The organism is Aminobacter aganoensis (assembly GCF_014206975.1).
In the GTDB taxonomy this organism is placed as follows: Bacteria; Pseudomonadota; Alphaproteobacteria; order Rhizobiales; family Rhizobiaceae; genus Aminobacter; species Aminobacter aganoensis.
Window position 1 is genome coordinate 173,015 of the sequence record NZ_JACHOU010000002.1, and the last position, 111,169, is coordinate 284,183.

Below are 111,169 nucleotides of genomic sequence, written 5' to 3' on the forward strand. Positions count from 1 at the left end.
AATACACATATGGCACCCGTGGAACGCCGACGACGGACGCCCTTTGCGCGGCCATCGACGAACTGGAAGGCTCGACCGGCACCATCGCCGTGCCATCGGGGCTGGCGGCAGTCACCATCCCCCTGCTCGGCTTTCTCTCGTCGGGCGACCACATCCTGATCACCGATTCCGTCTATCACCCGACGCGCCATTTCGCCGACACCATGCTCAAGCGGCTCGGCGTCGAGGTCGACTATTACGATCCGCATGTCGGCGCTGGCATCGCAGCACTCATCAAGCCGAACACCAAGGTCGTGTTCACCGAGTCGCCTGCATCGAACACATTCGAGATCCAGGACATCCCGGCCATCGTCAAAGCGGCGCATGCCGCCGGCGCGATCGTCATGATGGACAACACCTGGGCCACGCCGCTCTATTTCAAGGCGCTCGACTTCGGCGTCGACGTCACCATCCATGCGGCGACCAAATATCCCGCCGGCCATTCCGACGTGCTGAGCGGCACGGTTTCGGCCAACGCCGACTGCTGGCCACGGCTCAGCGAGGCCTTCTTCACCCTCGGCTGCTGCGCCGGCCCGGACGACGTCTACCAGGTGCTGCGCGGCCTGCGCACCATGGGCGTCCGCCTCGCCCACCACGAAAAGAGCGCACTCGACATAGCGCGCTGGCTGGAAAGCCAGCCGGGCGTCTCTCGCGTGCTCCATCCGGGCCTCGAAAGCCACCCCGACCACCAGCTGTTCAAGCGCGACTTCGGCGGCTCGAGCGGCATCTTCTCGGTGGTGCTGTCGGGCGGCGGCCAGAAGAAGGCCCACGCCTTCCTCGATGCGCTCGAGATCTTCGGCCTGGGCTATTCCTGGGGCGGTTTCGAAAGCCTGGCGGTGCCGGTCAACGTCAGCGACCGCCATGTGGCCAAGGGTCCCTATGAGGGTCCGATCATCCGCCTGCAGATCGGGCTTGAAGACATCGCCGACCTCAAGGAAGATATCGCGGCCGGGCTGAAAGCGGCAAACGCGGCGGAGTAAGGCATCCAGGCTTTCGTCCCATCGACACAGATCGACAGCCTGAGGCATGCCGCGACAAGGACAGATTGAGTTTCCGCGAGGAACAACATGACCACGTCCGACCGCCCCGCCGAGATCGCCCACTGGACCGAAGTCGAGCGCCCCGACGGCGAGACGTTTTCCGGCACTGACGAATTGCGGGCTCTCGGCGCGCCACTTGCTGTGTATTTCGGCCTGCAGCGGCTCGGCATGCACCACATGCGGTTGCCGCCGGGCCGGCGCACGTCTTTCCCCCATGCCGAAAGCCTGGAGGAGGAGTTCGTCCACGTGCTGGAGGGCGAACCCGACGTCTGGCTCGACGGCAAGCTGCATCGGCTGAAGCCCGGCGATTCCGTCGGCTTCCCGGCAGGCACGGGGCTGGCGCACAGCTTCCTCAACAACACCGAAACCGACGTGCGGCTGCTGGTTGTCGGCGAAACCAACAAGGCCGAAAACCGCATCGTCTATCCCGTCAATCCCGAGCGCAAGGCGATGCGCAACGACTGGTGGGACGACGCGCCTCAGCGCGTCCTCGGCGACCATGACGGCGTGCCCGACCGGTTGCGCCCCAATCGCTGAAAACGGACATTGGGGAAAGTGAACGATCATTGTCCTGATGGGGCCCGCGCCCTACAGATACGAAATCGTGGACAGAAAACGAACCGGGAGCCTGATCAATTGTTCAGGCCCGTGCGGTGTGTGCCCTGCGAAGGACAGGCTGTCACCGGGTCCCATGAGATATCGCATCGAACCGATCCGGTAGGTCATTTCACCCTCCAACAGGTACAAGAACTCCATTCCGAAATGTTCGAGCGGTGGAAAGGCGTCTGTCTCCTTGTCCAAGGTGAAGAGGTAGGTTTCGACCGTCGGACTGCTCGCATGAGTGCCAAAGTACCCGAGCAGTTTGTAGCGCTGGGCAGCGCGGGCCTCACCCATTTCAAACGCAGTTTCGGCCCCGGCCGGAACGAAGATGGCGTTGCCCTCGTATTCTCGACCTCGCAGGAACGTGGTGAGAGGGACGTCGAGCGCACGCGACAGCGCCTGGAGCGTGGCCAACGACGCGGAAATCACTCCGTTCTCGATTTTCGACATCATACCGACGGAAATGCGCGAAGCGCGCGCGAGATCGGCCGCCGTCATGCCAAGCCGCGTGCGGCAGGCACGCACCTGTATCCCGATTGCCAGTTCAAGCGGATTCTCGCCGGATCCATTGCCTGAACCAGGGTACTGGTGCGGCGGCATTGACGTACTCATCCTGGCACCTTCCGCTGTCTGGAATGCGCAGCCTTATTGCCCCGAGGCATGGGCGACTGGCCAAAAGTTGGATTGAACGGAGCGCGCCTCCCCCCGGGGCAGCGCACAAGCTGACCGGCGTTGGTCGCGCGGCATGCGCCCAGCGGAGAATCCCGCTGGGCGCATCGCTTGCTCAGACCGTTTCGGACGGCCGTCTCGGCTTGCCGTCTGCCGAGATGCAGCGCGCGATACCGCAACGGCGGTAGTAGTCCGCCGCTTCCCGCATCTCCCGGTCCTCATCAACGATGCAGCGGTAGTGCCACCAGACCCAGAAGCATACCGCGCCTGCCACCAGCAGCCATTCGAAGCCCTGGAAGGGGTAGAAGGCACCGATGGTGTCGAGATTGGTCCAATCAGTCAGTCCGGGTTCCATAGATTATGTCTCCTCCACGTTGTTGACGGTCATGAGCGCGCAGCCTCGTTGCGCTCCAGGGCTTCGAACTCGGTGACCACACCGGCGCCATAGGGATAGATGTCCCGATTGTGCCAGGTGTCGGCACCTGCCAGTTCGACTTCAAACGGTTCGCGCAGGATGCCCATGCGCTGCAGCACCTTGGCCACGACCCAGGTGGCAAGAAAGCCGAACACCCCGAAGGTGAGAATCGCACCGATGATCATGCCGATGGGGTTGATCGCCGGGTCTCCCGCCGGCGTCGTGCCGAGCCAACCGACAGATCCTGCCCAGTTCTGCACATCGGGTGCGGCCGGTGCGGCGGGATAGCCCCACAGGACAAAGCCGCATACGATGAGCCCCCAAACGCCCGCATAGCCGTGAACCGCAATGGCCCCGACAGGATCGTCGATGCGGAAACGGCGCTCGACATAATGGTGAAGCTTGAACGCGATCGCCGCGCCCGATGCGCCGATGAACATCGCCACCAGCGGGTGGTAGAGATCATTGCCCGCCGAGGCAGCGATGATGCCGGCAAGGCCCCCGGACAGCGTCCAGAACGGATCGCCGCGGCTGACCACATAAGCCGCCATCAGACCACCGGCGAGCGACATCAGGAAGTTGAAGGTGATGGCCGAGAGCGTGGTGGGCGTTCCATAGATGGTCGTCGCCGCGAACCGGACGGTTTCGGCGTCGCGGCTCACATCGACGATCGGAATGTTGCAGGCCGCATAGAAGCCCCAGAAGCCCGTGTAGATGATGAACAGGCCAAGAACCGAGAGGAAGGAGTTGTGCGGCTTGATCTCGCGGACCTCGCCGTTCGGACCAAACTTGCCGATGCGGGGTCCCAGCACGATCGTCAGCGCCAGGCAGGCGCCGCCGGCGATGGCGTGGATGACGCCCGATGCGTAAGCATCGTGATAGCCGAGCAACTGCGTCGTCCAGCCGGTGGCGTTCCAGCCCCAGGAGGCGTGCCAGATCCAGGTGACCGATCCGACAAGGACGGACAGGATCATGAAGGCGCCGGTTCTCACCCGTTCAATCGCCACGCCGGACAGGATGGCGCTCATCACCCAGGAAAACAGCAGGAATGCCGCCCAGAACACGCCCTGTATGTTGTCCTGGAAATTGGGGCCCATCTGCTCTGCCCAAGGCAGTGCCGCAGCCGTTGCCGCATTGGATATGACGCCGCCGAAGAGAAACGGCCCGTTGTTGAACGCCCAGTAGATCCACCAGGCAAACAGGAACCAGGTGACCGTCACCAGCGCCAGGCTCATCGTGTGGCGGACCAGGGTCTGGTTGAGATTTTTGGGACGGGTGACGCCGAATTCATAGGCGAGCAGACCGGCATGAATGAGAAACATCATGACGACCGTGACCCAGTAGTAAAACTCAGTGAAAATCGTCGTTAGTGCAGTTAGTTCGTTATTCATATGTTCCCCTACAATTCTGTTTCCATGGGCGGCAGACAACAGTCAGCCCCTCCATCAGGCGCATGGCGCGATGGTCGAACAGCTCCTCCCCAGGGCGGCAGCGGACACCTGAAACGACCAATGGCTTGCTCGGCGCGATGACTCGGCCAGCCACAGCTCTATTCATGGTCATTCGACGGAGTGATGGACGCTCAGACGTCAGAAAAATGCCACGGCGTGCGAGGCATTGGACACACACCCAAGCGTCAGAACCGCTTCCGAATGATACGCGACGGCCTCCTTACTCTCGTCAGCGTAAGAGAAGGGCCGTCCCTTGGTGTGTATCGAGGCGCAGGTCGTCCTGCACAGTAGGAAGTTTACTTTCCTATCAGTGGAAATCAACTGGTCGGCATCGATTATTTTTCGAAAATGACCGGCGATGGTAAGATGGCCATTCCGGCAGGTTGGCTCACAGTAAAATGAAGCATTGCGTCGGACGGAAAGCTCAAGGTAGTACCTGGAACACACGCGCGCGGCCTAATTGCGTGGGCGAACTGTTGATAGGGTGACATGCGCTTTCACTGCCGTACGGGCTTCGGAATCTTCTGTGTTCTAGCTTTGGCGACCGGCGCCCAAGCGCAGGATCTCACCGCTCATGACTGGTCGGGCGTGTACCTTGGAGCCAGCATTGGCGGGGTCGGCGGCTCTGGAAAGGTCGAAGCCACGACCTCGGACGGCTTTGTCGGATCCTACTTTACCTCTCCCGATCCCGAGCAGATTGCCGCGACTGTGGCCGGTCCCCTTTCGCAATGGAGAGCCACTGGCGGCGTATTCGCCGGCTATGGACAGCAATGGGACAATCTCTACCTGGCGGTCGAGGGCAGTGCGAATAGTTTGAGCTTTGATGGCTCTCGCTCGTCCGGCGCTGTTTATCTTTCGAACCCGGACGGACAGTTCACCCACAGGCTGTCAGCCACGGCTGATTGGCAGGCAACGGTACGTGCTCGGTTGGGCCTGGCACAGGATCGATGGCTTGGCTACGTGACGGGCGGCGCTGCGGTTACGCGCATCAAGCTGGACGCTACGTTTGCCGATGACTTCTTGGGCGCAGGCGCGGCTGGCCACAGCGCAAGCGACGACACCGTGTTGGGTTTCGTATTGGGCTCGGGCGGCGAATACGCACTGAACGACCGATGGACCGCCAGGGTCGAGTATCTCTATGCCGACTACGGTAAGGTGAGCACGTCGTCCGTTGTCACCAATCCCGCTTTTCCGGTATTTTCGAATGATCTGGATACCTCATTCAGGTTCCGGACCCACACAATATCTGTCGGGCTGCACCATCGCTTCTGATCGCGGTTCCGCAGAACGGCGAACGCATCCCGGCCTGCTGCGATGAATGCTAGAAGTGTGACCAAGGCCCATTCGCGAAACAAGTTTCGAAGCCTTGTCCCCAAGCATGATCTAGACCTGAAAGATAAGATGGCGATCCCGACAGGATTCGAACCTGTGACCATCGGCTTAGAAGGCCGGTGCTCTATCCAGCTGAGCTACGGGACCGCTGGCCGGCCACCGTCGGGCCGGCATGGCAATGCCTGGGAACGTCAGTGCGTCCAGGGCGTCCTGCGGTCATACCGGAAATTGTCCGAGTAAGAAATCTGCCGGCGCTTGGCTTCCTTCGGCTCCTGAACACGGAAGGCGATGCCTTCGCGCTCGGCATAGGCGACGGCCTCTTCGCGGGTCTCGAAGGTCAGGCGGATCTGGCTCTTCATGTCGCCTGAGCTGGTGTAGCCCATCAGCGGGTCGATCTTCTTCGGCTTCTCGGCGTCGAATTCGAGCACCCAGTGCCCGGTCTTGGCTTTGCCCGACTGCATTGCGGTCTTGGCGGGGCTGAAAATTCGCGCGGACATAATTCCCTCACTTGTGAGTCCGCAGCGTGCGCGGACGTCCAGATGCGACCGTCATTTACTGCGCAATCGTCATTGCTGCAAGGCGAAAGCCGGTTTCCGCTTTTTTGCCCTTGCCATGTCGAGCGGAAGCCACTAGGCACGGCGTCGAAATGTGATTTCGGAGTGTAGCGCAGTCTGGTAGCGCATCTGGTTTGGGACCAGAGGGTCGGGAGTTCGAATCTCTCCACTCCGACCATTCGCACCTGGCAACCCGCCACCAATCCATCGCCAAGAACCGTCAATGCATGACTGTCAGAAGACAGCGCGCTGGCCCGTGCAACCAAGTTCGTCCGTTGCCGTGGGCGATCAGTGCTGGGTATGGACGTCGCGAAGGCCCCGCCCGCAGCCGGAACAGACCAATTCGGCTCTCCGCAGCCTCAGCCCTTCCTGAAATTGCGCTGGTAGGTGTCCTGGATCAGCTTGCGCGAAGCTTCCTCGGCACCGGCCTCGTCCTTGGCCTCGATGGCGATGGCAATCGCCTCGTGCATCGACAGGGAGTGGCCGATGCCACCGAAGGTGCGCATCGTCTTGGGGATACTGACGGTCAGTGCGGCTCGGATCACCGATGAAACCGGCAGCAGGAAGCGGTTGTGGGCGGCCTGGATGATCTGGAGGTGGAAGGCAATGTCGGCCTCCACCGACTGCCGCTCGTCGTCATACTGGCGCGACATCGCCTCGAAGGCGCGGCGAATGCCTGCCCGATCGGCAGCCGTCGAACGGCGCGCCGCCAGCCCGGCAGCCATCGGCTCGATGGACAGGCGAATCTCGAACAGTTCCTCGGCCAGCGTCTCGCTGCTTTCGGAATCGTCCTGCCATGACAGCACGGTGGGGTCGAGCGTGTTCCACCGGTCGGCCGGCAAAACCCGTGTGCCCATGCGCGGCTTGGCCTCGATGAACCCCTTGGTCGACAGGATCTTCAGCGCCTCGCGCAGGGTCGTGCGGCTGACCTGGAGGCTCGACAGAAGCTCCAGCTCCTTCGGCAGCATGTCGCCCGGCTTGAGGTCGCCGCGCGTGATGCGGCGGCCGATCTCGGCGGCGATCTGGGCCGGCAAGCCGCGTTCCTGCATCAGCATTGGCTTGGTCATGGCATCCGGTCCCGACATGGATTTTCCGCAGTAACAGCCGGCACGGCACAGCGCGCCAGAAATCCCGGCGGCGCGCTGCCATAATTCACAGCATTGGCTGCAATACAACCAGTGCCTACGCCATGGTCCTGCACTGCAGAGGCCCGAGATCGGCGGCGAAGCGGTCGATCATCGCAAGCCCGGTCGCATTCGGACGCAAGGCCGGGCCGCGATCGTGGACGGTCAGTCCGCTGCGCAGGGCAAACAGACGCTTGCCGTAGCAGAGCAGATTCTCCAAACCCTGCATGGTGGAGACTACCGCCGGAAGCATCCTGCGATAGGTCGCCAGCGCCCCCTCTTTGTCAGCAGCGCGGAAGCTGTCGTAGGCTGCGACCGCATAGTCGATGCAATCGGGCGCCAGGATCAGCCCGCGGCAGCCGATGCGCAGATTGTCGAGCATCTCCAGCCCGGCCCGCCCGTTGAAGATCGGCAGCTTTCCGCCGGTCGCCTCGACAAGCCCGGCGATGTCGACCACCGGTCCCTCGCCTTTCACCAACTGGATGTTGGGATGCTGGCGCACGAGATCGCTGATTTCGGCGGAGCTCAGCCCGCGGCCCATGAAGGCCGGCGCATTCTGGATGGCGACGGGCAGATCGGTCGCCTCGGCCACGCGGCCGAAGAAGCGGATATATTCGGCGGCACCATACTGGCCGACCATCGGCGGCTGCAGGATCAGCCAATCGGCACCGACGCCTTCGGCGTGGCGGACCTGAGCGATCTGCTCGGCGATGGACGAGCCGAAGATGGTCAGCGCCAGCGGCACGCGTCCGCCGGTGTCCTCCGCGATCCAGTCCATGACGGTGCGGCGTTCGGCTTCGGTCAGCTTGGACACTTCGGTGGCGAGGCCGAGCGCGGCCATGCCGTGGACGCCAGCCGACAGGCAGACCTCGACCTGACGGCGCATGGCCTCACGGTCGAGCTGCTCCTTTTCATCGAACAGCGCGTAGAGGATGGCGTGGATGCCGTGCATGTCGGCGACCGGAAAACGGGACATCGGCATCTCCCTCAATGGCTTTCGCGCGGCACGTCATGGCCGCGGCAGCCGACCAGGAAATCGAGGTCAGCACCGCGGTCGGCCTGCAAGACACGCTCGACATAGAGGCTCTGGTACCCGCCCTGCATGTCCGGCACGGGCGGCGTCCAGCTTTGGCGGCGGCGCGCGAGCTCGTCGTCCGATACTTCGAGGTGCAGGCGGCGGTTCTCGACGTCGAGCTCGATCATGTCGCCATCCTGGACGAGCGCGAGCGGCCCACCGACGGCCGCTTCAGGCGCGGCATGCAGCACGACGGTGCCAAAGGCAGTGCCCGACATGCGGGCGTCCGAGATGCGGACCATGTCGCGCACGCCCTTCTCGAGCAGCTTCTGCGGCAGGGCCATGTTGCCTACCTCGGCCATGCCCGGATAACCCTTGGGACCGCAGTTCTTGAGCACCATCACGCAGGTTTCGTCGATGTCGAGCGCCGGGTCGTCGACGCGTGCCTTGTAGTGCTCGATGTTCTCGAAGACGACGGCGCGGCCGCGGTGGCGCATCAGTTCGGGCGACGCGGCCGAAGGCTTCAGGATCGCGCCGTTGGGGGCGAGATTGCCCCGCAGCACGGCGATGCCGCCCTGGGCGGTCAGTGCCTTGTCGCGCGGCAGGATGACCTCGTCGTTGAAATTCTCCGCGCCGGCGATGTTTTCGCCCACCGTCTTGCCGGTGACCGTCAGGGCGTCGAGATCGAGCAGGTCGGCGATCTCCTTCATCACCGCCGGCAGGCCACCGGCATAGCAGAATTCCTCCATGAGGAACTGGCCGGAAGGCATGAGGTTCAGAATGGTCGGAGTATCGCGGCCGTAGCGGTCCCAATCATCGAGCGAAAGCTCGGCGCCGATGCGGCCGGCAATCGCCAGCAGGTGGACGACCGCATTGGTCGAGCCGCCGATCGCGCCGTTGACGCGAATCGCGTTGGCGAAGGCCTTGAGCGTGAGGATTTTCGAAAGGCGCAGGTCTTCCTTGACCATGTCGACGATGCGCCGTCCCGAAAGGCGGGCGAGCCGCGCGCGGTGCGCGTCGACAGCCGGATATGCGGCGTTGCCCGGCAGGGCCAAGCCAAGCGATTCCACCATCGACGCCATGGTCGAGGCCGTGCCCATGGTCATGCAGTGGCCGGGCGAGCGCGACATGGCGCTTTCGGCGGCGGCGAATTCCTGCTCGGTCATGACACCGGCGCGCACATCCTCGGAGAACTTCCAGACATCGGTGCCCGAACCGATGGCCTTGCCGCGGAAGCGACCATTGAGCATCGGCCCGCCGGAGACGACGATCGCCGGCACATCGCAGGAGGCGGCCCCCATCACCAGCGACGGCGTGGTCTTGTCACAGCCGGCCATCAGCACGACGCCATCCATCGGGTTGCCGCGAATGGCTTCCTCGACATCCATGGAGGCGAGATTGCGGAACAACATCGCCGTTGGACGCAGGTTCGATTCTCCGCAGGAGAAGACCGGGAATTCGAGCGGCAGGCCGCCGGCTTCCAGAATGCCGGCCTTCACGTGCTCGACGAGCCCGCGGAAGTGGGCATTGCAGGGCGTGAGTTCTGAGAAGGTATTGCAGATGCCGATCACCGGGCGGCCGTCGAAGGCATCGTCCGGCAGGCCGTTGTTCTTCATCCAGCTGCGGTGGATGAAGGCATCCTTGCCGAAGCCTCCGAACCAGGCCTGAGAACGCAATTTCCGTGTCACGTCTTGTCTATCCCGTTGTTGCTCGGCGCCTTGCAGCGCCGATGGGCTTGAACGCGCCTGCGGCCATCTTGGCTCGCCCGCGCAGACGCCGGAACTGCAGGAATGATGGCGGCGGATGTTCCCAGCAAGCCTGCCGGCACTCCTCCTCGCGCTACCTCCCTCGAGCCGACGCATGCGACGCTCGATTCCACAAGCAGTCAAGCAATCAGTCTTGTTTTCTCTTATAATCGGAGTTATTGGGACGTCAAGAGCATCCAATTTGCCTGGGAGGGCGCGTGAGCGAGTTCGTTTCGTGGACAGCGGGAGAGACGTCGGTCGCAGGCCTTGCGATCCGCGGCATCGAACCGCCGACGCCCGGCGTTTCCGCCGGCCAGAATGAATGCTCGGCGGCGCTGGCGCGGCACTCGGTCGCGCGCAGCAAGGCGCAATCGCCCAGGCCCATGAGTTGATCCATCGGGGGCGGCGCTCTCGCCACCACCCCGGTCATCCCCGAAATCACAACCCAAGAGAGGAGTTAACATGCGTCTCAAAGCGCTCGCATTCACGCTGGCTGCAGCCGTCAGCCTCGTCGGCCTTGCCGGCCAGGCAACTGCCGCCCGGCTCGGGCATGGCATGCCGGCAGAGCACCCCCAGGCCGTAGCCATGAAGAAGTTCGCCGAAGACGTCGCCAAGGCGACCGAAAACCGCGTCGAGATCCAGGTCTTCGACGGCGGCATCCTCGGCGGCGACGACAAGATGCTGCAGGCCGCGCAGAGCGGCACGCTCGAACTCTACATCGGCGGCGTCGCGCCGCTCTCCGGCAGGATCAAGGAAGTCCAGATTTTCGACTTCCCGTTCATGTTTGCGAACCGCGAGGAAGCCGGCGCCGTGCTGAACGGTCCGATCGGCCGCAAGATGCTCGATCGCATGTCGGAGATCGGCCTGACCGGTCTCGCCTGGAGCGAGTTCGGCTTCCGCAACCTGACCAACGGCCAAAAGCCGATCAAGTCGGTCGACGACATTTCGGGTCTGAAGCTGCGCGTCATGCAGAACCCGGTGGCTCTCGACACCTGGAAGGCACTGGGTGCCAACGCCGTGACGATGTCCTTCTCCGAGGTGTTCTCAGCGCTGGAGACCAAGGCGCTGGACGGCCAGGAAAACCCGCTCGCCCACATCTATGCCAACCGCATCTACGAGGTGCAGAAGTACATCACGGTGACCAACCACGTCTATTCGCCGGTGGCCATCGTCGCCTCCAAGACCTGGTTCGAAGGCCTGTCGGAAGCTGACCGCAAGGCTGTGATGACCGCTGCCGCCGACGCTTCGGCCTACCAGGCCAAGCTGATCGCTGAAAACGAAGGCAAGATCACCGACCAGCTCAAGGCAACCGGCATCGAGATCGATGCGATGCCGGACGCCGAACTCGCCAAGATGCGCGAGATCGTCAAGCCGGTGGTCGACAAATACACCGCGTCGGTCGGCGCCGACTTCGTGGCGGAATTCACCGCCGCCGTCGAAGCCGCGCGCAAGGGCGCAGCCAACTGACACGCAAGCCAAGAGATGCCGCAGGCGGGAACGCCTGCGGCATCTCCGCATGTGTCCCTGATCCATTCGGGAGGTCCGAACAATGACGCGTCTCGTCGACAGATTTTTTCAGCTGCTTGAAACCGTCATGGTGGTCTGCATAGCCGGCATGTTCGTGATGGTGCTTGGCAACGTCATCTTGCGCGCCGGGTTCAACACCGGCATCGACATCTCCGAAGAGCTGCCGCGCTTCCTGTTCATCTGGCTGACCTTCATCGGGGCCGTGGTGGCGATGCGGGAGAACCGGCATCTCGGCGTCGACACCGTCGTCCTGGCACTGCCCGTCAGGTGGCGGCGGATATGCTGGACGATCTCCCAGATCCTGATCTTCGTGTGCAGCGTCTACATCTTCGTCGGCACCTTCATGCAGCACGAGATCAACGCCAACACCATTTCGACGGTCATGCAGCTGCCCATGAGCTGGGTCTACGGCGTGACCCTCATAACCGGCGCGCTGATGGCTGCGCTCTGCATCCACAATCTGGTTCGTCTGGCGCGTGGCCAGGTCCGCGACGACGAACTCATTCAGGTCGAGGAAGAAGGCATGCACGAGGTCGATTCCAGCGTTCAGGCGGCGCGCAAATCATGACCATCCTCATCTTCGTCGTTTCGCTGCTTGGGGCGATGGCGATCGGCATGCCGGTCGCAATGGCCCTCGTCGTGTCGGGCCTCGCCCTGATGTTCCACATGGGCATGACCGATCCCCAGATCATCGTGCAGAACATGTGGGACGGCGCCAACAGCTTCCCTCTGCTTGCCGTGCCGTTCTTCATGCTGGCCGGCGAATTCATGAATGCCGGCGGCATCACCCGGCGCATCATCCACATGGCTATGGCGTGGGTGGGACACCTGCGCGGCGGCCTCGGCTTCGTGGCGATCGGTGCTGCCGTCGTCATGGCCTCGCTCTCCGGCTCGGCCGTCGCTGACACGGCAGCGCTGGCCGCAGTGCTGCTGCCGATGATGCGGCAGGCAGGCTACGACCCCTACCGCTCCGGCGGCCTGATCGCAGCCGGCGGCATCATCGCTCCCGTCATCCCGCCGTCCATCGGCATGATCCTGTACGGCGTCGCCGCCCAGGTCTCGATCTCCAAGCTTTTCCTCGCCGGCATCGTGCCCGGCATCCTCATGGGCACGTCGCTGCTGGTGACGTGGATGTATGTCGCCCGCAAGGACAAGATCGAGGTGGCGCCCAAGCCGCCGCTCAAGGAGCGGCTTCGCCTCACGCTCGACAGCTTCTGGGGCCTGATGCTGCCGGTCATCATCATCGGCGGTCTCAAGGGCGGCTTCTTCACGCCGACCGAAGCCGCTGTCGTGGCGGCCATGTACGCCTTGATCATCGGCCTGTTCGTCAACCGCGAGCTGAAGTTTGGCCAGCTCTACGGTCTCCTGCTCAATGCCGCGAAGACGACGTCGGTGGTGATGTTCCTGGTCGCAGCAGCCTCGGTCTCGGCCTGGCTGATCGCCGCGGCCAACATGCCGGCCCAGATGGTGGCGCTGCTGGAGCCGATCATGGACAACCAGATGCTGCTCATCCTGGTGCTGATGGTGCTGGTGCTGATCGTCGGCAGCGCGCTCGACTTCGCGCCCACCATCCTGATCCTGACCCCGGTTCTGGTGCCGGTGCTGAAGCAGGCCGGCATCGACCCGGTCTATTTCGGCGTGCTGTTCATCATGAACAACGCGATCGGGCTGATCACCCCGCCCGTCGGCACGGTGCTCAACGTCGTCTGCGGCGTCGGCAACATGCGCATGGGCAAGCTGATGAAGGGCATCTGGCCGTTCCTCCTGGCCGAGACCGTGGTGCTGTTCCTGCTCGTGCTGTTCCCCGAACTGGTGATGGCACCGATGCGCTGGATGAGCCAGTGACGACGCCAACGCTCCCGAAATCACGCCAAGGATCGCCTACATGAGCATCTCGCAGGATACCTCCATAGCCTCGACCGCAGCGCAGGGCGATGCGTTCTGCGTGGCGGTCGACTGGGGCACCAGCAGCTTCCGAGCCTGGCTTCTGGCCCGGGACGGCAAGGTGCTGGCGGAAAGCCGCGGGCCAGAGGGCATGACGCATTGCGTGACGTCGGGCTTCGAGCCGGTGCTGCGCGCGCACCTGGTGAAGCTGGCGGCACCGGCATCCCTGCCGATCCTGATCTGCGGCATGGCCGGGGCGCGTCAGGGCTGGGTCGAGGCGCCCTATGTCGACGCGCCGACACGGCTGACCGACTTCGCGACCAGAGCCGTCCGCGTGCCGAACGGCTTTGCCGACATCCGCATCCTGCCCGGCATCGCCCAGCGCGACCCGCTGGCGCCCGAGGTGATGCGCGGGGAAGAGACCCAGCTTCTCGGTCTCGGCGCGGGTGTGGCGCGCCAGCTCGTCTGCATGCCGGGCACCCACAGCAAATGGGTGGTGCTCGAAGATGGCTGGCTGAGGCGGTTTGCGACCCTGATGACAGGCGAGCTCTTCGGCCTGCTCAGCAAACATTCCACCCTCGCCTTCGCCATCGAGGCCGACGTCAAGTTCGGCACCGATGCGCCGGCCTTCCTCAACGCCCTCGACAAGGGCGCTGCAGACCCGTGCCTGGCATTGAGCAGGCTGTTCGGCGTCCGCGCCGCGCAACTGCTCGGCTTCGAGACCAGGAGCGATGGCGCGGCACACCTCTCCGGCCTGCTGATCGGGGCTGAAGTGCTGGCCGCCAGGCAGAACTTCCCCGACCACGCCGACGTCACCCTGGTGGCCTCGGGGTCGGTGGCCGATCTCTATCGGGCGGCACTCCAGCGCGTCGGCTTGAACGTCAAGCACGTCGACGCCGACCACGCCGTCCGCCAGGGCCTTTATCTGGCCGCGCATTCACTCTGGGCATAAGGAACAAAGAACATGGCCTCAATCATCGCCTGGCCGCAGCTGCAGCGTTCGCTCGTCGCCATCCTGCGCGGCATCAAGCCGGCGGAAGCCGAATCGATCGTCGGCACGCTGGTCGAGGAAGGCTTCGAACTGATCGAGATCCCGCTCAACTCGCCAGATCCCTACACCTCGATTCGCAAGGCGGTAGACGCATTCGGCAGCACGTGCGTGATCGGTGCCGGAACCGTGCTTTCCGCCGAACAGGTCGACCGGCTGGCCGATGCGGGCGGCCGCCTCGTGGTCAGCCCGAACATCGAACCTTCGGTGATCGCGCGCGCGTCGGAGCACAAGATGCTGACCATGCCGGGCGTCTTCACGCCGACCGAAGCGTTGCTGGCGATCAAATGCGGAGCGTCCGCGCTCAAGTTCTTCCCCGGCAGCGTGCTCGGCACAAGCGGGGTCGCGGCGATCAAGACCATCCTGCCCGCCGAAACGATCGTCGGTGTCGTCGGCGGCGTCTCAGAGGCGTCTTTCGCAGACTTCAGAAAGATCGGCGTGTCGACCTTCGGCACGGGGTCAAACCTCTATGCGCCGGGCGACGACGCAGCGACAGTGCGCGGCAAGGCCCGCCGGTTGATCGCGGCCTACGATCAGGCAGCAGAGATCAACTAACCTCCCTGCATTGCCGGCCGGCAAAACCGGCGCGCCGCACTGCAACACTCCGGCACGCGATAAGAATCTGGATGTAATCCGCAGCAATCGCGTGCCGCGGTCCCAAAATACCGGCTGATCAAGCACGCCAACACCAGGATTGCGACATTTGGGCACCTGCCGCGGAGTTTGCCGGCGGCAGACGTGATGCTATCCTTCTACTTGGGTGGGAGTAGCGAACGATTGCCGGAACTTTCCGAGAGATTCATCGACCAGATCTACGAAGCTTCCTTCGTACCGGAGAAATGGCCGACATTGCTTGAAGGCCTCGCGCATGCTGTCGAGGGCATGGGCGGCTATCTGTTCACTATCAGCCAGGGCGCCTCGGCCTTTACCGCATCGGAAGCTGTCGCGCCGCATGTGGAAGCGTTCATGCGCGAAGGCTGGGTGGCCGTCAACGCACGCACCGCACGCGCCTCGGCCCTCGCCCATCCAGGTTTCATCACCGACCTCGACGCCTTCACCGAAGAAGAACTGGACAGCGAGCCCATCTATCGCGACTTCCTCCGCCCGAGAGGCATGGGCTGGGCAGCGGGCACGCACATCCCGCTTCCGACGGGGGACGTGCTGTCCTTCAATCTCGAACGTCGGACAGTCCGAGGTCCCTTCGAGCGGCATTATGTCGATTCCCTCGATCGCATGCGGCCACACTTGGCGCGCGCCGCCATGGTCAGCGCCCGCATGGGCCTGGAAAAAGCACACGCCGGCGCCGACGCGCTGGAGGCGCTGGGCCTGCCGGCAGCGGTGCTGGGCGCGCACGGACAATTGCTGGCCTGCAACGGGCTGATGCACGAATTGATCCCGGCCACCATCCAGGACGGCACCGGTCGCGCCCGGATCACGGACAAGAAAGCCGACGCGCTGCTTGAGAATGCACTGACCGCCCTGGCCGCCGGCACAAGGCGCGGCATCGTCCAGTCGTTTCCGATCACCGGTCGCGACGGCAAGCCGTCCAGCGTCGCCCATCTCCTGCCGGTGCGCGGTTCGGTGCACGACCTGTTCAGCCGCATCCACTGCATCCTCGTCATCATGCCCCTGCCCGGCCCCGGCGCGCCGCCGGCCAATGTGCTGCAGGCACTGTTCGACCTGACGCCGAGCGAAGCGCGAATCGCGTCGGCGCTGGCCGATGGCCGGTCGATCGATGCCATCAGCACGGATTTTGGCATCGCGCGGGAGACCGTGCGCACGCATCTGCGCTCGATCTTCGCCAAATCGGGCGTTTCCAAGCAATCGGCCCTGGTCCGTCTGCTGATCGGGGTGACCCTGTCTTGCGGTTCCCTGAAGGGTGGCTAGACGATAGGCCTACTCGACAGCTGGCCGATGACCTGCGCATCTGGTCCGGGGAGGAACAAAAGTGCCGTATCTCGACATCTATCTCGCGCAGCTCATCGACCCGTTCCGCATCGGGTTGCTGATCGCGCTGGTGCTAACCGCAGCAAACACCGCTCAAACGCTCAATCGCTGGATCCCAATCGCCTTGGGCATCGTCTTCGTCGCCGTGCTGATCCCTCTCAGCATCGGGGCGAACAGCGCAATCGACACCCCGACATCGGTCCTCGTCGGTCTCGCCTCGAATGCGACGATCCTCGCCGTCCTGCTCGGCGCAAAGGCACTGTACTCGCGCTTGGCCTGACGGTTAGAGCTCCAGTTCGCCCTGCCCGGCATCGAACGCACCGACCGTCTCGGCGGCAAGCGCCCGTGTGATGCGGGTCTTCTGCTCGAGTGCCGCGCGGTCAAGGCGGTCGACGACGCGGATGGCCGTCGACAGCGATCGCTCGATTCGCCGAACCAGGAACTGCACGACATGCGGATCGACTTCGACCTGGCGGTCGGCGAACAGCTTGGTGATGACGCCTGCCAAAAGCAGGTCGTCCGGCTCCTCGATCTCGACCGTCGCTGCCGCCTTCAGGCGCGAGGCGAGATCGGGAAGCGTGACGCCCCAGGCGGCAGGAAAGCTGCGTGCCGTCAGCAGCAAATGGGAGCCGGCACCGCGCACGGTGTTGATGAGGTGGAACAGGCCGTCCTGGTCGAGCCTGCCCCGATCGACGTCGTCGATCAGAACCGGCGCAGCACCGATCTCGCCGATATGGGCCGCGATGTCGGAACCCGATATTTCGACCGCTCCGGCATGCTCGCGCCAGATCGCAGCTAGGTGCGTCTTGCCCGATCCAGCCGGACCGGCCAGCAGAACCACCGGCGCCGGCCATGCCGGCCATCGATCGATCAGCGAGGCCGCCTGGGCATTGGCTGCGGAGACGACGAGATCGTCGCGTGAGAACCCCGGCGAATGGCCGAGGTCGAGCGGCAGCTGGCGCGGTTTCCGAGGCTCGCGCGACACGTTCATTTATCCGGGTTGGACCCGCTCGCCTTGCGGGCCTCGACAGGCGGCGGCACCGCATGGCCGTGATAGAGCGGCGACTCCAGATAGCGCCCAATGGCAAAGCGGACCAGAACAGCGACGGCAGCAGCGGCGGGCACGGCTACCAGCAAGCCGACAAAGCCGAACAGCGCACCGAACGCGAACAGCGCGAACATCAGCCAGACCGGATGCAGGCCGACACTCTTGCCGACCAGCCGCGGCTGCAGAATGTTGCCCTCGATGAACTGACCGACGAAGAAGACCGCAGCCACGGCCACCACCATGGTCCAGTCCGGCCAGAACTGCACGAAGGCGACGCCGACCGACAGCACCAGCCCGACCATCGAGCCGACATAGGGAATGAAGCTGATCAGCCCGGCGAACAGGCCGATGAGAACGCCGAAGTTCAGCCCTGTCAGCGTCAGGCCGATGGCATACATCACGCCGAGCACCAGGCAGAGCGTGCCCTGGCCGCGGACAAAGCCCGCAGTCGCGGCGTTGATGTCGATGGCAAGCCGGCGCACCGTCTCGACGTGGTCGCGCGGCACCCAGCTGTCGACGACGGCAACCATGCGGTCCCAGTCGAGCAGCATGTAGAAGGCCACGACTGGCGTGATGACGAACAGGCTGGCGATGGTAAACAGCGCGACGCCCGAACTCCAGATCGACTGGAAGACGGTCGACAGGAAGCCGAAGCCGGTACTCAGCAGCGAGTTGAGGCCTTCGCGCAGACCGGCCGCGTCGACGCCGAAGCGCTGTTCCAGCCATTGCGGGTCGAAATTTGTGACCAGTTGCTGGAGTTTCTCGACATAGCCCGGCACCTTGGCCGCGAAATCCGCCATCTGCGAGGCCAGCACCGGAATCAGCACCACCAGCGCCAACGTCAGCAAGACGATAAAGCAGACGAGGATCACCACCGTCGCCATGATGCGCGACAGGCCAAGCCGCTGCAGCCTGTCGGCGACCGGGTCGAGGAAATAGGCAAGCGCCATGCCGGCCACGAAAGGCAGCAGGATGTTGCTGAACAAATAGAGGAAACCGGCGAACAGGACGGCGGTGATCAGCCAAAAGCGGATCTGCTTGCGGAATGCCGCGGACGCGGCCTCTTCGGCCGCCTCGTCATCGGTTGGGAGTTTCGCCTTCGCCATAACCGCTCATGTGCCTCAGCCAAGCCACGAGATAGGCTGCCGCGGAAGCCACGGTCAAGAGGCCGGACAGTATTATCAACGCCGGCCGAACGGGGCCAAGTTCGAAGGTAAAGGCAAGTTCGGCAAGGACAATCGCCGCCAGGACGATCTGCATCGCGGTGTTGACCTTGGACACCATCAGCGGCTTGACCACCACCGGATTGCCCATCACCGTCGACAGCAACACCGCGCAGACGATCAACGCATCGCGCGACACGGCGAGGATCACAAGCCACAACGGCAAGTGATCCATGATGCCGAGCACGACGAAGACGCTGACCAGCAGCAGCTTGTCGGCAATCGGGTCGAGATAGGCGCCGAGCTCGGAACGCTGGTTGAAATGGCGGGCGATGAAACCGTCGACGCCGTCCGAGACACCGGCAATGACAAAACCGGCAAAGGCCCAGTCCCATCGCGCCGAGAGCATGGCATAGATCACGCACGGCACCAGAATGAGCCTCATGATGGTGATCATGTTCGGAATGGTCACAATGGACATCCACCCTTTGTCTTTTCCCGATACATGGGCGACAGTTCACCGGACCGCAAGAGACAGGCAGGGTAGCGAGCCCTGTCCACGGCTTTGACAGGCGCATCCGGTCGCACCGGGCCACTGTCGCTTGCGGGAACGGGCCGTTCATGCGAATAGCGCGCAAAAGGCGTAGGACATCAGGATTTTGACGATGAGCGAAGGCAGCAAGGGTCTCACCTACGCGCAGGCGGGCGTCGACATCGACGCCGGGAACCTGATGGTCGAGAAGATCAAACCGCTGGTGCGCTCCACGCGCCGGCCAGGTGCGGATGGCGAGATCGGCGGCTTCGGCGGCCTGTTCGACCTCAAGGCGGCGGGTTTCAGCGACCCGATCCTGGTCGCGGCCAATGACGGCGTCGGCACCAAGCTCAAGATCGCCATCGATGCCGGCAAGCACGACACCATAGGCGTCGACCTCGTCGCCATGTGCGTCAACGACATCGTCGTCCAGGGCGCCGAGCCGTTGCTGTTTCTCGACTACTTCGCCACCGGCAAGCTCGATCCCAACCAGGGCGCCGACATCGTCTCAGGCATCGCCGAGGGCTGCCGCCAGGCCGGCTGCGCGCTGATCGGCGGCGAAACCGCCGAAATGCCGGGCATGTATCACGGCAACGACTACGACCTCGCCGGCTTCGCCGTCGGTGCCGCCGAGCGTGGACAACTCCTGCCGACCGACGACGTGGTCGAGGGCGACGTGCTGCTTGGCCTCGCCTCCTCGGGCGTGCACTCCAACGGCTATTCGCTTGTCCGCCGCATCGTCGAGAAATCCGGCGTCAAATGGGCTGACCGCGCGCCCTTCGCCGACGGGCCGACGCTCGCCGAAGCACTGCTCGAGCCGACCCGCATCTACGTCAAGTCGCTGCTCAAGGCGATCCGCGAGACGCACGGCATCAAAGCGCTGGCCCACATCACCGGCGGCGGCTTCCCCGAAAACATTCCCAGGGTGTTGCCCAAGGAATTCTCGGCCGAGCTCGATCTCTCGGCGATCGAAGTGCCGCGCGTGTTCTTGTGGCTGGCAGAGACCGGCGGCGTCGCGCCGGAAGAAATGATGCGCACCTTCAACTGCGGCGTCGGCATGATCGCGGTCGTAGCCGCCGGCCAGGCCGCACAGGTCGCAGCTGTGCTGCAGGAGGCGGGTGAAACGGTCACGCCGATCGGCCGCATCGTGCCGCGCCGCGACACCGGCGTGATCTATCGCGGGTCGCTCGCCCTATGAATGCGCCGCGCAAACGCACCGTCATCCTGATCTCCGGCCGCGGTTCCAACATGGCCGCGCTGATCGACGCAGCGGCCGATCCGGCCTTTCCGGCCGAGATCGTCGGCGTCATCTCCGACCAGGCAAACGCGCTCGGCCTCGGCATTGCAGCCAGCCGCGGCGTCGCCACCAAGGTCATCACCCGCGCCGACCATGCCAGCAAGGATGCCCATGACGCGGCCATCGATGCAGCGCTTGCCACTTTCGGCGCCGAGATCGTCGCCCTTGCCGGCTACATGCGGCTTCTGACGACCGAGTTCGTCGAGAAGTGGCAGGGGCGGATGATCAACATCCACCCGGCACTGCTGCCTTCGTTCAAGGGTCTTGATACGCACAGCCGCGCGCTCGATGCCGGCATCCGCGTCCATGGCTGCACGGTTCATTTCGTCACGCCAGCCATGGACGACGGTCCGATCATCGCCCAGGCGGCCGTGCCCGTTCTGATCGACGACGACGAGCCGACGCTTTCGGCCCGCGTGCTCAGGGCCGAGCACAGGCTCTACCCCCTCGCCCTCAAGCTCTTCGCCGAAGGCAAGGTGCGCATGGATGGCAGACGCTCGGCGTTTTCGGGCTTTGCCGAGACGACGAGCCACGCATCGGTCGAGGCCCCGAGCCCGGCCCGAGAAGAGGTCGACTTCGAACAGCTGGCACGCATCACGCCCTGAACGGGGAAAACGGCATGGCGAAGACCAGGCAACTGCTGCTTCTGCGCCATGCCAAGTCGAGCTGGGACGATGCCGCGCTCCCCGATTTTGACCGTCCGCTCGCACAGCGGGGCGAAAAATCGGCGCCAATGATGGGGGCGGAGATCGCCGGCCGTGGCTGGCTGCCCGACCTCGTGCTCGTTTCCCCCGCGCTCCGTACGTTGCAGACATGGCAGCTGGCCTCGGCAGCATGGCCGCGCCCCCTGCCCCCAGCCGATTTCCCACACGGGCTCTATGAGGCGTCGGCGCACGCCGTGCTGGCGGAGGCGCAGGCCGCTCCCGCCTCGGTGCGAACGCTGCTGGTGGTTGGCCACAATCCCGGCCTCGAGGACTTTGCGCGCGAGGTTGCCGGCCCCGGCTCGGACGGCCAGGCACTTCGGTCCATGACCGAGAAATTCCCGACAGCAGCGCTGGCCCGCTTCGAGTTCGAGGGCGCCTGGGACGGGCTGCAATTCGGCAGCGCCCGACTGACACATTTTCTCAAGCCCAGGGATCTGGGCTAAAGGCATCAGAACCGGCGGCGCAGCAACGACACCAGCCAGGGCATCGCCAGGATCAAGGCGGCGCCCAGCGCCCACGCGACGACAATCAGCGGGCGCAGCACCACGCCGACAAGATTGGCCAATCCGGCGAGAAAGCCCGTGGTCTGGACGCTGTCCACGGCGCCAACGACCTCCTTGCCGATGCCGGTCGCAGCCGCGGCGTCTTTGCCGGTCTCGACAAGCGCGCCGACATTGGAAGACGCCCAGGCAAGAATGCTGTCGACGAGGCCGTAGCCGACCCAGGCAAACAAGGACCACAGGACCAGCGCGACGAGTGCTGCGCCCAGGCGCAATTTCGGCCGTTTCGACCGAGGTTCGGGCCGCGCATTGGCGCTGCGGCCGAACGGCCGGCCCTGCGACCCGTATTCGCCAGCGCCCCAATTGTCGTTCTCGACGCCACGCCTGTCGGGGTCCTTGTCATCGGAGGCGTTCTTGGATCCCAATGTGGCGAGGGCTGCGGCGAGCAGCAGCCCTCCACGGCCCTTGCCGTCGCTGCGGCGAAACTCGGTGCCATAGCCTCGGCCTTTCGACTTCCCGCCATGCTTGCCGTTCCTGAAGCCATGTCCACCCATCGACTGTCTCCTTTGAGTGCCGAGCCTGAAGTCAGCCCGGAAAGCATAGGATCTCTAGTTACTAGAGCTTCAAGGGCAACGTAGACGGCAAGACAGAATGACGCAGCTCAGTGGATGCTCTCCAGCGGCGCGCAGTTCTCGCGCTCCATCTGCAGCGTGGTGTGGTGAAGGTCGAACTTGTCCTGCAAGCGGGCTTCGATCGCACGGCGCACCGTCTCGGCGTCGGCACCTTCCTCCAGTACCACATGGGCCGTCAGCGACGCCTTGCTCTGGGTGATCGCCCAGAGATGCAGGTCGTGCACCGAGTCCGCACCCGGTACGGTGGCAACGGCTTGCTCGACCTCGGCCAGGTTCATGCCGGGCGGCACGCCTTCGAGCAGGATGTTGACGCATTCCTTGAGGAGTACCCAGGTGCGCGGGAACACCATGAAGCCGATGCCGACGGCGATCAGCGAATCCACCCACTGCCAGCCGGTGAACCAGATGACGAGCGCGCCGGCTATGACGCCGACCGAACCCAGCATGTCGGCCCAGACTTCGAGATAGGCGCCCTTGACGTTGAGGCTCTTGTCCTTGTGCCCGGTCAGCAGGCGCATCGACGTGAAATTGACGGCAAGGCCGATGACGGCGACGACGAGCATGCCGAGCGAGGCGATCTCGGTCGGCTGGTTGAGCCGCTCATAGGCCTCGTAGAGGATGTAGAAGGCTATGCCGAGCAGCACCAGCGCATTGAACGCCGCGGCCAGGATCTCGAAGCGGGCGTAGCCATAGGTGCGCAACAGGTCGGCGGCGCGCCGGCCCACCTTGATGGCGATCAGCGCGATCGCCAGCGCCATGGCGTCGGTCGCCATGTGCATGGCATCGGAGATCAGCGCCAGGCTGCCGGTGACGATGCCGCCGACAACCTCGGCGATCATGAAGCCGCCGGTCAAGCCGAATGCCAGCCAGAGCCTGGTCTCCGGCGTGTTCTGCATGTCGCCGTGATCGTGATCGCCGCTCATCGTTCGTCCCCTCGCGCCGCGCTGGCGCCATATTGGGGAGACGGGCGGAATTGAAAACCCCTTCCGCCCTCACCGCGGATCACCTTGTCGTGGGTGAGCGCATCTACACCGCGCGCACCCAAACCTTGTTGTCGTGCACGGCCGCACCGCCATAGGGCGCCGGCGCGTCGGCACCGGTCAGCACATTGATGCCCTCGCCGCGCTCATGATCCGAATTCGGCCAGATGCCCTCGGCGATGACCACGCCACGCTGGATCTTGTCGAACAGTTTCGCATGCAGCACGACTTCGCCGCGCGTGTTGCCGATTTCGACGCGGTCGCCCGTTGAAACGCCCATCGCCGCGGCATCCTCGGGATGGATCAGCAATTCGGGCCGCCCTTCCTTCTCGCGCGACACAGGCGTCTCGGCGAAGGTCGAATTGAGGAAGTTGCGCGCCGGGGAGGTCGCCAGCCGGAACGGATGCTCGGCATCGGCCACCTCGATCAGATCGACATGGTCGGGGAACTCCGGCAGTTGCTGGTAGGGCCCGAAAATGCCCATGCTCTTCGGCGGCTTGTTGGGCGCCGAACCGCCATTCCACTGCGGCTTGAAGCGGAACTTGCCGTCGGGATGGCCGAACCCGTTGAGGAAATGCGCGTCCTCGAACTCGGGCTGCATGTCCGCCCATTTCTTGTCCTTGAACGAAGCGAAATCGCCGAGCCCCTTCTTCGTCAGTATGACGTCGATGTGCTCGCGTTCGGTCATGCCGAAGCCGGGCAGATGCGCCACGCCAAGCCGCTTGCCCAGTTCCTCGATGACGTAGTGATTGGTGCCCGGCCCCTCCGGCGGGTCGATCAGCTTCGGACCCAGCGTGATGTGCTGGTTGCCGCCGCCCTTGTAGATATCGTCATGCTCGAGGAACATCGTCGCCGGCAGCACGACGTCGGCGACCTTCGCGGTGTCGGTCATGAACTGCTCATGCACGCAAGCGAACAGGTCGTCGCGCAGGAAGCCCTGGCGCACCAGGCGCTGCTCGGGCGCGACATTCATCGGATTGGTATTTTGGACCAGCAGCGCCGTCACCGGCGGGCCGCCATATAGCGCATCCTCGGCACCTGTCAGCACCGGGCCGATGCGCGAATGGTCGAGGTAGCGGATCTTGGGATCGCGAAACTTGGTGCCTTCGAGCAGCTCGCCATTGAGCTTGAAGATGCCCGAATTGGAGTGGAAAGCGCCGCCGCCTTCATGCTGCCAGGCCCCCGTCACCGCCGGGATCGACAGCGCGGCATGCATGTTGACCGAGCCGTTGCGTTGACGCGAAAAGCCGTAGCCGAGGCGGAAGAACGTCTTCTTGGTGGTGCCGACGAGCCGGGCGAAGGCCTCGATATCGTCGACCGACAGGCCGGTGATGCCAGCCGCCCATTCCGGCGTCCTGTCGCGCAGGTGCGCTTCCAGGCCCTTGGGGTCGTCGGTGTATTTTTCGAGATAAGGCCGGTCGGCAAGGCCATCGCGGAACAGCACATGCATGACAGCGCAGGCCAGGGCGGCGTCGGTGCCGGGCTTCAGCACCAGGCCCATGTCGGCCTGCTTCATGGTGGCCGTCTCGTAGATGTCGATAACGACGATCCTGGTCCCGCGTTCCTTGCGCGCCTTGATCGCATGCGTCATCACATTGACCTGGGTGACCACGGCATTGGTGCCCCAGATCACCACGCAGTCGGACTTGCCCATCTCGCGCGGGTCGGATCCGCGTAGCGCGCCCGTGCCCATCACATAGCCGGTCCAGGCCAGGTTGGTGCAGATCGAGCCGAAGAAGCCCGAGTACTTCTTGGCGTGTCGCAGCCGCTCGATGCCGTCGCGCTGCACCAGCCCCATCGTGCCGGCGTAGAAATAGGGCCAGACGGTCTCCGAGCCGTACTTCTCCTCGGCGGCGATGAATTTTTCGGCGACGAGGTCGAGTGCCGCTTCCCAGCTCGCTTCCTTCCAGTGGCCGTCGCCCTTGGCGCCGGCGCGGATCAGCGGCTTCAGCAAACGGTCGGGATGGTGGACGCGGTCGGCATAACGCGCGACCTTGGCGCAGATCACGCCAGCCGTGTAGCTGTTGTCCTTGGCGCCGTGCACCCGGCCAATGCGCTTGTCGTCGAGCAGTTCGACGTCGAGCGCGCAGGTCGAGGGGCAGTCATGCGGACAGGCGGAATGGCCGACCCTGATCTTGGCGTGCTGGTTCATGGCGCCCTTTTACCCTGATGTCGGATTGGCGTGTAGGGCCAATCCGACAATGGTCTGACCGCCAGCCTATTCCGCGATGCCTTCCTCATATTCAGCCGACATCGTCAGCCATTTTTCCTCATGGCCGTTGAGCTGGGCGCCGAGTTGCGAGCGCTCCTTGGCAAGCTGCGTCGCGGTCGTCGGGTCCTTCTCGTAGAGCTTCGGATCGGCAAGCTGGTCCTCGATGGTGTCGATCCGCTTGCGGATGCGGTCCATCAGCGCCTCGGTGGCACGGATTTCCTTGGCCAGCGGCTCGAGGGCGGCACGCCGCGCCGCGGCCTCGCGCCGCTTGTCGGCCTTGGACGCCTTGTCGGCCTCGCGCTTCTCGCGCCGGTCGCCCGACACGCCGGTCACCAGCGTCTTGTAGTCTTCGAGATCGCCGTCATACGGATTGACCGACCCGTCCTTGACCAGCCACAGCCGGTCGGCCGTGGCCTCGAGAAGATGGCGGTCGTGGCTGATCAGGATGACGGCGCCTGGAAACTCGTTGAGCGCCATGATCAACGCCTCGCGGCTGTCGATGTCGAGGTGGTTGGTGGGCTCGTCGAGGATGAACAGATTCGGTCCGTCAAAGGCGGAAAGCCCCATCAGCAGGCGCGCCTTTTCGCCACCGGAGAGGTCCTTGGCGGCGGTGTTCATCTTCTCCGTGGGCAGTCCGAACTGGGCGACCCGGGCCCTCACCTTCGATTCCGGCGCCTCAGGCATCAGCCGGCGGACATGCTCGTAGGCATTTTCCTCGGGCCTCAAATCGTCGAGCTGGTGCTGGGCGAAGATCGCGACCTTGAGTCCCGGCGCGACGGTCACCGAGCCGGTCTCGGCCTTCAGGCGCCCCGCCAGAAGCTTGGCAAAGGTCGACTTGCCGTTGCCGTTGGCGCCGAGAAGCGCAATGCGGTCGTCGGCATCGATGCGCAGCGTCATCTTCTTGAGGATCGGCTTGTCGGCCTGATAGCCGACATTGACGGCATTGAGCGCGACGATCGGCGACGCCACGGTCTTCACCGGTTCGGGAAAGCTGAACGGCCTGACATTGTCCTCCATCAGCGCCGCGATCGGCTTCATCTTCTCCAGCGCCTTGATGCGCGACTGCGCCTGGCGCGCCTTCGATGCCTTGGCGCGGAAACGGTCGACGAAGGATTGCAGGTGCTTGCGCGCCGCTTCCTGCTTGACGCGGCCCTTTTCCTGCAGCTCGCGCTGCTCGGCGATCTGGCGCTCGAACTGGTCGTAGCCGCCGCGCCAGAAGGTCATCTTCTTCTGGTCGAGATGGACGATCGAATTGACCGCGCGGTTGAGCAGATCGCGGTCGTGGCTGATCAATAGAACGGTGTGCGGGTACTTCGACACATAGTTCTCGAGCCACAGCGTGCCTTCGAGATCGAGATAGTTGGTCGGTTCGTCGAGCAGCAACAGATCGGGCTCAGAAAACAACACCGCCGCCAGCGCCACGCGCATGCGCCAGCCGCCCGAAAAGGACGAAGCCGGACGGCGTTGCGCCTCATCGTCGAAGCCGAGGCCGGCGAGAATTGTCGCCGCGCGGGATTCGGCCGAATGCGCCTCGATGTCGGCCAAACGGATGTGAATCTCGGCGATGCGATGCGGGTCGGTTGCCGTCTGCTCCTCGGCGAGAAGTGCCGTGCGCTCGACATCGGCCTTGAGCACGATCTCGATCAGCGGCTCCTCGGTGCCGGGCGCTTCCTGCGCCACCTGGCCGATGCGGGTGTTCTTGGGCAGGCTGATGCTGCCGGTTTCCGAACTGAAATCGCCGGTGATCGCCTTGAACAGCGTCGTCTTGCCGGTGCCGTTGCGGCCGACGAGGCCGGCCTTGGTACCGGCAGGCAAGGTCAGCGACGCGTGGTCGAGGAGAAGGCGTCCGGCGATACGGAGGGAAAGATCGTTGATGATAAGCATGGCGGCGGTTTTGGCCGAGAGTTGCAGCAATGGCAAGGGTGCGCTGCGCACGTTAGACGCAACGCATGGTCGAAAATGCCTTGGGTTCAGGCGATAGCCGGCCTGCCCATGCGGTGCATGGCGCCTTCGCTCGCCTCACTACCGAGAACGGCGGCACGGCCATCCAGCGAGGCAGGGGGCGGCGAAGCGTAGCCAAGAGCGAAGAGCACGGCCGAGCCGGCAGCGAAGGCCGCAAAGAGCATGAACATGCCTTGCCCGCCAAACATGCCGAGCATCATTCCACCGAGCAGCGGCCCGAAGAAATTGCCCACCGAGCACAGCGAATGTGCGCCGAAATAGGCCCCGCGGTTGCCGTCGTTCGAGATCCGGTCGACCAGCACATATTCCGAGGGAACCACCAGGACCTCGCCGATGGTGAACAGCACCATGAAGCCGATCAGCATGGTGGCGCTGGTGGCAAAGGCAAAACCGACCTCGCCGCCGAGAAACAGCAGGCAGCCGAGCACCATTGCCTTCATCGGCCCGATGCGCTCGATCACCATCCGCGCCGGTGCCGTGGCAAGAACCACCACCGCCGCGTTGGTGGTCACCAGCCAGGCAAAGATCGTGACGCCGTCTTCCAGGCTGGTGGTGAGATACTGCGACAGGGTTACCGACCATTGGCCGTAGACGGCCAGCAGCAGCGTGCCGCCACCGAGGTAGAAGATCAGCCTGCGGTCGCGCAAAGTCGCGAGCAAGCGGCGGAAGCCTGGCATCTGCGCAGCCGCATTGGCTCCAGCCGTACCGACGAAGACGGCCGGGACGATGAGGAAGATCGCGGCCGAGAAGGCGAAGTGCACCGTACCGGCGATGAAGAACGGCATCGGCGAATTGGCGCCGATGGCGATGCCGATCATCGGCCCGACGGCCCAGCCGGCATTGATCACCAGATAACGCCAGGAAAACACCTTGAGCCTGAGCTGTTCGGGCGCCGCATCGCTCATCAGCGCACGGGAGACAGGTTCGTAGACGGCGGCAGCCACCGACGAGACGATGTGGGCAATGGCAAATGCGGCGACAGATTGCGCCAGCCCCAGGCCGACCAGCCCGAGACCGGCGAACAACAGCGCCACAGTCAGCACGCTGCGGCGGCCGATGCGGTCGGACAGCGTTCCTGCAAAGGGGCTGGCGGCGGCGCCAAGCAACGGACCGGCGCCGATCAGCATGCCGATGGTTGCCGGGCCGAGGCCGAAATCCTTCTGAAGGCGGATGGCCAGGAAGGTCAGTGTCATGCCGCGCGCGATCGCCACCATGCCGGAGCCCGCGATGAGCAGCAGCACGATTGCCTGGCCGGTCTTTTTGCCGAAGGCGCGCAAGGGCATTCCCCGTGGTTCGAAAATCGCGGTCGCCAATGGGATATGAAATCCGTGGCTGACCGTCGCATCCCTCTGTCTCACCCGGGGCGAGAAGGCAAGCGGCCGCAACGGCAGGATGTCATGATCCAGACAGGCTCATGACATTTCGCTCCTGGAAAACGAAACGGCCCGCAGATCGCGGGCCGTCCGAAAAGTCTGATTGGGCGCCTCAGCGGCTGGCGGTGCGCAGCAGCTTGCAGAGCTCGCGCAGGTCGCTTTCAAAGGCCATCGGGTTCGACAGAACCATCTTGCAGCGCTTGACGTAGGCCGCCACCTGCGCCGCGCTCATGCCTTTGATCACGCCAGGATTAATGCCGGGAACGCCCGGGCCGCCGGGTCCACCGGGACCGCCAGGGCCGGCAATGCCGGGACCGCCGACGTTGACGCCGAGGTCGAGCAACGTGCTGCCGCCCAGTCCGACATTGGTACTGACCTTGGCCAGGCTGCCATTGCCGCCGACATTGGCCCCGAGATTGGCGTTGAGCCCGCGCGATCCGCCGACAGTGGCATTGGCCTTGGCATCGACCAGGCCCTTGCTGCTGCCCACATTGGCGCCGACATTGGCGTTGATGCCCTTCGAGCCGCCGACCGAGGCGCTGACATCCGCGCCGGCGAGCCCCTTGCTGCCGCCGCTGCCCAGGCCGACGTCTGCGTTGACGCCGCCCGATCCGCCCACCGTCGCGCCGATGCCCTTAGAATCGACAGAGACGCCGAGGCCGCCGCTACGGCTGCCGATCTCGAGTGCCGTCGCCGGCAGGCTCAACGCGGCAAGGACGACGCCCCCTGCCAGAGCTTTCACAAGAGTCGTTGAACAACAATATGCCATGTCCTTCTCCCTGTGGTTGCCAAATGCAACAACCAGTCACCTGAAACCGGCTGCACTTCAACCAACGTCACACCGCAGGAATAAGTTTCATCGATTTCTTGTTTTCCTTAGATTTTCTCTGCGCAATCGACCGCATCTACTTGCGATAGTAAATTCTCAAACGATTTTTATATTTCATTTTTAAAATATAAAAATTTAATTCTATTTTACGCAAACGCCCTGCCATCTTCCGTTCTCTGAAACTGAATGAGGTCGAGGCCGACCGACTCCCGACCGAGAACTGTCAGGATCATATGGGCCTGTCCGCGATGGTGGGTCTGGTGATTGAAGAGGTGCACCAGCGCCGGCGCCAGCCGCTGGGAAATGGTGCGCATGTCGGTGACGGTCATGTAGGTGAAGCGGCCGGCAAATGCCGCATCGCTGAGCGAGCCGATCCATTCCACGATGCGCTGGTCCTCGGCCTTGCGTGCCACCCGCAGCTTGTCGAAGTCGGCATGGACGATCGTATCCAGGGCGGCCGGCGCATCGCCTTCGCCGGTGAAGCGCTTCATCCAGATGCGGTCGGCAACCAGCAGATGGTTGAGCGTACCCCTCAGCGACTTGAAGAAAGCGCCGGTATCGCGGGCGAACTGTTCTTCGTCGAGCGTGGCTGCGGCCTGGTAAATCCGCTCGTTGGCCCATTGATTGTAGGCGGCCAACATCATGAAATACTGCTTCATCTGATATCCTTCGGCACTTCGCATTCAATTCCCTCCTTACTACAGCCCATCGGGAACCCAATGACCATTCTGCTCTATGATCTCGTCGGCCGCGACGCGGCCCGCCCGTTCAGCCCGCATTGCTGGAAGGTGGCGATGGCACTCGCCCACAAGGGACTCGACTATCGCGCGGTTCCGACGCGCTTCCTCGAAGTCCCCGGGATAGAAGGCGGTGTCTCGACGACCATCCCGGTTATCCGCGACGGCGACAAGGTCGTGTCCGATTCCTTCGCCATCGCGCTCTATCTCGAAGAGACCTATCCCGACCGACCGACGCTGTTCGGTGGCAAGGGTGGCCAGGCACATGCACGCTTTATCGAGCGCTGGTCGCAACTGACCATCCATCCCTATCTCGGCGTTACCGCTCTCGGCGCCCTGCACGGCATGCAGGACGACGCCAATGCAGGCTACTTCCGCAGCAGCCGCGAAGCGCGCTACGGCAAAGCGCTGGAGGAGGTTACGGCAGGGCGCGAGGCGGGACTCTCCAGCTTCCGGGCAGCGCTCGAACCACTGCGCAGCATGCTGTCCTATCAGCGGTGGATCGGCGGCGACGGCCCGCTGTTTGCCGACTACATCGTGTTCGGCGCCTTCCAGTGGGTGCGCGTCGCCACGGCATTCCAGTCCATCGACGCGAACGACCCCATCGCGGAGTGGTTCGGCCGCTGCCTCGATCTCCACGCCGGACTCGGACGCAGCGTGCCAGCGGCAGCCTGACCCCTTGGCAATGCGGCGGGCGGCCTGTATAGAGCCCGCCACACTGCAAATCCCCATATCACAAGGACCTATCATGGCGATCGAACGCACTTTTTCGATGATCAAGCCGGACGCAACCAGGCGCAACCTGACCGGCGCCATCACCAAGATGCTCGAGGATGCCGGCCTGCGCGTCGTCGCTTCCAAGCGCGTGTGGATGAGCCGCCGCGAGGCCGAGGGCTTCTACGCCGTCCACAAGGAACGTCCCTTCTTCGGCGAGCTCGTCGAGTTCATGTCGTCGGCCCCGACGATCGTCCAGGTTCTCGAAGGCGAAAACGCGATTGCCAAGAACCGCGAAGTGATGGGCGCCACCAACCCGGCCAACGCTGCCGAAGGCACCATCCGCAAGGTCCACGCCCTGTCGATCGGCGAAAACTCCGTCCACGGCTCGGACGCTCCCGAGACCGCTGCCGAAGAGATCGCCTACTGGTTCTCGGGTACCGAGGTCGTCGGCTGATTCAGCCGAGGCTCTCAAGCCACTGATACAGAATCGAAAGCCGGGGCCTGCGCCCCGGCTTTTTCTTTGTTCCGAAGGCTTCTCCCAGATCGCAAGACTAAGCTATTTCAATGGCTTGTCTTGCTCCGCCGAGAAACCGATTCAATCAGCCGGCGACGAAGCGCAGCACGTCCTTGCCGTCCTTGTCGGCGAGGATCAGCTTGCCTGCTTCGATACGGAACGCGGCGGCACGGCCCAGCGCTTCGTGGAACTTGTGTTCCTGGTCCATGGCCGCCTGCTCGCAGGCCATCTGCGTCGAGCCTACCTGTCCGAACTCGATCTTGCTGCCGTCGACCTTGGCGCTGCCGAAATAGCCGTTGCAGCCACCGCGACCGGAGACCTTGCCGTCCTTGCCAAGGCGCAGCGTCGACTTGGCCTTCTCGCTGACCGCAGCGCCGCCAATGTCTTCGGCCACCCAGTCACGCTCGAAGATGCTTTCGTCCTCGGCCGCGCCCGACTGCCTAACCATCTTGACCACCATCGTCTGCGGGCCGGCGGTCAACGGGTCGAGCCCATGATGCTCATCGTTGATGAACCAAAGCTGGCCATCGACGCTGATGCGCGCCTGCAGGGCATAGGTCATGTTGGTCTTGATGGCGGCCGGGTCGAAGGGAATCGCAAACTTGATCGGCACCTGGCCGGCAGGATCGATCTTCTGCTCGCCGAGTATCCTGGCGGGGGCATCGGCCAGGGAGACATCGGCAAGCTGCACAGAAAGCACCGCATTCGGCGGCAGGGCGATGCGCTCGCGATAGAGCACCTCGCCGGTGACCGACGTCTCGTCGGCCGCAGCCATGACGGGAACCGCCAGCATGCCGATCACCATCGGCGCAAAGCCGAAGACTAGAAATTCTGCGAGTTTGCCGATCATGGCTTTCTCCCCAATGCGTTGTTGCCGAGACGGCGCGCCGGAGCGCGGCGTTTCGCGAATGAAGCTACAAAGGATTGCGGTGGTTCCAAGGCCGCCGACGCATCTCGCCGCGGCCACCCGTCACTGTCCGGCCCAGCGGGCGGCCGCGATCTCGTCGCTTTCCCTGGCATCCACCCAGCCGCCCTCGCTGCCGTCGATGCGATGCTCCTTCTTCCAGAAGGGCGCACGCGACTTGAGATAGTCCATCAGGAAGCTCGCGCCATCGAAGGCCGCCTGCCTGTGCGTGGAGGCGGCAACCACCAGCACGATGTTCTCGCCGGGCCGGATGCGGCCAAAACGGTGGATCACAGTGATACCGGAAAGCGGCCAGCGCGCGATGGCCTCGCCGGCAATCCGCGCGATCTCGGCCTCGGCCATGCCGGGATAGTGCTCCAATTCGAGCGCCGAGAGGCTGCCCTGCTCGTCGCGGCAAAGGCCAGTGAACGTCACGACGGCGCCGATATCGGCCCTGCCCTGCGTCAGCCTGGCAATCTCGGCGGCGACGTCGAAATCGGCTGCCTGGATCCGCACCATCGGCACGACAGCGGCATTCATGGCCTAGCCACCCGTCATCGGCGGGAACAGCGCGATCTCGCGGGCACCGGCGACCGCCTCGCGGTGGTCGACATGCTCCTGGTTGATCGCCACGCGGATCACCTCGGGATGCTGCAGCGCGCTTTCGAACTCCTCGCCGCGCGACTTCAGCCACAGCAGGAGATCGCGCACCGTCTTCACCTCGGCGGGCAAATCGATGTCTTCTTCGGTCTTGCCGATGCGCTCGCGCACCCAGGCAAAATAGATGAGCTTGGTCATGGCTTCACTCGTCCATGATATGCTTCAGGCCGGCACGGAAATAGTCGTAGCCGGTATATAGCGTCACCAATGCCGCGATCCACAACAGCACGAGGCCAATCTGGGTCGTCAGCGGGAAGATCTTGTCTCCGGCGGGACCGGCGAGCAAGAAGGCGATTGCCACCATCTGGATGGCGGTCTTCCATTTGGCGAGCTGGGTGACCGGCACGCTGACCTTCAGCGCCGCCAGATATTCGCGCAGGCCCGAGACCAGGATCTCGCGGCACAGGATGATGATCGCCGCCCACAGCGACCAGCCAGCGATGCCGCCGCGATTGTCGGTGTCGGCTGCGAGCAGCAGCAGGCAGGTCGCGACCAGCAGCTTGTCGGCGATCGGGTCGAGCATGCGGCCGATGTTCGAGGTCTGCTTCCAGGCACGCGCCAGGTAGCCGTCGAGATAGTCGGTGATGCTTGCGATGACGAAGATGGCCAGCGCACTCCAGCGGGCGAAATCGCTCGACTGCAAGCGCCCCTCCAGAAAAAAGCAGAGAACCACCAGCGGCACGGCCAAGATGCGCGCATAGGTAAGCATGTTGGGCAGGTTGAATGCGCGCTGGGCCATGGTCTCTTATGCTCTTTCGTCTGCCTTAGTGAAATCAGAAGGGCGGGCTGGGGGTCAACTGCCTATCGATAGTCCAGGCGGTCACTGGACGGCAATCCATCGTTCATCACCCATTATCGTGAAAATGGTTGTAAACAAGGCGTGCGATCGACTCCGAGATACCTTCCACCGCCATCAGGTCGTCCACCGCCGCCCGGCTTACCGCCTTTGCCGTGCCGAAAGCATGTAACAAAGCGCGTTTGCGCGACGGGCCGATGCCGCCGATCTCGTCGAGCGGGTTCTTGACCATCTCCTTCTTGCGCCGCGCCCGGTGCGAGCCGATGGCAAAGCGATGCGCCTCGTCGCGCAGGCGCTGGACGAAATAGAGCACCGGATCGCGCACCGGCAGCGAGAACGAATCCTTGCCCCTGACGAAGAAGCGCTCGCGCCCGGCCTCGCGATCCTGCCCCTTGGCGACGCCGATCGCCACGACGCGATCCTCGACGCCGAGTTCGGCAAGCATGGCGCGGACTGCGGTCATTTGCCCCTGCCCGCCATCGATGAGGATGACATCCGGCCAGGCGGGAAAGGCGCCGTTGCCCTCCAGGCCGTCTTCGGATTCGGCGTTCTCGTCGCCATGTTCCTTGAGCAGCCGCGAGAATCGCCGCGTCATCACCTCGCGCATCATGCCGAAATCGTCGCCAGGGGTGATGTCGGTCGAGCGGATGTTGAACTTGCGGTACTGGTTCTTCACGAAGCCTTCGGGCCCGGCAACGATCATGCCGCCGACGGCGTTGGTGCCCATGATGTGCGAGTTGTCGTAGACCTCGATCCGCACCGGCGCCTTTTCCAGCCCGAAGGTCTGGGCGAAACCTTCCAACAAGCGCGCCTGTGTCGACGTTTCGGCGAGGCGCCGCCCGAGTGCCTCGCGGGCGTTCTGCAGGGCGTGATCGACCATGTCCTTCTTTTCGCCGCGCTGCGGCACCGAGATCGCCACCTTGTGCCCGGCACGGGTGGAAAGCGCCTCGGCCAGCAATTCCTGCTCCTCGACCGAATGCGACAGCAGCAGGGCACGCGGCGACGGCTTGTCGTCGTAGAATTGCGCCAGGAAAGAACCGAGCACCTCGGCCGCCTCCAGGGACGGATCGGCCTTGGGGAAATAGGCGCGGTTGCCCCAGTTCTGGCCGGTGCGGAAGAAGAACACCTGGATGCCGGTCTGGCCGCCTTCCTGATGGATGGCGAAGACATCGGCCTCGTCGATGGTTTGCGGATTGATGCCCTGGTGGCTCTGCACATGCGACAAGGCGGCGAGACGGTCGCGATAGATGGCGGCACGCTCGAAATCGAGTTCCTCCGCCGCCTGCTGCATCTGGCTCGAAATCTCGGTCTTCACCTTCTGGCTGCGGCCGGACAGGAAGTCCTTCGCCTCCTGCACCAGCTCGTCATAGCCCTCGCGCGAAATCTCGCCGGTGCAGGGTCCGGCGCAGCGCTTGATCTGGAACAGTAGGCAGGGCCGCGTGCGATTGTCGAAGAAGCTGTCGGTGCAACTGCGCAGCAGGAAGGCGCGCTGCAGCGAGTTGATGGTACGGCCGACGGCCTGCGCCGAGGCGAAGGGGCCGAAATAGTCCCCGCCCTTGCGCGAACGCGCGCCGCGATGCTTGTAGATGCCCGGCGCCGTGTGATCACTGGTCAGCATGATGTAGGGGAACGACTTGTCGTCCCGCATGAGCACGTTGAAGCGCGGGCGAAGCCGCTTGATAAGGTTCGCCTCAAGCAGCAGCGCCTCGATCTCGGTGCGGGTGACGACGAACTCCATCGTCGCCGTCTCGCGCACCATCTTGCCGATGCGGTTGGTGTGGAAACGTCCCTGCGCGTAGTTGGTGACGCGCTTCTTCAGGCTGCGCGCCTTGCCGACATAGAGCACGTCGCCGGCGGCATTCATCATGCGGTAGACGCCCGGTGCGTTCGGAAGGCGCTTGACCAGGGTCTGGATCACCTCGGCGCCGACCATGCCGTCGGCGTCGCCGGCATGCGCGGTCCAGTCGATCGCGGTGAACGGCAGGTCGGGACCGCCGGGAGCGACTGCCTCCTCCATCGCCTCGTCGTCGTCGAGTTCGACGTCGGGCATGTCTTCGGCGGCACTGGCGCCCTTGCGGGGGCCCGGACCGGAATCTGGCTGGCGAGGACTCATTCCACCATGCCTGTCACGTCCGGCGTCTGCCAGGCGAGATGCTGGCCGCCATCGAGCGCGATCATCTGGCCGGTCACCGAACGCGCCTGCCAGAGATAGCGGATCGTCTCGCCGAACTCCTGGAGGGTCGGACCGCGCTTCAGAATCAGCCCGTCGAGCTGGGCGCCAAAGGCTTCCGCGTCCTGCCGCGAACTCGGCAAAGTCGGGCCAGGGCCAATGGCGTTGACGCGGATCCGCGGCGCCAGCGCCTGCGCCATGGTCCGGGTTGCCGCCCAAAGCGCCGCCTTCGAAAGCGAATAGGAAAAATACTGCGGCGTCGGCTTGAGCACGCGCTGGTCGATCATGTTGACGACCAGCCCCTCCGCCCCCTCGGGCAGGGCTGCGGCAAAGTTCTTGGCCAGCAGCGCCGGCGCCTTCACGTGCAGGGCAAAATGGCGGTCCCAGGTCTCCCAGCCGAAATCCGTGACCGAATCGCCTTCGAAGACGGAAGCGTTGTTGACGAGCAGGTCGATCGGCCCCAATGCGGCGCTGGCCGCGGCAAGCAAACCGTCCACGGCAGCCATGTCGGCAAGGTCCGCCTGCACAACTGTCGCGCGGCCGCCATTGGCATTGATCGTGGCAGCCAGATCATCGGCCGCCTTGCGCGCGTGGTTGCAGTGAATGGCGACGCCAAAGCCATGCGCGGCAAGGTCCTCGGTGATCGCACGACCGATGCGCTTGGCCCCACCCGTCACCAGCACGTTGCCTGCCATGTTCGCCATCCAGTCCTCTTCCTCTCATGCTGTCGCCAGCCTCGCCGGAGGCAGGCGCGGTTACATCTCGGTAACCTATGTAAAAAGCGGTTCATCGATCTGGCAGCAATGTGGCGAAGGCCTCGAATACCACCTCAAAACCTGCCCGCGAAGCATGCCGGCAAGCGAGATATAGAACGCCCAATCCCATGTACCAAGCGGCCTGAGGCAAAACGCGGCCAAAGCTGCTGACAAGGCTGTTGCATTAGCGCAACGTCATGTTTCAGCCTCATTTGCGCCGGCCAATCACCTTACTTCAGGTTCGGTTCAGCCGCATTTCGACACGACATTCGGAACCGTTCGGCGCCCAGACCGTTTCTCCCCCCGGACGGGCTAGGGGCGCCATTTCTAAAAGAGCCAGTGTCTAGTTGGCTTAAGGAGTAAAACAATGACTGCCATTCTCAAGCACGCCCGTCCGCTCGCGGCCGCGTTCGGCCTGGTCGCGCTGGCGTCGATGCCAGCTTTCGCTGCCGACGTCGTCATGGAAGAGCCGCCGGCACCTGCCGCTCCGATGGAGCAGCCCCCGCTCAACACGTGGTCGGGCCCCTACGCCGGTGTGTTCATCGGCTACGGCTTCAGCGGCGAGTCCGACATCGGCGGCACCAACAACGTCGACACCGATGGTTTCCTCGGCGGTGCCTTCGTCGGCTACAACTACCAGATGGACAACATCGTCATCGGTGCTGAAGGCGACATCGGCTACAGCGGCGTCGAAGGCGACAACGCCGGCGTGAATGTCAAGTCGGGCTTCGAAGGTTCGTTGCGCGCCCGTCTCGGCTATGCCGTTTCGCCCGACATCCTGCTCTACGGTACGGCCGGCGGCGCCGGCAAGCGTATCGAAGTCAACGACGGTGTTGCTGAAGACTCGAACACCGCGCTCGGCTGGACCGCCGGCGTCGGCACCGACGTCAAGCTCACCGAGACCGTCTTCGGTCGCGTCGAGTATCGCTACACCGATTTCGGTAGCGACGATTTCGCTCTGAGCGGCGGTTCGACGGAAGTGTCGAGCAAGGATCACCGCATCCAGTTCGGCGTCGGCATGAAGTTCTGATCCACAAGATCAGCACCAACGGAAAAGCCGGGCCTCGCGCCCGGCTTTTTTGTTGTCCTGGGGTAAGCGATCAACCTTGCGGCACGACCGCCTTCAGCTCCGGGAACTTCTCGTCGAAGCGCGCGGCCCAGCGCTTGAGGCGCGGGCGCCCCTTTTCCCACTTGCCGGCGAAGCGAAGGTCCATGTAGCCGATGGTGACCCTGAGCGCGATCTGGCCGGCACTGATCGCCTTCGGCAGCTTGGGCGGGTTGGCGTTCAGCAGGTCGAGCGCGCGCGTCACCTTCGACCACTGCTTGTCGATCCATGGCTGGTGGATGATCTCCTCCGGTCGCGACCGGCGTTCGTAGACGATCGCCAGCAGGCAGTCGCAGATACCGTCGGCGAGCGCTTCGAGGCGTTCGGCATCGAGCCGCTTTTCGGCATTGCGGGGGAACAGCTTGTTGCGGGAAAGCCGGTTCAGATACTGGGTGATGACCCGGCTGTCGTAGATGCTTTCGCCTTCGTCGGTGATCCACACCGGGATCTTGCCAAGCGGGTTGGCGTCCGTCAGCAGCGCCGGCTGCGGGCCAGTCTCGACGGTGACGGATTCGACCGGGATGCCGGCATAGACGGCCGCCATGCGCACCTTGGCGCTGTAGGGCGAAGCGGGCGAGTAGAACAGTTTCGGCATCGAGCGGCTCCCTTTGGCGGCGGACGATAGTCCGCACGGTTCGTTCCGGCAATGCGGCGTCCTGCTCAGCGGCCTCGCACAGGCGGCATCACCACCTTGTCGAGGCGGCAGGCGCGGCGGTCGACCTCGGCGCAGGATCGAAATTCGAGATCCTTGGTCATGCAGATCCGCACCTCGCGCAGGTATCGACGGTCGCAGGTCACCGCCACGGCGTCTTCTTCGAGGCCCGGATTTGACTGGAGGAAGGCATTCTCCGCCTGGCCCGGTGCCAGCGTGCGATAGTCGTCCAGGCGCTTGAATTCACGGGGAATCTCGACTTTGTTCCGCGCAGCGCGCAGTACCTCGAAATAGTCGGCCTGGCCGAGGCCCGAACAGGTGCCGTGCTTGCGCCATTGATGGCGAATGAGCCCGGCCGAAGGCATCAGGTCGTAGAGGCCGCGCAGCGTCTCGTTCGAGACCGTGCTTGCACCCGCCTGGCAATTTTCGGGATAGCCGCGTTCGTATTGCGGCCACAGGCCGTGGACCACGAAGGCATAGGGCCGGCCGGCGCGGCACTGCTGGCCATTGGCCTGCTCGCCCTCGGCCTCGCAGTAGCTGGGCGACCACGACAGCGACAGCACGTAGAAGTCAAAACCCTGGCCACGCGGCACGGCCGCCGCTTCAGTCGTGGCAGCGGGCGACGTTTCCTGGGACGCCTCGTCTGAGGGCGCGCAAGCCGACAGAGCGAGCAACACCGCAACCGCCGATGCTCGCGCGCACGCCAACAATCTCATCGTGAAGTCCGGCCGGCCTCAGCGCAGAACGCGGCAGCGTCCATTGTAGACGTACCAGCGATCGAAGCCCGAGACGCAGAACTCGACATTGTCGCCGACCGAGGCAAAGCCCATGCCTTCTTCGATCAGGTACCAGATGTCGCGGTCGCCGCCATCCGACAGCGTTACCGTCGCACCGCAATAGCGCCGGCCGATCGGATGGCTCTCATCCGCCGGCTCGTAGCGGTGCTCGTGGATGCGCTGGAAGTCGGTGATCGCAACCTGGGGCAGGTTTGGCACATGGCGCACCTGGTAGCTGAACCGGCTGGTGATGCGGTTGAGCACCGAAGCGTTGCCACAAATGCCGGGATCGCCGGAATAGTCCACCGAGGTGGAGAGATCGGCTGCCTGCGCGGAGACCGCGCCCAGCCCTGCCGCTCCGAGGCCGATCATTGCGGCGATAAGGGTGCTTGCGACGCGACTCATGGTTCCCACTCCAAGGCTGATGCGATCCAGTTTGCGGTTTCGCCGCGCTGCGGTCAAGAAGCCGCCGATTCGCCCGCCAGCCACTCGACCGTCCAGCGCGCCTTCGCATCCTCCCCGAGGATCTTGCCAAGCGCCGGCAACATTACCCCGAGCTCGGCCTCGAGCGGAAATGGCGGGTTGACCACCACCATGCCGGTGCCGTCGAGCCGCGGCTCGGACGACGGCGGGCGGATGTAGAACTCGATGTCGATGATCTTGGGGATTCCCGCACCGGCAAGCGCCTCGCGGAAGGCCGCCACGGCCTTGCGATCCTTGACCGGGTACCACAGGGCGAAGATACCGCCCGGCCAACGCCGGTGTGCCTTCTTCAGCCCTTCGACCAGACGATCGAACTCGCCGGCGACCTCGAAGGGCGGGTCGACCAGCACCAGCCCGCGCTTTTCCTTGGGCGGCAGGTGCGCACCGAGCGCCAGCCAGCCGTCGAGTTCGGTCACCCGTGCCTGGAAGTCGCCCTCGAACAGACTGGCCAGGCTGGTGGCATCTTCAGGATGCAGTTCGATTGCCGACAGGCGGTCCTGCTTGCGCAGCAGGTGCCGGGCGATCAGGGGCGAGCCCGGATATCTTTCGATGCCGCCATCCGGGTTCGCCGCGCGAACGGCATCGAGATAGGGCGCAAGCAATGCGGCGGCGTCGGCTGGCAGGGTCGCATCGACCAGGCGGCCGATGCCGTCATGCCATTCGCCGGTCTTCTGCGCCTCCTCCGACGACAGGTCGTAGAGGCCGATGCCGGCATGGGTGTCGACGACGCGAAAGGCCTTGTCCTTGCGCTTGAGGTATTCGACCAGCCGGGCGAGCACGGCATGCTTGACCACGTCGGCGAAGTTCCCGGCATGGTAGACGTGGCGATAGTTCACGACTGGCTGTCCCCGCCCCTGCCCCAGCGCGGAGCCGGAGGTTGCGAATTGGGATTTTCGGGCCGGCCGCCCTTGCCGCGGCGCAGCGACAGCACAAGACCGACAAAACCGACCGCCATCAGCGAAAAGCCGATCGGTTGGGCGCGCTGGTCCGCTTCGCCGGCGCCCGAACGCAGGATGAGGTCGACGCGCTGGATCTGGACGTTGTCGTTGTCGCCCTGCGCGACCACGAAACGGTAGCTGCCCGCGCTCACGTCGCGGATCAAGCCGACATCGTCGCGAAACACCGGGTCGGGCAGTTGCGGACTGCGCTCGCGCGGCGTCGTGTCGTGGAAATTCAGGGCCTGGGCCAGCACCGTCTCGCCGCGCGTGGAGGCGGTGACGGTCAGGATCGCCCGCGCCGGCGTCACCACCGGCGGCGCCAGCGTCGTCAGATCGACCAGCACGCGCACCGGCGTGTCGGCAGTCGCCAGGGCCACCTCGACCGGGCGGAAACTGCCACCGCGATCGTAAACGCGATAGACGCCGATCTCGCGGCCGGTAAAATTGGTCGTCGCCCATGGATAAAGGATGCCGAGGCCGGTGCCGGCAAGCAGAACAAGAAGAAACAGAAACCGCATGGCGCTCGAACTCTGTGGCTAGCCCTCGCAAGGCGGCTCGCCGATTGGACGTCGCCTCCCTACTACGGCTTTTGGCCGACGCCGGAAAGTCCGGCATTGGCTTTGCCGGCAACTTCGGCTCCGCGGCGCGGAGCACCATCGGCCCGCCAAGCGAACGCCATGACCATGCCGGCGCCAACCCCTCGCCGACTCACTGCCTTCAACGGCTCGGCATCAGGCCTTGCGTTCCCAGCGGCGGTCCGGCGTCTGCTGCCAGTAGGTCACGGCATGCCCGCCGGCCTTCATCGTCTTCCAGTGTTCGCGCGCGCCTTCGAGCTGCGCCGCATCATGGCCATCGAACAGAAAGACGGCACGCTGATAGGACCCGATGTCGGGCGGCGACGCGCCATCGACCAGGAAGCGTATTTCGGCCGCGTTCGGATTGGCTTCACCCGTCGTCAGCACCACGGGTTGATCGGCTGCGTGCGGCTCGCGGTCGCTGCCATGGGCCAGGAACGAATCGTCGCGGAAGCTCCACAAATGGGCATCCAGTGCGTCGCGCCGTTCCTCCGAGCCAGTCTGCACCACCGCCTTCCAGCCGCGCTGCAGGCTACGCTCGAGCAGGCCCGGCAGGGCATCCTCGAGCGTCGATTCGGTAAGGTGGTAGAAAAGGACTTCGGCCATCGCTCAGTTCGCATCCATGGCCGAATTGTCCAGCCTCATCCTTCGTAGTGGTCGCGCACCAGCCTGTCGAGCAGCCGCACGCCGTAGCCGGAACCCCAGGACTGGTTGATCTCGCTGGTCGGCGAGCCCATCGCGGTGCCGGCGATGTCGAGATGCGCCCAGGGCGTATCCTTGACGAAGCGCTGCAGGAACTGCGCTGCCGTGATCGAACCGCCAAAGCGACCGCCGATGTTCTTCATGTCGGCATTCTTGGAGTCGATCAGCTTGTCGTATTCCGAGCCGAGCGGCATGCGCCAGAGCTTTTCCTGCGTCGCGGTACCCGACGAGGTCAGGCGCCCGGCGAGTTCGTCATTGTTGGAGAACAGGCCGGCGTGGCTCTGGCCGAGCGCCACCATGATCGCACCCGTCAGAGTCGCCAGATTGACCATGAACTTCGGCTCGAAGCGCTGGTTGCAGTACCAGAGCGCGTCGGCGAGCACGAGGCGGCCTTCGGCGTCGGTGTTGAGAACCTCGATGGTCTGGCCCGACATCGAGGTGACGATGTCGCCGGGCCGCTGGGCGTTGCCATCGACCATGTTCTCGACCAAACCGATGATGCCGACCACGTTGACCTTGGCCTTGCGTGCGGCCAGCGCATGCATCAGGCCGGTGACGGCGGCAGCACCGCCCATGTCGCCCTTCATGTCCTCCATGCCTGCGGCCGGCTTGATCGACACGCCACCTGAATCGAAGACCACGCCCTTGCCGACGAAGGCCACCGGCTTGTCCTTGGCCTTGCCGCCGCTCCACTGCATCACAGCCATGCGCGGCGGACGCACCGAACCCTGGGCGACGCCGAGCAGCGCACCCATACCGAGCTTTTTCATCTCCTTCTCGGTCAGGATCTCGACCTTGACGCCAAGCTTTTCCAGATCCTTGGCCTGGGCGGCAAACTCGACCGGACCAAGCACGTTGGCAGGCTCGTTGACCAGGTCGCGGGCCAGCAGCACGCCGCCGACCACCGCCTCGATATCGGCAAAGGCCTTCTTCGCAGCCGCCGGATCGGCGCAATGGATGGTGACCTTCGCCGGCTTCTTGTCGTCGGCCTTGCCGTTGCCGTTGTCCTTTTTGGTCTTGTACTTGTCGAAGGTGTAGCTGCGCAGCAGCATGCCGGCCGCAACGCCGGCAGCGGCGGCGCCATCGACCGTGGCGCCAGCAATGTCGAGGACCACGGCAACCTCGGACGCCTTGCGCAATTGTGACGCCAGCGTGCCACCCAGCTTCAGCCAGGAATATTCGTCGAGCCCCGACGCCTTGCCCACGCCGACGGCCACCAGACGGTCGACCGTCGTGCCCTCCGGAGCCAGTACCTCGACGAGGCCACCAAACTTGCCGTTGAAGTCGACGACCGGAAAGGCGCGATCCAGCGTCTTGGCCGGATCGTTGCCGCGCGCGATCTCGCTCAGCCCGCCCTCTTCGGCAGAGAAGACGAAAACAGTGCCCTTTTTCGGCGTACTCGCCTTGGCGAAGCTGATCGACGGCTTGGAAGTCATGATGTCCTGCTTTCGGATCCCGTTCATATGGTGCGCGACATTTGGTCGTTTTGGAAAGTTTGGCAAGCCTCCCGTCATCCTGGCACGATATGATTAAAGTTGAAAAAGGGCAGGAAACCTTGTGTTAACCACCTCTGTTCGGCCTTTCTTAGCCATTGGCGCCGAGAGTCGCGGCCGGTGGGAGATGGTGTTGGAACGATGCCGGCTGGAAGGGGCCGGTTGTGCCGGCTTGCCTTGGACTATACCTTAGACACCTGCCGGTCACACGACGTCCCGTCGTCCGGCCAAGTCGGAAACACGGAATCCTGATCATCGATGAAGGTTGTTGAGCGCTACATCCTGCGTCGTGCGTTTGCGGTTTTCATCGCGGCGCTGACTTGGACCTTGGTGATCGTCTGGACCACCCAGGTGCTCGGGCGAATCGACCTCGTCACCGACAGCGGCCAGTCGGCGCTGACCTTCTTCGAGGTCGCGGCCCTTATCCTGCCCACTCTGATTCCGATTGTCGTGCCCTTTGCCGTGACCATCGGCGTGGCCTTGACGCTGAGCTCGATGAACAGCGATTCCGAACTGGTGGTGCTCAACGCCGCCGGCGCTTCGCGCATGACCGTCATCCGGCCGATTCTCATCCTGGCAGTCGGCGCCAGCGTGTTTTCCCTGCTCGTCCACAACGTCGCCGACCCGATGGCGCGCCAGCGCAACCGCGAACTGATCGCCTCCTCGCGCGCCGACCTGCTGTCGCTGATCATCCAGGAAGGCACCTTCCGCAAGGTCGACGAGGGTCTGTTCGTCCAGGTCGGCGAGCGCCTGCCGAATGGCGGGCTCGGCAGCATCTTCGTCGCCGATTCGCGCGAACCCAACGTCGATCTCGTCTACTACGCCAAGGACGGCGCCTTCATCGAGCGCGACAGCAAGCAGATGCTGGTGATGAACGACGGCGTGATCCACCGCAAGGCGCCGGGTGGCGAGGTGTCGGTGATCAGTTTCGACTCCTACGCCTTCGATCTGAGCGAGTTCTCCGCCGTGGCGAAGGAAGTCACGATGCAGCCGAAGGACCGCTCGACGCCGTACCTGATGAACCCCTCGCCCAGCGACAAATACTACCAGCGCAATCCGCGGCTGTTTACCGCCGAACTCGACCGCCGATTCACCGAGTGGCTCTACCCGATCGCCTTTGCGCTCATTGCGCTGGCCGTGGCAGGCGACGCCCGGTCGCATCGAGAGGCACGCATCCATCCGCTCGTCACCACGATCACCATCGCGCTGTTTTTCCGCTGGCTCGGGTTCTTTGCCGGCAGCAAGGCCGAGACGGTGGCTTGGGTCCGCTATGCCGTCTATGCCGTGCCCATCGTCACGGCACTGATCGCCATCTGGTTCATCCGCACCAACCGCAGCATGGAACTGCCGGTTTCGGTCGCCGATCGCATCGCTTCCGTCTGGGCGCAGATTCGCGACAGGATCACGGCGCTGCGGCTGCGGCTCGGCGGCGGCGCTCCCCATCAGGGAGCAGCATGATGGGCTGGACGCTCGGTCGCTATTTTTTCTTCCGCTACGCCACCATCACGGCGTGGTTCTTCGTCGGCATCTTCGCGCTGATCTTCATCATCGACGTCACCGAGTTCTCGAACAGCGCCGGCGGCGTGCCGGGCTTCAAGTTCAGCATTGCGATGACGGTTTCGGCATTGCGCGTACCGATGATCATGCTCCAGGTGGTTCCGTTCGTCGCCCTGTTCAGCGCCATGGCAACCCTGGTGTCGCTCAACCGGCGCTATGAACTGGTCATTGCCCGCGCCGCCGGGATTTCGGCATGGCAGTTCCTGCTGCCCTGCTGCCTGGGCGCGCTGCTCTTCGGCTTCGTCACAGTCGGCATCCTCAACCCGATCGCAGCCTACGGCTTCTCGCACTCCGAATCCCTGGAATCGGAGCTGCGCTCACGCCAATCCAATTCGGTATCGGCATTTTCGGCGCCATGGCTGCGCCAGAAGGCCGATGGCACCGAGGTCATCATCGGCGCACGGGCGGTGCTCAACCAGGGGATGGAACTGTCCGACGCGGTGTTTTTCGTCTTCGACGCCGACGACAACATGGTCGAGCGCAAGGATGCCGAGCGCGCCTATCTGCGCGACGGTTATTGGGAACTGGTCAATGTTCGGACCATGAGAGGCGGCGAAAACTTCACCTCCGAAGCCGCCGCCAAAGTGCCGACGAATCTGAAGCCGGAGTTCGTCCAGGAACGCCTGGCGCGGCCCGAAACCATTCCTTTTTTCCAGCTTCCGTCAAAAATCGAAGTGGCGCGATCCTTCGGACTCCGGGCAAACGCCTTTGCCATGCAATTTCATTCACTTGTCGCACTTCCCTTCCTCCTGGTCGCGATGACGCTCATTGCTGCAACAGTGTCGATGCGATTTGCGAGGATGGGGCAGTCCGGAACGATGATTCTGGGTGGCGTCGTCGCCGGGTTTCTGCTTTATGTCGTTTCGGTTCTGGTCAAAGCATTTGGCAATGCGGGATTCGTGCCGACTTATATTGCGGCGTGGCTTCCAGTTGTCGTAGCAATGTTTTTCGGGGTGACATTCCTGCTCTACAACGAGGATGGTTAGTGTGAGGGGCGCAATGGCCAACCGCAGGACAGCCCACAGGGCTCGCCTATTCGGTGCGACTGCGCTCGCATGCCTGTTTGCATGCGCGCTTCCGCTTGCCCCGGCTTACGCACAGACCATCGCCGATCTCGCGCCCAGCGTGCCCGAAGGCTCGCAGATGCTGCTTGAGGCGGACACGCTCGTCTATGACAACGACGTCCAGACGGTTACCGCCGTCGGCGGCGTGCAGATCGACTATGCCGGCAATCGCCTTGTCGCCCAGCGCGTCACCTACGACCGCAAGACGTCGCGGCTGATTGCCAGCGGCAATGTCGAGATCGTCAATTCCGACGGCACCAAGATTCTCTCGCAAGAGATCGACATCACCGACGATTTCGCCGATGGTTTCGTCAACGCCCTGCGCGTCGAAACCGTCGACAAGACCTACTTTGCCGCCGAGAGCGCCAAGCGCGAGCGCGGCATCCTGACGACGTTCAACAATGGCGTCTACACGGCCTGCGAGCCTTGCGAGCAGAAGCCCGACAAGGCGCCCATCTGGCGCATCAAGGCGCAGAAGATCATCTGGAACGGCGAGAAGAAGACGGTCCGCTTCGAAAACTCCAATTTCGAATTCTTCGGCTTCCCGATCGCCTTCCTGCCCGCCTTCGAGATCGCCGACCCGACCGTGAAGCGCAAGAGCGGCTTCCTGATGCCCGGCATCAGCTACAAGAGCGAGCTCGGCGTTGGCGTATCGATCCCCTACTATTTCGCGCTCTCGCCGACCTACGACCTTACCGTCAAGGGCACCGGCTACACGCGCCAGGGCTTCCTCGGCGAGGCCGAGTGGCGCCAGCGTTTCAACAACGGTCAGTACAGCCTGAAGATCGCCGGCATCCACCAGATGAACCCGGACAAGTTCGACGCCGGTACCGTCGACAGGGGAGCAGGCGACGACAACAAGCTGCGCGGCATGGTCGGCACCAAGGGCCGCTTCGACCTCAATCCGCGCTGGGCCTTCGGCTGGGATATCCTCGCGCAGTCGGACAAAAATTTCTCGCGCACCTACGGCATCGAAGGTTTTTCCGACAGCACGCATCGTTCCGAGGTCTATCTCACCGGCCTCAACGACCGTAACTATTTCGACCTGCGCGCCATGCGCTTCCAGGTCCAGGAAGAAGCCCTCGACAACGACCCGGAGGCGCGTGCCGACAAGCAGCCCTGGGTGCTGCCGTCGCTCGACTACGCCTACATCCCCGACGCGCCGCTGGCCGGCGGTGAACTTTCGTTCGATCTCAACGCACGCGTCATCCGCCGTACGGAACTCGATTCAGCCATTACCGGCCTGAACGGCCCGACAATCCACGGCCTCGAAGGCACGTCCAGCCGTATCACGGCCGAAGCTGAGTGGAAACGCACGATCGTGACCGAAGGCGGCCTGCTGGTTACACCGCTGATGGCCTTCCGCGCCGACGGCAGCTACCTCGACGCCTCCAGCGCCTCGCTCAACGCCATCAACAACATGGCCATCGATCCGGACATCGGCGTTGCGGCCGACGTGCGCTCGTCGCTATTCCGCTACATGGCAACGCTCGGCCTCGAGCTGCGCTGGCCGGTGCTATTCTCGTCGACGAGTTCGACCCATGTGCTCGAACCGATGGCCCAGGTCTTCGCACGCCCCAGCGAGAGCGCGATCGGCGGGCTCGGCATCCCCAACGAGGATGCGCAGAGCTTCGTCTTCGACGCAGCCTCGCTGTTCGAACGTGACAAGTTCTCGGGCTACGACCGCATGGAAGGCGGTACGCGCGCCAATATCGGCCTGCGCTATTCCGGCACCTACAGCAATGGCTGGACCACCAACGCCCTGTTCGGCCAGTCGTATCAACTTGCCGGCGACAACTCGTTTGCCGCACCGGACCTCGTCAACGCAGGTGCCTATTCCGGCCTGGAAACAGATACGTCCGACTACGTTGCGCTTGCCGGCATCGCCAGCCCGAACGGATTCTCGGCCTCGGTCAGCGGCCGCTTCGACGAGCAGAGCCTCGACGTTCGCCGCGCCGAAATGAAGGTCGGGCTCGATGCGCGCCCGATCGCCGTGTCGGCCCGCTATGCCTTCATCGATGCCCAGCCGCTCTACGGCTTCAAGGATGACCGTCACGAGGTCACGCTCGGCGCCACCGCGCGCTTCAACGACGAATGGCGGGTGTTCGGCTCCGGCACCTACGACATCAAGAGTGACCTGCTCGTCAAGCACGGTGTCGGCTTCGCCTATGACGACGAGTGCTTCACCTACATGATGACCTACGCCGAAAGCCGCGATCACAACGATCCCGACGACGTCACACGCTCGGTGGGCTTCAACATATCGTTCCGCACGCTCGGCGATATCGGTTCGGCGAGCTTCTAGGACAGCCGGAAAGCGGTGTCAGGGCGACCTGACATCGTTTTGCCGCATAACGCGGCCATTGGACGGGGCAGCATGCATTCGGGCAATGCCCGGATCTGGGGTTTGAACGGGACTTTATCGATGCGAAAGCACCTCTTTTCGGCAGGCCTCGCCCTGCTCGTAGCGGCAACGTCGCTCTCGATGACCGCTTATGCGCCGCCGGCCCAGGCGAGCGAGATCAAATACATCGTCAACGACGTGCCGGTCACCAGCTACGACATCCAGCGCCGCGCCGCGTTTCTCAAGCTGCAGAAGCGCAAGGGCAATGCCGGCGAGGAAATGATCGAGCAGACGCTGCGCCAGGCGGAGATGAAGCGGCTCAACATCCGCATCTCCGACAAGCAGGTCGACGACGCCTATGCGCGCTTTGCCGGCTCCAACAAGTTCAAGCCCGCCCAGATGGACCAGATCCTGGCCCAGGCCGGCGTCACGAGCAGCCATTTCAAGGACTACATCCGCACGCAGATGGGCTGGAATCAGGCGCTCAGCGCCCGCTTCCGCGCCGAAGGCGGCGGTGGCGGTGGCGGCACCAGCGAGCAGGACGCCGTCCGGCGCATGCTGCAGCAGGGCGGCGCCAAGCCAAGCGCTACCGAGTACATGCTGCAGCAGGTGATTTTCGTGGTGCCGGCATCCGAGCGCGGCTCCGTCGGCAAGCGCAAGCGCGAGGCGGATGCCATGCGTGGCCGCTTCAACGGCTGTGAGCAGACGCGCGAATTCGCCAGGGGCCTGCTCGACGTGACGGTGCGCGACCTCGGCCGCGTGCTCGCACCGCAGCTGCCGCCGGAATGGGCCGACCAGATCAAGAAGCTCAAGGCCGGCGGGGCAACCCCGGTTCGCGAAACAGAGCGCGGCGTCGAATTCATCGGCGTCTGCAGCGCGCGCGAAGTTTCCGACGACAAGGTCGCACAGATGGTCTTCCAGGCTGAAGGGCTCGGCAAGGAAGGCAACGAAAAAGCCGACGAGCTGAGCAAAAAATACATCGAAGAGCTGCGGGCCAAGGCTCGCATCGTCAACCGCTAAGTCGTGGGCCCGCATGGCGCCCCTCTGGCGCTGACTGTCGGCGATCCCTCGGGTATCGGCCCCGAAATCGCAGTCGCTGCATGGCGGCTGCGCAACGAGGCGCGCGTACCGGCCTTCTATCTCCTCGCCGACCCCGCCCTGGTTGCCGCGCGCACTTCGGCGCTCGGCGTCGAATTCCAGATCGCCGAGACCGGCCCGGCCGATGCGGCCAGGCAATTCGCCGACGCGCTGCCGGTCGTGCCGCTTGCCGCCGCGCTCGTCGACACGCCGGGCCAGCCCGACACGCAGAACGCCGCCGGCATTATCGAGGCGATCGACCGCGCCGTGGCGGATACGTTCGAAGGTCGCGCCGCCGCCGTCGTGACCTGCCCGATCGCCAAGAAGCCGCTCTATGATGCCGGCTTCCGCTTTCCCGGCCATACCGAATACCTCGCCCACCTCGCGGGCCTGAAGACCGGCGCCGAGGTCATGCCTGTGATGATGCTCGCCGGGCCCGAGCTTCGCGCCGTGCCGGTGACCATCCATATCGCACTGGCCGAGGTGCCAAGGGCCCTCACGACCAAGGCGATCACCGAGACCGTCCGCATCACCGCGCATGACCTGCGTCGGCGCTTTGGCATTGCCAGGCCGCGGATCGCCGTGTCCGGCCTCAATCCGCACGCCGGCGAAGGCGGCGCCATGGGGCACGAGGACGAACGCATCGTCCGTCCGGCGATCGAAGCGCTCAAGGCGGAAGGCATCGATGCCTTCGGCCCCCTGCCCGCCGACACCATGTTCCATGGCCGCGCCCGCGCCGGCTACGACGCGGCCATCTGCATGTATCACGATCAGGCGCTGATCCCGGCCAAGGCGCTGGCCTTCGACGAGACGGTCAACGTCACGCTCGGCCTGCCTTTCATCCGCACCTCGCCCGACCACGGCACCGCCTTCGACATCGCCGGCAAGGGCATTGCCCGCCCGGACAGCCTGATCGCCGCGCTGAAGCTGGGGCGCCAGTTGGCGGACGTCGAGGCCAGATCATCATGAGTGCGACCACCAGCATCGACGGCCTGCCGCCGCTTCGCGACGTCATCGAACGTCACGGCCTGCAGGCCAAGAAGGCGCTCGGCCAGAACTTCCTGCTCGACCTCAACCTGACCAGCAAGGTGGCGCGGGCCGCCGGCGATCTTTCCGGCGTGACCGTCATCGAGGTCGGTCCCGGCCCAGGCGGGCTGACGCGGGCGCTGCTGATGAACGGCGCCAGGCGCGTCATCGCCATCGAGCGCGACGAGCGCTGCCTAGCGGCCTTGGCCGAGGTCTCCAACCATTACCCGGGACGGCTGGACGTGGTCTCGGGCGATGCGCTGAAGACCGATTTCGCAGCGCTGGCTGGCGGCGAGCCGACAAAGATCGTTGCCAACCTGCCCTACAACATCGGCACGGAACTGCTGGTCCGCTGGCTCACGGTCCAGGACTGGCCGCCCTTCTATCAGTCGCTGACCCTGATGTTCCAGCGCGAGGTCGCCGAGCGCATCGTGGCAAAGCCCGCGAGCCCGGCCTTCGGCCGCCTTGGCGTTCTGGCGGGATGGCGCACCGACGCACGCATCGCCTTCGACGTGCCGCCGCAGGCCTTCACCCCGCCGCCCAAGGTCACTTCGTCGGTGATCCACCTGGAGCCACGCATGCAGCCCCTGCCAGCCGACGTGAAGGTGCTCGGCCGCGTCACCGAAGCGGCATTCGGCCAGCGCCGCAAGATGCTGCGCCAGAGCCTGAAAAGCATGGGCGGCGAAAGACTGCTGGAAACCGTCGGCATCGACCCGACGCGCCGCGCCGAAACGCTCAGCGTCGAGGAGTTCGTGGCGCTGGCAAGGGCGGTCTGAACACAGATTACCCTCCCCCTTGTGGGGAGGGTGTCGGCGAAGCCGACGGGTGGGGGTCCTTGGCTGAGTGCTGATCACCCTCACCCCGACGCTGCGCGTCGACCCTCCCCACAGGGGGGAGGGTAAGGAACCCTCAAACCTTCTCGTCGAGCAATTTCGAGACGAAATCGAACAATCCCGGCCTGCGGTCGCGGCGCAGGCGCTCGGCGGCCACGATCGACCGTACCTCGGCAAAGGCGCGGTTGAGATCTTCGTTGATCACGACATAGTCGTACTCGCCCCAGTGCTCGATCTCGTCACGGGCGTTCTTGAGCCGCGTCTCGATCACTGCGTCCTGGTCTTCGGCGCGGCGCTTCAGGCGGGCTTTCAGTTCGCCCATCGACGGGGGCAGGATAAAGATCGAGACGATGTCGCCACGCATCTTTTCCTTCAACTGCTTTGCACCCTGCCAGTCGATGTCGAACAGCATGTCGCGTCCCTGCGACATCGCCAGCTCGACCGGCTCGCGCGGCGTCGCGTAGAAATTGCCGTGGACCTCGGCCCATTCGAGCAGCGCATCGTTGTCGCGCAACAGCTCGAACTCGCGCTTACTGGTGAAATGGTAGTGGGCGCCGTCGATCTCGCTGCCGCGGCGCGGACGGGTAGTCACGCTCACCGACAGCCGCAGCTCCGGATCGGTTTCGATCAGGTTGCGCGAAATGGTCGACTTGCCCGCGCCCGAGGGCGACGACAACACCAGCATCAGGCCGCGCCGCCTGATGACATTTGAAAGGCTTTCGGCGCTCATGCGCTACTCCAGATTCTGAACCTGCTCGCGAAACTGATCGACGACGGCTTTCAGTTCCAGCCCAATGGCAGTCACTGTTGCAGCGTTCGACTTCGAACACAGAGTATTCGATTCGCGGTTGAATTCCTGCGCCAGAAAATCGAGCTTGCGGCCGATCGCACCGCCACCCGACATCAGCGTGCGTCCCGAGGCGACATGCGTCTTCAGCCGGTCGATTTCCTCGCGAATATCGGCCTTGGTGGCGAGAAACGCCGCCTCCATGTTGAGCCGCGCCTCGTCGAGCGCCGGCGATGCCTCGAGCAGCAGCCGCACCTGCTCAGCGAGCCGCTGGCGGATCTGCGCCGGTTCGCGAGACGGATCGGCCTCGGCCCGCAGCGTCAGTTCCTCGATGGTGGCGATATGGCCCGTCAGCAGCCCGTGCAGGGCCTCGCCTTCCGCCTTGCGTGCCTCGACGAGGCCAGCAAGACCGGTCTCCAGGCAGTTCATGACCGCCGCATCGATCGCCGCACGCTGCTCTTCGGTTTCGACCGCCTCGGGCATGTCGAAGACGCCGCGCAGCGCCAGCAGCCCGTCAGCGCTGGCGGGCGCCGCACCGAACTGGGTGACCAGGCGGTTGGCGAGTTCGGCGACGTCGCGCAGGAAGACTTCGTTGATGACCGGCTGGACCATCGAACCGCTTGTTCGGCTGACGGTCAGGGTCGCCTGCACATTGCCGCGCGAAAAGCGTTTCTGGATCGCCTGGCGCACCGCTGGCTCGAGGCGTTCGAAGCCCTGCGGCAGGCGCAAGCGCACTTCCACGCTCTTGCCGTTGACCGACTTCACTTCCCAGGCGATGGCGGTTCCGTCATGTTCGGCCGCGACGCGGGCGAAGCCTGTCATGCTCTGCAGGTTCATCTGGCAGCGCGCCCCTGTTGCCTGTTGTTGCTGCGCCGCGCGGTCCGCCTGGACGCGCGGCGAGCCTGTCTTACTTCTTGACGGCGTTGGTGGTCGTTGCGTCTTTCTTGGCCGGATCGGCCTCGCCGGCAGCCTTCTCGTCCTCAACGACCTTGCGCTGGAAGGCGCGCCAACGCGCGACGTTCTCGTTGTGCTCGTCCAGCGTCTCGGCAAAGACATGCCCGCCGGTGCCGTCGGCCACGAAATACAGGTCCTTGGTCTTGGACGGGTTGGCCACGGCCTCAAGCGAAGCCTTGCCCGGATTGGCGATCGGCGTCGGCGGCAGGCCCTTGATGGTGTAGGTGTTGTAAGGCGTCGGCTTGTCGATGTCGGAGCGATAGATCGGCCGGTCGGCAGGCTTACCCTTGCCGCCGAAGATGCCATAGATGATCGTCGGGTCCGACTGCAGCCGCATGCCCTTGTTAAGGCGGTTGATGAAGACGGCCGCTACGCGCGAGCGCTCGTCGCCGCGGGCAGTTTCCTTCTCGACGATGGAAGCAAGCGTGACGAATTCGTTGACGTCGGCGATCGGAAGATCGGCTGTACGGCGCTGCCAGATGGTTTCGACCAGTTCCTTCTGGTCGGCCAACATCTTGTTGATGATCTGCTGGCGCGTCAGCCCACGGGTAAAGCGCTGCGTGTCCGCGGCAAGCGTGCCCTCGGCCGGCATCTCCGCTGGCATGTCGCCGGTAAGGGCTTCCTGTTCGGCGATGCGTTTCCAGGCCTGCTCGACGGTCAGCCCTTCCGGGATCGTCAGCGAATACTGCACAGACTTGCCGCTCTTCAGCAGTTCCATGATCTCGTGCATGGAAGCGCCGGCCTGGATTTCGTATTCACCGGCCTTCAGCGAACCATCATTGCCGTAGGCACGCACGCCCATGCGGAAGATGCGCGCATCGCTGATCAGTCCGCGACGCTCAAGCTGGTCGGCGATGTCCTGTACGCCCGTCTTTTCCTTGACCAGGAACGTGCTGGGGACCGCCGACGGGCCCTCGCCGTTGAATTCCTGCTTGCCGAAATAGAGGGCTGCGCCGCCGGCGAGGATCACCAGCACCGCCGTCGACATCATGAAATTCATGAACACGACGATCTGGTTGCGCGAGGCACGCGAACGCTTGGGCGGCGGCGTCCCGATTTCCGGCCGCAGCGCTTCCTGCGCCGTCTTAGGAACGATCGGATTTGCCGGCGCGGCGCGCCCAGCACCTTCCCCTTGACCTGGCGTATTCATGCTCATTTTGCCTCGCCACTCCCTCTTGCGTCGAATCCCCGCCGGGAGACTAGAGCCGAATGTGGCAAAAATCGCGGCAAAGAGGGCGCTTAACGCCCCCTTCCCACAGAGTTGTCAGCCATTATAGCGCTGGAAGACCAGCGAGGCGTTGGTGCCGCCAAAGCCGAAGGAGTTCGACAATGCGACGTCGATCTGCCTGGAACGCGGCTTGTTCGGCACCAGGTCGATCGGTGTCTCGCGCTCGGGGTTGTCGAGATTGATCGTTGCCGGCGCGATGTTGTCGCGAATGGCGAGGATCGAGAAGATCGCCTCCGCCGCACCGGCAGCGCCGAGCAGGTGGCCGATCGACGACTTGGTCGACGACATCGACACCTTGGAGGCAGCGTCGCCGACGAGGCGTTCGACGGCGCCGAGTTCGATCGTATCGGCCATGGTCGAAGTGCCATGGGCATTGATGTAATCGATGTCGGCGGGCGAAAGGTTGGCGCGCTTGAGGGCCGCGGTCATGCAGCGGAACGCGCCATCGCCATCCTCGGCCGGGGCCGTGATGTGATGGGCATCGCCCGTCAGGCCGTAGCCGACGACCTCGGCATAGATCTTGGCGCCGCGCGCCTTGGCGTGTTCGAGCTCTTCGAGCACGACCACGCCTGCGCCCTCGCCCATGACGAAACCGTCGCGGTCGCGGTCATAGGGGCGCGAAGCCTTTTGGGGCTCGTCGTTGCGGTCGGTCGACAGCGCCTTGCAGGCAGCGAAACCGGCAAGCGAAAGACGCGTCACCGGCGACTCCGCGCCACCTGCCACCATCACGTCGGCATCGCCGAACATGATCAGCCGGGCTGCGTCGCCGATGGCGTGCGCGCCGGTCGAGCAGGCGGTGACCACGGCATGGTTGGGGCCCTTGAGCCCGTGCCGGATCGACACCTGGCCCGAAACCAGATTGATGATCTGGCCGGGAATGAAGAAGGGGCTGATGCGGCGCGGGCCGCGTTCCTTGAGGATCAGCGCATTTTCGGCAATGCCGTCGATGCCGCCGATGCCCGAGCCGATCATCACGCCGGTGGCGTTCTGCTCGTCCGGGGTCTTGGGCGCCCAGCCCGAATCCTTCAACGCCTCGTCCGCGGCCGCGATCCCGTAAAGGATGAAGTCGCCGATCTTGCGCAGTTCCTTGGGTTCGAGGACTGCTTCGGGATTGAAGGTATTGTTCGTGCCGTCCCCCCTGGGGATGACGTTGGCGATCTTGCAGGGGAGGTCTTCGACCTCGAACTCCGTGATCCGCCTTGCGGCGCTACGGCCGGAAAGAAGCTCTTTCCAGCCGTGCTCGTAGCCCATGCCGAACGGTGAAAGCAGGCCAAGGCCCGTGACAACCACACGCCTCATCGCAGGCATCCCTGACAATTCGCGATCGCTCAGGCCGAAGCCTTGTCGATGTACTTCACGGCGTCGCCAACGGTGAGGATGGTCTCGGCCGCGTCGTCGGGGATCTCAACGCCGAATTCTTCTTCGAACGCCATAACGAGCTCGACCGTGTCGAGGCTGTCCGCGCCCAGGTCGTCGATGAAGCTGGCAGCTTCAGTCACCTTGTCGGCGTCGACGCCAAGATGTTCGATGACGATCTTCTTGACGCGCTCTGCGGTGTCACTCATGTGGGCATCCTCAGTCTGGTGTTTGTTAGGTCTTCGTTAGCGGGCGGAATGCCGCTAATCAAGCAGTAATCTGCGCTTTCCCAAGCGCTCGGGCAGCGGTCCGTCTTCGGTCCGGCCACCTGATGGAGCGCGGCAATACACGAAATCTTGACCGCGTCCAAGGCAAAAGGGCCAGTTATCCCGGCCAATCAGCCCAATCAGATCATCGCCATGCCGCCGTTGACATGAATTGTCTGGCCGGTGACGTAGGCTGCCTCGTCGGAAGCAAGATAGGCGACGGCCGAAGCAACTTCCTTGCCGGTGCCCATGCGCTTGGCCGGGATCGCAGCCATGATCGCCTCTTTCTGCTTGTCGTTGAGCTTCTCGGTCATTGCCGATTCGATGAAGCCGGGTGCGACGCAGTTGACGGTGATGTTGCGGGTGGCGATCTCCTGCGCGAGCGACTTGGAGAAGCCGATCATGCCGGCCTTCGAGGCGCAGTAGTTGGTCTGGCCGGGATTGCCGGTGACGCCGACCACCGAGGTGATGTTGATGATGCGGCCATGGCGGCGGCGCATCATCGGATGGGTCAGTTCGCGCGTCAGGCGGAACATCGCCGTCAGGTTGATCTCGATGACGCTGTCCCAATCGGCGTCGGACATGCGCACGAACAGGCCGTCCTTGGTGATGCCGGCGTTGTTGACCAGGATGTCGACGCCTTCGAGATCGGCCTCGGCCTTCTGGCCCAGCGCCTTGACCTCGTCGCGGTCGGCGAGATTGGCCGGAAACAGCTTGACGCGATCACCGAGGTCGCCGGCGAGCGCCTCGAGCTTTTCGATGCGCGTGCCGTGCAGGCCGACGATGGCACCCTGCTTGTGCAGGATGCGGGCGATTTCCTCGCCGATGCCGCCGGAGGCGCCGGTGACGAGTGCCTTGCGGCCGGTCAGATCCAACATATTTCCAATCCCTTCCTGAGCACACCCTTCACACGGGTGGGGTCACTGAGTTGTTCAGCCGAGCGCGGCGATTGCAGCCTCGACGTCGGCCGGGTTGTTGACCGCGGCGGTGGCGATGTCCTTGTTGATGCGGCGGGCGAGGCCCGACAGCACCTTGCCGGCGCCCACTTCATAAAGCGTGGTGATGCCGTTATTGCCGAACCACTCGACGGTCTCGCGCCAGCGGACGCGGCCGGTGACCTGCTCGACGAGGCGGGCGGCGATCTCTTCCGGATCGGTGATGGGCTGGACCGAGACGTTGGCAACGACCGGGATGATCGGCGCATGCTTCTTCACGCCGGCAAGCGCCTCGCGCATCTTCTCGGCCGCAGGCGCCATCAGGGCGGAATGGAAAGGTGCGGAGACCTGCAGCATCAACGCGCGCTTGGCGCCCTTTGCCGTGCAAAGCGCTGCGGCACGCTCGACGGCCGCCTTCTCGCCCGAGATGACCAGCTGGCCGCCGCCATTGTCGTTGGCGATCTGGCAGACCGAGCCCTCCGCGGCTTCGGCGCAAGCCGCGTCGACATCGGCCTGCTCCAGCCCGATGATGGCTGCCATGGCGCCCTTGCCTGCCGGCACGGCCGCCTGCATGGCATCGCCACGAATGCGCAGCAGGCGCGCTGCGTCGGCCACGGAAACGAAGCCCGCGGCGGCAAGTGCGGAATATTCGCCGAGCGAGTGACCGGCGACATAGGACACCTTGTCCTTGAGCGACAAGCCGCGCGCTTCGAGCGCCCTGAATGCAGCCATCGACACTGCCATCAACGCCGGCTGGGCATTGGCCGTCAGCGTCAGCGTTTCCTCGGGCCCTTCCCAGATCAGCCTCGACAGCTTTTCGCCGAGCGCGTCGTCGACTTCCTCGAAGACCCGGCGCGCTTCCGGAAAGGCATCGGCCAGTTCCTTGCCCATGCCGACTGCCTGGCTGCCCTGACCTGGAAAAGTAAATGCAACGGCCATATTCGTCTCCTGGCTGCTGGCGCATCGCCTGAGGCCATTCCGGCCCTTCGGCGCCATGCGCAGACATAACAATCCGAAGTACGCGTCCCGCCCCCGGGGAACGTCGGGCACTCCAGATCGCTGTGGCTCTGGCGCAATGCCCCCCGTCAAGTCAAGCCTTGTGCGTCCCGAGGCCCGAAACGGGCCGATAATCACACATGATTAAGCCGAAACACGATTTGTTGGCCAACGCTTCTCAATTTTGCCATAAGCCCTAGCTTCTGCATGACAGTTTGATGACGTTCAGGTGACGTTCAGGTGACGCCTGCATGATGATGCCGTCATGAAGCCGAGGAAGTTGAGTTGGGAAGTGTAGTCGATAAGGCCGCAAGCAGTGCTGAGGACGCGAACCAGACCGCGTTCGACCGGCGTGCCTATGCCTTGGGCGTCCTGCGCTCGGTCATGGTCACGCTCGCCGTGTCGGCGGTGCTGGTCTTCGCCATCGAGTTCGTCGCGCGCGGCTCCTTCATCGACACGCTCAATTTCTTCCAGCAGCCGTTCAAGCCGAGCTGGACGACTGTGGCGCTGTTTGCGCTGCTGCTGGTCGGCCTCGACGCCCTGCTCGGCCGGCCGCACAACGGCTTGCTGATCGTCGCGCCGGTGGCGCTGCTGCTCGCCTTTGTCGGCCATCAGAAGTCGCTCTATCTCGGCGACCCGCTCTACCCGACCGACTTTCTCTATGCCCGCCAGATCGTCGAGCTGATGCCGTTGCTGGTGCGCGAGCGCCCGATGGCCGGCATCGGCATCGCCGTCGGCCTCGTTGCCGGCATCGCGCTGCTCGTCTTTGCCTGGCGCTACTGGCGCCGCCGCATGCCGGCGCTGACTTTCTGGGCGCGCATCTCGCGCCTGGCCATCGCCATTCCGGCGCTCGCCTTCTTCGTCTCGATCATGGACTACGCGACCTTCTCGTGGACACGCGACCGTCTCCAGATCATCCCGATGATGTGGGACCAGAAGGAAAACTACGCCTCCAACGGCTTCGCCATCGCGTTTGCGCTCAACGTGCCGATGGCCAAGGTCAAGGCGCCGCACGGCTATTCGGAAAAGGCGATCGATGCCATCGCGCGGCCGGAACAGGCTGCCGCCGCCCTGCCCGAGGAAAAGCCCGACGTCATCATCGTGATGAGCGAATCCTTCTGGGATCCGACGCGCCTGCCCGGCGTCTCGATCATGCCCGATCCGATCGCCAACGTGCGCGCGGCCCAGTCGGGCCATGTGTTCTCGCCGGAGTTCGGCGGCATGACGGCCAATGTCGAGTTCGAGGCGCTGACCGGCTTTTCCAACGCCTTCCTGCCGGCAGGCTCCATTCCCTACCAGCAATATGTCCGCGCGCCGGTGCCCTCGCTTGCCACCTTCTTCAAGAGCGAAGGCTACGAGACCAAGGCCATCCACCCCTTCGGCGGCTGGTTCTGGAACCGCGCACCGGTCTACAAGGCCTTCGGCTTCGACCAGTTCATGTCGGAAGAAAACCTGCCGCAGCTGGAAAAGCGCGGACCTCTGGTATCCGACGCCGCCCTGACCGAAGAGATCATCCGCGAGGCCGATGCTGCCGAACATCCTTTCTTCTACTTTGCGGTCTCGCTGCAGAGCCATGGCCCCTACGAGCCCAACCGCTACAGCGACACCACTCATAAGGTCGAGGCGCCAACCTCGCCTTGGACGCGCGACTCGATCCTGACCTATGCCGAAGGCGCATCGGACGCCGACCGCGGCCTCAAGCGGCTGATGGACTGGGCGAGCAAGCGCAAGCGTCCGACGGTGATCGCCTTCTTCGGCGACCACCTGCCACCGCTCGGGCCCGTCTATGTCGAAACCGGATTCATGGACGAGCCCGTCGCCAAGCGCAAAGCGGCGATCGGCGAGATGCTGGTCCAGCACGAGACGCCCCTGGTGGTCTGGTCGAACCGCACCGGCACGACCAAGGACATCGGCTCGATCAGCCCGGCGTTCCTGCCACTCCACGTGCTCAAGACCGCGGGAATAAGCCACCCCTACTACACCGGCTTCCTCGGCGACCTGTCCGAGCGCTTCCGCGTCGTCGACCGCAACGTGCTGCTGCCGAAGGCGGGCGAGTCGGTGTTCGACTGGTCGCGCCAGAAGGACGTCGACCCGTCGATCCGCGATTACCGCTGGCTGCAATACGACATGATGTTCGGCAAGCGCCGCGGCGCCAAGCCGTTCTTCCCCGAGACGGTCGACAAGGTGGTTGCCGACCGCACGCGTTCGCCGCTGTTCCTGCGTCCGGAAGCGCTGGGCTGAGGCCCACCGCCGCCGAAAAAGCCCGATTTCAGCGGGATTCTTGGCCCCGCCCCTTGCCTTGAAGGCGCTTTGCGTATAGACGCCCGCCATCTGCCGGTCCCAGCTGGGGGCTGAACGGAGGGCCGGAGGTTTTCTTGAAAGCCGCCGTGCGAAGCGAAAACGCTTCCGCCTCCCGTGTCTCCGCTCTCGACCGTCTCGTCGTGCTCCTTTCTTCCCCTGAGAAGGCCGTAGGCCCTCGAAGGGTCAGCGAGGTCGCAGAGGCTCTAGCCGCCGGGACCGGAAGATGGAAACGAAGAAAGGCAAAAACTATGGCTCTTTACGAACATGTGTTTCTTGCCCGCCAGGACCTTTCGCAGCAGCAGGTCGATGCACTTGTCGAACACTACAAGGGCATCATCACTGAAGCAGGCGGTTCGGTCGGCCGGGTCGAGAACTGGGGACTGAAGTCCCTCACCTACCGCATCAACAAGAACCGTAAGGCGTATTACACGCTCATGGACATCACCGCTCCGTCGGCTGCCGTCAAGGAAGTCGAGCGCCAGCAGGGCCTGTCCGAAGACGTGCTGCGCTTCCTGACCGTAAAGGTCGAGGCGCATGAAGAAGGCGTCTCCGCCATGATGCAGAAGCGCGAAGAGCGCTCCGAGCGTGGCGAACGCGGTGGCTTCGGCGACCGTCCGCGCAGCTTCGGCGATCGCGACCGTGGTGATCGCGGCCCGCGCAGCTTCGGCGACCGCGATGGCGGTGGTGACCGTGGCCCGCGCCGTCCGCGCGAAGGTGTTGAAGGGGGTGCAGAATAATGGTCGACATCAATCAGATCCCGACCCGTCGTCCCTTCCATCGCCGCCGCAAGACCTGCCCGTTCTCCGGCGCCAACGCTCCGAAGATCGACTACAAGGACGTGCGTCTGCTGCAGCGCTACATCTCCGAGCGTGGCAAGATCGTTCCTTCGCGCATCACCGCCGTCAGCCAGAAGAAGCAGCGTGAACTCGCCCAGGCGATCAAGCGCGCCCGCTTCCTCGGCCTGCTGCCCTACGTGGTGAAGTAAGACATTCGAAGCGGGCGGTTCGCTGCCCGCTTCCTCCCTTCCGCGACGGGCGCGGTCGGGCGAACCTCAAATCCCGGGTTGGTTCTCCGAGGAGGACCTAACTGCCGCGACAGGCAGGACAGCGAAACCGGCGCAGCCCGCGCCCTGATTGCTTCCTTGCCCGTTGAATTTTTCCGCTGCCTTTGCAGCCAACGAAAGGACAAGGACAATGGACGTCATTCTCCTCGAACGCATTTCCCGCCTCGGCCAGATGGGCGACACCGTCAAGGTCAAGGACGGCTTTGCCCGCAACTTCCTCCTGCCCAAGGGCAAGGCGCTCCGCGCCAACGAAGCCAATAGGAAGAAGTTCGAAGGCCAGCGCGCCCAGCTCGAAGCCCGCAACCTCGAGCGCAAGTCGGAAGCCGAGAAGGTTGCCGAGACGCTTGACGGCAAGACGTTCGTGATCGTGCGTTCGGCCGGCGAAACCGGCCAGCTCTACGGTTCGGTCTCGAGCCGCGACATCGCGGACCTCCTGGCTGCCGAAGGCTTCACGGTCGGCCGCAACCAGGTCGAACTCAACCAGCCGATCAAGACCATCGGCCTGACCAATGTCGCGATCGCGCTGCACGCCGAAGTCGAAGTCACCATCACGCTGAACATCGCGCGTACGGCCGACGAAGCCGAGCGTCAGTCGAAGGGCGAGACGCTGACCACCGCCGAAGCCATCTACGGCGACGACATCAACGAGAACGCCCGTCCTGACAGCTTCTTCGACCCGAACGAAGACGGCGAAGGCGACGAAGGCTGATTTTCAGCTTTCCATCCAGTTTTCTGGACCAAGCCCGGGTGGAAACACCCGGGCTTTTTTGTGCCAGGTGGAACCTGAGCGTGCCCGCGCTAGTTACCCGTTTCTGACAACAGGACTGACACATCGCGAGCATTGCCCATGAACGTGTTGCTGCAGCGCATTTTCGCAAAACTCGTCCGCACAGGAAACCTGACCGTCACCGGACCCGACGGCGTGCCGCACCGCTTCGGCGACGGCAGTGGCGAGCCGGTCCACATGCTGATCCGAACGCGGCGGGCCGAACGGGCCATCACCTTCGATCCGACATTGGCCGTGCCGGAGGCCTACATGGACGGCGAGATGGACATCGTCGAAGGCAACATCTTCGGCTTCATGCGGATTGCCTTCCAGAATCTCGGCAACGGCACGGTCGACGCCGCCTGGTCGCGCGCCATCGAAGGCCTGCGGGTGGCGTTGCGCCGCTTCCAGCAGGTCAACACCGCAGCACGGGCGAAACGCAACGTCGAGCGCCACTACGATCTTTCAGGCGATCTCTACCGGCTCTTCCTCGACAGCGACATGCAATATTCCTGCGCCTATTTCGCCAACCCCGAAATGACGCTGGAAGAAGCCCAAACGGCCAAGAAGGCGCACATCGCCGCCAAGATGCGGCTCAAGCCAGGCCAGTCGGTGCTCGACATCGGCTCCGGCTGGGGCGGCCTCGGGCTCTATCTTGCGCGGTCGTTCGAAGCGCAGGTGTTGGGCGTCACGCTGTCTTCCGAGCAGCACGCGGTCGCCACCGAACGCGCCCATCAGGAAGGCCTCGACAGCCACGTCCACTTCGAAATCCGCGATTATCGCGACCTCGTCGAGCGCTTCGACCGCATCGTCTCGGTCGGCATGTTCGAGCATGTCGGCGTCAATCACTACCGCACCTTCTTCGACACCGTCGCCAAGCGGCTGAAACCCGATGGCGTGATGGTGCTGCATTCGATCGGCCGTTTCGGCCCGCCGACGGCGACGAGCGCATTCATCCGCAAATACATCTTCCCCGGCGGCTATATCCCTGCCCTGTCGGAAGTCCTGCCGGCGATCGAGAAGGCGGGGCTGATGGTCGCCGACGTCGAGGTCCTGCGGCTCCACTATGCCGAGACGCTGAAGCATTGGAGCAAGCGCTTCGCCGCCAACCGGGACAAGGCCAAGGCGATCTATGACGAGCGCTTCTGCCGGATGTGGGAATTCTACCTGGCAGCATCCGAAGCCGCCTTCCGCTGGCAGGACCTGATGGTGTTCCAGATCCAGATCACCCACCGAAACGACACGCTGCCGCTGACCCGCGACTACATCGGCAAGTGCGAGAAGGCGCTGGCCATGCACGAGATGGCGCATCGCACCGCCGAACCGACGACCAAGGCCGGGCGCAAACGCACGGTCGGCGACAAGGAATAGGATCCAACAGGCCGATGTCAGGCCTTGCCCCACATGGGCTCGCATAGGACAAAGCCCGTCTCCCCTTCGAGCCGGGCTTTGTCATGACCTATGCCATCTACGTCGCTGCCGCACTTGCCGAGATCGCCGGCTGCTTTGCCTTCTGGGCGTGGTGGCGGCTTGACAAGTCGCCACTCTGGCTGGTGCCGGGCCTCGTCTCGCTCGTCGCCTTCGCCTGGCTGCTCACACTGGTCGAAGCCAGTGCCGCGGGCCGCGCTTACGCCGCCTATGGCGGCATCTACATCGCCGCCTCGCTGTGCTGGCTGTGGCTCGCCGAAGGCGTACGGCCCGACCGCTGGGACATCATCGGCGCGGCCATCTGCATTTTCGGCGCCTCGGTCATCCTGCTCGCGCCGCGGGGCGCGTAGCCGCTGGGGCGGGATGGTCTTACCCAGCGTCGCGGTCTAGGATTCGGTCACAGTCAAACTGATTCCAACCGCAGGAAAAGTGTCCTGTGGATTAGTTGGGCCAGCCTGTGAATTTTTGGACAAACTAGGTCCTAAAGAAAAGAAAGTCAGACCGAGACCGCTTTTCTGGATTGGACTCTGATACGGGAGTATCTCTCTCAGAGACGGGGAAGACATTGGCTGAGGCAGCGCGCAAGTTCGAAGTGGCGGAAACCCCGCTCTACCGGGAAGCCCCGAACAACATCGAGGCCGAGCAGGCGCTGCTGGGCGCGATGCTGATCAACAACGACGCCTTCTACCGCGTCTCCGACTTCCTCAAGGCGACCCACTTCTACGAGCCGCTGCACCGCAAGATCTTCGAGGTCTCGTCCGAGCTCATTCGCATGGGCAAGATGGCGAACCCGGTTACCCTCAAGACATTCCTGCCGGTCGACGAAAAGGTCGGCGACATGACCGTCCTGCAGTATCTGGTGGCGCTGGCGGCCAATGCCGTCACCGTCATCAATGCCGCCGACTACGGCCGTGCCGTCTACGACCTCGCCACGCGGCGTGCGCTGATCACCGTCGGCGAGGACATGGTCAACATCGCCTATGACGCGCCGGTCGACATGTCGCCGTCGGAGCAGATCGAGGATGCCGAACGCCGCCTGTTCGAACTCGCCGAAACCGGCCGCTACGATGGCGGCTTCGAAAGCTTCTCCGACGCGGTCAAGACCGCCATCGACATGGCCAGCGCCGCCTACATGCGCGACGGCCACCTCTCCGGCATCGCCAGCGGCTTGCAGGATCTCGACGCCCGCATGGGCGGCCTGCAATCCTCCGACTTGATCGTGCTCGCCGGCCGCCCCGGCATGGGCAAGACCTCGCTCGTCACCAACATCGCCTTCAACGTCGCCCACGCCTATGTCCCGGCGCAGCAGGCCGACGGCTCGTTCAAGGCCGAGAATGGAGGCGTCGTCGGCTTCTTCTCGCTCGAAATGTCGTCCGAGCAGTTGGCTACCCGTATCATTTCCGAGCAGGCCGAGGTGCCCTCCTCCAAGATCCGCCGCGGCGATCTCACCGAAGCCGATTTCGAAAAGCTGGTCAGTTGCACTCAGACGCTGCAGAAGATCCCGCTGTTCATCGACTCGACCGGCGGTATCTCGATCGCCCAGCTCTCTGCGCGCGCCCGCCGCCTCAAGCGCCAGCGCGGCCTCGACCTCATCATCATCGACTATATCCAGCTGATGCAGGGCTCGTCGGCCAAGTCGTCGCAGAACCGCGTCCAGGAAATCACCGAGATCACCACCGGCCTCAAGGCGCTGGCCAAGGAACTCAACGTCCCGATCATCGCGCTGTCGCAGCTGTCGCGTCAGGTCGAAAGCCGCGACGACAAGCGCCCTCAGCTCTCCGACCTTCGTGAATCAGGCTCGATCGAGCAGGACGCCGACGTCGTTATCTTCGTCTACCGCGAGGAGTACTACCTCAAGAACAAGGAGCCGAAGCCGGGCACCGACGACTACATCAAGTGGGAGGGCGACATGGCCGAGGTTCGCGGCAAGGCCGAAGTCATCGTCGCCAAGCAGCGTCACGGCCCGACCGGCACCGTCAGCCTCGGCTTCCAGGGTGAGTTCACCCGCTTCTTCGACCTCGCGCCCGAGCATCATTTGCCGGACAGGTTCGGGGAAGAGTAGGCTTTGTCCAACGCGGCATTCCTTCGCACCACCCTCTGGCCTGCCGGCCATCTCCCCCGCAAGGGGGGAGATCAATCGCATCGCCGGCGGCGGTCATCCTGCATGCTTGCCAGTGCAGGCTTCGCAAGGTTGGTGATTGGCCCCGGCGCCGAAGAAGGCGTGATCTCCCCCCTTGCGGGGGAGATGTCCGGCAGGACAGAGGGGGGTGCGAAGAAGCCCTACCTCCCCCACTCAGCATCGCAGCACCCCACCCATGGCTAAGCCCCGCGTCCAATTCATCTGCCAGAACTGCGGTGCCGCGCATCAGCGCTGGGCCGGCAAATGCGATTCCTGCGGAGAGTGGAACACGCTCGTCGAGGAAGGCACGGCCGGCGGCATCGGCTCCGGACCGGGTTCGCTCAAGAGCGCGCGCAAGGGCCGTCCCGTTACGCTGACCTCGCTCGATGGCGACATCGAGGATGCGCCGCGCATCGTCTCGGGGATCGGCGAACTCGACCGTGCCACCGGCGGCGGCTTCGTGCGCGGCTCGGCGCTGCTGATCGGCGGCGATCCCGGCATCGGCAAGTCGACGCTGCTGACCCAGGCGGCGGCAGCACTCGCCGCGCGCGGCCACCGCGTCGTCTATGTCTCGGGCGAAGAGGCCGTCGCCCAGATCAGGCTGCGCGCCCAGCGCCTCGGCGTTGCCACCACGCCGGTGGAACTCGCCGCCGAGACCAATGTCGAGGACATCCTCGCCACCATCGCCGACGGCAAGCGGCCGGACCTCGTCATTATCGATTCGATCCAGACGCTGTGGACCGACCTCGCCGATTCGGCACCCGGCACGGTCACGCAGGTGCGTGCAGCGTCCCAGGCGATGATCCGCTACGCCAAGTCGACGGGTGCCGCCGTCGTGCTCGTCGGCCATGTCACCAAGGAAGGCCAGATCGCCGGCCCCCGCGTCGTCGAGCACATGGTCGACGGCGTGCTCTATTTCGAGGGCGAAGGCGGCCACCATTTCCGCATCCTGCGCACGGTCAAGAACCGCTTCGGCCCGACCGACGAGATCGGCGTCTTCGAGATGTCCGACAAGGGTCTGCGCGAGGTCGCCAACCCCTCAGAGCTGTTTTTGGGCGAGCGCCATTCCAAGGCGCCGGGTGCCGCGGTGTTTGCGGCAATCGAGGGCACGCGGCCGGTGCTGGTCGAGATCCAGGCGCTGGTGGCGGCGTCGTCGCTGGGCACGCCGCGTCGCGCCGTCGTCGGCTGGGACTCGTCGCGGCTGTCGATGATTCTCGCCGTGCTCGAGGCGCATTGCGGAGTCCGCTTCGGCCAGCACGACGTCTATCTCAACGTTGCCGGCGGCTATCGCATATCCGAGCCGGCCGCCGACCTGGCGGTCGCTTCCGCACTGGTTTCATCGCTCACCGGTCTTGCCCTGCCTGCTGATTGCGTCTATTTCGGCGAAATCAGCCTTTCTGGCGCCGTGAGGCCGGTTGCGCATGCACAGCAACGCCTTAAAGAGGCCGAAAAGTTGGGCTTCGGAAGGGCAGTCCTGCCCGCCGGCAGTGGGGACATCGCAGGTGGAATCGGGGCCGGTTCGTTCCAGCCGACCGCACTCGCGGATCTGGTGGCGCGGATAGCCGGCTCAAGACGAAGCCGCGCGGAAGAGACGGATTGAAACCGTCGTCAGGGAGTGAGAGACACTATGCCGATTACGCTGCTTGACGGAATTCTGGTCGGCTTCACCCTGGTTTCGGCGATGCTGGCCATGGTGCGCGGCTTCTCGCGCGAGGTACTTTCGGTCGCCTCCTGGGCCGCTGCCGCGGCTGCCGCCTTCTTCTTCTACAAGCCGGTGGTGCCCTACGTTCAGCCCTATATCGACAACGAGAAGATCGCGATGGCCGCAGCCGCCGGCATCGTCTTCATCATCGCGCTGATCGTCGTCACCATCATCACCATGAAGATTGCAGACTTCATCATCGACAGCCGCATCGGCGCGCTCGATCGGACGCTCGGCTTCCTCTACGGTGCGGCGCGCGGCATCCTGGTGGTGGCCGTTGGGCTGTTGTTCTTCAACTGGCTGGTCGGCGACAAGTCGCCCGCCTGGGTTTCCGAGGCGAAGTCGCGGCCGCTGCTCGAAAGCATCGGCACGACGATCGAGAACATGCTGCCGGAAGATCCCGAGAACTCGATCCTCAAGAAGCTCAATTCGCAGGGCGAGCCCGAGACCGGCACCGCCACGCCGCCTGCCGAAGGTGGCGCCGACGAGCCCGCCGGCGCACCCGCGGCCGAGACGCCGCCCGCCAACAACTGAGCGACTTCGCGATCATCAGGACTGGTGATCGCACGTGACTTTCTTGAACGCCGTGCCTCCCTTGGGAGGCACAGCGTTCTGCATTCTGGAAGCTAACGATATCGCCATCCGGTAGCAGCCACTGGGCCGACGCGCCCCGGTCAGAGCACGTCAAACTTCAGCCAATTCCGCGATCACTTCATGTCTTCGAACAGAAGCTTGTTGGTGTTCATGACCGACATCTGGACGATGTCGTCTTCCTTGACGCCGCGCGCCTGCAATTCGGAGAAGAATTCGCGCAGGGCATCGCCGACGCCGGCCGAGAACACCTGCCCGACGTCCGACGACAGAATCACGCCCTGCGACCCAACCCCCTCGATGACTTCGATGTACTGTTCGTAGCTCAGGTCATCCATCGCGAGGTTGACGAAGGCCAGTTCGCTGTAGGCGCCATATTCTTCCCACATGCGCCGCATTGTCTCGGGATCGAGTTCGGTGGTCTGGAACAGCGGATGCGTCATGATGATCCGGCGAATGCCCATCTCATGGGCGATGCGGACGACCGTCAGGGTCTCGTTGCGGTCGAAATGCCCCGTCGCTAGGATGAGGTCGTTGTCGGCGATGACCTGCAGCGCACGCCTGAGCGCAGCCATCTTGTCGTCATTGCCCTCGTCCAGCGTATAGCCGGTGCCCTCGGCATAATACCTGGTGTACTGCCCCTTGATACCCCAGGCTTCGGACAGGTCGCGGCGATTGTATTTCCGCAAATGGGCCTCGCAGCACATCGTCGGCATCCAGACCACGAAACGGTCGGAATCGGGGTCGGCCGCCGTCACGTCGCGCTTCCAGCCGGAAAGCGCCGAGCGCACGCCGTGGTCGTCGACGCCGCCGCAGCCGAAATTCAGGGCAACGGAACCGACCAGTGCCACCTTGTCGTCGGGCCGGCGCAACTGGCTGACCTGCCCGGTGGTCGGCTGGAAGTGGTTCTTCATCACCACGCCGAATCCTTCTTTCCGCGCCTCGGCCGCGAGCGTCTCAGCGCTGTATTTCCGGCGTAAGAATTCCGGTCCGATATGCACATGCATATCGATCACGCGCTTGTCGCCAACGTGCGGTAGTGCCTTCATTACCCAACTCCATTCCTGGTCACGGCAGTAAAATTATGTATATACATAATTACTATTCTATACGCATGGAAGCTTGTCAACACGCCGCCGCGAGCCATTGCCGCGGCGACCAATGCGTCTCTGCTTGCCAACGCTCGCTGTAGCCAAGTTCCTGGCTTGCGAGTCAAGCCGACAGCATGCATGAGCTCTTTGGCTCAGCTTGCGCAACTTCAATTATGTATATACTTATTTTCGCGGCTTGAAGCCGCGCCTCCATCGTGTCGCGTGGGCAGAGCGCATTTACTGGGAAGGAAAGCATGTCAATTAAGTCTTCTACGGCGCAGTCGCCGACCCTCGCGGACGATCGGGACGCGCCCGTCAACAGCTACGCGCGCAAGGCGTTGATCGCATCCAATCTTGGGTACGCGATGGACGGTTTCGATCTGATGATCCTGAGCTTCATGCTGCCGGCGGTCACCGTCGGCCTGGCTCTTTCGAGCTCGGAGGCAGGCTCGCTGATCACATGGACGCTGATCGGCGCCGTGATCGGCGGCCTGATCGTCGGTGCCCTCAGCGACCGTTTCGGCCGCATCCGCGTCCTGTCGTGGACCATCCTGCTGTTTGGTGTGTTCACCGGTCTTTGCGCCCTCGCGCAGGGTTATTGGGACCTCCTCATCTACCGCACCATCGCCGGCATCGGCCTGGGCGGCGAGTTCGGCATCGGCATGGCGCTGGTTGCAGAGGCCTGGCCGGCACACAAGCGGGCGCGGGCTTCGTCCTATGTCGCGCTCGGATGGCAGGCCGGCGTCCTGGGCGCGGCACTGCTCACGCCGCTGCTGCTGCCGTTGATCGGCTGGCGCGGCATGTTCGTGATCGGACTGATCCCGGCCGTGGTGGCCTTCGTCCTGCGCAAATACCTGCACGAGCCGGAAATGTTCGTGGCCGCGGCCAAGAAGGATGCGGGAAAGCGCGTCAACCCGTTCCGCTACCTGGTCGCGGACCGCGAGTCGCTGCGGTCGACGATCGGCATCGGCATCATGACGTCGGCGCAGAACTTCGGCTATTATGGCACGATGATCTGGCTGCCGGCCTACCTGTCGACGCAGATGGGCTTCTCGCTCACCAAGTCGGCGATGTGGACGTCGGTCACCGTGCTGGGCGGCGCTGTCGGCATGTGGATCTTCGGCCATCTGGCCGACCGTTTCGGCCGCAAGCCGCTGTTCATCGCCTTCCAGATCGGCGCAATGGCGATGGCCTTCGTCTATCCGCAGATCAAGGACCCGATGGCGCTGCTTGTTGCCGGCGCGATCACCGGCGTCTTCCTGAGCGGCATGATCGGCGGCTACGGTGCCCTGATCTCCGAAAGCTACCCGACGCAGGCCCGTGCGACGGCACAAAACGTGCTGTTCAACGTCGGTCGCGGCATCGGCGGCTTCGGCCCGCTGGTCATCGGCTGGCTGGCGACGCAATATTCGCTCTCCGCCGGCCTGTCGTTCCTGGTCTTTGTCTGGGCAATCGATATTCTTGCCACGGTCTTCCTGATCAAGGAACGCAAGGGCGTTGAACTGGCCTGATAGGCCAAATCGCCTGCGCAGGTTCGTTTCCTGCGCAGGCGATGCCCAGTCACTCCGAGGCCGGCCATCCGCCTGCGACAAGGCCTGCTAAAATTGGTGATGGTATTGCCGGTCGGCATGCCCTATATGACGGCTTTCCGACACGAGACCGTGACCCGATGGTTGACGCAGAAACACCTCTCTCCGCCGAGGCTGATGATCATTTCCACGATGAATGCGGCGTGTTCGGCATATTTGGCCGGCAGGACGCAGCGGCCATCGTCACGCTGGGCCTGCATGCGCTCCAGCATCGCGGCCAGGAAGCCGCCGGCATCGTCTCCTACGATGGCAGCCAGTTCCACGTCGAACGCCATATCGGCCTGATCGGCGACACCTTCACCAAGCAATCGGTCATCGACAGGCTGAACGGCAACCGCGCCATTGGCCACACCCGCTATGCCACCACCGGCGGCGCCGGCATGCGCAACGTGCAGCCCTTCTTTGCCGAGCTTTCCGACGGCGGCTTCGCGGTGGCCCACAACGGCAACCTGACCAATGCCATGACGGTACAGCGCGCCTTGCAGAAGCAGGGCTCGATCTTCTCGTCGACTTCCGACACCGAAACCATCCTGCACCTGGTCGCGACATCCAAGGAACGCGACCTCAACTCGCGCTTCATCGATGCCGTGCGCCAGGTCGAAGGCGCGTTTTCCCTGGTGGCACTGTCGTCGAAGAAGATGATAGGCTGCCGCGACCCGCTCGGCATCCGCCCGCTGGTGCTCGGCGACCTCGACGGCGCCTGGATCCTCGCTTCCGAAACCTGCGCGCTCGACATCATCGGCGCGCGTTTCGTGCGCGACCTCAAGCCCGGCGAGATGGTGATCGTCACCTCCAAGGGCATCGAGAGCATCTTCCCGTTCGAGCAGCAGAAGCCGCGCTTCTGCATCTTCGAATATGTCTATTTCGCCCGTCCCGACTCCTCGGTCGAGGGCCGCAACGTCTATGACGTGCGCAAGCGCATCGGCGCCGAACTCGCCATCGAGAGCCCGGTCGAGGCCGACATCGTCGTGCCAGTGCCCGATTCCGGCACGCCGGCCGCCATCGGCTTCTCGCAGCAGGCTGGTCTGCCCTTCGAGCTCGGCATCATCCGCAATCACTATGTCGGCCGTACCTTCATTTCGCCCGGCGATTCGATCCGCCACATGGGCGTCAAGCTCAAGCACAACGCCAACCGCCGCATGATCGAGGGCAAGCGCGTGGTGCTGGTCGACGATTCCATCGTCCGCGGCACCACCAGCCAGAAGATCGTGCAGATGGTGCGCGACGCCGGCGCCAAGGAGGTGCACATGCGCATCGCCTCGCCGCCCACCCGCGCCTCCTGCTTCTACGGCGTCGACACGCCGGAAAAGTCCAAGCTGCTGGCCTCGCGCATGACGATCGAGGAAATGGCCGAGTTCATCCGCGTTGATTCGCTCGGCTTCCTGTCGATGGACGGTCTCTACCGTGCCGTCGGCGAACCCGGCCGCGACAACGAACAGCCGCAGTTCTGCGATGCCTGCTTCTCGGGACAGTACCCGACGCGCCTTGCCGACCTCGAAGGCTCGGACAATGTCCGCACCCTATCGCTGCTGGCAAACAACGGAGCCTAGCGCCTCCTGGTGCTGACTTCCGGCTTCCGTGTCAGTTCCCGGAAGCCGTCTCGCCCTTCCAGATCAAGCCCTGCCGCATCGCCAGCTTTTCACCTGGACCGTGGACGGCTGCGAACAGCAGTCCAGCGAGGAAGGTGAAGTGGTCGACGAAGAAGCCGAACTCGGCCTGGTTTGCCTGCCAGAGCGCGGGGCCGTGAAAGGCGAAGGCCAGGAAGATCACATAGGCCCCGGCAAGCAAAGCCGCTTCCGAAAAGAAGGCGCCCGTCAGGAACGCCGCCACCAGGCCAACTTCGAAGATGGCCGCAAGCCAGGCCAGAAACAGCGGAAAGGGAAAGCCGGCAGCCGCAATGTAAACGGCGGTCTGTTCCATTCCAGCGAACTTGAAGACAGCCGCCATGGCAAAAGCGCCGGCGAAGATCAGTCGGGCGAGAAGGATTGCAACGGTTCTGCTCATGCTCGAACCTCCGGGAACTTCGTTCTTGACCGAGGACGATGGGGCGCAGGCGTTTCCGACATTGCTGGCGCGGAATTTCGCTGCTTGCGACACATAGTCGGTCTTCATTGTGCGTTGCGGGGTTTTGTTCGCGGCGAAATCGTCCTATCAGGCAGCGGATCGACCAGCTCGAATTGGGTGCCCGCATGACCACGACTCCCGACCTCTCCGGCCGCATCGCCCTTGTCACCGGCGCCTCGCGCGGCATCGGCTACAACGCAGCCAAGCAGTTGGCAGCCGCTGGCGCGCATGTCATCGCGGTTGCGCGCACGGTCGGCGGTCTCGAAGAACTCGACGACGAGATCAAGGCTGCCGGCGGCCAGGCGACGCTCGTCCCGCTCGACCTGACCGACATGACCGGCATCGACCGGCTTGGCGGTTCGATCCACGAACGCTGGGGCAAGCTCGACATCCTGGTAGCCAACGCCGCCGTCCTCGGCGTCATCGCGCCCATCGGCCACGTCGAAGCCAAGGTCTTCGACAAGGTGATGGCGGTCAACGTGACCGGCACCTGGCGGCTGATCCGTTCGGTCGATCCGCTGCTGCGCCTCTCCGATGCCGGCCGCGCCGTAATCGTCACCTCCAATGCCGCCCATTCGGCGCGCGCCTTCTGGGCTCCCTACGCCGCCTCCAAGGCTGCGGCCGAGACGCTGATGCGCTCATGGGCCGACGAAACGCGCAACCTGAGGCTTCGCGTCAACGCCTTCGACCCGGGCCGGACCCGCACGGCGATGCGCGCCCAGGCAATGCCGGGCGAGAACCCCGAAACGGTGCCGCACCCCTCCGAGGTCGCGGCCCACATCCTGTCGATGGTCGACCCTGCACTCAGCCAGACCGGCCTGATCTATCAGGCCCGCGAACAGCGCTGGGTGTCCTACCAGCAGCCGGCCTGAACATCTGCTGCCGCCCCGGCGCCTTGCACCGGTGGCCGCGACGAGGCAACGATCGCACTGCTGCCGCGTTGAACATCGCCATTCGACGAATGTGGGGACATCGACCGCATGACGACAGACCAGCTGATGTCCCTCGCCGTCATCGTACTGATGATGGCAGCGTTCATCTGGGGTCGATTCCGTTATGATCTGGTCGCCTGCGGCGCCCTGATCGTCGCCGTTGCCGCCGGCATCGTGCCGCAGGCGGAAGCCTTCAGCGGTTTTGGCGACGACATCGTCATCATCGTCGGCTCGGCGCTTCTGGTCAGCGCCGGCGTCGCCCGCTCGGGCATCATGGAATATGCCATCCAGCGCTTCGCCCCCGACGTTTCCAGCGTCAGGGCACAACTGGCGCTGCTCGTCATCGTCGTCACCCTGCTTTCCGCCTTCGTGAAGAACATCGGCGCGCTGGCGATCATGATCCCGATCGCCTTCCAGTTCGCGCGACGCTCCAACGTCTCGCCCTCGGTCTTCCTGATGCCGATGGCCTTCGGCTCGCTGCTCGGCGGCCTGATGACTCTGGTCGGCACCTCGCCCAACATCGTCGTCTCGCGCGTGCGCCAGGAGATGACCGGCGAAGCCTTCTCGATGTTCGACTTCACGCCGGTGGGTGCGGCTCTTGCTGCCGCCGGCATCGTCTTCCTGGTGCTGTTCTACTGGCTTCTGCCCGTCCGCACGCGCGCCTCGGCCTCCATCCACGAGGCCATCGACATCGACAACTACGTCACCGAAGCCCGGATCGTCGCCGACTCCGCCGTCGTCGGCAAATCACTGGCAGACCTGCTCAAGCTCGGCGGCAGCCGAGCCGTGGTGACGTCGATCCTGCGGTCGCGGGCGTTGCACATCACGCCCTTTCCGGACGTCGTGCTCCGCGAGGGCGACATCCTGCTGATCGAGGGCGCCCCTGACGTGCTCGATCGCATGGTGGCGCAGGCCAAGCTCAGCGTCACCGGCAGCCGCGCTTCCGCCGGCGGCCAGCACGCCGCGGCGGCCGTCGAAGCGATCATCGGCGAGAATTCGAGCCTGATCGGCGGATCGGCCCAGAGGCTTGCGCTCTACGACCGATTCAACGTCAACCTGCTGGCTGTCAGCCGCAAGGGCGAGCGCATCCAGGAGCGCCTCGGCGCGGTCACGCTGCGCATGGGCGACGTTGTTGTGCTTCAGGGCAATCCGCAGACCTTGCCAGAGATCTTGCGCGAACTCGGCTGCCTGCCGCTCGCGGAGCGGCCGATCCTGCTCGGCAGCGTCCGCCGCGGCATCGTTCCGCTGGCGATCCTGACCGCCGCGATGGCGGCGACCGCCTTCGGCCTGCTGCCCGTCCCGCTGGCCTTCTTCTCGGCTGCCGTTGCCATGGTCCTGTTCCGCGTCATCCCGATGCGCGAGGTCTATGGCGCCATCGACGGGCCGATCCTGGTGATGCTCGCAGCCCTCATTCCCGTCAGCGATTCCTTGCGGCGGACGGGCGCCACCGACGTCATTTCGGCCTGGCTGGCGGAATTCGCCGCCGGCTTGCCACCAGCGGGCGCACTGACCCTGATCATGGTCGTGGCCATGGCGGTCACGCCGTTCCTCAACAATGCAGCGACGGTGCTCGTGGTGGCTCCCATCGCGGCCGGTTTCGCCAGTTCGCTCGGCTACCAGCCGGAAGCGTTCCTGATGGCCGTCGCCATCGGCGCCGGATGCGACTTCCTCACGCCGATCGGCCACCAGTGCAATACGCTGGTGATGGGACCGGGCGGCTACAAGTTCTCCGACTACCCGCGCCTCGGGCTGCCATTGTCGCTGCTGGTCATCATGGTGGCGGTGCCGATGCTGCTGCTCGTCTGGCCGATGTAGGCGACACGCAAGCGTGATTGGCCGTTGATTTCGGCTCGCCCTAGCCTTGCGCCTCAATCGACAAACTAGGGAGGAACGATCGATGAAACGCATCCTCATCCTGTCCGCGGCACTGTGCTCGGGCCTTCTCACCGCCAGCGCCCAGGACAACACGATGAGCTTTTTCGTGACCAGCGTCGGGCTGGGCAAGGGTGCAAATCTCGGTGGCCTGGCAGGCGCCGACGCCCAATGCCAGAGCCTCGCCGAAGCTGCCGGCTCGACCGGCAAGACCTGGCATGCCTATCTCTCGACCAGCGACACCGACGCCAAGGATCGCATCGGCAGCGGCCCATGGTCCAACGCCAAGGGCCAGAAGATCGCCGACGATGTGGCCTCGCTGCACAGCGACGCCAACAACATCAACAAGGAAACCGCACTCGACGAGAAGGGCAACACCATCAACGGCCGCGGCGACCAGCCCAACAAGCACGACATCCTGACCGGGTCGATGCCTGACGGCACCAAGGCCGCCGACCAGTCCTGCAACAACTGGACCAGCGACGGCGACGGCGTCGCCATGATGGGCCATCACGACCGCATGGGCCTCGACGACTCGGCGGCGGCGAAATCGTGGAATTCCTCGCATGCCTCGCGCGGCGGATGCGGCCAGGAAGCCCTGAAGGGCACCGGTGGCGACGGCCTGTTCTACTGCTTCGCCACGAACTGAGCAGGCTGCATCAACCTAGCGTTCGGCCGATACCGAAAGGTCCGGCCGAACGTTCAGCGTCTGGAACACGACGCAGTAGCGCTCGGTCAGCTTGATCAGGGCGTCGATGCGGTCCTGGGGCTCGTCGGTATCGAGCTTGAAGGCCAGCCGGATGGCGCGAAAGCCGACCGGTGCATCCTTGGCGACACCCAGCGTGCCGCGAAAGTCGAGATCGCCCTCGGCCGAGACCGTGGCCTCGCCTAGCCTGAATTCCAGCGCCGTGGCGACCGCCTTCAAGGTCACTCCGGCGCAGGCGACGAGCGCCTCGAGCAGCATGTCGCCGGAGCAGAGCTCCAGCCCGCTGCCGCCGGTCGCCGGGTGCAGCCCGGCCGTCACGATCGCCCTGCCCGTCTCGACCTTGCAGGCGATGGAGCTGTCGTCGACAGCGCCGGCCGCGCGCAGGGTGATCAGCCCCCGGTCGGCATCCTCGCGATAGGCATCCTTCAGGGGCGCCTGCAGCGCCTTCAGTCCCGCGGCATCCATGATCTTCTCCCGGCAAACTCCGACGATGCTAGCACAGCAAATGCGCCTTGGCTCATGACAGCAGGCTGGCAGGAGCGATGCGATAATCTAAGCTTGTTTTGCAGGAGGCAGGCATGGTCACCGACAGCTTCGACGGCGCCTCGGAACACCGGCTCGGCGTCCTGCTCGTCACGCTGTCGGCGGCGGTTTTCGCCCTTTCAGGGATCCTCACCAAATCGATCGACGCCGATCCCCTGACCATCACCTCATGGCGCGGACTGGTCGGCGGGCTCCTGATCACGGCCTACGTCCTCTGGCGCCGTCGCGCCGGCCATGGCGAAAGCCTCGACCTCGGCTGGCGAGGCTGGATGCTGGCCATACTGGGCACCTTCGCCAGCATCGCCTTCATCGCCGCCTTCAAGAACACCTATGTCGCCAATGTCGTCGTCATTTATGCCACCGTGCCCTTCGTCGTCGCCTTGCTCGCCTGGCTGATCGTCGGCGAGGTCTTTCGCCGCCAGACGGCAATCGCGGCAGCGATCTGCCTCGTCGGCGTCGCCGTCATGGTCTGGACCGGACTGGGCGGTGGCCACGCCTTCGGCGACATGCTGGCGCTGCTGATGACCTTCACATTCTCGCTCTACGCAACCCTTGTCCGCCGCTTTCGCAATGCGTCCGTGGTGTGGGCCGGTGCCGTTTCGGCATTCCTCGGCGTTTTTCCCGCCTGGTTCGTCACCGATCCGCTCGCCGTGCCAAGCCAGGACATCCCCGTGCTCGCCATTTTCGGCTTCACCTTCGCGCTGGCGGTGGTTCTATGGACCGAAGGCGCGCGCCGCATACCCGCTGCCGAAGCAGGGCTGCTGGGCACGGCCGAAGTGCCGTTCGGCATCGTCTTTGCCTGGCTTTTTCTCGCCGAACTGCCGCCGCTGGCGAGCTTCGCGGGCGGGGCTGTCGTGATGGCCGCCGTATTCTGGCACACTTGGCGCGACTGGCCCGGCGCGCAGATGCCGCCGCCCATGCACGATACCAGCATGGAAAAAGATTCGCAGAAAGCCTGAACTGGCGTGGAACCAAATCGCGGGATCGACGTTATTGGCCTCAGGACGGGTTGCCCCATCCCCCCATCCCCTCCACCCGTCCCTTTGCTTTAAGCCGGTCGCAAGACCGGCTTTTTCCTGTCCTGAACCCCAGGGGTGGCGGGGACGATGCGCATTGACGTGGCGTCGGCATCGTCTAGTTTCTGTGCGCGCGGTGGGGCGTCGCGTGCATTGGGAGGTGCGGCATGGTCCTGGCCAGTGCAATTCTGCTCGGTCTGGTCGCGGCATGGATGCTTGCCGCGGGCTACCTGACCTACACGCTCGGCATCCGCCTGCGCCAGGGGCTGCTCTATCTGCCGCTCAAGCTGCTGTGGCGCGTCCACGACAAGGCCATGCGCCAGGCGCGGGACGCCGAGGCACCGGTCATCTATGTCGTGTCGCACCAGTCCCGGCTCGAACCGGCGCTGATGCTGTCCCTGCTGCCGGAGCAGACGCTGCACATCCTCGACGACGCGTCCGCCCGCGCCGTCTGGCTCGAGCCATGGCGTGAACTCGGCCGCACCATCGCCTTCAACGCCGAACATGTCTTCGTCAGCCGTCGCCTCGTGCGCGTGCTGCGCGGCAAGGGCCGCCTCGCCGTCTACCTGCCCGACACCGTCGAGCCCGACGTCAAGTCGTTCCGGCTGTTTCGCGCCGTCGCCCGCATCGCAATGCAGGCCGACGCCCGGATCGTTCCGATCTTCGTCGGCGGCGCGCGCCATCTGCCATTTTCGCTGACACCTGCCGAACGCGCCCCGCGCGGCTGGTTCCCGCGCCTCCGGATCGCAGCCCTTGCGCCGATGACCATGGCCGAACTGCTCCAGCGTGCCGGCTATTCCCAAACCACGACCGCAAACGCCCTGTTCGACCGTTTTGCCGAGGCGAGGCTTGCCGGAACCGACCTCGACCGGGGTCTGTTCTACGCCGTGCGCGATGCGGCCGACCGCTACGGCGCCTCGCGCCCGATCGTCGAGGATGTCGTCGGCGGCGCGCTCAGCTACCGCAAGCTGCTGACCGGGACGCGCGTGCTGGGCAGGCGCCTCGAGGCCCAGACCAGCCACGGCGAAGCGGTCGGCGTGCTGCTGCCCAATGCCAATGGCGTGGTGCTGACCTTGCTCGGCCTCGTCTCGGCAGGCCGCGTGGCCGCCATGATCAACTATACCGCCGGCGCCAGCAATGTCGCCTCGGCGGTGAAGACCGCCGCCATCAAGACCATCGTCTCGTCGCGCGCCTTCATCCAGAAGGCCGACCTTGCCGATATCGTCGTCGCCGCCGAGCAGGCCGGCGCGCGGATGGTCTGGTTGGAAGAGCTGCGAGACAGCATCACGGCCATCGAAAAAGCCGTTGCAGCCGTTCAATGGCGGCGCCCGCTGCAACCGCAAGACCCCGCCAGGCCGGCCGTCATCCTGTTCACCTCGGGTTCCGAAGGCATGCCCAAGGCCGTCGTGCTGTCGCACCGCAATCTGGTCGCCAATGCGATGCAGGCAGAGGCCCGCATCGGCATCTCGCCGGCCGACAAGCTGTTCAACGTGCTGCCGGTCTTCCACTCGTTCGGCCTCACCGGCGGCACCATCCTGCCACTCGTCACCGGCGTGCGGCTGTTCCTCTACCCCTCGCCGCTGCACTACAAGCTCATCCCCGACGTCGCGCGCAAGATCCGCCCGACCATCATGTTCGGCACCGACACCTTCCTGGCCGCCTATGCCCGCACCGCCGAGGATGGCGACTTCTCCAGCCTGCGCTTCGTCGTTGCCGGCGCCGAGCCGGTACGGGCGGAAACGCGGCGCGTCTGGCGCGACCGATTCGGCGCCGAGATCATCGAGGGCTTCGGCCTGACCGAGGCAGCGCCGGTGGTGGCCGTCAATACCGCGACCCATGGCCGCGACGGCACCGTGGGACGCCTGTTGCCCGGCATGCGCATGCGGCTCGAAGAGGTCGAGGGCGTCAGCGAAGGCGGGCGGCTCTGGCTCAACGGCCCCAACCTGATGATGGGATACATGACCGCCGACCGGCCGGGCGAGTTGCAACCGCTCGAAGGCTGGCACGACAGCGGCGACATCGTCTCGGTCGACCGCGAGGGCTTCGTCACCATCCGCGGCCGCGCCAAGCGCTTTGCCAAGATCGCCGGCGAAATGGTCTCGCTCGGCGCCGTCGAGATGCTGGTGCAGGCGCTGTGGCCGGAGGAACGCCATGCCGCCGTTGCCGTTCCCGACAAGCGCAAGGGCGAGCGCATCGTGCTCGTCACCACCGCCGGCAATGCCGACCCCGAAACACTGCGCCTCTATGGCAAGCAGGCCGGCGCCGCCGACCTGATGGTCCCGCATGACATCATCAAGGTGCGCGAGATCCCGGTGCTCGGCTCTGGCAAGACCGACTATGTCGCTGCGCGCCACATGGCCATCGAGCAACTGGGGCTGGCAGCCTAACCCGCCGGCTTGCTCTCGTCCGCGGCTTCGGCTGCCTCGGCCTCGGCGGCAGCAGCCGCGGCCTTCTCGCCCTCGATCCTGGCACGCCGGGCATAGGCGCTGGCGCTCAGCGGCAAGAAGATCAGGTAGCCGATCACCGACGCCGTCAAAGTCTGCCAGGGATAGACAGTCAGCAGCAGCACGTAAAACACGGCGATCAGCATGACGGGCAGCAGGTATTCCCTGCGAATGCTCAGCTTCTTGCCGGAATAGACGGGCAGCCGGCTGACCAGCAGGAAGGCGACGAGGATGGCGAAGCCGGTGGCGACATAGGCCACCGTGCGCGTGCCCTCGAGGCCGAGGAAGCCGAGATACATCGGCAGCATCAAGGTGATGGCTCCGATCGGTGCCGGCACGCCGACGAAATATTCGGCCTGCCATGCCGGGCGATCAAGGTCCTCGTCGAGCACGTTGAAGCGCGCGAGCCTCAGGCCCATGGCGATGGCGAACAGCAGCGTCGCGATCCAGCCCAGGGAGCCGGCCTTGTCGAGCAGGTAGGCATAAAGCACGAGCGCCGGAACGACGCCGAAATTGACGATGTCGGCGAGCGAATCCATCTGCGCGCCGAACCGCGAGGTCGCCTTCAGCATGCGCGCGAGACGGCCGTCGATGCCGTCGAGGAAGGCTGCCAGCAGCACCATCACGACGGCCGATTCAAACCGGTCCTGGAAGGCGAGCCGGATGCCCGACAGGCCGGCGCAGATCGCCAGCACAGTGATCAGGTTGGGCAGCACCATGCGCAGCGGAATCTCGCGGATGCGCGGTCCACCGCTTCCATGCGGCTCGAAGGGTTTGAAGGATGACACCGGCGCGGTCCTCAGGACACCCGCACCAGCGGTGCGTGGCTGGTGCCGCCGAACTCGGCAAGGGTGGTTTCGCCGGCCACCGCGGTCTGGCCGACGGCGACGCGCGGTACAGCCCCTGCGGGCAGGAACACGTCGACGCGCGAGCCGAAGCGGATCAGGCCGAAGCGCTCGCCCACGGCGATGTTGCCGCCGACATCGGCCCAGCAGACGATGCGCCGCGCCACGAGGCCGGCGACCTGGACTGCGGCGACCTGGCCGTTGGGGCTGTCGATGACGATACCGTTGCGCTCGTTTTCCTGGCTCGCCTTGTCGAGTTCGGCGTTGAGGAACTTGCCCGGACGGTGTTCGATGCGGACGATCTTGCCGCGCACCGGGGCGCGGTTAACGTGGCAGGAAAAGACGTCCATGAACACCGAGATGCGGGTCATTTCGGCGTTGCCCAGGCCGAGTTCGCGCGGCGGCACGGCGGGGCCGACGGCCGAAACCACGCCGTCGGCGGGGCTGACGACGAGCCTGTCGTCCACCGGCGTCACGCGCTCGGGGTCGCGGAAGAAATAGGCGCACCAGGCCGTGAGGATCGCCCCGATCCAGAACAGCGACGTCGAGAAGAAGCCGAGCAGGATGGCGACCGCCGCGAATCCGGCGATGAAGGGGTACCCCTCGCGATGGACCGGAACGAAGGCGTTGCGGATCGTGTCGGCTATGCTCATGAAGGGGTGGCCGTTGCTGTTGAAGTCCTGGAGTGCTTACCGGAAAGCTCTGGCCGCCGCAACGCGACATTGCCTGCCGGTGACCAGGTGACGCGAGGGGTGGCGGCACCAGCTTGACTGCTCGAAGTCTCGTAACTACAAAAGTTACATGAAACACGACAGCCGCCTCTCCGCGACCCTGCACGCCCTGCTTCACATGGCAGATCACGGCAAGCCGATGACGTCCGACCAACTCGCGATGTGCCTGCGCACCAACCCCGTGGTCGTGCGCCGGACGATGGCTGGCCTGCGGGAGGCCGGTCTGGTGACATCGGAGCGGGGTCATGGCGGCGGCTGGACGCTGGCGCGCGACCTCGCCTCGGTCAGCCTGCGCGACATCCACCTGGCACTGGGCGAGCCGGTGCTGCTCCCACTCAGCCCGGCCACCGAAAGCCCGGGCTGCCTGGTCGAACAGGCTGTCAATCACGCGCTCGACGACACGTTTCGCGAGGCGCAGGCGCTGCTGTTCGAACGGTTCGGACAGATCCGGCTCAGCGATCTCGCCGCCGATTTCAGCCGCCGGATGGCGGACCACGCACAACATGCAAAAGGAAATCACGATGCAGCATGACGCCATCATCGTCGGCGGCAGCTTTGCCGGCCTCGCCGGCGCCCTGCTCCTGGCCCGCACTCGCCGGCGCGTGCTGGTGATCGACGCCGGCAAGCCACGCAACCGCTTCGCCACCCATTCGCATGGCGTGCTCGGGCATGACGGCCGCGCCGGCAGCGACCTCCTGGCAGAGGCCAGGGCGCAGTTTCTTGCCTATCCGTCCGCCTCGTTCGTCTCCGGCGAGGCAATCGCCGCCGAAACAACCGAAGAAGGCGTCACGGTCAGTCTTGCCGACGGGACGCGGCAACAGGGCCGGCGGATGCTCATCGCCACCGGTGTGCGCGACGACCTGCCGGCCATTCCCGGCCTCGTCGAGCGCTGGGGCAAGACCGTGCTGCACTGTCCATATTGCCACGCCTATGAAATCGGCGGCGGCCCGATCGGCGTGTTCGCCACCACTGCGCTGTCCCATCACCAGGCTTCGCTTCTGGCCGACTGGGGCGACACGATCTATTTTGCGAGCGCAGAATTCCCGCTCGACGATGCCAGCACCGCCTTGCTCGCCGCCCGCAAGGTGCGGATCGAGGACACGCCATTCACGGCGGTCGAAGGCCCTGCCCCGGCAATCGACGGCGTGCGCCTCGCCGACGGCAGGCTGGTGCCGGTCAAGGCGCTGTTCATCGGGGCGCCCTTGCGCATGGCCAGTCCGTTGGCGCAACAGATCGGCTGTGCCTTCGACGAAACGCGCCTTGGCGTCAAGATCCGCACCGACGGTTTCAAGCAGACGACGGTCCGCAACGTCTTTGCCGCGGGCGATGCCGCCACCGAAATGCACAACATCACGCTGGCTTCAGCGGACGGCGCCCTTGCGGCCCTTTCCATCCACCGGTCGCTGATCGAGGAGGACGCCGCAAACGCGATGGGCGCGCGGGCTGCCTGAGCTGTATCAGGCCCCGCCGGTGACCTCGGGAGTGCGGCGGCGCACGACGACGCCGAGTTCATCGCCCTCGCGCGCCTGGCGCAGCCTTTCCTCGGCCTCGGTCGCTTCGCGCTGGCGGTCCCACATCGAGGCGTAGAGGCCGCGCTTGCCGAGCAGTTCGGCATGGGTGCCGCGCTCAGCGATGCTGCCGTCGGCCAGCACGATGATCTCGTCGGCGGAAATGACCGTCGACAGGCGGTGCGCGATGACAAGCGTCGTGCGCCCCTTGCTGACCAGGTCGAGCGCGCTCTGGATCTCCTGCTCGGTCTGGGTGTCCAGCGCCGACGTCGCCTCGTCCAGCATCAGGATGGGCGGCGCCTTGAGGATGGTACGGGCAATCGCCACCCGCTGCTTCTCGCCACCCGAGAGCTTGAGGCCGCGCTCCCCGACCATCGCCTTGTAGCCGTCGGGCAGGCGCTGGATGAAGCCGGCGATCTGGGCCAGTTCGGCCGCCTTGCGCACGTCTTCCTCGTCGGCATTCACGCGGCCGTAGCGGATGTTGTAGGCGATGGTGTCGTTGAACAGCACGGTGTCCTGCGGCACCATGCCGATGGCGCCGCGCAGGCTCTCCTGGCTGACGTCGCGAATGTCCTGGCCGTCGATCAGGATGGCACCCTGCTGGATGTCATAAAAGCGGAACAGCAGCCTGGAGATCGTCGACTTGCCAGCACCCGATGGTCCTACGATCGCCACCGTCTTGCCGGCCGGAACCTCGAAGCTGACACCTTTCAGGATCTGGCGGTTGGGGTCGTAGGCAAAATGCACGTCGCGGAACTCGACCCGGCCGCTGCCGATCTCCAGCGCCCTGGCACCCGGCTTGTCGACCACCTCCTGCTCGACGTCGAGCAGGTCGAACATCTGCTCGATGTCGGTCAGGCCCTGGCGGATTTCGCGGTAGATGAAGCCGATGAAGTTGAGCGGGACGGAAAGCTGCATCAGCATGGCGTTGATGAAGACGAAATCGCCCACTGTCTGGGTACCGGCCATGACCTCCAGCGCCGACATGCCCATGACGATGGTCATGCCGATGCCGAAGATGACGCCTTGGCCGAAGTTCAGCCAGCCGAGCGACGTCCAGATACGGGTTGCCGCCGTCTCGTAGCGCGCCATCGAGCGGTCGAAGCGCGCGGCTTCCATGGCCTCGTTGTTGAAGTATTTCACCGTTTCGAAATTGAGCAGCGAGTCGATCGCCTTGGTGTTGGCGTCGGTGTCGGAATCGTTCATCTCGCGGCGGATGCCGATGCGCCAGTCGCTCGCGCGCACCGTGAACCAGGTGTAGATCCAGACGGTGGCAGCCACGACAGCCACATATTTCCAGCCATAGGCGAAGCCGAAGATGCCGGCCGTCAGCGCGAATTCGAGCACCGTCGGCGCGGTGTTGAGGATGGTGAAGCGGACAATGGTCTCGATGCCCTTGGTGCCGCGCTCGATGATGCGCGACAGCCCGCCGGTGCGGCGCTCGAGATGGAAGCGCAGCGACAGCTGATGCATGTGTACGAAGGTGCGGTGGGCAAGCTGGCGCACCGCATACTGCCCGACGCGGGCAAACAGCGCGTCGCGCAGCTGGTTGAAGCCGAGCTGGACGATGCGGACGACATTGTAGGCAACCACCAGCATCACCGGCGCCACCAGGAACGCCGGCAACGGCAGCGGCGAACGCTGGTCGCCGGCCAGCGCGTCGGTCGCCCATTTGAAGAAATAGGGCCCGGCCACCAGCGTCAGCTTGGCAACGACCAGGAACACGGTCGCCCAGACGACGCGCGCCCTGAGGTCTGGTCTGTCCTGCGGCCACATATAGGGCCAAAGGTTCCTGATCGTGCTGAAAGTCGAGCCGCGATCGGCTGAGACGGTCTTGTTAGCCAATGTTCTTGCCTTGATTAGATGTCTGCGCCTTCATCGGCGCAGCAGGATTCGACGAGCGCCGAGACGGATGCGGAAACGGCGGCCAGCGCCGCCGGGTCGATCTGGTAGCGCGAGCGTTGCCGCTCCGGCGCATAACGGACCAGTCCCGCCTCGACGAGGATCTTCAGGTGTTGCGAAACCGTCGACTGCGCAAGGTCGAGATGCTCGACCACTTCCTTGCAACAGCACGATCTGCCGCCGCCCAGCCGCCGCAAGATGGCAAGCCGTGCCGGATGCGAGAGCGCGGCGAGCTTCTGCGCCACGTCCTCGGCGGAGGCGGCGCAATTCTGCGGCAATGGGAAAGTTTTCATCGTCTATCGACGATAGACGATGAATTTCGTTCGCGCAACCGGGACGTCGGCAAATCCGGTCCCGAAAGCCCTATGGCTTGGGCGCCGGCATCGCCTGCTCGCCCATCGCATCCATGTTCGCAGCCTCACCTTCCTTGGATTTTTCGGGCACGCGAAACACCTGTCCCGGCCAGATGCGGTCTGGGTCACGGATCTGATCCTGGTTGGCGAGGTAGATGTTCGAGTAGCGCACGCCATGGCCGTAGACGCGGCGCGAAATCCGCCACAGGGAATCGCCGCGCCGGATGATCACGGCGCCGTTCACAGCCTCCAGCTTGGGGGCCGTCGCCTCGGGCATTGCGGGTGCCGCGGCGACATCGGCGGGTTTTGCTTCGGAGGCAGCGGGTGCCGCCGGCGCCTCGCCGGTCACTGGGGCCGGGGCTGCCGCTTCAGGATTGGCTTCGGGCTGCTGTGCTGCTGCCGGCTGCTTCGCCGGTTCCTGCGGCGCAACGGCTGCGATCGACTCGCCCGGCTCGCGCTGGAACGGCACCGCCGCGCGGGCCACCACCTTGACGCCATCCGGCTCGAGCGCGTCGACGCGGATGATGTAGTCGCCCACCGGCAATTCGCGTTCCGCCTCGATCAGGAAGCGCCCGTCCGGCGAGGTCTGGGTTTCGCCGATGAGGATCTCGTTGGCATAGGCGCGCACCTTGCGGCTGGCATCGGCTGCACCGGCGATGAAGATCTTCTTGCCTTCGATCTCGACGGCTTCGACAACCACCTTTGCCTGCGCGGTCGGCGCGTCCGACGTGGCTGGAGCCGGCTGCGTCGCGGTCTGCGCTTCGGGCGTGGTCGCCGGCGCATTGGCGGGCTGTTCGGCTGCGGGTTGCTTCGGGGCCTCGGCAGGCTTGGGCACGGTGATCAGTTCCGCCGGCTTGCCCGGTTCCTCCACCAGCGCCAGAACCTGGCCGCCCGGCTCGGACGGCACCGAAACCACCGCCGTTTCGGTCGACGTCGCCACGACGTTGTCGGGCGCGGTGGCGCGCAGCACGATCTGGTAGTCGCCCGGCTTCAGCGGCTTGTCGAGCACGACGGCGAAATCGCCGTCGGCACCGGCCACCGCAGCGCCGATCACCTGCGATCCGGTCACGATCTCGACCTTGGCACCGCCCGCGGCCTTGCCGGCGATGACGACAGCACCATTGTCCTCGACGCGCACGACGTCGAAAGATGGCGCGACGACCGCCGGCGCAGCCCCCGCCGGCGCCTCGGCTGCCGGCTTTGCCGGTTCGGCTGGCTTGTCGGCGGCTGGCGCGGTCGAACTGGGTGTCGGCAGCGAGGCTATCGCGGCCGGCGGCGCAAGATAAGGATCGAGCGCGCCCGACACATACGCAACCGTGGCTGCCGCGGCCGAGCCGCCGGCTGCCAATAGGAATATCTTCAACGGATTAATTGCCATATTTCCCTGCCCCTAGCCGCGCAACGGGTCTACCTTGTTTTGCCGGCAGCGACAAGAAAAAGCCCGTCCGGGCTTGACCCTGCGTGCAGACGCAATACCCAATCAGGCCATGAACAAGATTCGATCCATTTGCGTCTATTGCGGCTCCTCTCCGGGCCGCGACGAGGTCTATGTCAAGGCCGGACATCTGCTCGGCCATTCAATCGCCAAGGCCGGCCTGCGGCTGATCTATGGCGGCGGCACCAAGGGCATCATGGGTGCGGTCGCCGATGGTGCGCTGCGCGCCGGCGGCAAGGTCACCGGCATCATCCCGCGCTTCCTGATGAACAAGGAAGCGACCGAAACGGCGCTGACCCGGCTCGACGAAACCGTCATCACCGACAACATGCACGAGCGCAAGCACCTTATGTTCGAGAAATCGGACGCATTCGTGGCGCTGCCGGGCGGAATTGGCACGGTCGAGGAGATCGTCGAGATCATGACCTGGGCGCAGCTCGGCCATCACCGCAAGCCGATCGTCTTCGCCAACGTCAAGGGTTTCTGGAATCCGATGCTGGCCCTGCTCGACCACATGAAGGCCGAGGGCTTCGTGCACACCTCGCATCTGGTCCAGCCGCTGGTGGTCGACGAGCCCGAGGCCGTGGTTTCGGCCATCCTGGTCGCCGCCGGCACCGATTCGACGCCCACCGAAGGCGTGCAGTCGCTCATCGACAAGATGTGAATTTCCGGCACCGATCCCGAAGGCCCCGGCCCGCCGCTCGCGGGCCGGTCTCACCTGAACCTTAGCCGTTCTTCGCCCGTTCGGAGAACATCGACCAGGTGTAGATCGCCAGCGCCAGCCAGATCAGCGCAAAGGCAACGGCACGTTCGCTCGAGAACGGCTCCTTGAAGATGAAGACGGCGATGACGAAGATCATCGTCGGCGCGATGTACTGCATGATGCCGATGGTCGACATCGTCAAAAGCTTGGCGCCGTTGGCAAACAGGATCAGCGGCACGGCTGTGACGACGCCACAACCGAGCATCAGCCAGACGTCGGTCATGCCGGTGGTGCCGAAATGGCCGACCCCGGTCGACTGCAGGTAAAAGATGTAGCCGAGCGCCGGCAGTCCGAGGATCAGCACCTCGAGGAAGAAGCCCTGCGCCGGGCCGATCGGCAGCGTCTTCTTGAACAGCGCATAGAAGCCCCAGGACAGCGCCAGCACGATCGAGACCCACGGCAGACCACCGGTTTCCCAGGTCAGCAATGCCACCGCAACCACCGCCAGCGCGATCGCCACCATCTGCGCCCGCGTCAGCCTCTCGCCCAAAACGACGGCGCCGAGAAAGATGCTGAACAGCGGATTGATGTAGTATCCGAGCGCGGTTTCGAGCGCGCGGTCGTTGCCGATCGCCCAGACATAGACGCCCCAGTTGATGGTGATCAGCGCTGCCGTCAGCGTGCCCATCGCCAGCGTCCGCGGCGTCCGCAGCGCCTGCCTGATGTCGGAGGTCCGCCCGAGCCACCACAGCAGGAGTGCTGCGATCGGGATCGACCACGTGATGCGGTGGGCGATCACCTCGGGCGTCGGGATATGCGCCACTGCCTTCATATAGAAGGGCAAGACACCCCACATCAGATAGGCAGAAAGGGCAAAAAGGAAGCCGCGCGTGGCTTCGTCGCGAGAAATCGCAGGCGTGTTCGTGCTCATGGCGCGAACCTATGCGCCCGCCAGCCCGGCCATGCCATTTCAAAATTCTGATGGTCCATCGGCTTTTCATTGATGGATCAATGGATCGGGCCAGCTGCCTTGGCTGGCCCAACCATGCAAACCGCTCTCTACTCCGCCGCAACCAAGCCCGCCATGTCGCGGTTCTTCATCAGCTTGTAGATGATCGAATCCATCAGCGCCTGGAACGAAGCGTCGATGATGTTGGTCGATACGCCAACCGTCCACCAGCGCGCGCCGGTGCCGTCGTGCGATTCGATCAGCACGCGGGTTATCGCCTCGGTGCCGCCATTGAGGATACGCACCTTGTAGTCGGCCAGTTCCAGGTCGCCGATCTCGTGCTGGAACTTGCCGAGGTCCTTGCGCAGGGCGATGTCGAGCGCGTTGACCGGGCCGTCGCCCTCGGCCACCGACATCTTCTCCTCGCCGTCGACCAGGACTTTCACCACCGCTTCCGACACGGTCTTGAGGTTGCCGTTGGCATCGAAGCGCCGTTCGACAAGGCAGCGGAACGACGTGACGCGGAAGAAATCCGGCACGGTGTGCAGCATCCCGCGCGCCAGAAGCTCGAAGCTGGCGTCGGCGCCCTCATAGGCGTAGCCCTCGGCCTCGCGCTCCTTGACCACCGCAATCAGCGCGTCGAGCCGACGGTCTTCCCTTGGCACGTCGATGCCCCGCCGCTTCAATTCCGCGACGAAGTTGGCCTTGCCGCCCTGGTCCGAGACCATCACCTTGCGTCGGTTGCCGACGGCTTCCGGCGGCACGTGTTCGTAGGTCTTGGGTTCCTTGGCGATGGCCGAAGCATGGATGCCGGCCTTGGTGGCGAAGGCGGACGCGCCGACATAGGGCGACTGCGCCTCGGGCGCGCGGTTCAGCAGTTCGTCGAAGGCGCGGGAAAGCCGCGAGATGCCGGTCAACGCCTCGTCCGAAACGCCCGTCTCGAAACGCCCGGCGAAATGCGGCTTCAGCGCCAGCGTCGGGATGATGGTCACCAGGTTGGCGTTGCCGCAGCGCTCGCCGATGCCGTTGATGGTGCCTTGCACCTGGCGGACGCCGGCCTCGATGGCAGCCAGCGAATTCGCCACCGCCTGGCCGGTGTCGTCATGGGCATGGATGCCGAGATTGGCGCCGGGAATGCCGGACCCGATCACCTTGGCCACGATCTCGCGCACCTCAGACGGCTGGGTGCCGCCATTGGTGTCGCACAGCACCACCCAGCGCGCGCCGGCATCGTAGGCGGTGCGGGCACAGGCCAGCGCGTAGTCGGGATTGGCCTTGAAACCGTCGAAGAAGTGTTCGCAGTCGACCATCGGCTCCTTGCCGGCGTCGCGCGCGGCCTCGACCGAGGCGCGGATCGATTCGAGGTTTTCCTCGTTGGTGACCCCGAGCGCGACGCGAACGTGATAGTCCCAGCTCTTGGCGACATAGCAGACCGCGTCCGACCGGGCCTGCAGCAGCGTGGCAAGGCCCGGATCGTTGGAGGTCGACACCCCTGCCCGCTTGGTCATGCCGAAGGCGACGAATTTCGCCCGCCGCGTCCGCTTTTCGGCAAAGAAGGTCGTGTCGGTGGGATTGGCGCCGGGATAACCGCCCTCGACATAATCGAGCCCGAACTCGTCGAGCATGGCGGCGATCGCAATCTTGTCCTCGACGGAAAAGTCGATGCCCGGCGTCTGCTGGCCGTCGCGCAGCGTCGTGTCGAAGAGATAGATGCGTTCGCGCATGGTCATTTCCCTGCAAACCTGTCGGTCGCCCTGATCAGCTGATCGAGGATGCCCGGCTCCGAAAAGGCGTGGCCCGCGCCTTCGATCAAGTGGAACTCGGCCTGCGGCCAGGCCTTGTGCAGCGCCCAGGCATATTTCGCCGGGCACGGCATGTCATAGCGCCCATGGACGATGACGCCGGGAATGTCGCGCAGCTTGTGCGCGTCGCGGATGAGCTGGCCTTCGTCCATCCAGCCGGCATGGACGAAATAATGGTTCTCGATGCGGGCGAAGGCGACCGCAAAATCGTCCTCGCCGAACTTGCCGCTGGTTTCGGGGTCGGGCAGCAGCGTGATCGTCTCGCCTTCCCACAGGCTCCAGGCAAGCGCTGCCTCGACCTGCGCCTTGCGGTCGTCGCCGACCAGCCGCTTGCGGTAGGCGCCCATCATGTCGCCGCGCTCGGCCTCGGGGATAGGGGCCACGAAACGCTCCCACTTGTCGGGGAACATTTCGGAGACACCGAACTGGTAGTACCATTCAAGCTCGGCGCGGGTCAGCGTGTAGATGCCACGCACCACCAGCTCGCTTACCCTGTCGGGATGCGTTTCGGCATAAGCCAGCGCCAGCGTCGAGCCCCAGGAGCCGCCGAACACCTGCCACTTGTCGTGGCCTGCCATCTCGCGCAGCCGCTCGATGTCGGCCACCAGATGCCAGGTCGTGTTGGCCTCGAGCGAGGCGTTGGGCACGGACTTGCCGCAGCCGCGCTGGTCGAACAGCATGATGTCGTACAGCTTGGGATCGAACAGCCGGCGATGCTTGGGCGAGGTTGCCCCGCCCGGGCCGCCGTGCAGGAACACCACCGGCTTGGCGCCTCTGGTGCCCGAGCGCTCCCAATAGACCTGGTGGCCGTCGCCGACATCGAGCATGCCGCTGTCGAAGGGGTCGATCTCGGGATAGAGGCCGCGCAGTTCGGTCGTCATAGCTTCAGTCCATGCTCGGGCCAGTTGGCCGTCTCTTCATCGGGATGCTGGAAGGAGATGATCTGCTCCTGCCGCCTGTAGTAGTCCGGGTTGTCGTGCACCGGCGCTGCAAAGATCGCCTCGACCCAGGGCAGCCGCGCGCCATGGTTGATCTGGACCGCAGGCGCCAGGTCGGAACGGTCGTCGAAGGCACCGATGGCGATCTCGAGCTCACCAGGCTGGCGATAGGTCATCGGTGTGCCGCAGCGCTGGCAGAAGCCACGCGCGATGTTGACCGACGACTGGAAGTAGCTCGGCTCCTCGCGGATCCACTCGACGCCATCGGCCGGAACCGCGACGAAGGCGCCGAAGAACGAGCCGAACTGCTTCTGGCACATGCGGCAATGGCAGATCGAGGTGCGCCCGAGAGCGCCTTTGATGCGAAAACGCACGGCGCCGCACTGGCAGCCGCCGGTTCTAACTGTCTCGGTCATGACCTGTTCTCCGGTGGCCATTGTTCGGTGTCGTGGTCGGGGTGCTGGTAGGAGACGATGTCGTTGATGAAATCCGCCGCGTCGGGGTCTTCCTCGGTCGAATAGCCCGGCAATTCATGGATATGGTCGACATAGGGCAGCTTGCCCTCAAGGCCCCACTGCATGGCCGGCGCGATCTCCTCCGCATCGTCAAAAGCGGCAATCGCCAGGGCCACGCCATCCGGCGCCTCATAGCTCAGCGGCGTGCCGCAGTCACCGCAGAAGCCGCGGAAGGCAAAGTTCGACGAGCGGAATTTCTTCGGCTCGCCGCGCGTCCAGGTCAGCCTCGCCTGCCGCACCGACACCAGCGGGGCGTAGAAATTGCCGAACGCCTTCTGGCACATGCGGCAATGGCAGACCGAAGCGTCGCCGAGCGCTCCCTCGATGTGAAAGCGCACGGCGCCGCACTGGCAGCCGCCGGAATAGACAGGCCGGTTGTCGAGGCTCATGGCTTCAGTCCTTCACGTCGGCGCATGGCACACCGCCTCGATGTTGTTGCCGTCGGGATCGAAGGCAAAGGCCGCGTAATAGTCGGGATGGTAATGCGGACGAGGCCCCGGCCCGCCATTGTCCCTGCCGCCGGCGGCGATGGCGGCTGCATGAAACGCATCGACCTCGGCGCGGCTGCGCGCCGTGAACGCATAGTGACGGCCAGGGCCGGACTCCGCCTCGTGCAGCCAGAACACCGGCCGCTCGCGGCCATAGCCGCCGACCTTGACGCCGCCGGTATGCTCGGGCGGCACCATCATCAGCAGCGATGCGCCCAGGGGCGCGAACGCCTTGTCGTAAAAGGCCTTCGCGGTGTCGAAATTCTGAACCGAAATGCCCGTATGGTCGATCATTGCACGAACTCCTCCTTCATGCCGCCGGCCGTTCCCCGCCCTAGCCGGCCGAGATCACGATATGGTGGCAGACGTTATCGATATCGCGAAGCACGTCGTCGTTCCAGAAGCGGAGGATGGTCCAGCCGCTTGCCTGGAGGTACGTGGACCTCGCCAAATCGTGTTCGGCTTGTTCAGCCCGCGCGTGCTGGCTGCCGTCGACCTCGACGATCAGGTGATGTGACGAGCAGGCAAAGTCGACAATGTACGGCCCGATCGGCACTTGCCGTCGAAGCCCCAGCCCCAGCAGCCTGTGCGCGCGCAACTCGTTCCATAGCTTCAGTTCGGCTTCGGTCATGACATGATGCATGGCCTTGGCATTCTTGCGCTGACGCCGGGGGACGAGGTCGTGGCCCATGCTCAGGTCCCCACCCTGCGCAGCGAGGTCAAAGGCTGTGATCTGTCACACCCCCCTCTGCCCTGCCGGACATCTCCCCCGCAAGGGGGGACATCAACTCTCACGTCGACCTTCGCCAATCGCCGACGTTGCAGAAAAAGCAGCGCGGGCGCCGCCGCCAATCTCCCCCCTTGCGGGGGAGATGTCCGGCAGGACAGAGGGGGGTGCTGTCCCGCAGACCTCTCCGTCAAGACGACCGCCCAACGCCAGAGATGCCCGGCGGGGCAGAGGGGGGCGTGCAGCCCCACCCTATCCACACCGGACAGTGCCATCATCACCGCTTCACTTCCCACGTCGTCACGCGCTCACCGCTCACCGGATCCTTCCCGTCCTTCAACTGTACGCCCTGCGCCAGAAGCTCGTCGCGGATGCGGTCCGCCTCGGCCCAGTTCTTGGCGTTGATCAGTTCCAGCCGGCGCGCGATGGTTGCTGCCACCTCCGTCTCGTCCACTTCGGCGGCTTCCAGCGTGAAGCCGAGGAACAGCAGCGCCGACTTGAGTTCGGCCGCGGCCTGCGCGTCCGCACCCGCCTCTCCCGCCAGTTGCGACAGCCCCTGGAACGCGCTCGCCGTAGCAAGGTCGTCACTGAGTGCCGCGATCAGCGCAGCCGGCACTTCAGCTTCGGCCGCGCCGGCGCTGTCGGCCGCGCGTTTCCACTTGCGCAGCGTGTTTTCCGCCTCCTCGAGCTTGCGCACGGAAAAGTCGATCGGCTCGCGGTAATGCGTCATCAGCATTGCCAGCCTGAGCACCTCGCCCGGCCATTTGCGGCCACCGAAATTCTCGGTCTCGAGCAACTCGTGGATCGAGTAGAAATTGCCCAGGCTCTTGGACATCTTCTGGCCCTCGACCTGCAGGAATCCGTTGTGCATCCAGTAATTAGCCATCACCTCGGTGCCGTGGGCGCAGCGCGACTGGGCGATCTCGTTCTCGTGGTGCGGGAAGATCAGGTCGAGCCCGCCGCCATGGATGTCGAAGACGTCGCCGAAATAGGCCGCCGACATCGCCGAGCATTCGATGTGCCAGCCCGGACGACCGCGACCCCAGGGGCTAAACCAGCCCGGCTCGTCGGCCGACGATGCCTTCCACAGCACGAAGTCGCCTGGGTTCTTCTTGTGCGCATCGACCTCGACGCGGGCGCCGGCCTGCTGCTCGTCGAGATTGCGCTTCGACAGCTGGCCGTAGTCTTCCATCGAACCGGTGTCGAACAGGACTTCGCCTTGCGCTTCATAGGCATGGCCACGTTCGATGAGGCGTTGAATCAAGGTGATCATGTCGGCGCGGCCGTCGGCGCGCGGCTGGACGAACTCCGTTGCCCGCGGCTCGACCGTCGGTTCAAGGCAGCCCAGCGCCTTGACGTCAGCCTGATACTGGTTGGCCGTCTTTTCGGTGACGCGCCTGATCGCCTCGTTGAGCGGCAATTCGGGGAAGTCGCGCAAGGCGCGCGCGTTGATCTTGTCGTCGAGGTCGGTGAGGTTGCGCACGTAGATGACGTGATCCTCGCCATAGACATGGCGCAGCAACCTAAACAGCACGTCGAAGACGATCGCGGGCCGCGCATTGCCGATATGGGCGAAGTCGTAGACCGTCGGGCCGCAGACATACATCCGCACGTTTTGCGGATCGATCGGCACGAAGTCCTCCTTCGTGCGCGTCAGCGTATTGGTAAGGCGCAAGCCCTTGAATGCCTCGGACTTCAACGTGAGATCAGACATAACTCTCCCCTGGCCTGCTGGCCCGGGCGTTCAACCTGTCTTTGGTGAAGAAGAGGCGAAAACGTCCTGACCAGCGCGAACGCTAGCCAATAATGCAAATGCCGGAAATGGCGAAAGACGTTTTCATCGGCGGCTTTATCGCCTCGCGGGCCTGTTGCCGTCAAGACGCTGCGTCACGAAACTTTACCGCGCCGACCGGAACGGAAGCAGTACTGAAACAATTTGTTAAATATCCCGGCACTGTAATGAAACATTGCCCGGATAAAAGGCGCCGCATGCCACGAATTCGACCAAATCAGTGAGCATTTGCAGCCGCTCTCAACAGAAGTTGACGCAAGGGAAGAGAACGATGAAACGAAAACAATCCGAACAGGACCGAGCGCGTAGCCAGTACGCCGAACTCACCAAGCACTACCGGGCCATCGGCCCCGCAGCAATCCTGGCCGCACTGATCTGCGCGCCGAAGAAAGACAAGCAGTCTTCCAAGCTAGGCAAGGCGGCTTAAGAGGCTCAAGCCGATCGCGGCCATCACAAGGCCGATCAGCAGATCGAGCACGCGCCACGCGGACGGCCGGGCAAAGACCGGCTCGAGCAGCCGGGCGCCATACCCGAGCCCGAAGAACCACACGAACGATGCTGTTGCAGCGCCCAGCCCATAGGCAAGGCGCGCCTGACCTTCATAGGCGGCCGACAGGCCGCCGAGCAGAACCACCGTGTCGAGATAGACATGCGGGTTGAGGAAGGTGAAGGCGAGGCACGCGGCGATCGCCGGCCACAATCTGGTTTCGCCGCTCTTGGCGGCCTTGAGCACCTCGGGCTTCAGGGCCCGGCGGAAGGCGATGGTCGCATAAGCGAACAAAAACAGCGCTCCGCCCACCGTCACGGCCATGATCAGCCGCGGCGACTGGGCGATCAGCGTCCCGAGCCCGGCGACGCCGGCCGCGATCAGCAAGGCGTCTGAGGCCGCACAGATCAGGCTCAGGATGAAGACGTGCTGGCGCAGCAATCCCTGGCGCAAGATGAATGCATTCTGCGCGCCGATCGCGATGATCAGCGACGCACCGAGCAGGAAACCGGAAATGACGGCGGAAAGGACTGGCGTGGACACGCCGACTTTCTAGCGTCCGATCAAAACAGTTTCATCTGGTCGTCGTCGCTGGACTTACGCTTTTCCACTTTTGGCTTTGCCGCCTTCTCCGGTGCCGCTTCCGGCAGCGGCTCGACGCGGTCCTGGATCTCGGGGCCGACATTGGCCACCTTGTTGACCATCTCGGAGACCGGGATCTGCTCGAAAAAGTCTGGCTGCGCCGGCCGCATCAGTTCGGCAACGTCGCGCGGCTCCCGGGTGCGGCAGTCGAGCCAGCGAGCAAAATCTTCCGGCTGGATCACCACCGGCATGCGGTCGTGGATGTGCAGGATGTCGGCGCTGGCGCCGGTGGTCAGGATCGCCGCCGTGTCGATCTCCGAGCCGCCCGGCTCGCTCCAGGTTTCCATCAGACCGGCAAGCGCCACCAGCCCGCCCTTGCGCGGCCTCAGCCAATAGGGCTGGCGGCGGTTGCCCGGCAGCTTTTTCCACTCATAGAAGCCAGATACCGGGATCAGCGCCCGCCGGTGGCGCATCGCGGTCTTGAACGACGCCTTGTCGATCGCCGATTCGGAACGCGCGTTGAACAGCAGCGGCATGTCGCCGGGGTTCTTGGTCCAGGCCGGAATCAGCCCCCACCGCGCCAGCATCGCCATGCGGTCGGGCAGGTTCGAGCCCGGCGGGCGCTGCGGCCCGGCCATCACCACCAGGATCGGCTGCGTCGGCGCCACGTTGTAGCGCGGCGGAAAGCTTTCGAGGTCGCCGACACCGACAAAGGCTGCCGTCTCCTCGGGCGAGGCTATAACCGCTATTCGTCCGCACATCGGCACATATCCCGCTTCATCGCCTGAAAGTGGCGATGGATCGCACGCGCCGCAACCGCTAAAGCGGATATGGCCGGCTGTTCCACAATGGAACGCCTCGTCCGAGGCGAATGTTGATGACCGAAGCGAAAATTGTCCCTGCCGTCTCGGTCGCCGTGCTGCGCGACCGCTCGATCATGCTGGTGCGGCGCGGCCGCGCGCCGTCGAAGGGGCTGTACGCCTTCCCCGGCGGGCGTGTCGAACAGGACGAAACGCTTGAGGCCGCCGCCCGTCGCGAACTGATGGAAGAGACAGGCATAGAGGTCGGCACGCTTGTTGCCCTGCGCAAAATCCTGATCGACAGCCGCGACGACGGCGGCGCGGTCTACCTGCTCACGGTGTTCGGCGCGCGCCATGCGGGTGGCCAACCGGTCGCCGCCGATGACGCCGACGAAGCCGCCTTCTTCGACCTCGCCGAGATCGAGCGCCTGCCTCTGACCGATTCGACACTGGAGATCGTGCTCGAACTGCTCGACGGCACCGTCACCCTACTCGCATAGCGTTGGATAGCCGCGCCGCCGGCCTTGCGGCAGACAAATTGTTTCGCCACAAAAGCTTATGAGCCGCGCCTCGACCATGCTGATTGCCATGACGCTTGCCGCAAGTACCGTGCTTGCCGCCCCGGCGCGGGCCGTCGACGCACCGTTCGAACCGGGCCTCCTCAGGCTTGCCGAGGTTCTGGGCTCGCTGCATTTCCTGCGCAATCTCTGCGGCGAGAAGGGCACCCAATGGCGCGGCGAGATGGAAAAGCTGCTGCAGGCCGAAAACCCCTCGCCCGACCGCCGCGCCCGCTTCATCGCGTCCTTCAACCGCGGCTACCGGTCGTTCGACGGCACCTACACCGCCTGCACGCCATCGGCGACCGAAGCCATCGGCCGCTACATGAAGGAAGGCGAAGCGCTCAGCCGCGACATCGCCTCCCGCTACGGTAATTAACAGGCTATTTACTTTCCCGGCATTGCCTGCCGTACACGGACGGGCGATTGTGCTAGGTGTCTTAACGGGACATTAAAGGGATAGCTCAAGTTGATCCGAATCAACGGGTCGCTTGGCAGGGTGAAAGACCGAAATGGAACAAAGCGTAAGCGACATCGACGCCCTGGTCCGGGAAGAAAAGCGCCTGACCGCCGTCGAGAGCCACAACGAGGCATGGGCCGAGGGCCTCTCCGCCGGCATCGAGCCCGAGATCATCGCCGAAGCCGCCCTTGCCACCGCTTTCGCCGAGATCGTGGCCGCCAATGGCGAGCGCGCGGCGCTGGCCATGCTCGATCGCATGCGCGCCAAGGTCGAGGCCGGCGAGTTCGAGCCGCTGCGCCTGCGGCATTGAGCGCTCTCCCGGTTCTTTGACTAGCCGACACGGTTTCGGCATCATGCCGGCACATCACTGGCATCGGCCTGCGAACCGAATCGTTTTTCGGCGCGCACGATGCGCAGGTTTTGCAGTTTAGGGGCGCCAATCGGGTATCCGGATCGGATGCGCGGCGCCCGGGAAGACCGGAGCGTAGTTCTGATGCGGCCAAAGACTGAAATTGCGGCCCGCGGCGCATTGCGCATCGCGGCTTTCGGCCTTGCCGCTTCGTTTGCCTTTTCTCTGACCGCCGCCACCAGCGCGCTCGCGCTGAGCGAAATCAAGCGCGAAGAGATTCCGGCCCCCGCCACCCCGTCCACTCCGACGACGGATGGAGAGGCCGCGCCCGAGAATTCGGTGCCGATCCCCGACCCGATCCAGACACCCCCGGCCGCCAATGCACCTGCCGGCACCGAGGAGGCGCCCGAGGATCAACCTGCCGAGCCGCAGGACGGCACGCCCACGGAGCCTGACGCGACGGGGCCTGCCACGCCGCATCTCGATCCCGACGGCCCCCTGCCCGAGATCGTCTACGACCTCAGCCGACTGCCCGAGCCGGTGGCCCGCATGCGCAACCTGCTCGTCGAGGCGGCCAAGACCGGCGACATCGAAAAGCTCCGGCCGCTGATCGGTCAGGGCGATGCCATGCCGCAACTGTCGTTCGGCGAGATCGAGGGCGACCCGATCGCCTTCATCAAGAGCCTGTCCGGCGACGGCGAAGGCCAGGAACTGCTGGCGATCATGGAAGAAGTGCTGAACGCCGGCTACGTGCATCTCGGCGAAGGCACCGACGAGGATCTCTATGTCTGGCCCTACTTCTTCGGCATCCCGCTCGACAAGCTCGACGCGCGCCAGAAGGTCGAACTGTTCAAGATCGTGACGGCCGGCGATTACGAGGACATGAAGCAGTACGGCACTTACGTGTTCTACCGCCTCGGGATCACGCCGGACGGCCGCTGGGCGTTCTTCGTCGCCGGGGATTGAACTTTTTTCCTTCTCCCCACCCGCAGGAGAAGGTGGCCCCGGAGCATCTCTGTCTCGGTACAGACGCTCCCGTAGCCCTCATGGTGAGCTGTCGAACCACGAGGGCCCTGGGCAAATGCCGGCCTTCTCGTGGCGGTCTCAGCGTGCGCGACGGACTCCAGACAGTCAGCCCTCTGGATCAGAGTAATTGCGCGGACCACCGCCAGGCGCTTTCGTGGTTCGACAGGCTCACCATGAGGGCTACTTGGGCGTTGCCGCCGAACGTTCGTGGCGCGCCTACCGCACCACCGCTTCCGAAAACTCCACCGCCCTGCCCTGCGACGGCGTGGTGATCTCGGCTTCCCACATCACCCGGATGCCGCGGACGATGGTGCCGACCGGCCAGCCGGTGACCTTCTTGCCGTCATAGGGCGTCCAGCCGGCCTTGGAGCCGGCCTGGGCGTTGGTGATGGTCTCGGTGCGCTTCAGGTCGACGACGGTGAAATCGGCGTCGTAGCCGGCGGCGATGCGGCCCTTGCGGGCCATGCCGAAAATGCGGTTCGGGCCGTGGCTCGCAAGGTCGACGAAGCGCTCCAGCGTCAGCCGGCCGGCATTCACGTGGTCGAGCATGATCGGCACCAGCGTCTGCACGCCGGTCATGCCCGAAGGCGAAGCCGGATAGGGTTTTGCCTTTTCGGCCAGCGTGTGCGGCGCGTGGTCGGAGCCCAGCACGTCGACGACGCCCTGTGAAATGCCGTGCCAGATGCCATCGCGGTGGCGCGCGGAGCGCACCGGCGGGTTCATCTGCAACAGCGTGCCGAGCCGGGCATAGTCGTCCGAGCTCATCGTCAGATGATGCGGCGTCGCCTCGCAGGTGGCGACGTCCTTGTGGTGCTCGAGGAAGGCGATCTCCTCCGCCGTCGAGATGTGCAGCACGTGGATGCGGGCGCGCTCCTGCCGGGCGATACGCACCAGGCGCTCGGTGCACTGCAGCGCGGCGATCTCGTCGCGCCAGACCGGATGCGAGGATGGGTCGTTGTCGACGCGCAGGCCCTGGCGCTCGCGCAGGCGGAACTCGTCTTCGGAGTGGAAGGCAGCACGACGGCGGGTGTTGCGCAGGATCGAGGCAACGCCCTCGTCGTCCTCGACCAGGAGGTCACCGGTGGACGAGCCCATGAACACCTTGATGCCGGCCGCACCCGGCAGGCGTTCCAGTTCTGCCACGTCCTTCGCGTTTTCGCGCGTGCCGCCGACCCAGAAGGCGAAGTCGCAGTGCATGCGCGCCGTGGCGCGGCTGACCTTGTCGGCCAGCGCGGCTTCGCTCGTCGTCAGCGGGTTGGTGTTGGGCATCTCGAAGACTGCGGTGACACCGCCTAGCACGGCTGCGCGCGAACCGCTTTCCAGGTCTTCCTTGTGCTCCAGCCCCGGCTCGCGGAAATGGACCTGGCTGTCGACCACGCCCGGCAGGATGTGCAGCCCATGGCAGTCGATGGTTTCGCCGGCCGATGCGCTGCCGAGATCGCCGATGGCGGCGATCCGGCCATTGGTGACGCCGACGTCGCGGACGCTGATGCCGTCATGATTGACGACCGTGCCGCCCTTGAGGATGAGATCGAAGGTGGTAGCCATGTCGCGCGTGCCCTTGTCTGGGAATTGCCTGCGGCTTACGTAATGGCTCTCCGAAATGCAAGATCAGGTCCATGCCGACAGCCATCCTCGCAGACCGCGCCATCATTGATGTTTCCGGCCCCGATGCCGAGCATTTCCTGCAAAACATCCTGACGCTCGACCTGGATGCGCTGGGTCAACGTGAAGCCAGGCCAGGCGCGCTGCTCGCCCCGCAGGGCAAGATCATGTTCGATTTCCTGGTCTCGCGCAGCGGCGAGGATGCGCTCAGGCTCGAATGTCGCGCCGACATCGCTGACGATTTCGTCCGCCGCCTGACGCTCTACCGGCTCCGCGCCAAGGCTGACATTGCCAAGCAGGATCAACCGCTTGTCGCCGTCTCGTGGCAAGATGATTCAGCTGCCTCGCAATCCGATTCAACTGTCCGCGACAGCCGTTTCCAAGCCCCGGTCTTCCGCCACTACGGCGCAGTGCTCGAAGCCGGCGCCACCGAAGCCGACTGGCACGCATACCGCATCGCCAGCGGTGTTGCCGAGAGCGGCCCCGACTACGCGCTGGCGGACGCCTTCCCGCACGACGTGCTGCTCGACCAGATGGGCGGCATAGGCTTCAAGAAAGGCTGTTTCATCGGCCAGGAGGTCGTGTCGCGCATGCAGCATCGCGGCACCGCCCGCCGCCGCGTGCTTCTGGTCTCGGCCGATTCCGCCCTCCCCGCGCCCGGCACCGAGCTTAGCTCGGGCGGCAAGCTGGTCGGCACCCTCGGCTCGGTCTCGGGCAGGCACGGCCTGGCCATCGTCCGCATCGATCGGGTCAAGGCGGCGCTCGACGCGGGCGTCGAAATCACCGCCGGCGACGTCGCGGTGGCGCCTGCCATTCCCGGCTGGGCCAGCTTCACCTATCCGGAAGCCGCCGGCGCGGAAGACGCCTGATGGCCGACCGTCCCGGCGCCCCGCCGCGTGCCTGGCAGCGCATGTTGTCGGGCCGCCGCCTCGACCTGCTCGACCCCTCGCCGCTCGACGTCGAGATATCGGACATCGCCCACGGCCTCGCCCGCGTCGCGCGCTGGAACGGCCAGACCTCCGGCGATCACGCTTTTTCGGTGGCGCAGCATTCCTTGCTGGTCGAAGAGATCTTCCGCCGGATCGTGCCGGCCGCCTCGCCGGATGCGCAACTCGCCGCCCTGCTGCACGACGCGCCGGAATATGTCATCGGCGACATGATCTCGCCGTTCAAGTCGGTGGTCGGCGGCGGCTACAAGGCGTGCGAGGAGCGGCTGCAGCACGCCATCCACGTGCGCTTCGGCCTGCCGGCCGAGATCGGCGCGGGCCTGAAGAAGGACATCAAGCGCGCCGACCAGATTGCGGCCTATTTCGAGGCAACGGTGCTGGCCGGCTTTGCGACGGCAGAAGCGACCGAGTTCTTCGGCCGTCCGCGCGGCGTCACCGTCGACGGGCTCGACCTCGGCCCGCAGCCGGCAAAACGCGTGCAGGAGACCTTCCTCGCCCGCTTCGCGGCGATCGAAAAGCTGCGCTCGAACTGATCAAGCCGGCGGGATGAATTCCTGGCTGATCTCCTGGAACACCGGCATGGCCTCCAGCCCGGCAGACAGGGCCGCCAGCGCCGGAAAGTCGGTCATCGACACCAGGCCGGCATGGGCGTCGTTGATGAAGCGCAGCACACAGGCGACGCCGATGTCGGCATGGCCGATGCGGTCGCCGAACCAATAGTCGCTGTCCCTGCCGGCGCGATCGGCCTCCAGAACGCCCAGCACGTCGGTGATCTGCGTGCGGCAACGCTCCACCCAGACGGTCGACACCTCCTTGTGCAGCCGTCGCTCGTAGAACAGGCTCACCGCCTTGTCGCCCAGGCCCATCGCCAGCGCCGAAACCTTCAGCGCCTGATGGCGCGCCGGTTCGGCAATCGGGAACATCGCCAGTCCGCCCGGCGCCAGGCTGTCGAGATAGTCCAAAATAGCATGGCTCTCGATCAGCACCTCGCCATTGTCGAGCACCAGCGTCGGCACCCGTGTCAGCGGGTTGTAGCGCCGGAGCTTGTCGGCGTCGCCAAACGCCGACCACGGCTCGTGGGTGAACGGAACGCCATAGAGCCGCAGCGCTATGCCGACGCGGCGGACGAAGGGGCTGTCATACTGGCCGATGAGGATCATTGTGCGTCCCGGAGCGAAACCTGTTGCGCGATACTACACGAGGTGGTGTCCCGATCCAGAAGTACGGCTCCGGCTTTTCATCCCTCAGTGCCCGTGGTGCCTGGCCGGCTGCCCCCGGAGTTCGAGCACCGCCACCAGCACCATCACCGCCGTGGTGGCTGCCCCGATCGCCAGCGGCGACAGGTGGCCGGCGAATGGCACCATGGCTCCGAGGATGGCGAGGCCGACGACATGCGACAGCGGCGCCCGGCCGACGACGTAGAACTTGAACAGCAGATTGCCGGCGAGATAGAGCGCCGAGCCGCCGATCGCGGTCCATATCAGGGCCGGCTCGGCATGGCCGAGCGGATGGGCGAGCACCAGTTCGTCCGATACCGCCACCACGATGATGCCGGCCACCAGCACCACCGGGATGTAGGTATAGGCGATGCGGGCGATCCGGCCGGTGTCGGCGGCCTCGGCTATCTTGTGGTGGGCGAGCTCCTGGCCGACGTTGAAATAGACCAGCCACATCGCCACCGAGGCGAAGAAGGTGGTCAGGAACGCCGCCAGATTGACCCAGGTCCATTCCAGCTCGGCAAAGGTCGCGCCCGAGACGAGGATCGACTCGCCGAGCGCAATGATGATGAACAGCGCCGAGCGCTCGGCCATGTGGCCGCCTTCGACGTCCCAGTCGGCTGTCGAGGACGCGCCGTGCCAGGGTGTCCAGAAGCCCAGCGCCGGCGACACCAGTTCGATCAGCAGGGCTACCGCCCACAGCGCGAAGCGGTTTTCGGGCGCGGCCAGGCCGCCGGCAATCCAGAACACCCCCGACAGCGCCAGCCACAGGCCGATACGCACGAAGTTGCGGTAGTTGTCGGGGTTATGGTTCCTGAGCGCCCACATCATGAACAGCGTGCGGCCGACCTGCATGCCGACATAGGCGAGTGCGAACTGCAGGCCGCGCCCCTCGAACGCCTCGGGGATCGAGGTCGACAGCATCAGCCCGACCAGCATCAGCGCAAACAGCATGCCGCGCACCGGCGCCTTGCCGGGGTCGATCCAGTTGGTCACCCAGGCGGTGTAGTTCCACACCCACCAGACGGCGACCAGCATCAGCAGGCTTTCCAGTGCGCCGTCGAAACTCAGGTCCTTCAGCAGGAAGTGCGAGAGCTGGGTGACGGCGAAGACGAAGACGAGGTCGAAGAACAGCTCGACGAACTCGACCCTGGCGCTTTCGCCGGCGCGCCGCTTTCGCTGGTAGTCGTGAACCGCACCCTTGATCGCCATGCCTGCCCCTCGATATTCGGTCCCGTTGCTAAGTCCGACGGACACACCCCGATCAGAGATGCGGGGCCAGCCCCGCCGCCGTATCCTTGCTGGTCGCCACCGGCACGATCTCGAAACCGACGAGGTCGGCCCATTCAACGACCCAGCGCTGGAGCAGCGTCACGTCGTCGGCTTCCACCAGCATGAAACAGCGGCTCATGTCGGCCGCGATCCAGCTGTGGTGGACGATGAAACCTTCGGGCGCCAGCCGGCCCTCGTCGCGGAAGCGGCGATAGATCGCCTTCGGGTCACGTCCGCGAAAATCCTCGATGACAAAGAACTGCATGTCGTCCGTGCCCCCGTTCTCACCCGGAGAAGATCAGGGGGCACGGGAATTGGCAAGGTGGTCAGTCGACGAGCCGCCCGGTCAGGAAGACGCGCGCGCCGTCGCGGGCGAACGCGGTGGCGACCGCGCCTCCGATCGCACCGCCGCCGCCATAGACGATGGCCGTCCTGTTTTCGAGCAGCATCTCATCCTCGCCTGGCAGTTGCCTGCTCACCGTCGATGCGCCGGCCGTATTCGGCCACAAGCCGCGTGTGCGTCCTCCAGAACCCGTCGGGCTCGCTCCCCTCCAGCCGCGCCGCCAGTATGTCGAGATGCGTATGCCAACCCGCCGCGACGTTCAGCAGGGCGCCATCTTCGGCGAGACGGCGGTGGGTGACAGTCACCAGCACCTTGCCGTTGCGCGGTTCCAGTTCGAAGCGCACTTCCGAGCTTTCGCCCGGTGCGCCTCCCCAGCTGTAGGCGAGCAGACGCGGCGGCTCGCAGGCGATGATCTCGCCGGCCACCCGATGCTCGGCAAAGCCGGCCATGTGCGCCGGCGGCGGGTCGTCGTTGCGGGTCAGCTCGGAATTGCGGAACACATTCTCGACCTGTCCGCCGGGCCGGAGGTCCATTGGCCCTCCGGCGAGCCACTGCGCGCGCTTGTCCGACTGGGTCAGGTAGTCCCACAGTCGCTCGACCGGGCCGGGCAGCAGACGCTCGATGCGCACCGTGCCGGGTTCCGTGACGACGCCATAGGAATTTTGCAGAGCTTGCATGGTCATGGCTTTGCTTCCTTTCGATTGTTCTCGGCGGCGCGGTCCTCCGCCTCCAGAATGGCCTCGAGCGTGTCGAGTTGCCGGCTCCAGAATTTCTCGTAGTGGCGCATCCACTCCACGCCGGCATGCATCGGCATGGCGTCGAGGCTGCAGACATGGGTGCGGCCCTGCACGCTGCGTTTCACCAGCCCCGCCTTTTCCAGCACCTTGATGTGCTTCGACGCCGCGGCCAGCGACATGTCGAACGGCGCGGCGAGGCCGCCGACATTGCGCGGTCCCCTCGCCAGCCCGGCGAGCATCGCCCTGCGGGTCGGGTCGGACAGCGCGTGAAAGATGGCGTCGAGCGTTTCTGTATCTTGCTCAACCATAAGGTTGAACGTAGGCCTACAAACCCGGATAGTCAACCATTCGGTATAATGTTTTCAGACCTACTTGCCGTTGCGCTCCAGCCGGTCGAGGAACCACTGGGTCAGGCGCACCCAGATCTCGTCCTTCTCGCCGGAATCCTCGACACCGTGGTCGAGGTTGGGATTGTCGTTGACCTCGATGACAAACACGCCATCCCTGGTCTCCTTGAGGTCGACGCCGTAGAGCCCGTCGCCTATGCAGCGCGCGGCGCGCACGGCGGTGTCGATGACATGGCTCGGAGCATGCTTCAGCGTAAACGTCTTGATGCCGCCCTCGACCGGCTTGCCCTTGCCGTCGTGGTTGACGATCTGCCAGTGCTTCTTGGCCATCAGATAGTGGATCGCAAACAGCGGCTGGCCGCCGAGCACGCCGACGCGCCAGTCATATTGCGTCGGCATGAACTTCTGGGCGATCAGCAGGTCGGAATCCTCGAGCCACGCGGTTGCCAGCGTCTTCAGCTCGTCGAAGTTCGACGCCTTCTTGACGCCCCGCGAAAAAGAGCTGTCGGGGATCTTCAGCACCAGCGGAAAACCCAGCGTATCGGCCGCCAACTGCAGGTCCGACAGGCCGGAGATCATCACCGTCGGCGGCACCTGCACGTTGTTGTAGGCCATCAATTCGTTGAGATAGACCTTGTTGGTGCAGCGGATCATCGACAGCGGGTCATCGATGACCGGCATGCCCTCCTGCTGGGCGCGGCGGGCGAAGCGGTAGGTGTGGTTGGAGATCGAGGTCGTTTCGCGAATGAACAGCGCGTCGTAATTGGCGAGCTTGGCGAGGTCCTTCCTGGTGATCGGCTCGACCTCGACGCCCATCTTTTCGGCGATACGGGCCCAGTGGCGCAGCGAGGAGATCGCCGATGGTGGCAGTTGCTCGTGCGGATCTATCAGCGTGGCAAAGGTGTAGCGCGATGGCGTGCGGGCCTTGGTGTCGCGCCATTCGCGGCTGGTGTAGGTGTCGAGCGCTGCAACGAAGCGCTTCCTGTCGGCATCGTCGAGCCGCCCGAGCGCGGCAAAGCCGATCTTGTGGATCGACGCCCATTCGCCGTCCTTGATCGCCACTTCCAGCGCTGGCGCGCGGAACCAGTCGAACAAAAGCCTGGCGAAGCGGTCCCAGGCCTTGGCCGGGCCGATGCCGAAGAAGATCGTCACCTTGGCCGGAAAGCTGCCGCCCAAATCCTTGCGGCACTTGTTCAGCGCCAGTTCCAGCTCCGGCAGGGCGTTTTCGTAGAGCTTGCGCTCCGACAGGTCGATCATCGTCTCGACGGTCGGGATCACCTTGTGGCCGCGCGAACTCGCCAGCAGCGAAGCGTAGTAGCCACGGCTCTGGTAGCTGTAGCGGTTGGACAGGTTGATGACCTTCGGCCGCTGCCCGCGAAACAGCGAGGGATGGGCGAGATAGTCCCGGTTGGTGATGATCTTGTGCGGCGTCGCCGTCTGGTCGAGATCGCTTTGGCGGCCGGTGAGTATGACCCAGGTCATCGTTTCCCAAGCTTTCCGAGGATGATCGCGGCGCGCAGGCCATCGCGGCCGAACTGCGCCATGCGCATGAAGATGTCGTAGGGGACGGGTATGTTGGCGGCATCCGATGCGGTCTCGCGCTGTTCGTCCTCGATCCAGGGGTCATGGATCAGGATGTGGCCGCCATCGTCGCCGATGGCCAGCACCCAGTGCGGCACCTTCTTGCCGAACATGATGAAGCCCGAGATCAGCACCAGCACCAGCTTGCCTTCGGCAAGCCGCGCCCTGATGTCGTCGATGCCGAACGGGCGATAGGTCACGGGAATTGCGTATCTTTCGGCGCGATCGCGGAAATCGGCCTGGGCCAGTTCCATCACGCGGCGCTTTTCGGCGGTGCGCACCGATTGCAGGAACAGCACGCCTTCCGCCGAGACGAAGATCTCGGTGCCGAGCCCGGCCTCGTGCGCGGCGACCGCCAGTCCGAACGGCTCGCAGCCGCCGGGCCCGGACATCATGAAGATCGTCGTCGCCTCGCGCCACAGCCGGATTTCCATGACCGGGTCGGGCACGAAGCTGCGGTCGAAATTGGCCATCGCCATCATCAGGCAGCACGGCCCGCAGGTGAAGTCGCAGGTCTGGGCGTAGAACGGCACCTTGGTGGTGATCGGCACGTCGCCGCGCAGCGTCTTTTCGAAGCGAAGCGCGGCCATGCCGTCTTCGTAATAGTCGGGCTCGTGGCCGATCCTGCGGTAGCCGCCCTGCTCGTAGAGCCTGATCGCGCGCGCATTGTCCTCGCGCACCTCGAGCCGCATCATCATGCGGCCGTGCTCATAGGCGACATGCTCGGCGGCCTCGAGCAGGTTGCGGCCGGTGCCCTTGCCACCGAAATCGGGGCCGATGGCAAAAGAATAGAGCCGCGCCACGCCGCTGCCCTTGCGGAACAGCACCATGGCGTAGCCGGCGACACGGCCGCCGACCTCGGCGACGAGTGCCTCGGCGGTCTCGTGATCGATCAACTGACGAAAGGAACGGCGGGAAATCCGGTCGCCGTCAAAGACGGCGTTCTCGATGGCGACGAGCGCATCGACATCTTCTGCGCGGGCCGTACGGATGTCGGCAGCCATGCGGTTTCGAGAACCTCGATTGGGCGGAGAAATGCCCGGAAGGATATGCCCCTGCGAAGCACCGATGCGCTCGCATTGCCAGCGCAGTCACGCCTCGATTCGGGCCTTATTGTGACATGGCGTCGGGGGCTCGGGGATATGAATCTCATCAAGATTTGACGCCGAAAGACAGGTGCATCCTTCGAGGCTCGTGCGTCCGTGCGCCCCCCACTGTGCGGGCATCGAGGACGCACGACCTACGACCGCGCCAGCCCTGCCCCTGCCAGCAATTGCTTGTAAGCATCCCTTGCAACCACGCGGAGTTCGTCCGGCGGCAAGGTTCCGACGACGGCGCAGCCATAGCCCTGCTCCTGCCAGTAGACGGCTTCAGGTCCACCATCCGCCAGCACATAGGTGCCCTTGGTGGCGTCGATGCCTCCGGTGGTGACATAGACGGAAATCCGATTGCCCTGCTCGTCGGCATAAAGCATCAGCGCCGCCGTGCTGCCAGCGGCAGGCACGAGACGGCCGCCGAGAAGCTGGAAGCCGTTCCCGGTCAGGTCCGGCGCCACCAGATTCAACCCGGTCCGCTTGGACAGCCAGCCGGTGAGGTAGGCAGGATCGCTGCCATCGACCTCGACCGGCCGGTTCTTGTCGGCGGCAAAGGTCTGATGCGCGGCGATCGCCAACTCGGCCATGCGGTCGTCGGAATCGGGGCCAAAGCCGAAACCGCCCGTCCCGACGAGATATCCGCCGAGACCACCGGCGATGAGAAGTGCAGCCGCCGCCGACATTCGCCACCACGGCGGCATGCCCTTGCGCTTCGGCGTATCGCCATTGACCGCGGCCGCCAGCCGCGCCGGCACGGGCTCGTCGAGGACGCCCGAAAACAGGCCGCGCAACGCGGCATTGTCGGCGGCGAAACGCTGGCTCCGCGCCTTCATGTCGGGATTGGCTTCCAGCCAGGCCTGGTAGGCGGTGCGTTCGTCCTCCGGCAGCTCGCCGTCGAGCGCCAAATGAATATCGCGGTCGGTGAAGCTGCGCCCGTTCATTTCTCGACGATCCTTATCGTCCGGCGCCGCGCCTGGTCGTCGAGCAGCGCCCGCAGTTCCTCGCGGCCCCGGGCAATGCGCGACATCAGCGTGCCGGCGGGCACGCCGAGCATCGTCGCCGCCTCGGCATAGGAAAACCCTTCGATGGCGACCATCACCAGTGCCGCGCGCCGGTCGGGGCTGATCTGCTGCAACGCGTCGACGATTTCACGCGAGGCGACGCTCTCGGCCTGGATGGCGGGGGTTGCCAGCGCCTCGCCGGCGTCGAGCGGCAGGATCGCTGCTTCGCCGCGGCGTTTGACCTTTCGCATCTGGTCGATGAACAGATGATGCATGATCGTAAACAGCCACCTCCTGGGGCTTTCTCCCGTTCGCCAGTTCTCCATGCGCGTCAGCGCTCGCTCGAGGCAGTCCTGGACGAGATCGTCGGCAGACTCGCGGTCGCGCAAAAGCGCACGCGCATAGCGCCGCAGGCGCGGGATTTCCTGAAGTATCGCTGCCTTCTTTTCTTCCATCGCTGCGGATCGTGGATCGCCCTTTGAACATGCTGATAGAACGCGCCTTGCCCCGGCGACGCAAGCGGCCCCTGAGATCCGCCGCTATTACCCAAGCATGCAACTAACGCTTGCCGTGCTGCGCCTATTCCCGACCCATCAGAAATGTTGAAGCATGCGGTAGTTCAATTGATTTTGAACATGACATCGGATCGGCTAAAAGGGGCGTCCTCACGGGAGAAGCGACGATGACGGCAGCAGCGGCAACCACCAGGTCGGGCAATGCGGTGCCGTGGCTGATCATCATCTGCGGCTGCCTGATCGCCGCGCTTACCTTCGGGCCGCGCTCTGCAATGGGCTTCTTCCAATTGCCGATGCTCGCCGAAAAAGGCTGGGACCGCACCACATTCGGTCTCGCCATGGCCATACAGAACCTGTTCTGGGGCCTGGGACAGCCGATCTTCGGCGCCGTCGCCGACCGCTTCGGGACATGGCGCGTGCTGACGCTCGGCGCTGTGCTCTACGCGCTCGGCCTCTATCTGATGGCCTCGGCCGACAGCCCGGGCATGCTGCATCTGAGTGGCGGCGTTCTGGTCGGTCTCGGCGTCGCCGCCGGTTCGTTCAGCATCGTGCTGGCCGCCTTTGCCCGCAACACCAACCCAAACAACCGCAGCATGGTGTTCGGCATCGGCACCGCCGCCGGGTCGGCAGGCATGTTCATCTTCGCGCCGATCAGCCAGGGCCTGATCGATGCCTATGGCTGGTCCGACACGCTGGTCTACATGTCGATCGCCATGCTGGTCATCCCGGTGCTGGCCATCCCGCTGGTCGGCAATTCAAGCTCGGGCAAGGCCTCCCAGGCCGAAATCCAGCAAACGCTCAGCCAGGCCCTGTCCGAAGCCTTCGGCCACCGGAGCTACCTGCTCCTCGTCTCCGGCTTCTTCGTCTGCGGCTTCCAGGTCGCCTTCATCACCGCCCATTTCCCGGCCTATATCAGGGACATCGGCATCGACGCCCGCTATGCAGTGATCGCGCTCGCCCTGATCGGCTTCTTCAACATCATCGGCTCGCTCGCCTCCGGCATCATCGGCCAGAAATACTCGAAGCCGCGCTTCCTGGCCTGGATCTACCTCGCCCGGTCGGCGCTGGTAGCTGCCTTCCTGCTGCTGCCGCAATCGCCGACCAGCGTCGTCATCTTCGCCGTCCTCATGGGGTTGCTCTGGCTGTCGACCGTGCCGCCGACCAACGGCCTCGTCGCCATCATGTTCGGCACGCGCCACCTCGGCATGCTGGGCGGCATCGTCTTCTTCTCGCACCAGATCGGCTCGTTCCTCGGCGTCTGGCTCGGCGGCTACCTCTACGACCACTTCGGCTCCTACGATACGGTCTGGTG

General features: G+C 64.6%; 116 protein-coding genes and 2 tRNA genes (2 of these 118 cut by a window edge). 51 read left to right on the forward strand and 67 right to left on the reverse strand.

Annotation, left to right across the window (positions count from 1 at the left end; genetic code table 11):
- Together GGR00_RS04725 and GGR00_RS04730 are read left to right on the forward strand one after the other, a co-directional pair.
- A protein-coding gene (locus tag GGR00_RS04725; protein WP_055978823.1) for a cystathionine beta-lyase crosses the window boundary here: on the forward strand, positions 1-1,019 show its 3' portion. The gene continues 157 nt to the left of window position 1, outside the view; 1,019 of the gene's 1,176 nt are visible here — the last part of the coding sequence; its start codon lies beyond the left edge, outside the window; its stop codon occupies positions 1,017-1,019.
- 87 nt (positions 1,020-1,106) lie between these two features.
- Complete coding sequence (locus tag GGR00_RS04730) at positions 1,107-1,616, forward strand: cupin domain-containing protein (RefSeq protein ID WP_184698272.1); 510 nt, start codon at positions 1,107-1,109, stop codon at positions 1,614-1,616.
- Between the two features lie 51 nt (positions 1,617-1,667).
- On the opposite strand, the gene GGR00_RS04735 is transcribed toward GGR00_RS04730, so the two are convergent.
- From GGR00_RS04735 to GGR00_RS04745, 3 genes are all read right to left on the reverse strand, one after another.
- The gene (locus GGR00_RS04735) at positions 1,668-2,279 is read right to left on the reverse strand and encodes a helix-turn-helix domain-containing protein (RefSeq protein WP_162244943.1); all 612 of its coding nucleotides are present in this window, start codon (positions 2,277-2,279) and stop codon (positions 1,668-1,670) included.
- Positions 2,280-2,463: 184 nt separating this feature from the next.
- Positions 2,464-2,703 (reverse strand): hypothetical protein, encoded by a 240-nt coding sequence (locus GGR00_RS04740; protein WP_055978814.1) that lies wholly within the window; start codon positions 2,701-2,703, stop codon positions 2,464-2,466.
- A gap of 29 nt (positions 2,704-2,732) precedes the next feature.
- Positions 2,733-4,154, reverse strand: coding sequence for an ammonium transporter (locus tag GGR00_RS04745; RefSeq protein ID WP_082496668.1), 1,422 nt, complete (start codon positions 4,152-4,154; stop codon positions 2,733-2,735).
- Between the two features lie 549 nt (positions 4,155-4,703).
- On the opposite strand from GGR00_RS04745, the gene GGR00_RS04750 reads away from it, so the two are divergent.
- Positions 4,704-5,486 (forward strand): outer membrane protein, encoded by a 783-nt coding sequence (locus tag GGR00_RS04750; protein WP_082496667.1) that lies wholly within the window; start codon positions 4,704-4,706, stop codon positions 5,484-5,486.
- A gap of 130 nt (positions 5,487-5,616) precedes the next feature.
- On the opposite strand, the gene GGR00_RS04755 is transcribed toward GGR00_RS04750, so the two are convergent.
- Together GGR00_RS04755 and GGR00_RS04760 are read right to left on the reverse strand one after the other, a co-directional pair.
- Positions 5,617-5,693 (reverse strand) — tRNA-Arg (locus GGR00_RS04755).
- Between the two features lie 44 nt (positions 5,694-5,737).
- Complete coding sequence (locus tag GGR00_RS04760) at positions 5,738-6,043, reverse strand: ETC complex I subunit (RefSeq protein WP_055978808.1); 306 nt, start codon at positions 6,041-6,043, stop codon at positions 5,738-5,740.
- Between the two features lie 158 nt (positions 6,044-6,201).
- Here GGR00_RS04760 and GGR00_RS04765 point away from each other — a divergent pair.
- Positions 6,202-6,278, forward strand: a tRNA-Pro gene (locus GGR00_RS04765).
- Between the two features lie 181 nt (positions 6,279-6,459).
- Here GGR00_RS04765 and GGR00_RS04770 read toward each other — a convergent pair.
- The 3 genes from GGR00_RS04770 to araD form a co-directional block, all read right to left on the reverse strand.
- On the reverse strand, positions 6,460-7,185 hold the full coding sequence (locus tag GGR00_RS04770) for a FadR/GntR family transcriptional regulator (protein WP_055978806.1): 726 nt from the start codon (positions 7,183-7,185) through the stop codon (positions 6,460-6,462).
- Between the two features lie 97 nt (positions 7,186-7,282).
- Positions 7,283-8,200 (reverse strand): dihydrodipicolinate synthase family protein, encoded by a 918-nt coding sequence (locus tag GGR00_RS04775; RefSeq protein WP_055979260.1) that lies wholly within the window; start codon positions 8,198-8,200, stop codon positions 7,283-7,285.
- Positions 8,201-8,211: 11 nt separating this feature from the next.
- Positions 8,212-9,927: an L-arabinonate dehydratase gene (araD, locus tag GGR00_RS04780; protein ID WP_055978804.1), complete on the reverse strand. Its 1,716-nt coding sequence runs from the start codon at positions 9,925-9,927 to the stop codon at positions 8,212-8,214.
- A 275-nt stretch (positions 9,928-10,202) separates the two neighbouring features.
- Here araD and GGR00_RS04785 point away from each other — a divergent pair, with 275 nt between their 5' ends.
- The 8 genes from GGR00_RS04785 (at position 10,203) to GGR00_RS04820 (ending at position 16,670) form a co-directional block, all read left to right on the forward strand.
- Positions 10,203-10,376 carry a hypothetical protein gene (locus GGR00_RS04785; protein WP_156381323.1) on the forward strand — a complete coding sequence of 58 codons (174 nt, stop codon included), beginning with the start codon at positions 10,203-10,205 and terminating at the stop codon, positions 10,374-10,376.
- Positions 10,377-10,446: 70 nt separating this feature from the next.
- On the forward strand, positions 10,447-11,451 hold the full coding sequence (locus tag GGR00_RS04790; RefSeq protein ID WP_055978801.1) for a TRAP transporter substrate-binding protein: 1,005 nt from the start codon (positions 10,447-10,449) through the stop codon (positions 11,449-11,451).
- A gap of 82 nt (positions 11,452-11,533) precedes the next feature.
- Positions 11,534-12,079: a TRAP transporter small permease gene (locus GGR00_RS04795; RefSeq protein ID WP_055978798.1), complete on the forward strand. Its 546-nt coding sequence runs from the start codon at positions 11,534-11,536 to the stop codon at positions 12,077-12,079.
- Complete coding sequence (locus GGR00_RS04800; protein WP_055978796.1) at positions 12,076-13,356, forward strand: TRAP transporter large permease; 1,281 nt, start codon at positions 12,076-12,078, stop codon at positions 13,354-13,356. The genes GGR00_RS04795 and GGR00_RS04800 overlap by 4 nt, the downstream gene beginning before the upstream one ends.
- A gap of 40 nt (positions 13,357-13,396) precedes the next feature.
- Positions 13,397-14,347, forward strand: coding sequence for a 2-dehydro-3-deoxygalactonokinase (locus GGR00_RS04805; RefSeq protein WP_184698274.1), 951 nt, complete (start codon positions 13,397-13,399; stop codon positions 14,345-14,347).
- Between the two features lie 12 nt (positions 14,348-14,359).
- On the forward strand, positions 14,360-14,998 hold the full coding sequence (locus GGR00_RS04810) for a 2-dehydro-3-deoxy-6-phosphogalactonate aldolase (RefSeq protein ID WP_184698276.1): 639 nt from the start codon (positions 14,360-14,362) through the stop codon (positions 14,996-14,998).
- A gap of 222 nt (positions 14,999-15,220) precedes the next feature.
- Positions 15,221-16,330: a helix-turn-helix transcriptional regulator gene (locus tag GGR00_RS04815; protein ID WP_184698278.1), complete on the forward strand. Its 1,110-nt coding sequence runs from the start codon at positions 15,221-15,223 to the stop codon at positions 16,328-16,330.
- 61 nt (positions 16,331-16,391) lie between these two features.
- Positions 16,392-16,670, forward strand: coding sequence for a hypothetical protein (locus GGR00_RS04820; RefSeq protein ID WP_184698280.1), 279 nt, complete (start codon positions 16,392-16,394; stop codon positions 16,668-16,670).
- Between the two features lie 3 nt (positions 16,671-16,673).
- Here the strand turns inward: GGR00_RS04820 and hdaA are convergent, their stop codons facing one another.
- The 3 genes from hdaA to GGR00_RS04835 are packed head-to-tail and all read right to left on the reverse strand — an operon-like array spanning position 16,674 to position 19,073.
- A complete protein-coding gene (gene hdaA / locus GGR00_RS04825; protein ID WP_343065521.1) occupies positions 16,674-17,375 on the reverse strand; it encodes a DnaA regulatory inactivator HdaA in 702 nt (233 codons plus the stop codon).
- Positions 17,376-17,377: 2 nt separating this feature from the next.
- The gene (locus tag GGR00_RS04830; RefSeq protein WP_184698284.1) at positions 17,378-18,544 is read right to left on the reverse strand and encodes an AI-2E family transporter; all 1,167 of its coding nucleotides are present in this window, start codon (positions 18,542-18,544) and stop codon (positions 17,378-17,380) included.
- On the reverse strand, positions 18,516-19,073 hold the full coding sequence (locus GGR00_RS04835; RefSeq protein ID WP_055979255.1) for a CDP-alcohol phosphatidyltransferase family protein: 558 nt from the start codon (positions 19,071-19,073) through the stop codon (positions 18,516-18,518). The genes GGR00_RS04830 and GGR00_RS04835 overlap by 29 nt, the downstream gene beginning before the upstream one ends.
- A 193-nt stretch (positions 19,074-19,266) precedes the next feature.
- On the opposite strand from GGR00_RS04835, the gene purM reads away from it, so the two are divergent.
- Genes purM through GGR00_RS04850 form a run of 3 tightly spaced genes read left to right on the forward strand, consistent with a single transcriptional unit; the run spans position 19,267 to position 21,577 of the window.
- Positions 19,267-20,331, forward strand: a complete 1,065-nt coding sequence (gene purM, locus GGR00_RS04840) for a phosphoribosylformylglycinamidine cyclo-ligase (RefSeq protein ID WP_184698286.1) — start codon at positions 19,267-19,269, stop codon at positions 20,329-20,331.
- Positions 20,328-21,035 (forward strand): phosphoribosylglycinamide formyltransferase, encoded by a 708-nt coding sequence (gene purN, locus GGR00_RS04845; protein WP_184698288.1) that lies wholly within the window; start codon positions 20,328-20,330, stop codon positions 21,033-21,035. Before purM ends, purN begins: the two co-directional genes overlap by 4 nt.
- Positions 21,036-21,049: 14 nt before the next feature.
- Positions 21,050-21,577 (forward strand): SixA phosphatase family protein, encoded by a 528-nt coding sequence (locus tag GGR00_RS04850; protein WP_184698290.1) that lies wholly within the window; start codon positions 21,050-21,052, stop codon positions 21,575-21,577.
- Between the two features lie 5 nt (positions 21,578-21,582).
- On the opposite strand, the gene GGR00_RS04855 is transcribed toward GGR00_RS04850, so the two are convergent.
- From GGR00_RS04855 to GGR00_RS04885, 7 genes are all read right to left on the reverse strand, one after another.
- Positions 21,583-22,188 (reverse strand): hypothetical protein, encoded by a 606-nt coding sequence (locus GGR00_RS04855; protein WP_184698292.1) that lies wholly within the window; start codon positions 22,186-22,188, stop codon positions 21,583-21,585.
- Positions 22,189-22,295: 107 nt separating this feature from the next.
- Positions 22,296-23,189, reverse strand: a complete 894-nt coding sequence (locus GGR00_RS04860) for a cation diffusion facilitator family transporter (RefSeq protein WP_055978764.1) — start codon at positions 23,187-23,189, stop codon at positions 22,296-22,298.
- 103 nt (positions 23,190-23,292) lie between these two features.
- Entirely contained in the window at positions 23,293-25,398 is a 2,106-nt protein-coding gene (locus GGR00_RS04865) for a molybdopterin-containing oxidoreductase family protein (RefSeq protein WP_055978761.1), read from the reverse strand.
- Positions 25,399-25,464: 66 nt separating this feature from the next.
- Positions 25,465-27,342 (reverse strand): ABC-F family ATP-binding cassette domain-containing protein, encoded by a 1,878-nt coding sequence (locus GGR00_RS04870; protein ID WP_055979252.1) that lies wholly within the window; start codon positions 27,340-27,342, stop codon positions 25,465-25,467.
- A gap of 86 nt (positions 27,343-27,428) precedes the next feature.
- Positions 27,429-28,703, reverse strand: coding sequence for an MFS transporter (locus tag GGR00_RS04875; protein WP_055978758.1), 1,275 nt, complete (start codon positions 28,701-28,703; stop codon positions 27,429-27,431).
- A gap of 202 nt (positions 28,704-28,905) precedes the next feature.
- Positions 28,906-29,535, reverse strand: coding sequence for a hypothetical protein (locus GGR00_RS04880; protein WP_082496664.1), 630 nt, complete (start codon positions 29,533-29,535; stop codon positions 28,906-28,908).
- A gap of 233 nt (positions 29,536-29,768) precedes the next feature.
- A complete protein-coding gene (locus GGR00_RS04885) occupies positions 29,769-30,281 on the reverse strand; it encodes a DinB family protein (protein WP_055978752.1) in 513 nt (170 codons plus the stop codon).
- Between the two features lie 60 nt (positions 30,282-30,341).
- Between GGR00_RS04885 and GGR00_RS04890 the strand changes: the two genes are divergently transcribed.
- Positions 30,342-31,034: a glutathione S-transferase family protein gene (locus GGR00_RS04890; RefSeq protein ID WP_055978749.1), complete on the forward strand. Its 693-nt coding sequence runs from the start codon at positions 30,342-30,344 to the stop codon at positions 31,032-31,034.
- Between the two features lie 73 nt (positions 31,035-31,107).
- A complete protein-coding gene (ndk, locus tag GGR00_RS04895) occupies positions 31,108-31,530 on the forward strand; it encodes a nucleoside-diphosphate kinase (protein WP_018427138.1) in 423 nt (140 codons plus the stop codon).
- A 145-nt stretch (positions 31,531-31,675) separates the two neighbouring features.
- On the opposite strand, the gene GGR00_RS04900 is transcribed toward ndk, so the two are convergent.
- From GGR00_RS04900 to GGR00_RS04925, 6 genes are all read right to left on the reverse strand, one after another.
- Positions 31,676-32,440 carry a YbaY family lipoprotein gene (locus GGR00_RS04900; RefSeq protein WP_055978746.1) on the reverse strand — a complete coding sequence of 255 codons (765 nt, stop codon included), beginning with the start codon at positions 32,438-32,440 and terminating at the stop codon, positions 31,676-31,678.
- Positions 32,441-32,560: 120 nt separating this feature from the next.
- Complete coding sequence (locus tag GGR00_RS04905) at positions 32,561-33,034, reverse strand: molybdenum cofactor biosynthesis protein MoaE (RefSeq protein WP_055978743.1); 474 nt, start codon at positions 33,032-33,034, stop codon at positions 32,561-32,563.
- Positions 33,035-33,037: 3 nt separating this feature from the next.
- Positions 33,038-33,292: a molybdopterin converting factor subunit 1 gene (gene moaD, locus GGR00_RS04910; RefSeq protein WP_055978740.1), complete on the reverse strand. Its 255-nt coding sequence runs from the start codon at positions 33,290-33,292 to the stop codon at positions 33,038-33,040.
- 4 nt (positions 33,293-33,296) lie between these two features.
- Positions 33,297-33,893: a CDP-diacylglycerol--glycerol-3-phosphate 3-phosphatidyltransferase gene (pgsA, locus tag GGR00_RS04915; protein WP_055978737.1), complete on the reverse strand. Its 597-nt coding sequence runs from the start codon at positions 33,891-33,893 to the stop codon at positions 33,297-33,299.
- Between the two features lie 106 nt (positions 33,894-33,999).
- Positions 34,000-36,063: an excinuclease ABC subunit UvrC gene (gene uvrC / locus GGR00_RS04920; protein ID WP_055978735.1), complete on the reverse strand. Its 2,064-nt coding sequence runs from the start codon at positions 36,061-36,063 to the stop codon at positions 34,000-34,002.
- On the reverse strand, positions 36,060-36,824 hold the full coding sequence (locus GGR00_RS04925; protein WP_055978732.1) for an SDR family oxidoreductase: 765 nt from the start codon (positions 36,822-36,824) through the stop codon (positions 36,060-36,062). Before GGR00_RS04925 ends, uvrC begins: the two co-directional genes overlap by 4 nt.
- Before the next feature lie 418 nt (positions 36,825-37,242).
- Between GGR00_RS04925 and GGR00_RS04930 the strand changes: the two genes are divergently transcribed.
- Positions 37,243-37,905, forward strand: coding sequence for an outer membrane protein (locus GGR00_RS04930; protein WP_055978729.1), 663 nt, complete (start codon positions 37,243-37,245; stop codon positions 37,903-37,905).
- A 70-nt stretch (positions 37,906-37,975) separates the two neighbouring features.
- Here GGR00_RS04930 and GGR00_RS04935 read toward each other — a convergent pair whose 3' ends face one another.
- The 7 genes from GGR00_RS04935 to GGR00_RS04965 form a co-directional block, all read right to left on the reverse strand.
- Positions 37,976-38,575, reverse strand: a complete 600-nt coding sequence (locus GGR00_RS04935) for a glutathione S-transferase (RefSeq protein WP_055978726.1) — start codon at positions 38,573-38,575, stop codon at positions 37,976-37,978.
- A gap of 65 nt (positions 38,576-38,640) precedes the next feature.
- Positions 38,641-39,348 carry a ribonuclease T2 family protein gene (locus GGR00_RS04940; RefSeq protein ID WP_055978724.1) on the reverse strand — a complete coding sequence of 236 codons (708 nt, stop codon included), beginning with the start codon at positions 39,346-39,348 and terminating at the stop codon, positions 38,641-38,643.
- An 18-nt stretch (positions 39,349-39,366) separates the two neighbouring features.
- The gene (locus GGR00_RS04945) at positions 39,367-39,813 is read right to left on the reverse strand and encodes a hypothetical protein (RefSeq protein ID WP_055978721.1); all 447 of its coding nucleotides are present in this window, start codon (positions 39,811-39,813) and stop codon (positions 39,367-39,369) included.
- A 53-nt stretch (positions 39,814-39,866) separates the two neighbouring features.
- Positions 39,867-40,727, reverse strand: coding sequence for a 23S rRNA (adenine(2030)-N(6))-methyltransferase RlmJ (locus GGR00_RS04950; RefSeq protein ID WP_055978717.1), 861 nt, complete (start codon positions 40,725-40,727; stop codon positions 39,867-39,869).
- Entirely contained in the window at positions 40,724-41,347 is a 624-nt protein-coding gene (locus GGR00_RS04955; RefSeq protein WP_055978715.1) for a hypothetical protein, read from the reverse strand. Before GGR00_RS04955 ends, GGR00_RS04950 begins: the two co-directional genes overlap by 4 nt.
- A gap of 213 nt (positions 41,348-41,560) precedes the next feature.
- Positions 41,561-42,010 (reverse strand): DNA polymerase III subunit chi, encoded by a 450-nt coding sequence (locus GGR00_RS04960; RefSeq protein WP_055978713.1) that lies wholly within the window; start codon positions 42,008-42,010, stop codon positions 41,561-41,563.
- Positions 42,011-42,045: 35 nt separating this feature from the next.
- Complete coding sequence (locus GGR00_RS04965; protein WP_055979248.1) at positions 42,046-43,542, reverse strand: leucyl aminopeptidase; 1,497 nt, start codon at positions 43,540-43,542, stop codon at positions 42,046-42,048.
- A 315-nt stretch (positions 43,543-43,857) separates the two neighbouring features.
- Between GGR00_RS04965 and lptF the strand changes: the two genes are divergently transcribed.
- The 6 genes from lptF to rsmA all read left to right on the forward strand — a co-directional run bounded on the left by lptF (position 43,858) and on the right by rsmA (position 51,443).
- Positions 43,858-45,057 (forward strand): LPS export ABC transporter permease LptF, encoded by a 1,200-nt coding sequence (lptF, locus tag GGR00_RS04970; protein ID WP_184698294.1) that lies wholly within the window; start codon positions 43,858-43,860, stop codon positions 45,055-45,057.
- A complete protein-coding gene (gene lptG, locus GGR00_RS04975; RefSeq protein ID WP_055978707.1) occupies positions 45,054-46,142 on the forward strand; it encodes an LPS export ABC transporter permease LptG in 1,089 nt (362 codons plus the stop codon). The genes lptF and lptG overlap by 4 nt, the downstream gene beginning before the upstream one ends.
- A gap of 13 nt (positions 46,143-46,155) precedes the next feature.
- Positions 46,156-48,525 (forward strand): LPS-assembly protein LptD, encoded by a 2,370-nt coding sequence (locus tag GGR00_RS04980; protein ID WP_156381322.1) that lies wholly within the window; start codon positions 46,156-46,158, stop codon positions 48,523-48,525.
- A gap of 120 nt (positions 48,526-48,645) precedes the next feature.
- A complete protein-coding gene (locus GGR00_RS04985; RefSeq protein WP_055978701.1) occupies positions 48,646-49,584 on the forward strand; it encodes a peptidylprolyl isomerase in 939 nt (312 codons plus the stop codon).
- 3 nt (positions 49,585-49,587) lie between these two features.
- Positions 49,588-50,610, forward strand: a complete 1,023-nt coding sequence (pdxA, locus tag GGR00_RS04990; protein WP_184698296.1) for a 4-hydroxythreonine-4-phosphate dehydrogenase PdxA — start codon at positions 49,588-49,590, stop codon at positions 50,608-50,610.
- The gene (gene rsmA / locus GGR00_RS04995; protein ID WP_055978694.1) at positions 50,607-51,443 is read left to right on the forward strand and encodes a 16S rRNA (adenine(1518)-N(6)/adenine(1519)-N(6))-dimethyltransferase RsmA; all 837 of its coding nucleotides are present in this window, start codon (positions 50,607-50,609) and stop codon (positions 51,441-51,443) included. Before pdxA ends, rsmA begins: the two co-directional genes overlap by 4 nt.
- Before the next feature lie 133 nt (positions 51,444-51,576).
- On the opposite strand, the gene gmk is transcribed toward rsmA, so the two are convergent.
- The 7 genes from gmk to fabD form a co-directional block, all read right to left on the reverse strand.
- Positions 51,577-52,230, reverse strand: coding sequence for a guanylate kinase (gene gmk / locus GGR00_RS05000; RefSeq protein ID WP_055978692.1), 654 nt, complete (start codon positions 52,228-52,230; stop codon positions 51,577-51,579).
- Between the two features lie 3 nt (positions 52,231-52,233).
- Entirely contained in the window at positions 52,234-53,124 is an 891-nt protein-coding gene (locus GGR00_RS05005; RefSeq protein WP_055978689.1) for a YicC/YloC family endoribonuclease, read from the reverse strand.
- A gap of 70 nt (positions 53,125-53,194) precedes the next feature.
- Positions 53,195-54,397, reverse strand: coding sequence for an endolytic transglycosylase MltG (gene mltG / locus GGR00_RS05010; RefSeq protein WP_055978686.1), 1,203 nt, complete (start codon positions 54,395-54,397; stop codon positions 53,195-53,197).
- A gap of 108 nt (positions 54,398-54,505) precedes the next feature.
- On the reverse strand, positions 54,506-55,768 hold the full coding sequence (gene fabF, locus GGR00_RS05015; RefSeq protein ID WP_055978684.1) for a beta-ketoacyl-ACP synthase II: 1,263 nt from the start codon (positions 55,766-55,768) through the stop codon (positions 54,506-54,508).
- A 29-nt stretch (positions 55,769-55,797) separates the two neighbouring features.
- Positions 55,798-56,034 carry an acyl carrier protein gene (locus GGR00_RS05020; protein ID WP_055978681.1) on the reverse strand — a complete coding sequence of 79 codons (237 nt, stop codon included), beginning with the start codon at positions 56,032-56,034 and terminating at the stop codon, positions 55,798-55,800.
- A gap of 197 nt (positions 56,035-56,231) precedes the next feature.
- Positions 56,232-56,969 (reverse strand): 3-oxoacyl-[acyl-carrier-protein] reductase, encoded by a 738-nt coding sequence (fabG, locus tag GGR00_RS05025; protein ID WP_184698298.1) that lies wholly within the window; start codon positions 56,967-56,969, stop codon positions 56,232-56,234.
- Positions 56,970-57,023: 54 nt separating this feature from the next.
- Positions 57,024-57,965, reverse strand: a complete 942-nt coding sequence (fabD, locus tag GGR00_RS05030) for an ACP S-malonyltransferase (RefSeq protein ID WP_184698300.1) — start codon at positions 57,963-57,965, stop codon at positions 57,024-57,026.
- Positions 57,966-58,406: 441 nt separating this feature from the next.
- Here fabD and GGR00_RS05035 point away from each other — a divergent pair, with 441 nt between their 5' ends.
- The 9 genes from GGR00_RS05035 (at position 58,407) to GGR00_RS05075 (ending at position 67,935) form a co-directional block, all read left to right on the forward strand.
- Complete coding sequence (locus tag GGR00_RS05035) at positions 58,407-60,263, forward strand: LTA synthase family protein (protein ID WP_184698931.1); 1,857 nt, start codon at positions 58,407-58,409, stop codon at positions 60,261-60,263.
- Between the two features lie 308 nt (positions 60,264-60,571).
- On the forward strand, positions 60,572-61,060 hold the full coding sequence (gene rpsF, locus GGR00_RS05040; RefSeq protein WP_055978672.1) for a 30S ribosomal protein S6: 489 nt from the start codon (positions 60,572-60,574) through the stop codon (positions 61,058-61,060).
- Complete coding sequence (gene rpsR / locus GGR00_RS05045; RefSeq protein ID WP_018427106.1) at positions 61,060-61,308, forward strand: 30S ribosomal protein S18; 249 nt, start codon at positions 61,060-61,062, stop codon at positions 61,306-61,308. The genes rpsF and rpsR overlap by 1 nt, the downstream gene beginning before the upstream one ends.
- Positions 61,309-61,516: 208 nt before the next feature.
- Positions 61,517-62,095, forward strand: coding sequence for a 50S ribosomal protein L9 (gene rplI / locus GGR00_RS05050; RefSeq protein WP_055978670.1), 579 nt, complete (start codon positions 61,517-61,519; stop codon positions 62,093-62,095).
- 138 nt (positions 62,096-62,233) lie between these two features.
- Complete coding sequence (locus tag GGR00_RS05055) at positions 62,234-63,523, forward strand: cyclopropane fatty acid synthase (protein ID WP_184698303.1); 1,290 nt, start codon at positions 62,234-62,236, stop codon at positions 63,521-63,523.
- Between the two features lie 83 nt (positions 63,524-63,606).
- Positions 63,607-63,930 (forward strand): YnfA family protein, encoded by a 324-nt coding sequence (locus GGR00_RS05060; RefSeq protein ID WP_184698305.1) that lies wholly within the window; start codon positions 63,607-63,609, stop codon positions 63,928-63,930.
- Between the two features lie 215 nt (positions 63,931-64,145).
- Positions 64,146-65,642 carry a replicative DNA helicase gene (locus GGR00_RS05065; protein WP_055978661.1) on the forward strand — a complete coding sequence of 499 codons (1,497 nt, stop codon included), beginning with the start codon at positions 64,146-64,148 and terminating at the stop codon, positions 65,640-65,642.
- 253 nt (positions 65,643-65,895) lie between these two features.
- Positions 65,896-67,299 carry a DNA repair protein RadA gene (radA, locus tag GGR00_RS05070; RefSeq protein ID WP_055978660.1) on the forward strand — a complete coding sequence of 468 codons (1,404 nt, stop codon included), beginning with the start codon at positions 65,896-65,898 and terminating at the stop codon, positions 67,297-67,299.
- Positions 67,300-67,326: 27 nt separating this feature from the next.
- The gene (locus GGR00_RS05075; RefSeq protein WP_055978657.1) at positions 67,327-67,935 is read left to right on the forward strand and encodes a CvpA family protein; all 609 of its coding nucleotides are present in this window, start codon (positions 67,327-67,329) and stop codon (positions 67,933-67,935) included.
- Positions 67,936-68,108: 173 nt separating this feature from the next.
- Here the strand turns inward: GGR00_RS05075 and GGR00_RS05080 are convergent, their stop codons facing one another.
- Entirely contained in the window at positions 68,109-69,041 is a 933-nt protein-coding gene (locus GGR00_RS05080; protein WP_055978654.1) for a DUF6282 family protein, read from the reverse strand.
- A gap of 296 nt (positions 69,042-69,337) precedes the next feature.
- Between GGR00_RS05080 and GGR00_RS05085 the strand changes: the two genes are divergently transcribed.
- A complete protein-coding gene (locus GGR00_RS05085) occupies positions 69,338-70,594 on the forward strand; it encodes an MFS transporter (RefSeq protein ID WP_184698307.1) in 1,257 nt (418 codons plus the stop codon).
- A gap of 158 nt (positions 70,595-70,752) precedes the next feature.
- The gene (gene purF / locus GGR00_RS05090) at positions 70,753-72,222 is read left to right on the forward strand and encodes an amidophosphoribosyltransferase (RefSeq protein ID WP_184698309.1); all 1,470 of its coding nucleotides are present in this window, start codon (positions 70,753-70,755) and stop codon (positions 72,220-72,222) included.
- A gap of 31 nt (positions 72,223-72,253) precedes the next feature.
- Here purF and GGR00_RS05095 read toward each other — a convergent pair whose 3' ends face one another.
- The gene (locus tag GGR00_RS05095) at positions 72,254-72,676 is read right to left on the reverse strand and encodes a DoxX family protein (protein ID WP_184698311.1); all 423 of its coding nucleotides are present in this window, start codon (positions 72,674-72,676) and stop codon (positions 72,254-72,256) included.
- Positions 72,677-72,861: 185 nt separating this feature from the next.
- Here GGR00_RS05095 and GGR00_RS05100 point away from each other — a divergent pair, with 185 nt between their 5' ends.
- The 3 genes from GGR00_RS05100 (at position 72,862) to GGR00_RS05110 (ending at position 76,189) form a co-directional block, all read left to right on the forward strand.
- The gene (locus GGR00_RS05100) at positions 72,862-73,608 is read left to right on the forward strand and encodes an SDR family NAD(P)-dependent oxidoreductase (RefSeq protein WP_184698313.1); all 747 of its coding nucleotides are present in this window, start codon (positions 72,862-72,864) and stop codon (positions 73,606-73,608) included.
- 108 nt (positions 73,609-73,716) lie between these two features.
- A complete protein-coding gene (locus GGR00_RS05105; RefSeq protein WP_055978644.1) occupies positions 73,717-75,483 on the forward strand; it encodes an SLC13 family permease in 1,767 nt (588 codons plus the stop codon).
- Between the two features lie 82 nt (positions 75,484-75,565).
- Entirely contained in the window at positions 75,566-76,189 is a 624-nt protein-coding gene (locus GGR00_RS05110; protein ID WP_055978642.1) for a hypothetical protein, read from the forward strand.
- A 15-nt stretch (positions 76,190-76,204) separates the two neighbouring features.
- Here the strand turns inward: GGR00_RS05110 and GGR00_RS05115 are convergent, their stop codons facing one another.
- Positions 76,205-76,711 (reverse strand): OsmC family protein, encoded by a 507-nt coding sequence (locus GGR00_RS05115; protein ID WP_184698315.1) that lies wholly within the window; start codon positions 76,709-76,711, stop codon positions 76,205-76,207.
- A 113-nt stretch (positions 76,712-76,824) separates the two neighbouring features.
- Here GGR00_RS05115 and GGR00_RS05120 point away from each other — a divergent pair, with 113 nt between their 5' ends.
- Positions 76,825-77,748, forward strand: coding sequence for a DMT family transporter (locus tag GGR00_RS05120; RefSeq protein ID WP_184698317.1), 924 nt, complete (start codon positions 76,825-76,827; stop codon positions 77,746-77,748).
- 224 nt (positions 77,749-77,972) lie between these two features.
- Positions 77,973-80,192 carry an AMP-binding protein gene (locus GGR00_RS05125; protein ID WP_184698320.1) on the forward strand — a complete coding sequence of 740 codons (2,220 nt, stop codon included), beginning with the start codon at positions 77,973-77,975 and terminating at the stop codon, positions 80,190-80,192.
- Here the strand turns inward: GGR00_RS05125 and GGR00_RS05130 are convergent.
- Positions 80,189-80,968, reverse strand: coding sequence for a CDP-alcohol phosphatidyltransferase family protein (locus GGR00_RS05130; RefSeq protein ID WP_246441305.1), 780 nt, complete (start codon positions 80,966-80,968; stop codon positions 80,189-80,191). The two genes, GGR00_RS05125 and GGR00_RS05130, sit on opposite strands and share 4 nt — an antisense overlap.
- Positions 80,969-81,048: 80 nt before the next feature.
- Positions 81,049-81,747: a phosphatidylserine decarboxylase gene (locus tag GGR00_RS05135; protein ID WP_055978629.1), complete on the reverse strand. Its 699-nt coding sequence runs from the start codon at positions 81,745-81,747 to the stop codon at positions 81,049-81,051.
- Between the two features lie 148 nt (positions 81,748-81,895).
- On the opposite strand from GGR00_RS05135, the gene GGR00_RS05140 reads away from it, so the two are divergent.
- Complete coding sequence (locus tag GGR00_RS05140) at positions 81,896-82,357, forward strand: Rrf2 family transcriptional regulator (RefSeq protein ID WP_184698323.1); 462 nt, start codon at positions 81,896-81,898, stop codon at positions 82,355-82,357.
- The gene (locus GGR00_RS05145; protein ID WP_184698325.1) at positions 82,347-83,276 is read left to right on the forward strand and encodes an NAD(P)/FAD-dependent oxidoreductase; all 930 of its coding nucleotides are present in this window, start codon (positions 82,347-82,349) and stop codon (positions 83,274-83,276) included. Before GGR00_RS05140 ends, GGR00_RS05145 begins: the two co-directional genes overlap by 11 nt.
- Positions 83,277-83,282: 6 nt before the next feature.
- Here GGR00_RS05145 and GGR00_RS05150 read toward each other — a convergent pair whose 3' ends face one another.
- The 3 genes from GGR00_RS05150 to GGR00_RS05160 form a co-directional block, all read right to left on the reverse strand.
- Entirely contained in the window at positions 83,283-85,178 is a 1,896-nt protein-coding gene (locus GGR00_RS05150) for an ABCB family ABC transporter ATP-binding protein/permease (RefSeq protein WP_184698327.1), read from the reverse strand.
- Between the two features lie 14 nt (positions 85,179-85,192).
- The gene (locus tag GGR00_RS05155) at positions 85,193-85,528 is read right to left on the reverse strand and encodes an ArsR/SmtB family transcription factor (RefSeq protein WP_055978621.1); all 336 of its coding nucleotides are present in this window, start codon (positions 85,526-85,528) and stop codon (positions 85,193-85,195) included.
- Between the two features lie 70 nt (positions 85,529-85,598).
- On the reverse strand, positions 85,599-86,966 hold the full coding sequence (locus tag GGR00_RS05160) for a LysM peptidoglycan-binding domain-containing protein (RefSeq protein WP_184698329.1): 1,368 nt from the start codon (positions 86,964-86,966) through the stop codon (positions 85,599-85,601).
- A gap of 109 nt (positions 86,967-87,075) precedes the next feature.
- On the opposite strand from GGR00_RS05160, the gene GGR00_RS05165 reads away from it, so the two are divergent.
- The gene (locus GGR00_RS05165) at positions 87,076-87,687 is read left to right on the forward strand and encodes an LOG family protein (protein ID WP_055978615.1); all 612 of its coding nucleotides are present in this window, start codon (positions 87,076-87,078) and stop codon (positions 87,685-87,687) included.
- Positions 87,688-87,748: 61 nt separating this feature from the next.
- Here GGR00_RS05165 and rarD read toward each other — a convergent pair whose 3' ends face one another.
- The 8 genes from rarD to cysS form a co-directional block, all read right to left on the reverse strand.
- Entirely contained in the window at positions 87,749-88,657 is a 909-nt protein-coding gene (rarD, locus tag GGR00_RS05170) for an EamA family transporter RarD (protein WP_055978613.1), read from the reverse strand.
- Positions 88,658-88,785: 128 nt separating this feature from the next.
- Entirely contained in the window at positions 88,786-90,405 is a 1,620-nt protein-coding gene (cimA, locus tag GGR00_RS05175; RefSeq protein WP_184698331.1) for a citramalate synthase, read from the reverse strand.
- Positions 90,402-91,358, reverse strand: a complete 957-nt coding sequence (pip, locus tag GGR00_RS05180; RefSeq protein ID WP_184698333.1) for a prolyl aminopeptidase — start codon at positions 91,356-91,358, stop codon at positions 90,402-90,404. Before pip ends, cimA begins: the two co-directional genes overlap by 4 nt.
- A complete protein-coding gene (locus GGR00_RS05185; protein WP_156381321.1) occupies positions 91,355-91,831 on the reverse strand; it encodes a GFA family protein in 477 nt (158 codons plus the stop codon). The genes pip and GGR00_RS05185 overlap by 4 nt, the downstream gene beginning before the upstream one ends.
- Positions 91,828-92,319, reverse strand: coding sequence for a GFA family protein (locus tag GGR00_RS05190; protein ID WP_055978606.1), 492 nt, complete (start codon positions 92,317-92,319; stop codon positions 91,828-91,830). Before GGR00_RS05190 ends, GGR00_RS05185 begins: the two co-directional genes overlap by 4 nt.
- Before the next feature lie 12 nt (positions 92,320-92,331).
- A complete protein-coding gene (locus GGR00_RS05195) occupies positions 92,332-92,712 on the reverse strand; it encodes a VOC family protein (RefSeq protein WP_184698335.1) in 381 nt (126 codons plus the stop codon).
- Between the two features lie 40 nt (positions 92,713-92,752).
- On the reverse strand, positions 92,753-93,109 hold the full coding sequence (locus tag GGR00_RS05200) for an endonuclease domain-containing protein (protein WP_184698337.1): 357 nt from the start codon (positions 93,107-93,109) through the stop codon (positions 92,753-92,755).
- A gap of 313 nt (positions 93,110-93,422) precedes the next feature.
- Entirely contained in the window at positions 93,423-94,859 is a 1,437-nt protein-coding gene (gene cysS, locus GGR00_RS05205; protein ID WP_184698339.1) for a cysteine--tRNA ligase, read from the reverse strand.
- A 349-nt stretch (positions 94,860-95,208) separates the two neighbouring features.
- On the opposite strand from cysS, the gene GGR00_RS05210 reads away from it, so the two are divergent.
- Positions 95,209-95,364, forward strand: a complete 156-nt coding sequence (locus GGR00_RS05210; protein WP_055979235.1) for a hypothetical protein — start codon at positions 95,209-95,211, stop codon at positions 95,362-95,364.
- Here the strand turns inward: GGR00_RS05210 and GGR00_RS05215 are convergent.
- Positions 95,347-95,967, reverse strand: coding sequence for a LysE family transporter (locus GGR00_RS05215; RefSeq protein WP_184698341.1), 621 nt, complete (start codon positions 95,965-95,967; stop codon positions 95,347-95,349). The two genes, GGR00_RS05210 and GGR00_RS05215, sit on opposite strands and share 18 nt — an antisense overlap.
- 20 nt (positions 95,968-95,987) lie before the next feature.
- A complete protein-coding gene (locus tag GGR00_RS05220; protein ID WP_184698343.1) occupies positions 95,988-96,767 on the reverse strand; it encodes an SOS response-associated peptidase in 780 nt (259 codons plus the stop codon).
- Between the two features lie 116 nt (positions 96,768-96,883).
- On the opposite strand from GGR00_RS05220, the gene GGR00_RS05225 reads away from it, so the two are divergent.
- The 4 genes from GGR00_RS05225 to GGR00_RS05240 all read left to right on the forward strand — a co-directional run bounded on the left by GGR00_RS05225 (position 96,884) and on the right by GGR00_RS05240 (position 99,138).
- A complete protein-coding gene (locus tag GGR00_RS05225; protein ID WP_055979233.1) occupies positions 96,884-97,306 on the forward strand; it encodes an NUDIX hydrolase in 423 nt (140 codons plus the stop codon).
- Positions 97,307-97,364: 58 nt separating this feature from the next.
- Positions 97,365-97,742, forward strand: coding sequence for a TIGR02301 family protein (locus GGR00_RS05230; protein ID WP_055978593.1), 378 nt, complete (start codon positions 97,365-97,367; stop codon positions 97,740-97,742).
- A 133-nt stretch (positions 97,743-97,875) separates the two neighbouring features.
- A complete protein-coding gene (locus GGR00_RS05235) occupies positions 97,876-98,133 on the forward strand; it encodes a hypothetical protein (RefSeq protein ID WP_055978591.1) in 258 nt (85 codons plus the stop codon).
- Between the two features lie 183 nt (positions 98,134-98,316).
- Complete coding sequence (locus GGR00_RS05240; protein ID WP_055978590.1) at positions 98,317-99,138, forward strand: hypothetical protein; 822 nt, start codon at positions 98,317-98,319, stop codon at positions 99,136-99,138.
- 276 nt (positions 99,139-99,414) lie between these two features.
- On the opposite strand, the gene GGR00_RS05245 is transcribed toward GGR00_RS05240, so the two are convergent.
- Positions 99,415-100,746, reverse strand: a complete 1,332-nt coding sequence (locus GGR00_RS05245; protein ID WP_055978588.1) for a dihydroorotase — start codon at positions 100,744-100,746, stop codon at positions 99,415-99,417.
- Between the two features lie 71 nt (positions 100,747-100,817).
- Between GGR00_RS05245 and ygfZ the strand changes: the two genes are divergently transcribed.
- Both ygfZ and GGR00_RS05255 read left to right on the forward strand, forming a co-directional pair.
- Complete coding sequence (gene ygfZ / locus GGR00_RS05250; RefSeq protein WP_055978585.1) at positions 100,818-101,672, forward strand: CAF17-like 4Fe-4S cluster assembly/insertion protein YgfZ; 855 nt, start codon at positions 100,818-100,820, stop codon at positions 101,670-101,672.
- On the forward strand, positions 101,669-102,283 hold the full coding sequence (locus tag GGR00_RS05255; protein WP_055978584.1) for an HD domain-containing protein: 615 nt from the start codon (positions 101,669-101,671) through the stop codon (positions 102,281-102,283). Before ygfZ ends, GGR00_RS05255 begins: the two co-directional genes overlap by 4 nt.
- Here GGR00_RS05255 and GGR00_RS05260 read toward each other — a convergent pair whose 3' ends face one another.
- The 10 genes from GGR00_RS05260 to GGR00_RS05305 all read right to left on the reverse strand — a co-directional run bounded on the left by GGR00_RS05260 (position 102,284) and on the right by GGR00_RS05305 (position 109,797).
- Positions 102,284-102,910 carry a glutathione S-transferase family protein gene (locus tag GGR00_RS05260; protein ID WP_055978582.1) on the reverse strand — a complete coding sequence of 209 codons (627 nt, stop codon included), beginning with the start codon at positions 102,908-102,910 and terminating at the stop codon, positions 102,284-102,286. It lies immediately after the preceding gene.
- Positions 102,911-102,994: 84 nt separating this feature from the next.
- Complete coding sequence (locus GGR00_RS05265; RefSeq protein ID WP_184698345.1) at positions 102,995-104,179, reverse strand: low temperature requirement protein A; 1,185 nt, start codon at positions 104,177-104,179, stop codon at positions 102,995-102,997.
- A gap of 52 nt (positions 104,180-104,231) precedes the next feature.
- Positions 104,232-104,504 (reverse strand): DUF3303 domain-containing protein, encoded by a 273-nt coding sequence (locus tag GGR00_RS05270; protein ID WP_055978577.1) that lies wholly within the window; start codon positions 104,502-104,504, stop codon positions 104,232-104,234.
- 61 nt (positions 104,505-104,565) lie between these two features.
- Complete coding sequence (locus tag GGR00_RS28500; protein ID WP_281389201.1) at positions 104,566-104,688, reverse strand: hypothetical protein; 123 nt, start codon at positions 104,686-104,688, stop codon at positions 104,566-104,568.
- Between the two features lies 1 nt (position 104,689).
- The gene (locus tag GGR00_RS05280; protein ID WP_184698347.1) at positions 104,690-105,265 is read right to left on the reverse strand and encodes an SRPBCC family protein; all 576 of its coding nucleotides are present in this window, start codon (positions 105,263-105,265) and stop codon (positions 104,690-104,692) included.
- Positions 105,262-105,627: an ArsR/SmtB family transcription factor gene (locus tag GGR00_RS05285; protein ID WP_184698349.1), complete on the reverse strand. Its 366-nt coding sequence runs from the start codon at positions 105,625-105,627 to the stop codon at positions 105,262-105,264. The genes GGR00_RS05280 and GGR00_RS05285 overlap by 4 nt, the downstream gene beginning before the upstream one ends.
- Positions 105,628-105,687: 60 nt before the next feature.
- Positions 105,688-107,148 carry a RimK family protein gene (locus GGR00_RS05290; protein ID WP_184698351.1) on the reverse strand — a complete coding sequence of 487 codons (1,461 nt, stop codon included), beginning with the start codon at positions 107,146-107,148 and terminating at the stop codon, positions 105,688-105,690.
- Positions 107,145-108,251 (reverse strand): peptidase C39 family protein, encoded by a 1,107-nt coding sequence (locus GGR00_RS05295; RefSeq protein ID WP_055978569.1) that lies wholly within the window; start codon positions 108,249-108,251, stop codon positions 107,145-107,147. Before GGR00_RS05295 ends, GGR00_RS05290 begins: the two co-directional genes overlap by 4 nt.
- 236 nt (positions 108,252-108,487) lie before the next feature.
- Entirely contained in the window at positions 108,488-109,282 is a 795-nt protein-coding gene (locus GGR00_RS05300) for an anti-sigma factor family protein (RefSeq protein WP_184698353.1), read from the reverse strand.
- Entirely contained in the window at positions 109,279-109,797 is a 519-nt protein-coding gene (locus GGR00_RS05305; protein ID WP_184698355.1) for an RNA polymerase sigma factor, read from the reverse strand. Before GGR00_RS05305 ends, GGR00_RS05300 begins: the two co-directional genes overlap by 4 nt.
- Positions 109,798-110,024: 227 nt before the next feature.
- Between GGR00_RS05305 and GGR00_RS05310 the strand changes: the two genes are divergently transcribed.
- Positions 110,025-111,169, forward strand: partial view of an MFS transporter gene (locus GGR00_RS05310; RefSeq protein ID WP_184698357.1) — the 5' portion only. Its footprint extends 97 nt past the window's final position; 1,145 of the gene's 1,242 nt are visible here — the first part of the coding sequence; it begins with the start codon at positions 110,025-110,027; its stop codon lies beyond the right edge, outside the window.

Excerpts from the sequence above, each read along its gene's own strand:
- GGR00_RS04885 (WP_055978752.1), bottom strand. The coding sequence starts at position 30,281 with ATGAAGCAGTATTTCATGATGTTGGCCGCCTACAATCAATGGGCCAAC.
- GGR00_RS04870 (WP_055979252.1), bottom strand. The coding sequence starts at position 27,342 with ATGCTTATCATCAACGATCTTTCCCTCCGTATCGCCGGACGCCTTCTC.
- GGR00_RS05075 (WP_055978657.1), top strand. The coding sequence starts at position 67,327 with ATGCCGATTACGCTGCTTGACGGAATTCTGGTCGGCTTCACCCTGGTT.
- gmk (WP_055978692.1), bottom strand. The coding sequence starts at position 52,230 with ATGAGCGCCGAAAGCCTTTCAAATGTCATCAGGCGGCGCGGCCTGATG.
- pgsA (WP_055978737.1), bottom strand. The coding sequence starts at position 33,893 with ATGGCCCAGCGCGCATTCAACCTGCCCAACATGCTTACCTATGCGCGC.
- GGR00_RS05240 (WP_055978590.1), top strand. The coding sequence starts at position 98,317 with ATGCGGCCAAAGACTGAAATTGCGGCCCGCGGCGCATTGCGCATCGCG.
- GGR00_RS05165 (WP_055978615.1), top strand. The coding sequence starts at position 87,076 with ATGAACAAGATTCGATCCATTTGCGTCTATTGCGGCTCCTCTCCGGGC.
- GGR00_RS04930 (WP_055978729.1), top strand. The coding sequence starts at position 37,243 with ATGACTGCCATTCTCAAGCACGCCCGTCCGCTCGCGGCCGCGTTCGGC.
- GGR00_RS05270 (WP_055978577.1), bottom strand. The coding sequence starts at position 104,504 with ATGCAGTTCTTTGTCATCGAGGATTTTCGCGGACGTGACCCGAAGGCG.
- cysS (WP_184698339.1), bottom strand. The coding sequence starts at position 94,859 with ATGTCTGATCTCACGTTGAAGTCCGAGGCATTCAAGGGCTTGCGCCTT.
- GGR00_RS05005 (WP_055978689.1), bottom strand. The coding sequence starts at position 53,124 with ATGAACCTGCAGAGCATGACAGGCTTCGCCCGCGTCGCGGCCGAACAT.
- GGR00_RS04860 (WP_055978764.1), bottom strand. The coding sequence starts at position 23,189 with ATGAGCGGCGATCACGATCACGGCGACATGCAGAACACGCCGGAGACC.
- GGR00_RS04855 (WP_184698292.1), bottom strand. The coding sequence starts at position 22,188 with ATGGGTGGACATGGCTTCAGGAACGGCAAGCATGGCGGGAAGTCGAAA.
- GGR00_RS05280 (WP_184698347.1), bottom strand. The coding sequence starts at position 105,265 with ATGACCATGCAAGCTCTGCAAAATTCCTATGGCGTCGTCACGGAACCC.
- moaD (WP_055978740.1), bottom strand. The coding sequence starts at position 33,292 with ATGACCAAGCTCATCTATTTTGCCTGGGTGCGCGAGCGCATCGGCAAG.
- GGR00_RS04750 (WP_082496667.1), top strand. The coding sequence starts at position 4,704 with ATGCGCTTTCACTGCCGTACGGGCTTCGGAATCTTCTGTGTTCTAGCT.
- GGR00_RS04900 (WP_055978746.1), bottom strand. The coding sequence starts at position 32,440 with ATGATCGGCAAACTCGCAGAATTTCTAGTCTTCGGCTTTGCGCCGATG.
- GGR00_RS05295 (WP_055978569.1), bottom strand. The coding sequence starts at position 108,251 with ATGGCTGCCGACATCCGTACGGCCCGCGCAGAAGATGTCGATGCGCTC.
- GGR00_RS05035 (WP_184698931.1), top strand. The coding sequence starts at position 58,407 with ATGGTCACGCTCGCCGTGTCGGCGGTGCTGGTCTTCGCCATCGAGTTC.
- GGR00_RS05120 (WP_184698317.1), top strand. The coding sequence starts at position 76,825 with ATGGTCACCGACAGCTTCGACGGCGCCTCGGAACACCGGCTCGGCGTC.
- GGR00_RS05080 (WP_055978654.1), bottom strand. The coding sequence starts at position 69,041 with ATGAAGGCACTACCGCACGTTGGCGACAAGCGCGTGATCGATATGCAT.
- GGR00_RS04810 (WP_184698276.1), top strand. The coding sequence starts at position 14,360 with ATGGCCTCAATCATCGCCTGGCCGCAGCTGCAGCGTTCGCTCGTCGCC.
- purN (WP_184698288.1), top strand. The coding sequence starts at position 20,328 with ATGAATGCGCCGCGCAAACGCACCGTCATCCTGATCTCCGGCCGCGGT.
- fabF (WP_055978684.1), bottom strand. The coding sequence starts at position 55,768 with ATGAGGCGTGTGGTTGTCACGGGCCTTGGCCTGCTTTCACCGTTCGGC.
- GGR00_RS04875 (WP_055978758.1), bottom strand. The coding sequence starts at position 28,703 with ATGCCCTTGCGCGCCTTCGGCAAAAAGACCGGCCAGGCAATCGTGCTG.
- GGR00_RS05095 (WP_184698311.1), bottom strand. The coding sequence starts at position 72,676 with ATGAGCAGAACCGTTGCAATCCTTCTCGCCCGACTGATCTTCGCCGGC.
- GGR00_RS05300 (WP_184698353.1), bottom strand. The coding sequence starts at position 109,282 with ATGAACGGGCGCAGCTTCACCGACCGCGATATTCATTTGGCGCTCGAC.
- pip (WP_184698333.1), bottom strand. The coding sequence starts at position 91,358 with ATGACGACCGAACTGCGCGGCCTCTATCCCGAGATCGACCCCTTCGAC.
- GGR00_RS04935 (WP_055978726.1), bottom strand. The coding sequence starts at position 38,575 with ATGCCGAAACTGTTCTACTCGCCCGCTTCGCCCTACAGCGCCAAGGTG.
- radA (WP_055978660.1), top strand. The coding sequence starts at position 65,896 with ATGGCTAAGCCCCGCGTCCAATTCATCTGCCAGAACTGCGGTGCCGCG.
- GGR00_RS04980 (WP_156381322.1), top strand. The coding sequence starts at position 46,156 with ATGGCCAACCGCAGGACAGCCCACAGGGCTCGCCTATTCGGTGCGACT.
- GGR00_RS04985 (WP_055978701.1), top strand. The coding sequence starts at position 48,646 with ATGCGAAAGCACCTCTTTTCGGCAGGCCTCGCCCTGCTCGTAGCGGCA.
- GGR00_RS05105 (WP_055978644.1), top strand. The coding sequence starts at position 73,717 with ATGACGACAGACCAGCTGATGTCCCTCGCCGTCATCGTACTGATGATG.
- GGR00_RS05225 (WP_055979233.1), top strand. The coding sequence starts at position 96,884 with ATGACCGAAGCGAAAATTGTCCCTGCCGTCTCGGTCGCCGTGCTGCGC.
- GGR00_RS05230 (WP_055978593.1), top strand. The coding sequence starts at position 97,365 with ATGAGCCGCGCCTCGACCATGCTGATTGCCATGACGCTTGCCGCAAGT.
- fabG (WP_184698298.1), bottom strand. The coding sequence starts at position 56,969 with ATGTTGGATCTGACCGGCCGCAAGGCACTCGTCACCGGCGCCTCCGGC.
- rsmA (WP_055978694.1), top strand. The coding sequence starts at position 50,607 with ATGAGTGCGACCACCAGCATCGACGGCCTGCCGCCGCTTCGCGACGTC.
- GGR00_RS04850 (WP_184698290.1), top strand. The coding sequence starts at position 21,050 with ATGGCGAAGACCAGGCAACTGCTGCTTCTGCGCCATGCCAAGTCGAGC.
- GGR00_RS05055 (WP_184698303.1), top strand. The coding sequence starts at position 62,234 with ATGAACGTGTTGCTGCAGCGCATTTTCGCAAAACTCGTCCGCACAGGA.
- GGR00_RS05085 (WP_184698307.1), top strand. The coding sequence starts at position 69,338 with ATGTCAATTAAGTCTTCTACGGCGCAGTCGCCGACCCTCGCGGACGAT.
- GGR00_RS05060 (WP_184698305.1), top strand. The coding sequence starts at position 63,607 with ATGACCTATGCCATCTACGTCGCTGCCGCACTTGCCGAGATCGCCGGC.
- GGR00_RS04905 (WP_055978743.1), bottom strand. The coding sequence starts at position 33,034 with ATGAATGCCGCTGTCGTGCCGATGGTGCGGATCCAGGCAGCCGATTTC.
- ndk (WP_018427138.1), top strand. The coding sequence starts at position 31,108 with ATGGCGATCGAACGCACTTTTTCGATGATCAAGCCGGACGCAACCAGG.
- GGR00_RS04740 (WP_055978814.1), bottom strand. The coding sequence starts at position 2,703 with ATGGAACCCGGACTGACTGATTGGACCAATCTCGACACCATCGGTGCC.
- GGR00_RS05210 (WP_055979235.1), top strand. The coding sequence starts at position 95,209 with ATGAAACGAAAACAATCCGAACAGGACCGAGCGCGTAGCCAGTACGCC.
- GGR00_RS04735 (WP_162244943.1), bottom strand. The coding sequence starts at position 2,279 with ATGCCGCCGCACCAGTACCCTGGTTCAGGCAATGGATCCGGCGAGAAT.
- GGR00_RS04865 (WP_055978761.1), bottom strand. The coding sequence starts at position 25,398 with ATGAACCAGCACGCCAAGATCAGGGTCGGCCATTCCGCCTGTCCGCAT.
- GGR00_RS05290 (WP_184698351.1), bottom strand. The coding sequence starts at position 107,148 with ATGACCTGGGTCATACTCACCGGCCGCCAAAGCGATCTCGACCAGACG.
- GGR00_RS04925 (WP_055978732.1), bottom strand. The coding sequence starts at position 36,824 with ATGGCGAACATGGCAGGCAACGTGCTGGTGACGGGTGGGGCCAAGCGC.
- GGR00_RS05140 (WP_184698323.1), top strand. The coding sequence starts at position 81,896 with ATGAAACACGACAGCCGCCTCTCCGCGACCCTGCACGCCCTGCTTCAC.
- GGR00_RS04945 (WP_055978721.1), bottom strand. The coding sequence starts at position 39,813 with ATGAGTCGCGTCGCAAGCACCCTTATCGCCGCAATGATCGGCCTCGGA.
- GGR00_RS04800 (WP_055978796.1), top strand. The coding sequence starts at position 12,076 with ATGACCATCCTCATCTTCGTCGTTTCGCTGCTTGGGGCGATGGCGATC.
- GGR00_RS05265 (WP_184698345.1), bottom strand. The coding sequence starts at position 104,179 with ATGGCGATCAAGGGTGCGGTTCACGACTACCAGCGAAAGCGGCGCGCC.
- GGR00_RS04795 (WP_055978798.1), top strand. The coding sequence starts at position 11,534 with ATGACGCGTCTCGTCGACAGATTTTTTCAGCTGCTTGAAACCGTCATG.
- GGR00_RS05305 (WP_184698355.1), bottom strand. The coding sequence starts at position 109,797 with ATGGAAGAAAAGAAGGCAGCGATACTTCAGGAAATCCCGCGCCTGCGG.
- lptG (WP_055978707.1), top strand. The coding sequence starts at position 45,054 with ATGATGGGCTGGACGCTCGGTCGCTATTTTTTCTTCCGCTACGCCACC.
- GGR00_RS28500 (WP_281389201.1), bottom strand. The coding sequence starts at position 104,688 with ATGCTGCTCGAAAACAGGACGGCCATCGTCTATGGCGGCGGCGGTGCG.
- rarD (WP_055978613.1), bottom strand. The coding sequence starts at position 88,657 with ATGAGCACGAACACGCCTGCGATTTCTCGCGACGAAGCCACGCGCGGC.
- GGR00_RS04960 (WP_055978713.1), bottom strand. The coding sequence starts at position 42,010 with ATGGCCGAAGTCCTTTTCTACCACCTTACCGAATCGACGCTCGAGGAT.
- rplI (WP_055978670.1), top strand. The coding sequence starts at position 61,517 with ATGGACGTCATTCTCCTCGAACGCATTTCCCGCCTCGGCCAGATGGGC.
- GGR00_RS05115 (WP_184698315.1), bottom strand. The coding sequence starts at position 76,711 with ATGGATGCCGCGGGACTGAAGGCGCTGCAGGCGCCCCTGAAGGATGCC.
- GGR00_RS05195 (WP_184698335.1), bottom strand. The coding sequence starts at position 92,712 with ATGATCGACCATACGGGCATTTCGGTTCAGAATTTCGACACCGCGAAG.
- GGR00_RS04770 (WP_055978806.1), bottom strand. The coding sequence starts at position 7,185 with ATGTCGGGACCGGATGCCATGACCAAGCCAATGCTGATGCAGGAACGC.
- GGR00_RS04890 (WP_055978749.1), top strand. The coding sequence starts at position 30,342 with ATGACCATTCTGCTCTATGATCTCGTCGGCCGCGACGCGGCCCGCCCG.
- fabD (WP_184698300.1), bottom strand. The coding sequence starts at position 57,965 with ATGGCCGTTGCATTTACTTTTCCAGGTCAGGGCAGCCAGGCAGTCGGC.
- rpsR (WP_018427106.1), top strand. The coding sequence starts at position 61,060 with ATGGTCGACATCAATCAGATCCCGACCCGTCGTCCCTTCCATCGCCGC.
- ygfZ (WP_055978585.1), top strand. The coding sequence starts at position 100,818 with ATGCCGACAGCCATCCTCGCAGACCGCGCCATCATTGATGTTTCCGGC.
- rpsF (WP_055978672.1), top strand. The coding sequence starts at position 60,572 with ATGGCTCTTTACGAACATGTGTTTCTTGCCCGCCAGGACCTTTCGCAG.
- GGR00_RS05245 (WP_055978588.1), bottom strand. The coding sequence starts at position 100,746 with ATGGCTACCACCTTCGATCTCATCCTCAAGGGCGGCACGGTCGTCAAT.
- uvrC (WP_055978735.1), bottom strand. The coding sequence starts at position 36,063 with ATGAGTCCTCGCCAGCCAGATTCCGGTCCGGGCCCCCGCAAGGGCGCC.
- GGR00_RS05110 (WP_055978642.1), top strand. The coding sequence starts at position 75,566 with ATGAAACGCATCCTCATCCTGTCCGCGGCACTGTGCTCGGGCCTTCTC.
- GGR00_RS05190 (WP_055978606.1), bottom strand. The coding sequence starts at position 92,319 with ATGAGCCTCGACAACCGGCCTGTCTATTCCGGCGGCTGCCAGTGCGGC.
- GGR00_RS05100 (WP_184698313.1), top strand. The coding sequence starts at position 72,862 with ATGACCACGACTCCCGACCTCTCCGGCCGCATCGCCCTTGTCACCGGC.
- cimA (WP_184698331.1), bottom strand. The coding sequence starts at position 90,405 with ATGACCATGCGCGAACGCATCTATCTCTTCGACACGACGCTGCGCGAC.
- GGR00_RS05220 (WP_184698343.1), bottom strand. The coding sequence starts at position 96,767 with ATGTGCGGACGAATAGCGGTTATAGCCTCGCCCGAGGAGACGGCAGCC.
- GGR00_RS05260 (WP_055978582.1), bottom strand. The coding sequence starts at position 102,910 with ATGATCCTCATCGGCCAGTATGACAGCCCCTTCGTCCGCCGCGTCGGC.
- GGR00_RS04965 (WP_055979248.1), bottom strand. The coding sequence starts at position 43,542 with ATGACTTCCAAGCCGTCGATCAGCTTCGCCAAGGCGAGTACGCCGAAA.
- GGR00_RS05020 (WP_055978681.1), bottom strand. The coding sequence starts at position 56,034 with ATGAGTGACACCGCAGAGCGCGTCAAGAAGATCGTCATCGAACATCTT.
- GGR00_RS05155 (WP_055978621.1), bottom strand. The coding sequence starts at position 85,528 with ATGAAAACTTTCCCATTGCCGCAGAATTGCGCCGCCTCCGCCGAGGAC.
- purF (WP_184698309.1), top strand. The coding sequence starts at position 70,753 with ATGGTTGACGCAGAAACACCTCTCTCCGCCGAGGCTGATGATCATTTC.
- lptF (WP_184698294.1), top strand. The coding sequence starts at position 43,858 with ATGAAGGTTGTTGAGCGCTACATCCTGCGTCGTGCGTTTGCGGTTTTC.
- GGR00_RS04940 (WP_055978724.1), bottom strand. The coding sequence starts at position 39,348 with ATGAGATTGTTGGCGTGCGCGCGAGCATCGGCGGTTGCGGTGTTGCTC.
- GGR00_RS04760 (WP_055978808.1), bottom strand. The coding sequence starts at position 6,043 with ATGTCCGCGCGAATTTTCAGCCCCGCCAAGACCGCAATGCAGTCGGGC.
- GGR00_RS05160 (WP_184698329.1), bottom strand. The coding sequence starts at position 86,966 with ATGGCAATTAATCCGTTGAAGATATTCCTATTGGCAGCCGGCGGCTCG.
- GGR00_RS05145 (WP_184698325.1), top strand. The coding sequence starts at position 82,347 with ATGCAGCATGACGCCATCATCGTCGGCGGCAGCTTTGCCGGCCTCGCC.
- GGR00_RS04790 (WP_055978801.1), top strand. The coding sequence starts at position 10,447 with ATGCGTCTCAAAGCGCTCGCATTCACGCTGGCTGCAGCCGTCAGCCTC.
- GGR00_RS05285 (WP_184698349.1), bottom strand. The coding sequence starts at position 105,627 with ATGGTTGAGCAAGATACAGAAACGCTCGACGCCATCTTTCACGCGCTG.
- GGR00_RS04730 (WP_184698272.1), top strand. The coding sequence starts at position 1,107 with ATGACCACGTCCGACCGCCCCGCCGAGATCGCCCACTGGACCGAAGTC.
- GGR00_RS05200 (WP_184698337.1), bottom strand. The coding sequence starts at position 93,109 with ATGGGCCACGACCTCGTCCCCCGGCGTCAGCGCAAGAATGCCAAGGCC.
- GGR00_RS05135 (WP_055978629.1), bottom strand. The coding sequence starts at position 81,747 with ATGAGCATAGCCGACACGATCCGCAACGCCTTCGTTCCGGTCCATCGC.
- purM (WP_184698286.1), top strand. The coding sequence starts at position 19,267 with ATGAGCGAAGGCAGCAAGGGTCTCACCTACGCGCAGGCGGGCGTCGAC.
- GGR00_RS04745 (WP_082496668.1), bottom strand. The coding sequence starts at position 4,154 with ATGAATAACGAACTAACTGCACTAACGACGATTTTCACTGAGTTTTAC.
- GGR00_RS05235 (WP_055978591.1), top strand. The coding sequence starts at position 97,876 with ATGGAACAAAGCGTAAGCGACATCGACGCCCTGGTCCGGGAAGAAAAG.
- GGR00_RS05125 (WP_184698320.1), top strand. The coding sequence starts at position 77,973 with ATGGTCCTGGCCAGTGCAATTCTGCTCGGTCTGGTCGCGGCATGGATG.
- mltG (WP_055978686.1), bottom strand. The coding sequence starts at position 54,397 with ATGAGCATGAATACGCCAGGTCAAGGGGAAGGTGCTGGGCGCGCCGCG.
- GGR00_RS05130 (WP_246441305.1), bottom strand. The coding sequence starts at position 80,968 with ATGGTGCTGCCCAACCTGATCACTGTGCTGGCGATCTGCGCCGGCCTG.
- GGR00_RS04830 (WP_184698284.1), bottom strand. The coding sequence starts at position 18,544 with ATGGCGAAGGCGAAACTCCCAACCGATGACGAGGCGGCCGAAGAGGCC.
- GGR00_RS04805 (WP_184698274.1), top strand. The coding sequence starts at position 13,397 with ATGAGCATCTCGCAGGATACCTCCATAGCCTCGACCGCAGCGCAGGGC.
- GGR00_RS05185 (WP_156381321.1), bottom strand. The coding sequence starts at position 91,831 with ATGACCGAGACAGTTAGAACCGGCGGCTGCCAGTGCGGCGCCGTGCGT.
- GGR00_RS04775 (WP_055979260.1), bottom strand. The coding sequence starts at position 8,200 with ATGTCCCGTTTTCCGGTCGCCGACATGCACGGCATCCACGCCATCCTC.
- GGR00_RS04955 (WP_055978715.1), bottom strand. The coding sequence starts at position 41,347 with ATGCGGTTTCTGTTTCTTCTTGTTCTGCTTGCCGGCACCGGCCTCGGC.